We start from the raw sequence: 111,055 nt of genomic DNA, 5'->3' as shown, positions 1-111,055 counted from the left end.
GCGCCTGATGATGGGCGGCCGGAGACGGCGCGCGCCTTTCCGGTAGCGGACCGGCCGGTCTCCAAGGCCAGCGACAGTGATTTCGGCAGCGAAATCCAGCGCGATTCCTTGCACGAAGCCGAAGTCGTGATGGATCTTGCCCGCATCGCGCCGGGCATGACCGTCGCCGATATCGGCGCGGGTGAGGGGTATTACACGGTCCGCCTTGCCAAGCGGGTGGGCGCCAAGGGCAGGGTGCTGGCCGAGGATATCGACCACGCCGCCAACGAACGCCTGGGTCAGCGCGTGCTGCGCGAACAGCTCGATAATGTGTCCATCAAGCTGGGCAAGATCGATGATCCCAGTCTGCCGGAAAACAGTTTCGATCGTATCTTCCTCGTCCACGTCTATCACGAAGTGAGCGAGCCATATGCCTTCCTCTGGCGGCTGTGGCCGGCGCTGCGGCCCGGCGGCAAGGTCGTGGTGGTGGAGGCAGATCGGTCGAGCGACAGGCATGGCATCCCGCCACAGCTGCTTTTCTGCGAATTTGGCGCAGTGGGCTTCCGCTTGACGGAATTTGTCCGTAAGCCGGAGCTTCAAGGCTATCTCGCACAGTTCGAAGCCACCGGGGAGCGGCCCGATCCGGCCAGTATCGTGCCGTGTCGACTATCCGGCAAATCCACGACGCAAAACAGGTGAGCGTCAGTCACACAGGGCGTATAAGGCAGGTCTGATCGACCCGCCGCGCCGGGGGAAAGTTGAAAGAGAAGATGGGTTTCAAGGGTCTCAAGCCGATTGTCTATGGTGGACGCGAAGTCTGGCCGCTCGTTGAGGGCGGCAAGGGCGTTGCCGCGACCAACCACATGAGCTCGGGCGCCTGGGCGGCGGCTGGCGGCATCGGCACCGTCAGTGCCGTCAATGCGGACAGCTATGATGCGGAAGGCAAGATCGTCCCCCAGATCTACCGCGCGCTCACCCGCAAGGAACGCCACCAGGAACTGATCGACTATGCCATCGACGGCGCGGTCGAGCAGGTGCGCCGTGCGTATGAGATCTCGAACGGCAACGGCGCGATCAATATCAACGTGCTGTGGGAAATGGGCGGCGCGCAGGCCGTGCTGGAAGGCGTGCTGGAAAAGACCAAGGGTATGGTCGCCGGCGTTACCTGCGGCGCGGGCATGCCCTACAAGCTGTCCGAGATCGCGGCCCGCTTCAACGTCAACTACCTGCCGATCGTCAGCTCCGCCCGCGCGTTCCGCGCGCTTTGGAAGCGTGCGTATCACAAGGTTTCGGACCTGATGGCCGCGGTGGTCTATGAAGACCCCTGGCTGGCCGGTGGCCACAATGGCCTGTCGAACGCCGAAGATCCGCTGAAGCCGGAAGATCCGTACCCCCGCGTGAAGGCCCTGCGCGAAACCATGCGCGCCGAAGGCATTTCGGACGCGGTGCCGATCGTCATGGCGGGCGGCGTGTGGTTCCTGCGCGATTGGGAAAACTGGATCGACAATCCGGAGCTCGGATCGATCGCTTTCCAGTACGGCACGCGTCCGCTGCTGACCAAGGAAAGCCCGATCCCGATGGAGTGGAAGGAGCATCTGCGCACGCTGGAGCCCGGCGATGTGCTGCTTCACCGCTTCTCGCCGACCGGTTTCTACTCCTCGGCCGTGCGAAATCCGTTCCTGCGCAATCTAGAAGCGCGTTCGGAGCGTCAGATTCCCTACTCGAAGGTCGAAGCGGGTGAGCACACCGTGCGTCTCGACGTCGGCGTGAAAGGCAAGAACTTCTGGGTTGCCCCGAAGGATCTGGACCGTGCGCGTTCGTGGTCGGCACAGGGCTTCACCGATGGCCTGCGCACGCCGGACGACACGATCATCTTCGTGAACCCGGCCGAGCGTGACGAGATCCGTCAGGATCAGGCCGATTGCATGGGCTGCCTGTCGCACTGCGGTTTCTCGTCGTGGAAGGACCATGACGATTACACCACCGGCCGCCTTGCCGATCCGCGCAGCTTCTGCATCCAGAAGACGCTTCAGGACATCGCCCATGGCGGTCCGGTCGATCAGAACCTGATGTTCGCCGGCCACGCCGCGTACAAGTTCAAGCAGGACCCGTTCTATTCGAACGGCTTCACGCCCACCGTGAAGGAACTGGTCGACCGCATCCTGACGGGCGACTGATTTTCGGACCAGCACTGCAGGCAGATGCGAAAAGGGCGGCCATCGGGCCGCCCTTTTTTCATGTCCGCTGACGTGGCCGAGTTCAGCCGGTGATGCCGGTTCGGCTGTGATTGGCGCGGCAGATGCGATCGCGCCCCGCGCGTTTGGCATCATAGAGCGCCTGATCGGCCAGGTGGATGGCGTCTTCGATGTCGCCGCCATCCCAGCGGCAAAGCCCGGCCGAGAACGTGATCTGGCGGCCATCGACGTCGCCGATGGGATCCTGGCGCATTTGCGTGGCGATCCGGGAGAGGATCCAGTCGGCCTCTTCCTCAAGACTGTCGCGGAACAGGATCGCGAATTCCTCACCGCCCCAGCGTGCGACCGCGTCCACGCGGCGGATCTGGGCAGATAGGCGATCGGCAAAGGCGCAGAGCACACGGTCGCCCTGATCGTGGCCCAGGCGGTCGTTCACCTGCTTGAAGAAGTCGATGTCGACGATAGCGACGCAGCCTTTGCGCTGGTCGGGCGCGAGGGCTGCCAACTGGTCGAGGAAGCCGCGGCGATTGGCAATGCCGGTCAGCGGATCTTCAAGCGCCGCGATGCTCAGGTCTTTCATCTGCGTGCTGGCGACCGTGGCAGCGCGGTGGACGCCGGCATAGAGCGTCTGGATCACATCGCCCACTTCAGTAAGCGGGGCAGGCTCTTCCTCGTTGCTGAGCGCGGCTGCCAATGCGTGGATCGGATTAAGCAGCGCGCCGATGCCGAACAGGGCCAACGCGGTGCCGGTGACGGTCGCCAGCGTGAGCAGCACGAATTCGGCAAGGGCGATGCGCCCGGTCGAAAATCCCCAGATGCAGTAACCGATCAACGGCAGATGAGTGGCGACGAAGCAGAGGGTGAAAAGCCTCAGTCGCAGGGAGCGGGGAAAGATGAATGAGGTTGCAAGGTAGAACTGCATAGGCACCCGATATTGCTACGTTTTTCGGGGTAGATTGACAGCAGTTCTAAATGAAACCCCAAAAAACACGGTTAAGCCATGATTGCCAGACCAGCCGTGTACGCCGCGTGGTCAGCCGTGCGGTTATGTTTCTTGGTAACGCGAATCGCCGGGGACGAAATCCATCCCCGGCGTTCGGTGAATATCAGATTCGCGCTTCGTTGGCAGCGCTGAGCACGGCGCGGACGGAAGCGGTGGCCACGTCCTCGTCGATGCCCACGCCCCAGATGGTGCGCCCGTCCGGCGTCACGCATTCCACATAGGCGGCGGCGCGCGCGTCGGAGCTTTTGCCCATCGAGTGCTCGGCATAGTCGCGCACTTCCAGGCTGACGCCGAAGCTTTCGGCCAGCGTTGCGGTGACCGAGGAGATCAACCCGTTGCCGCGACCCGAAACGGTCTGCTCCTTGCCGTCCACGCCGATCTTGCCAGCGAAGACGCGGGTGCCGTCAGGGCGCTTGGCTTCCTCGTAATCGATCAGCGCGAAGTGCTGCGGATCGTCGAGGCGGTAGGCCTGCTTGAACACTTCCCAGATATCCGAAGCCTGCAGTTCGCGGCCCAGTTCATCGGCCAGGTTCTGCACGTGCTTGGAGAAGTGTGCCTGCATGCGCTTGGGCAGTTTCAGGCCCTGATCCTGCTCGATCACCCAGGCGAAACCGCCCTTGCCGGACTGCGAGTTGACGCGGATCACCGCTTCGTAATCGCGGCCCAGATCGGCGGGGTCGATCGGCAGGTAGGGTACGGCCCAGAGTTCGTCGTTCCGCTTTTCCTGCGCGGCGAAGCCCTTCTTGATGGCGTCCTGATGGCTGCCGGAGAAGGCGGTGAAGACCAGTTCGCCGCCATAGGGATGGCGCTCTGCGACCTTCAGCTGGTTGCAGTACTCCACGGTCTGGATCACTTCGTCGATGTCCGAGAAGTCCAGGCCCGGGTTCACGCCCTGCGTGTACATGTTCAGCGCCACGGTGACGAGGCAGCAGTTGCCGGTACGCTCGCCATTGCCGAACAGGCAGCCTTCCACGCGGTCCGCGCCGGCCATCAGGCCCAGTTCGGCGGCAGCGACGCCGGTGCCGCGGTCGTTATGCGTGTGCAGCGAGATCACCGCTGCATCGCGGTTCGGGAGGTTGCGGCAGAAATACTCGATCTGGTCGGCGTAGACGTTGGGCGTTGCTGCCTCGACCGTGGCCGGCAGGTTCAGGATGATCGGGTTTTCCGGCGTCGGCTGCAGGATATCCATCACCGCTTCGCAAACCTCGATCGAGAAATCGAGTTCGGCGGTCGAGAACGTCTCTGGCGAGTATTCGGACTGCCACTTGGTCTGCGGATACTTCGCGGCCTGATCGCGCAGGATCTTTGCGCCGCTTGTGGCGATGCCCTTGATCTCGTGCGGCTCCATGCCGAACACCACGGTGCGCCACAGCGGCGATACCGCGTTGTAGAGGTGGACGATCGCCGAATGGACGCCGGCCAGACTCTCGAAAGAGCGGCTGATCAGATCTTCGCGCGACTGGGTCAGCACCTGCACCAGCACGTCTTCGGGAATACGGTCGTTATCGACCAGTCCGCGAATGAAGTCGTATTCGGTGGCGCCGGCAGAGGGGAAGCCGACCTCGATTTCCTTGAGGCCCACTTTGACCAGCAGATCGAAGAAGCGGTTCTTCTTCTCCGCGCCCATCGGATCGATCAGCGCCTGATTGCCGTCGCGCAGGTCGGTAGAGAGCCAGCGCGGCGCCTTGGTGATGACCTGCGAGGGCCACTGGCGGTTCGGCAGGTCGATCTGCGGGAAAGGGCGGTACTTGACCGAAGGGTCTTGCAGCATGGTCATGGGTATTCTCGCTCGGATTTTCGTCTTCGTCGGGTGGGCCGATATTCCGGCCCGTTCTGGCAGGGTCCCCTTGAGCGCCGAGCGCGCCGCAGGACCGACGCGTCAACTCACGCCCAAGGGCGTGTAAGTCGCAGGGTAAGGCCAAGACGAAAGATCATGCGGGTGCCTATGCGCATTGAGTGGATGCTTGTAAAGCGAAAAGGCCCATCCTGTTGCGATCTATGGGGTTCGTGGCGCAACAAACTTGCCGGCAAACCCCGCAGTTCGTCAGGCGGGCGGTTGGCGATCGAGGAACAGGCGATCCAGCCCGCTCCACGGCAGCATCCAGAACACCGCGACCAGCGCCGCACTGGCGACGCCCAGCCAGGGCGACACGAATGTCAGCGGAATGCCAAGGGCATAGACCGCCGCCGCGGCCAGTCCCTTGCGGTGCGACGCCTTGTGATAGCGGCGGCTGGCCGAGGTTTGCGCGCCGGTGGCGGCGATCCGGCCCTGCAGCAGGACGTAGGCGAGCGCCGGCACCGTCATGGTGACCAGATAGAGCAGCGTCGCCTCGCGGCTGAAGTGATGCTCGCCCAGATAGGCGGTGGAGAAGGGGATCAGCGAGAGCGTGAACAGCAGTAGCATGTTCGCCCAAAGCAGTCCGCTCGTCACCACGCGGGCATGGCTGAGCAGGCGGTGATGGTTCACCCAGTAGATCGCGACGTAGGCATAGCTCAGCACATAGGCGATGAAGATCGGCCATAGCGGCCAGAGCGCCGAAAGCCCTTCGGTCACCGGGGTCTTCAGTTCCAGCACCATGATGGTGATGATGATCGCCAGAACGCCGTCGGAAAACGCCTCCACCCGCGTCAGGCTGTCTTCGCGTTCGATATCGTTGGCTTCGGTCATGGGGCCCCTGCTGATCACCTGTCCTCATGCTTGGATGAGGCAGGGATCAGGATCAAGTCCAGCACCAGAGTTTGGCCCCGGAATCAGGTGCAATTGAAGCCCTTGATCTTGCCGTCATCGCCCACCTGCACGTTCAGCCGCTCTGGCATGTAGTCCATCGTCACGGCCATGCCCGGCTTGATGACGCGCATCGGCTTGTCTCCGCGCGAGCGGGTGATGGCGGCGATCACTTCGTCGCTGGCAGGCTGGCCGACATAGGCGGCGTACTGCTCGGCACCGCAATTGGGTTCCATCGAGGGCGGCGCTTCCGCCGGGGGCGTGGTTTCGGCCACTTTATCGCTCTTGGCGGTGGTGCAGGCGGAAAGGGCCATCAGGCCTGCCGTGAGGGCCATCATCGTGGTCGATTTGCGCATCATGCCATTCTCCCATCGGAATTTTGCCTGAAGGGAGAATGCTACAAAATGCCGCAACAGTCGATGACGGCCCGCACGGCGCGAAAAGTTACTGCTTTTCGAAGGCAGCGTTGATCACCAGCACCGTTTCGTCCGAGACCAGCGGCACGTACTTGGAAACGCCGAAATCCGAACGCTTGATCATCGCGCGAGCGAGGAAGCCGATGGAGTCCTTCTTGCTCATCGGGTTTGCGGCGGCGCCGAAGAAATGCGCCATGATCGTGATCGGCTTGCTGACGCCGTGGAGCGTCAGGGTACCGTCGATCGCCGCCGAGTCAGGCCCGCGCGGCGTGACCGAGGTGGCGACAAAGGTCGCGGTGGGGAACTTGGCGGCGTCCAGCCAGTCGGCGCTGACGAGTTCTTCGGAAAGCTTGGAACTGGTCGTCTGCACCGACGAGGTGGGGATGGTGACGCTGAGCTTGGTGGCGCCAAGGTTCTTGGGATCGAGCGTCATCGAGCCGCTGGCACCGGAGAAGGTGCCGGCGAAAGGCGAAATGCCCATGTGCGAGACGCTGAAGGTTACCTGCGTATGCGCGGGCTCAACCGCGTAAGTGCCGGCTTTCACATCGGCCGGAGTGCCGGCGCCGTGAAGCATTTCCATCCGGCCGCCGGGGCCACCGGGGCCGGGCTGGGCAATGACGGGGGCTGCGATAGCGGCTGCGACGGCAAGCGGGAACGCAATGAACGAAGGACGCATGGGCAACTCCCATTAAGGCAAAGAAAAAGGCGGCGCATTTCTGCGCCGCCTTCGCTTCACCGTCAAACGGGGAATTGCGTAACCGGATTAAAATCCGATCAGTTCTTTTCCTTGTCCACCAGCGCGTTGGCGCCGATCCAGGGCATCATGGCGCGCAGCTTGGAACCGGTTTCCTCGATCGGGTGACGCTTGGCGGCGATGCGCGAAGCCTTCAGTTCCGGCTGGCCGGCGCGGTTGTCCAGCACGAAGTCCTTCACGAAACGGCCCGACTGGATATCTTCCAGAACGCGCTTCATTTCCTTCTTGGTCTCTTCGGTGATGATGCGCGGACCGGTCTTGATGTCGCCGTATTCGGCGGTGTTCGAGATCGAGTAGCGCATGTTGGCGATGCCGCCTTCATACATCAGGTCGACGATCAGCTTCAGCTCGTGGAGGCATTCGAAGTAGGCCATTTCCGGCGCGTAGCCGGCTTCCACCAGCGTTTCGAAGCCAGCCTGGACCAGCGCGGTGGTGCCGCCGCAGAGCACGGCCTGCTCACCGAACAGGTCGGTTTCGCATTCCTCGCGGAAGTTGGTTTCGATGATGCCCGAACGGCCGCCGCCGACGCCCGAAGCGTAGGCCAGAGCCACGTCCTGCGCGTTGCCGGTCACGTCCTGGTGGATCGCGACGAGGCAGGGCACGCCGCCGCCCTTCACGTATTCGCCGCGAACGGTGTGGCCCGGGCCCTTCGGCGCGATCATGATCACGTCGATGTCGGCGCGGGGCTCGATCAGGCCGAAGTGGACGTTCAGGCCGTGGGCGAAGGCCAGCGCCGCGCCGGGCTTCAGGTTCTCATGAATGTCGGCGGCGTAGATCGCGGCCTGATGCTCGTCGGGGGCGAGGATCATGAGAACGTCGGCCCATGCGGCCGCTTCGGCGTTGGCGAGCACCTTGAAGCCGGCGCCTTCAGCCTTCTTGGCAGAGGGCGAACCCGGACGCAGCGCGATGGCCACTTCCTTGACGCCCGAATCGCGCAGGTTCTGCGCGTGGGCGTGGCCCTGGCTGCCGTAGCCGAGGATCGCGACCTTCTTGCTGGTGATCAGGTTGATGTCGCAATCGGCGTCGTAATAGACCTTCATCGTACTATCCTTTCGAGGACCCGGCCCCTCGATCGCTTGAGAGGCTGGGCCGGATTTGGGGTGCGCCTTGCAGCGCGTGGTTCAATTCCAGCGCCCAAGTCTTTCAGGGGCTGGAGGTATGGGTTTCCGTCAGGCGCCTTCGGGCCCACGGATCATGGCGACGATGCCGGTGCGGCCGACCTCGACAAGGCCGAGTTCGCGCATCAGCGCCACGAAACTGTCGATCTTGTCCGGTGCGCCGGTCAGTTCGAAAATGAAGCTGCTGGTGGTGGTGTCCACCGGGCGGGCGCGGAACACGTCGGCGATGCGCAGGACTTCCACCCGCTTTTCGCCCACGCCCGTCACCTTGATCAGTGCCAGTTCGCGCTGCACGTAAGGGCCGACTTCGGTAAGATCGGTCACCTTGTGCACCGGCACCAGACGCTCAAGCTGGGCGTGGATCTGGTCGATCTGGCTGGGCGGGCCGTGCGTCACGATGGTGATGCGGCTTACCGAGTGGTTCTCGGTAATGTCGGCCACGGTCAGGCTGTCGATGTTGTAGCCGCGCGCGGTGAACAGGCCCGCGATCTTGGCGAGAATGCCGGCCTCGTTGTCGACCGTCACGGTCAGGACGTGCCGTTCCTCGGCTTCGTGCTTGATATGCATCATGATTTTTCTCTGATCTCTCGCGGTCTCAGACCAGCGCCTTGGCGGCATCGTCCATCGTGCCGGCGACGGTATCGCCGTAGAGGATCATTTCGACATGCGATGCGCCCGAGGGGATCATCGGGAAGCAGTTGGATTCCTTGGCGACCAGGCAATCGACGATGACGGGGCCGTCGTAGTCGATCATCGCCTGGATGCCGGCATCGAGTTCGCTCTCGTTCTCGATGCGGATACCCTTCCAGCCGTATGCCTCGGCCAGCTTCACGAAGTCCGGCAGGCTGTCCGAATAGGACTGCGAGTAGCGGCTCTCATAAGTGAGTTCCTGCCACTGGCGGACCATGCCCATCCACTCGTTGTTGAGGATGAAGATCTTCACCGGCAGGCGATACTGCGTGGCGGTGCCCAGTTCCTGGATGTTCATCTGGATCGAGGCATCGCCGGCGATATCGACGACGAGGCTGTCCGGATTGCCAAGCTGCGCGCCGATCGCGGCAGGCAGGCCATAGCCCATCGTGCCGAGACCGCCCGAGGTCAGCCACTTGTTCGGACCGAAGAAGTGGAAGTGCTGGGCCGCCCACATCTGATGCTGGCCCACCTCGGTCGAGATGATCGGATCCTTGTCCTTGCTCAGTTCGAACAGGCGCTGGATCGCGAGCTGCGGCATGATCGCGTTGCGATTCTCCGGGAAGGAGAGGCTCTTCTTCTCACGCCACGTTTCGACACGCGCCTTCCACGGCGCCAGATCCTGCGGCTTGCGGTTGCCCCACAGCTCAAGGATCTGCGCCAGAACGGTCGCGCAGTCGCCGATGATCGGCAGGTCGACGCGCACGGTCTTGTTGATAGAGGCGCGGTCGATGTCGATGTGGATCTTCTTCGAATTCGGCGCGAACGCGTCGAGGCGGCCGGTCACGCGGTCATCGAAACGCGCGCCGACGCAGATCACGAGATCGGCCTGGTTCATCGCCAGATTGGCTTCGTACGTGCCGTGCATGCCCAGCATACCCAGCCAGTCGGCATGGTCGGCCGGGAAGGCGCCAAGACCCATCAGCGTGGAGGTAACCGGCGCGCCGGTCTTTTCCTGAAGCTCACGCAGCAGCGCAGTGGCGCGCGGGCCGGAGTTGATGACGCCGCCGCCGGTGTAGAGCACCGGAGCCTTGGCCTTGGCGATCATCTCGACCGCTTCGGCGATTTCGTCGCTCGTGCCTTCGGTGCGCGGATCGTAGCGCTTGCGGCGCTGGACCGGGCCTTCGTGCCACGGGGCCATCGCGATCTGCACGTCTTTGGGAATATCGATCAGCACCGGGCCGGGGCGGCCGGTAGTGGCGATTTCGAACGCCTCGTCGATGATCGCGGCAAGGTCTGCCGGATCCTTCACGAGATAGTTGTGCTTGGTGCAGTGGCGCGAGATGCCGACGGTGTCCGCTTCCTGGAACGCGTCCGAACCGATCAGCCCGGTGGGGACCTGTCCGGTAATGACGACCAGCGGAATCGAATCCATGAAGGCATCGGCAATGCCGGTGACGGCATTGGTCGCGCCCGGGCCTGACGTGACGAGCACGACGCCGGGCTTGCCGGTCGAACGCGCATAACCCTCGGCCGCGTGAGCCGCACCAGCCTCGTGACGTACGAGGATGTGCCTAAGTCGCTCGTCACCGAAGAGGGCATCGTAGATCGGTAGCACGGCGCCGCCAGGGTAACCGAATACGAATTCGACTCCCTGCTTGACCAGGCTTTCGACCAGGATGTTCGCGCCGCTGCGCTCTTCAGTCACAATACGTTCCTTTACGACTCTCGGCAGACCCCGGGGGTAGGGCGCCTTCGAATGTTGCGGCTCGATACGCTCTTTGCCGCATGACACAACACTTAGTACGCCGTTTCGCGCACTATAATGAAACCGACCCGACACGACGGACGCCGTGCCGGGTCTCCCTCTCCTCCTGCATCACTTCCACGGCAGGACGATGCGGGCTCTAGGGGGACGAAAATGTTACGTCAACCCCATAACCTGAAATAATCTATCTTCAAGAGTTTTTTGATCGAAATTTTCGTACTCAAGCCTGACCCATTCTTGCGGCGGCTGGTGGCGGAGCCAGGTGAACTGACGCTTGGCGTAATTGCGGGTCGCCTGGGAGCCGCGGGCGATGGCGTCATCCAGGCTCCATTCCTCGCGCACGACTCCCGCCAGTTCGGGCACACCGATGGCGCGCATTACCGGCAGGTCCGGATCGAGATTGCGGGCCAGCAGAGCCTCCACTTCGCCCAGCGCGCCGCGTTCGATCATGCGTTCGAAGCGCAAGTCGCAGCGGCGATAGAGCGCCTGCCGTTCGGGCAGGAGCACGACGGGGAACAGGCTGACGGTGTGGCCGATCCCGCCGGTCAGTTCCGCCTGCCAGTGCGCGAGTGGCTTTCCGGTGGAGCGGACGACTTCAAGCGCGCGGGCCACGCGGGCCGAGTCGGCTGGGGCAAGGCGGGCGGCGCGTTCCGGGTCTTCGATCTGGAGCGCGGCATAGGCTTCGGAAACGGGCAGGGCGCGCACGGCCTCTCGCACGGACGCGTCGATTTCCGGCACAGGTGCGATGCCGTCCAATAGGGTGCGGATATAGAGGCCGGTGCCGCCGACCAGGATCGGCACCGCGCCTTCGGCATGAATTGCGGCGATGGTTTCGCGCGCCGCCTTGGCCCAGTCGGCGGCGGAACAACTGGTTGCGCCATCCCATGCGCCGAACAGGCGATGCTCGATCCCGCCCATTTCGTCAGGCAGGGGCCGGGCGCTCAGGACGGCCAGATCGGCATAGACCTGCGAACTGTCGGCATTGACCACGATTGCGCGGCGGCCGCGCCGTTCCAGTTCCTGACCCAGCCTGACCGCACAATCGCTCTTGCCGCTGGCAGTCGGCCCTGCGATTAGCGCGAGCGGTGGCCTGCTGTCGTCGGCAGGCCTGCCAGTGGAATTTTCATACGCAGCTTCAAGGGAATTCGCAGTGCTCATTGCGCGGCTGATAGCAGAACCGGACCACCTCTCGGCAAGAATCGATGCGGCCCGTGCCGAAATGCAGGAAAGCGGCGTGCGCCTAGCTTCTGCGGAGATGCTCGATTTCTGCGAACAGACGATGCAGATCGCCTCTCCGGACAGCGATGCAGCGGCGCTGCGCAAGGCGCTGGACGACCATTTCGCGCCGACCGACGGCCTTGTCTGCGATCATGAGCCGGTGATCCCCGGCCTGTTCATCTCCGACATGGATTCGACCATGATCGGGCAGGAATGCATCGACGAACTGGGTGACTTCGCCGGCCTGAAGGAGCGCATTGCCGACATCACCGAGCGGGCGATGCAGGGCGAGCTCGATTTCGAACAGGCGCTGCGTGAGCGTGTCGGCCTGCTCAAGGGCCTTTCGGTCGACGCGATCGAGGAATGCCTCGCCAGCCGTATCCGCCCGATGCCGGGCGCGCGCACCCTGGTGGAGACGCTGAAGAAGTTCGGCTGCCGCACCGTGCTGGTGACCGGTGGCTTCCATCACTTCGCCGATCCGGTGGCGGCTTCGCTGGGCTTCGAATATGTCGTCGGCAACCGTCTCGCGGTCGAGGATGGCAAGCTGACGGGCGGGCTCGATGGCCCGATCGTCGACAGCACCGTCAAGAAGGCGACGCTGCTCGCCGAGATCGAGATGCTGGGCGGCGATGTCACCAGCCTTGCCACCGGTGACGGCGCCAACGATATTCCGATGCTGGAAGCGGCGACTTACGGCATTGCCTATCACGCCAAGCCCAAGGCGCGTGCGGCGGCCAATGGCTGGATCGACCGGGGCGACCTGACCAGCGTGTTGCGTCTGCTGGGTATTGACGAGCAGGAGTGGGTTCGGGTCTGATCCGGCCATAGATAAGCGGGGGAATGCGAATGGCCGGTGAGCGGGATACGATCTTCAGCCGGCTGTCGCACCCCCGCTATCTGTTGTTTCTGGGCGTGATGGCGATATCGGTCGTTCCGCTGCTTTCGTTGGCGCCAGCCGTAGAGGCGATAGTCACGGCGTTCGACCTTGGCGTGATTGCCTTCGTATTGTCTTGCGTGCCGCTCTGGCGCCACGGAAATGCCGATATCATGCGTCGGCAGGCCAGGCGGGACGATGCCGGCCAGATCATGCTGCTGATGCTGACGGCGGTGATCACTTCCGTGATCCTTGCCGCGCTGGGTACGCTGGTTCTCGACAACAAGAGCCTGAAGGCGGGCGAGATCGCGCTGCTGGTCGTGACGCTGCTGTCCTGCTGGACGTTCGTCAATCTGATCTACGCCTTCCACTATGCGCGGCTCTACTACTCGTCACGCGCTGGCGGGGATCATGAGGGGCTGGATTTTCCCGGCGACTGCGTGCCGGACTTTTCCGATTTCGTGAACTTTGCCTTCGTGATCGGCATGACCTGCCAGACTGCCGATATCGAGATCACGCAAACGAGCGTGCGGCGCGTGTCCACGTTTCACGGGTTGTTCGCGTTTGCATTCAACCTTGGCATTCTGGCGCTGACGGTGAATGTGCTGGCGTCGTCCACCGGCGGGTGAATTCGCGGCGGAATTGCGGATCGATCGGCAATTGGCTGCGCGTCACAACATGTCGTCGCCGCGAAGGCGGGGCCCCCGCTTCCTTTCCTCCTTGCCGCGAAGAACAAGCGGGATCCCCGCCTTCGCGGGGATGACGGAGTGTTTTATTGGCGGGGAGGTCGGTGGGGAGTGGGGACGTATACGCTTTACGAACGCTGCCTAGCGCAGTTCCTTGCGGATCATCAGCTTCAGGCCGGACCACACCGCGTCCACCGCGCAGACTTTCACATCCACCCAGCCCATCGGCAGGCAGACTTCGCGGATCGTATCCTCGGTGATGTCGGTGGGGACCTTGGATGCCTTCTTGGGCCAACTCACCCAGACGAAACCGTCCGGGGCAATCGTGCGGCGCAAACCGGAGAGCAGGCTCTCCATCTCGGCGTGACTTGTCGTGAAAATGTGCGCGGCCTGCAGGCCCGGCGAAGGCTCGGGCAGAATCCGAAGCCCGGCCTCACCGATGTCCACGAACACGCTCTCGGGCATGTCGTGAAACCAGACGGTGAGGCGGGCTTCAGCGATAGTTTCTGGGCCAGCGGAGTACTGGAGTATCCCGCTGGCACCGGATCAGGCTTCCATCCAGTCCTTGAAGAAGGCTTCGTTGGCCTGCTTCAGGGCGGCGATTTCGACGCCGGCAACCTTGGTGCCGCCGACAGTGCCGATCTTCACCGCGCCGGGCAGGGCGGTGCCGGCCTTGGCCGTGACGACGTAACGCGACTGGTCTTCGCCAAAGGCTTCCGCCGTGGTCAGCGCGGCGTCGAGTTCGACGCCAAGACCGCTGGCCAGCGCCATTTCGGCCAGCGCGACGAGCAGGCCACCATCGCTGACGTCGTGCACGGCGGTGACCTTGCCGGCCGCGATCCAGTCGCGGATCGAGGCGCCGTTCTCGGCTTCGGCCTTGAGGTCTACCTTCGGCGCGTCACCGGCTTCCTGACCGGCGATCTCGCGCAGCCAGATCGACTGGCCGAGGTGCGAACCCTTGCTGCCGAGCAGGAAGACGTCGTCGCCGGCGTTCTTGAACGCGACGGTCGCCATCTTCTCATGGTCGGCCAGCAGGCCTACGCCGCCAATGGCAGGGGTCGGCAGGATCGCCGAGCCGCCGCCGGTCGCCTTCGACTCGTTGTAGAGCGAGACGTTGCCCGAAACGATCGGATAGTCGAGCGCGCGGCAGGCATCGCCCATGCCGTTCAGGCAGCCGACGATCTGCGCCATGATTTCAGGGCGCTGCGGGTTCGCGAAGTTCAGGCAGTTGGTGATGGCGAGCGGAAGGCCGCCGACTGCGCTGATGTTGCGATAGGTTTCGGCCACGGCCTGCTTGCCGCCCTCGTAGGGGTCGGCATAGCAATAGCGGGGCGAGCAGTCTGTGCTGATCGCCAGCGCCTTGGGCGTATTGTGGATACGAACCACGGCAGCATCGCCGCCGGACTTCTGCATCGTGTCGCCGCCGACCTGGCTGTCGTATTGCTCCCAGATCCACTTGCGCGAAGCGAGGTCGACGGTGCCCATCAGCTTGAGCAGGTCCGCGCCCACATCGGCGCTTTCCGCCACGTCGCCCATGGCTGGAACCTTGGCCCAGGCCTTGTATTCCTCAGGCGTGACGTAGGGGCGCTCATATTCCGGCGCGTCGTCGGCAAGCGGGCCCAGCGGAATGTCGCAGACCACTTCGCCGTTGAATTCGAGAACCATGTGGCCGGTGTCGGTCACTTCGCCGATCACGGCGAAATCGAGTTCCCACTTCTTGAAGATCGCCTCGGCCATGGCTTCCTTGCCGGGCTGAAGCACCATGAGCATGCGCTCCTGGCTTTCCGAGAGCATCATCTCGTAAGGCGTCATCGCCTCTTCGCGGCAGGGCACGTTGTTCATGTTCAGGCGAATGCCGGCGCCGCCCTTGCTGGCCATTTCGACCGACGAGGAGGTGAGGCCGGCGGCGCCCATGTCCTGGATCGCGACGATGGCATCGGTGGCCATGAGTTCGAGGCAGGCCTCGATCAGCAGCTTTTCGGTGAAGGGGTCGCCCACCTGTACGGTCGGGCGCTTCTCGTCCGAATTCTCGTCGAAGTCGGCCGAGGCCATGGTGGCGCCGTGGATGCCGTCGCGGCCGGTCTTGGAGCCGACGTAGACGATGGGATTACCCAGGCCGGTGGCGGCCGAGTAGAAGATCTTGTCCGTCTCGGCGACGCCCACGGTCATGGCGTTGACGAGGATGTTGCCGTCGTACGCCTTGTGGAAGTTGGTTTCGCCGCCGACGGTGGGCACGCCCACGCAGTTGCCGTAGGAGCCGATGCCTTCGACCACGCCCTGTACAAGGTGCTTCATCTTCGGGTGATCGGGGCGGCCGAAGCGCAGCGCGTTCATGTTGGCGACCGGGCGGGCGCCCATGGTGAAGACGTCGCGCAGAATGCCGCCGACGCCGGTGGCGGCGCCCTGGAAAGGCTCGATGTAGCTGGGGTGGTTGTGGCTTTCCATCTTGAAGATGGCAGCCTGTCCATCGCCGATGTCGATCACGCCGGCGTTCTCACCCGGGCCGCAGATGACCCATGGTGCCTTGGTCGGCAGCTTCTTCAGGTGGAAGCGGCTCGACTTGTACGAGCAATGCTCCGACCACATGACCGAGAAGATGCCGAGTTCGACAAGGTTCGGCTCTCGACCAAGGGCGTTCAGGACGCGCTCGTATTCTTCGGGATTGAGGCCATGCGCCTCGACGACGTCAGGGGTGATTCCGCTCATGCGAGGCGCCTTAGCCATGTCCGTCGCAGAGCGCTAGACGGCACGGACCCTGACATCAACTTTCACTTTCGGGCGCAGGGGCGATGTGTCACACGAAGGATAGCGATTGTCCGAATGATTCAGGGGATTTATGCGGAAAATCTTTGCAGCTCTCGTCATGGTATACGGGCTGGTGGCCGCAGGCACCGCGCAGGCGGCGCAGGCCCCGGCTGACGCGAAGGCCGAGGCGCAGATGGTCACTGCCAGGTCTCCGGACAGCATCGTGAAGGCACTGCAGGATGCCGGATACCGCGCGCAATTGTCGAAGGATTCGACCGGAGACCCGCTGATCAAGAGCGCGTCTTCCGGATCGAACTTCACGATCATGTTCTACGGCTGCACCGAAGGCGCCGATTGCACCAGCGTGCAGTTCTATGCCGGATGGACCGAGGCGACGCATTGCAGCCTCGATACGATGAACACCTTCGCCCAGAAGTACCGCTTCGTCACGCCGCTGGTGGATAGCGATAAGGACTGCGTGATCCAGTACGACCTCGATCTGGACGAGGGCGGGATGAGCCAGGCGCTGTTCCTGGATACGCTGGAATTCTGGACCGATACGATGTCCACCTTCAAGACCTACATTTACCAGGAAGAGCCGGCGCAATAGCGCGAAAATAGGGTGATTCCCGGTGGCGAGCCGCCGGTTCCGGCAACCATCGGCAAGGAAACCGGAAAAGCGCGGATTGCTCCCTTGACCGTGTGATGCGGCAGGGCCATTGCTGGGCGATGGTCGAAGATACAGAAACCATCGAAAGCCTGAGCTTCGAAGACGCGTTGCGCGAGCTTGAGGGCATCGTGCGGCGGCTTGAAAGCGGTGACGTGCCGCTTGAGGATTCGATCACGCTTTACGAAAAGGGTGAGCGGTTGCGGCAGCACTGTCAGAAGCGGCTTGATGCCGCGCAGGCCCGTATCGAGCGAATCGTCGCGGGGCCTGACGGCGTGCCGACCGGCGTTCAGCCGTTCGACGCGGCGGATCGCTGATACCGTGACCGAGGTCGTGGTGAGCGACCCGCTGCTGGCCGAAGGGCTGGCGAGGATTGCGGACGAGATCGACCGCGCGTTCGATGCATTGCTACCGGTGCCGGACGATGCGCGTGGCCGCCTGATCGAGGCCATGCGGTACGCGGCGATCGGCGGCGGAAAGCGGCTGCGGCCGCTGCTGCTGACCGGGGTTGCCGAAATGTATGGCGTCGTTCGCGAGGCGGCGATTCGGGCGGCCATCGCCGTCGAATCGATCCATGCCTATTCGCTGATCCACGACGATCTGCCGTGCATGGACGATGACGCCCTGCGCCATGGCAAGCCTACCGTTCACATCGCCTACGATGAAGCGACGGCCGTGCTGGCGGGCGATTCCCTGCTTTCCTTCGCGTTCGAGGTGCTGGGCGATCCGGGCACCAGCGCCGATCCGTTCACGCGGATCGAGCTTGTTCAGGCGCTGGCCCATGCCAGCGGCGCGCAGGGCATGGCCGGCGGGCAGATGATGGACCTCGTTGCCGAAAACAGCGAGTTCGATCTGCAGACGGTCACCCGGCTTCAACAGCTCAAGACGGGCGCATTGCTGGCGGCGTCGGTGGAGATGGGCGCGATCCTCGGCCGCATTCCGCCCGAAGGCCGCACGCATCTGCGCGGATATGCCCGCGACATCGGGTTGGCTTTCCAGATTGCCGACGATCTCATCGATCATGAGGGCAATGCCGAAGTCGCCGGCAAGGCCGTGGGCAAGGACGCCGCGGCCGGCAAGGAGACTTTCGTCTCACTGCTGGGCCCCGAACGTGCCCGCGAACAGGCGCGTATGCTGGTCGAGCAGGCCATCGGTCATCTGGCCCAGCACGGCAAGGAAGCTGATCTGCTGAGGGCGGTGGCACGTTACATCGTTGAGCGGGATCATTGATCCGTGCTTCGCTGCTGCTGACACTTCTGATTGCCGGCAGTCGGGAGGATGCAATTGCCATCAGTCGGCGCCATCCTTCGGCCACACCTGGAATGCACTACGTCGATAACGCGGAATTCTGACGCGGATCTAGATCGCCCGGGAAGGGGCGCGGAGCGGGGTAAAAATGTCTGAACGAATCGGGGTCTATCCCGGCACTTTCGATCCGATCACGCTGGGCCATGCCGATATCATCCGGCGCGGTTCCAAGCTGGTGGATCGGCTGATCATCGGCGTGACGACCAATCCGTCCAAGAACCCGCTCTTCACGCCTGAAGAGCGCATGGCGATGGTCGCGCGCGAAGCCGCCGCGATGGGGATCGACAACGTGACCGTGGTCGGTTTCAACGCGCTGCTGATGAAGTTCGCGCAGAAGCAGGGTGCGACGGTGATCGTGCGTGGTCTGCGCGCGGTGGCGGATTTCGAGTACGAGTATCAGATGGCCGGGATGAACCAGCAGCTCAACCCGAACATCGAAACCGTGTTCCTGATGGCCGATGTCGGCCTTCAGCCGATCGCTTCGAAGCTGGTCAAGGAAATCGCCACGTTCGGCGGCGATATTTCCCGCTTCGTCAGTCCCGCCGTGCGCGAGGACGTTGTTGCCCGCATTGCCGCACAAGGTCTTCAGGGCGACTACTGAGAACGCTTGCGACAAATTCATTCATTGTCACGTCAGCCCGCGCGCTCTATCGCCGCGAGCCTGCACGGCTTCCTTCTGTGAGTAATCGATGACGTTTCGCCAGACTCTTGCCACGACGATGATCGGCCTCGCGCTGGCGGCTACGCCTGCGATGGCCAAGAAGAAGGAAGCGCCGGCTCCCGCGCCGGCTGCCGTGCCGATCCCGACGGTTCTGCCCACCATCGTTGACCCCGACATCAGCCACGAACCTGAAAACGTGCTGCTGCTGGATCTGTCCGACGGCGGGCGCGTTGCCATTCGCCTGATGCCGCAGTGGGCGCCGCATCACGTGGAGCGTATCAAGACGCTGACCCAGCAGGGCTTCTACAACGGCCAGATCTTCCACCGCGTGATCGACGGCTTCATGGCGCAGACCGGTGACCCGACGGGAACCGGCCAGGGCGGCTCCAAGCTTCCCGATCTTCAGTCGGAATTCAACGCGATGCCGCATGTGCGCGGCACCGTGGCGATGGCCCGCACGAACGATCCGAACAGCGCGAACAGCCAGTTCTTCATCGTGTTCTATCCGCGCTTCTCGCTCGATCACAAGTACACGGTGTTCGGCCGCGTGATCAGCGGCATGCAATACGTCGACGCGATCCAGCGCGGCGAGCCGCCCGCGAACCCGACCAAGATCATCCAGGCCTCGATGGCTTCCGAGAACAAGGCGCCGCCACCGGCTGCGCCTGCCGTTCCGGCAGCCTCGACGATCACGTCCGACCAGCTGAGCAATTCGAAGTCGAATTGATTTCCCCGAAAGAGGGTGACTTGACGATGGCGCGCGCCTAGACGCGCGCCATGCGCGTTGACCTTTTCGATTTCGATCTGCCGCCCGAGAATATTGCCCTGCGCCCCGCCCGCCCGCGCGATTCCGCGCGGATGCTGGTGGTGGATGGGGCCGGCGAAGGCCCGCTGGTCGATCGCCATGTCCACGAGCTTCCCGACATCCTGCGTCCCGGCGACGTACTGGTGTTCAACGACACTCGCGTCATTCCCGCACAGCTTGAGGGCCGGCGCGGAGAGGCGAAGATCGGCGCCACGCTGCACAAGCGCGTCGACTTGCGCCGCTGGCAGGCTTTCGTGCGCAATGCCAAGCGGCTGAAGCCGAACGACCGCATCGAATTTCCTGCCGGGGTCACGGCCATCGCCGAAGAGCGGCTGGACGACGGCAGCTGGATTCTGCTGTTCGAAGGCGACGAGCCGGTGGAAGTGCTGCTGGAGCGGGCAGGGCGGATGCCGCTGCCCCCCTACATCGCCGGCAAGCGCGACACCGACGAAGCGGACCGCAGCGATTACCAGACGATGTTTGCGGATAAGGACGGTGCGGTCGCGGCGCCCACCGCCTCGCTCCATTTCACGCCCGAACTGATGGAGCGGCTGGAGGCGGCCGGCGTGCTGCGCGAAACGCTGACCCTGCATGTGGGCGCGGGCACGTTCCTGCCGGTGAAGGCGGACGATACGCAGGATCACAAGATGCATGCCGAATGGGGCAGCATCGATCAGGCGACTGCGGACCGGCTCAATGCCGCACGGGCGGCGGGCAACCGGGTGATCGCAGTGGGCACCACCAGCCTGCGCCTGCTGGAAAGCGCGACGGGAGACGACGGCGTGATCCGCCCCTTCGAGGGCGACACCGCGATCTTCATTACCCCCGGATACCGCTTCAAGGCGATCGACGGACTGATGACCAATTTCCACCTGCCGAAGTCCACGCTGTTCATGCTGGTTTCCGCGCTAATGGGGTTGGAGCGGATGCAGGCGGTCTACGCCCATGCCATCGCCGACGGCTATCGCTTCTATTCCTATGGGGATTCCAGCATTCTTTTACCGTGAAGGGACTTGGAACCGTCATCGGTTTCGCGCATCACGCGCACCATGGATGCCATTCTCGAAATCGAAGGTCTGACAAAGACCTATGACAGCGGCTTCACCGCACTGCACGGTGTCGACCTTTCGATCAACAAGGGCGAGATTTTCGCGCTGCTCGGCCCCAACGGTGCCGGCAAGACGACGCTGATCGGCGCCGTCTGCGGGCTGGTGCGGCCTTCGGGCGGCACGATCCGTGCTTTCGGAGAGGACATGGGCCGCCACTGGCGTCGCCTGCGCGCCAAGGTCGGTCTGGTTCCGCAGGAACTGGCGACCGACATGTTCGAGACCGTGATTCACTCGGTGAACTATTCGCGCGGCCTTTTCGGCCTGGCGCCCGATCCGGCGCGGATCGAGGAAATCCTGCGCGCGCTGAGCCTTTGGGAAAAGCGAAACGACCAGATCCGCGCGCTCTCCGGCGGGATGAAGCGCCGCGTGCTGATCGCCAAGGCGTTGGCGCATGAGCCCGAACTGCTGTTCCTGGACGAGCCCACCGCCGGCGTGGACGTCGAACTGCGCCGCGACATGTGGGCGCAGATCGCCCAGCTTCGCGATCGCGGCACCACGATCATCCTCACCACGCACTACATCGAAGAAGCCGAGGAAATGGCCGATCGCGTGGGCATCATCCAGGATGGCCGCATCCGCATGGTGGAAGAAACGCGCTCGCTGATGAAGCGGCTGGGCCGCACGGAAGCGCATATCGCGCTTGCCGCGCCGCTCTCGGCCGTGCCTCCGGTGCTTGAGGGGTTGAACGTCTCGCTGGCCGAGGATGGGCAGGAACTGGTCTATCGCGGCGGTGACGGATCGGGGCAGGGCAAGGCCGAAGTGGCCGAACTGACCAAGCGTTTGGTCGGGGCGGGCATCGACTACACCTCGATCGACATTCGCGAATCGAGCCTTGAAGACATCTTCGTCGATCTTCTGGAAGGAGCGGCGGCATGATCGCCTTCAACGCACGCAGCACGTGGACCATCTACAAGCGCGAAGTCATGCGCGCCTTGCGCACGGCGATGCAGTCGATCCTCGCGCCGGTACTGACGACGGTGCTCTATTTCGTCGTCTTCGGCGCCGCGATCGGGGGGCGGATGCCCTCGGGGATGGGCGATGTGAACTACGGCGCCTTCATCGTGCCGGGCCTGCTGCTGCTCACCTTGCTGGCAGAGAGCGTCTCCAACGGTAGCTTCGGCATCTACATGCCGCGCTTCACCGGCGCGATCTACGAACTGCTTTCCGCGCCGGTGGGCGTGGGTGAGACCTTGATCGGCTTCGTCGGCGCGGCGGCCACCAAGTCGCTGATCCTGGCCGCGATCATCCTGACGACCGCGACGTTCTTCGTGGACTACACGATCGTCCATCCGTTCTATACGCTGGGCTTCATCCTGCTGGTTTCGGCCACGTTTTCGCTCTTCGGCTTCATCCTGGGCATCTGGGCGGACAGTTTCGAGAAGCTGGGCATCGTGCCGGCCCTGTTCATGGTGCCGCTGACGTTCTTGGGCGGCACCTTCTATTCGATCGACATGTTGCCGGAGCCGTGGCGCTCGGTGGCGATGATCAATCCGGTCGTCTATCTGGTGAACGGGCTGCGCTGGTGCTTCTACGGCAAGTCGGACTTTCCGATCTTCATTTCACTGGCGATGACGCTGAGCTTTCTGGCGGCGTGCGTGATCCTGATCGCGTGGATTTTCCGGACGGGTTGGCGTTTGCGCGCCTGACGGGCTAGGGCCCGGATTGAACGGCTGAGGGGAGGCAGCCTGACGGGGCAAGGATCTGAGTGGATACTTGATTGTTATGTCGATGCGTTTGATGGGTCTGCCACTGCTGTTCGCTGCCGTCCCGGCACAGGCGCAGCCCTTGATTCATCTCCCCCCCGCGCCGGAAGTGGTGCCGTTCATCGTGCCGGTAGTGCCGGTCGCGCTGCCGGCCTATCCCTGGGCTCTCCCGTTCGTTCCCGCCGGCCCGCCGCGTCTGGCCGAGAATGTGCGGGCGATGCTCGAATCGGCGATGCGCACCGGCGATTCGGCCACCGTGGCCGCCGTCGTGAAAGTTGCGATCGACACGCAGCCGTACGACAAGGACGAAATCCGCGCGATGCAGAGGGCCTTCAACGATGAGGCCGCCCGCCAGCTTGCCGCCAAGGCTAATGCCGAAACCCAGCGCATCCGCAATTCGGACATTCTGGAACTCTGGACCGGCAAGGTCGAACTGGGCGCCTTCCGCGCCACCGGCAACACCAGCAATTTCGGCTATAGCGGCGCGCTGAACCTCGATCGCAAGGGGATCAACTGGCAGCACACGATCCAGGCGACTGCGGATTACCAGAAGGACAGGGGCGCCGTCACGCGCGAGCAGTATCTGGCCAGCTATCAGGCGCGCTACACCCTGAACGATGGTCTTTTCACGTTCGGGCGCACCCAGTGGGAAAGCAACAAGATCCAGGGTTATTACGACCGCTATTCGATTTCGAGCGGGCTTGGCTACCGCGTCATCAAGCGCAAGGACCTGACGCTTTCGATGGAACTGGGGCCTGCTGCCCGTCGCACGATCTACGTCACCGATCCGGCGGAAACGACCTGGTCGACGCTGGCATCGTTCGATTTCGCCTGGGCACTCGACGATGCGCTGAAGTTCACGCAGACGGCATCCTCTTACATCGAGACCGGGAACAGCACGTTCACGACGCTCACCGGGATCGAGGCCGGCATGTCGAAGCATCTGAAGGCCAAGCTGTCCTATTCGTTCGAGCATGAGACGTCGCCGCCCCTCGGAACGCTGAAGACCGATACGATCTCGCGCTTCTCGCTGGTCTACGGCTTCTGAATTCGATAACGGGCGGGCATGAACCCCCGTTTCGAATTCTCCATCCACGCCACCGACGGCAAGGCCCGCACCGGCGTCATCAAGATGCGTCGCGGCGAAATCCGCACGCCCGCCTTCATGCCGGTGGGCACTGCTGCCACGGTGAAGGCGATGAAGCCGCAGGATGTGCGCGCCACTGGCGCCGACATCATCCTGGGCAATACCTATCACCTGATGCTGCGTCCCGGCGCCGAACGCGTGGCGCGGCTGGGCGGCCTGCACAAGTTCATGAACTGGGATCGCCCGATCCTGACGGACAGCGGTGGCTATCAGGTGATGAGCCTGTCGGACTTACGCAAGATCACCGAGAACGGGGTGACTTTCGCCAGCCACCTCGACGGTTCGCGCCATCTGCTGACGCCTGAGCGCTCGATGGAGATCCAACGCCTGCTCGGTTCGGACATCGTCATGTGCTTCGACGAGTGTCCGAAGATCGATCAGCCGCGCGACGTGATCGCCCGCTCCATGGAAATGTCGATGCGCTGGGCCAAGCGCAGCCGCGACGGTTTCGACAGCGGCGGCGAGCACGCGGCCAATTCGGCGCTGTTCGGCATTCAGCAAGGCGCGCTGGATGAAGGACTGCGCAAGGCATCGGCCGATGCGCTGACGGACATCGGCTTCGACGGTTACGCCATCGGCGGGCTTGCCGTGGGCGAGGGGCAGGAGGCGATGTTCGCCACGCTGGAATTCGCGCCGCAGCAGTTGCCGGCGGACCGTCCGCGCTATCTGATGGGCGTGGGCAAGCCTGACGATCTGGTCGGCGCCGTCGAACGCGGCGTGGACATGTTCGACTGCGTCCTGCCTAGCCGTTCCGGCCGCAACGGGCAGGCGTTCACCTGGAACGGCCCGCTGAACTTGCGCAATGCCAAGCATGCGGAAGACAACGGCCCGCTGGACGAGCGCTGCAAGTGCCCGACCTGCGCCACCTACAGCCGCGCCTACCTGCATCACTTGGTGAAGTCGGGCGAGATCCTCGGCTCGATGCTGATGACCGAGCATAATATCTCGTTCTACCAGCAGCTTATGCAGGCCATGCGCGACGCTATCGCCGAAAGCCGCTTTGCCGCCTTCGCTGCCGATTTCCGCCGCGACTACTTCGGAGGGTGACCGGCTCCTTGCGGTAGGATCACCTTGATCGCGATCGCCCACGGGTGGATCGGCGGATCAACGTACGCCAATGCCGGAACGATGTGCTGGTGTGACCTTCCCTGGCTGGCTCTCACTCGCTGGACGGCAAGGCGGCGCGAACCACGGTTACCGGGGCACAGCGATAGCTTCCTGCGGAGGGCCATGGAGCCGGTGGCGGTTCCACCGCCTCGGGTCAGGCCTTGCTGCATTCCAGTGTCGTTTCGGGATAGGCCACGAAGCGGCCTGAGCGGGAGTCGAGGAAACCGGCGCCGATGCGGCTTGCGAAGCGCTGTGCCATTTCGAGCGTGGCGTACCATTTACCGGTGTGGTGCGGAGTGACGTATCGGAATCGAGACATGGTGCTGGTCCAATGCCTGCAATCCATGTCGGTTCCCTGACAGTCTGCTCGTCTCGCCGCAGATTTGCCTGCTTCGTCGCAAGGAAACAATTCCTCACAAACAAAAAGGGCGGCTCCGAAGAGCCGCCCTTCCTATTTCTGGCCCGAAGACCCGAAACTTAGCGCGAGTAGAACTCGACAACCAGGTTCGGTTCCATCTTCACCGGGTAGGGCACTTCGTCCAGCGTGGGAACGCGAACGAAGGTCACCTTGTCGGTGCCGTCCTGAGCGACGTAGTCGGGAACGTCACGCTCGGGCAGGGCCTGAGCTTCGACGATCAGCGCCATTTCCTTGGCCTTGTTGCCCAGGCTGATGACGTCACCGACCTTCACGCGACGCGAAGCGATGTTGCACTTCACGCCGTTGACGCGGATGTGGCCGTGCGAAACGATCTGGCGAGCCGCGAAGATGGTCGGAGCGAACTTCGAACGGTACACGACCATGTCCAGGCGCTGTTCGAGCAGGCCGATCAGGTTCTGGCCGGTGTCGCCCTTCATGCGCGAGGCTTCCTGGTAGGTAGCCTTGAACTGCTTTTCGGTCACGTCGCCGTAGTAGCCCTTGAGCTTCTGCTTGGCGCGGAGCTGCAGACCGTAGTCCGAGATCTTGCTCTTGCGACGCTGGCCGTGCTGGCCGGGGCCGTAGCTGCGGCGGTTGACCGAGCTCTTGGGGCGACCCCAGATATTCTCGCCCATGCGGCGGTCGAGTTTATACTTGGCGCTTTTACGCTTCGACATAAGTCGTCTCCTTTTCTGCTGCCGCTTCCACTGTGGACGCGGTCCATGTTTTCCCGGGGCGCACCATTCCGCCTATTTCGCGGAATGCGGCCGCCGCTTCACCGGGGTGCGGGGCCGAATGGACAGACCTGCTCAAGAAGGCAGGCGCCATGTGAAGGGGTGCCCCATACGGGCTCGGGGGTGAAAGTCAAGCGGATAAGCCGAAAAACGGCTCAACTACGCGGGCGACGCTCGTTTCCGAGGGCAGAGAGCACACCGCGAAGGGTGCGCACTTCGAGGTGATTCCAGCCCGGCTTCGTGAGAAGATTGCGCAAGGTCAGCCGGTTGGCCGCCGCGCGCGTTTCGGGCCAGAAATAGTTTTTGGGTTCGAGCAATTGCTCGAAGTGGCCGATGAGGCCTTCCAATTCTTCCTGCGGGGCAGGGGGGAGCAGTTCCTCAACGGTCGGCTGCGCCAGTTCGCCGGAGTGGGCGGCGCCCTTCGACCATTCGTAGGAACAGAGGATCACCGCCTGCGCCAGATTGAGCGAGGCGAACTCCGGATTGATCGGCACCGTCAGGATCGCGCGGGCGAGGGCGACGTCCTCGGTTTCGAGCCCCGAACGCTCCGGGCCGAACACATAGGCCGAGCGAGCCCCCGTGGACTTTGCCGCTTCATGAACCTCACGCGCGGCCTGCTCGGGCGTGACGACCGGCTTGGTGACGCCGCGCTTGCGGACGGTGGTGGCGTAGACATTGGCGCAATCGGCCACAGCCTCGGCCAGCGTTTCGTAAACTTTCGCGTGTTCCAGCACCACATCGGCGCCGGCAGCGGCAGGACCGGCCGAGGGATTGGGCCAGCCATCGCGCGGGGCGACGAGGCGCATCTCGGTCAGGCCGAAGTTGAGCATGGCGCGCGCGGCCTTGCCAATGTTTTCGCCCAGTTGCGGGCGAACCAGTACGATGACCGGCTTGTTCACGTCAGCCATTGTCGGCGTCCTTTGCTGCGCCCTTGGCCGCACCTTGCCCGGCGACGTCGCGCACGGTGCCGGCAAAAGCCTCGAAATCGCGCGCTTCGTTGAAGGCGCGGTAGACCGAGGCGAAGCGGATGTAGGCGACCGAATCGAGCTGACGCAGGCCCTCCATCACCATCTCGCCGATTTCGCGCGAGGGGACTTCGGATTCGCCCAGCGTTTCGACCTGGCGCTGCACGCCGGAGACGAGCTGGTCGATCTTCTCGCGCTCGATCCCACGCTTGCGGCAGGCGAGAGTAACCGACTGCTCGATCTTGGCGCGGTCGAACGGTTCGCGCGCATCGTCGCTCTTCACAACGGTGATTTCGCGAAGCTGGACGCGTTCGAACGTGGTGAACCGCGCGCCGCAGCTGGAACACTGGCGGCGGCGGCGGATCGCCGTGTTGTCCTCGGTCGGGCGGCTGTCCTTGACCTGGGAATCGTCGTGGGCGCAGAAAGGACAGCGCATTCAGTCAGTTACTTTCAATTTCTAGGAAACAGTCTGCTTTGAGTGCTCAGGGGCGCACGCGCTTGTAGAACTGATATCCCGCACCGACCGCAAGGCCGAGTGGGATAGAGACGAACGGCAGCACGAAGCCCGCGACCGCCCCGGCCGCGCCCCAGGCGAGCACCGGCTTGGTCGAAGGGTGGTCGAGGCCATCCTGCAGCATTCCTGCAAGCTCATGGCGTGCGTCGGAAATGAAATCACCAGTGTCGTTGGGGCGGTTCGGGTCAGTCATGGCACTAGGGCTCCTGAATCAGTCCTCGTAGATCGGGAAACGATCGCACAGGGCTTCAACGCGCGCACGCACGTTCTGCTCCACCTGAGCGTCGCCCGCTTCGCCGCACTTGGCAAGGCCATCGAGCACGTCGGCGACCATGTTGCCGATTTCGCGGAATTCGGCCGGACCGAAGCCGCGGGTGGTGCCGGCGGGCGAGCCTACGCGGATGCCGCTGGTCTTCATCGGCGGCAGCGGATCGAAGGGGATGCCGTTCTTGTTGCAGGTGATGCCCGCACGTTCCAGCGCCTCGTCCGCATCCTTGCCGGTCACGCCCAGCGGCGAGAGGTCGATCAGCGCGAGGTGGGTGTCGGTGCCGCCCGAAACGATCGCGGCGCCGCGCTCCTTCAGGGTTGCAGCGAGGACCTGCGCGTTCTCGATCACGCGCGCGGCGTAGTCCTTGAACTCGGGACGCAGGGCCTCACCGAAGGCGACCGCCTTGGCCGCGACGACGTGCATCAGCGGGCCGCCCTGAAGGCCGGGGAACACCGCAGAGTTGATCTTCTTGGCCAGCGCCTCGTCATTGGTGAGGATCATGCCGCCACGGGGGCCGCGCAGCGTCTTGTGCGTGGTGGTGGTGGCGATGTGCGCGTACGGGAACGGCGAGGGGTGCAGACCGGCGGCAACGAGGCCGGCGAAGTGCGCCATGTCCACCTGGAACAGCGCGCCCACGGCGTCGGCGATTTCGCGCATACGCTTGAAGTCGATCACGCGCGGATAGGCCGAGCCACCGGCGATGATCAGCTTGGGCTGGTGCTCCTTGGCCAGGGCCTCAACCTCATCGTAGTCGATCAGGTGGGTGTCCTTGGTCACGCCGTACTGCACGGCCTTGAACCACTTGCCCGAAAGCGCGGCGCGGGCGCCGTGGGTGAGGTGGCCGCCGGCATCAAGGCTCATGCCCATGATGGTGTCGCCCGGTTTCACGGTGGCGAGCAGAACGGCACCGTTGGCCTGCGCGCCCGAGTGGGGCTGCACATTGGCGAACTGGCAGTCGAACAGCTGCTTGGCGCGTTCGATGGCCAGCGTTTCGACTTCGTCCGAAGGCTCGCAGCCCTGGTAGTAGCGCTTGCCGGGGTAGCCTTCGGCGTACTTGTTGGTCAGCACCGAGCCCTGGGCTTCGAGCACGGCCTTGGAAACGATGTTTTCCGAGGCGATCAGTTCGATCTGCTTGCGCTCACGCTTCAGTTCGTGGCCGATGGCCTTGGCGACGGCGGGGTCGCTTTCGGCAACGCCGTCAGTGAAGAAGCCGGCGGAACGGATGGCGGTGTCTACGGTCATGTTCGGGCTTCTCCGTTTCAGAAGACGGGGTTGGAAAGCTTTTCGACGCGGCCCGCGTGGCGTCCGCCACCGAACTCGGCCGAAAGGAAAGCATCGAGGCAGGCCTTGGCCATGTCTTCGCCGGTCAGGCGCGCGCCCATGGCGATGACGTTGGCATCGTTGTGCTCACGCGCGAGCGCGGCCGAGAGCGGCTCGGAAACGAGCGCGCAGCGGCAGGCGGGATCGCGGTTCACAGCGATCGAAATGCCGATGCCCGATCCGCAGAGGGCGACGCCGAACTGCGCGGTGCCATCGGCGACGACCGAGGCCAGCTTGTAGCCGTAGTCGGGGTAATCGACGCGGTCGGCGGTTTCGGGGCCGAGATCGGCTACTTCGTGGCCGAGTTCGATGAGGTATTCACGCAGGGTCGCCTTAAGGTCGACGGCGGCGTGGTCTGAAGCAATCGCAATGCGCATGGGATCGGTTTGCCTGTCCTGATGCGGGGAGTCGTTTGCGCACCCCCTTAGTCGCGAGTTCGTTGCAATGCCACCATTGTTGGCGATGCCGACATGCAATTGCCGGAAGTGGGCGTTTTAAATGGAATTTCCGCGGTATTTCGCGGAAATCGATGCCGATCCGGGCAACCTGCGCGGCATTTCCATTCCTTTTTGGGCTTTTGGGACGCATCGCCCTGCGATTGACAGCGGTGCTGGCCCCGCGGATGTTCTCCCTTTCTGCGAAGGGGTTAGTGGTGAAGTCGGCAAAGCTTTTGATCGTTTCGCTGCTTCTGGCGGTCGTTCTTGCGATAATGGGAACCACGCCGCCCCGGCCAGCGCCGTCCACCGCGCCGCAAGAGGCCTTCGCCGTCGGCCGGGTCATGACCGATGTGGCGGAGATCGGGCGTGCCCCGCACCCAAGCGGATCGCCACAGCTTGCGGCACTGCGTGGCTATCTGATGAACCGACTCGGCTCCTTCGGCATGGCGGTGCATACGCAGGAGGCGCTTTTCCCGGCTGAAGCACGCGATGTTCTGAACCACCGCAGCGGCGCGCAGACGGCGCAGATCCCGCTGGTCAACATCGTCGCGGTGCTGCCCGGCAAGGATCGCGATCTGCCGGCGGTGGCACTGATGGCGCATTACGACAGCGTCTGGGGCTCACCCGCCGCGGCCGACGACGGTGCGGGTGTGGCATCGATTCTTGAGACGATGCGCGCGCTTTCACAGGATCGCGACCGCCGCCGCGACGTGATCGTCGTGCTGACCGATGGCGAGGAAGCCGGACTCAACGGCGCGAAGCTGTTCTTTGGGCAGGCGCCGGAGGCGAAGCGGATCGGCGCTTTGGTCAATCTGGAAACGCGCGGGGGAGGGGGCAAGGCCAACCTGTTCCAGACTTCGGCAATGAACGGCGATGTCGCGCGGCTTTGGGCGGCGACCGCGCCGCATCCGGCCGGGACTTCGCTGGCCACATTCATCTACAGCGTATTGCCCAACGATACCGACCTGACGGTGGCCCTGCCGCATGGATACGCGGCATGGAACTTCGCGTTCATTGGCCGGCCTGGGCTCTATCATTCGCCGATGGCGACGCCGTCCAACCTCGATCGCGGTTCGTTGCAGCAGATGGGTGAGCAAACGCTGGGACTGGCGCGTGCGATGGCGAAGGCTCCGCAATTGCCGGGTAGGTCGCCCGATATCGTGTTCTTCGACGTGTTCGGTCTGTTCGCCGTGCATTATGCCGCCTGGTGGGGCTGGGCGATGCTGATCACCGGCTTCGTCGGCTATGGCACTTTGGCGCTGCGCCGCTTCGACGGGCGCGCTTTCCTTGGCGGCGCGGCGCGGATGCTGGGGCTGATCGTGGTGACGGCGGGCGTGCTCGTCCTGCTCAACATGCTGTCGAACGGCAGCCCGGTGAACTATTACGACCGGCTTGCCGCGATCCCCAGGCTGCAGATCATGGCGCTTTTCGCGAGCATCGCCGTTGCGCTGGTCGTGCTGGGCAGGAAGCCGGACGGCGTCGCGGGCGAGGCCGGCCTGGTTCTGCCGGTTCTGCTGGCCGGGGCGGCATTTCAGGCTTTCGCACCGACTGCGGCCTATGTTCTGGCCGTGCCGCTCCTGCTGGGCGGCGCGGTGGCGCTGCTGCGCGCGTTAGGCCCCGACAGCCTGGCACGGGCCGCCGGCGTGGTGGTTGCCGGTGTGGTCACCGGCTATGCGCTGATGCTGGGCTATTCGCTGATGCAGGCGGTGGGGCCGACCACGCCGGCGGTTGCAGTGCTGCCGCTGGTCATCGCCGTATGTGCGCTGGTGCCCTTGCGTCCGCCGTTTTTGCTGCGTGGATCCCGCGTGCTGGCGGTGCTGCTGTTGCTGGCGGCGATCGCGGTTGCGCTGTGGGTACGGCTCGACGCGCCGGCGCCGTCGATTGCCGCCTACACCGACCAGCGCAAGAACACTGGTCGGCGTTGAACAAGGGGATCAGCTCTTGGGAGCGGCCTGCGGGTGGGCCTTCAGGTAGGCTTCCACCTTCGTCTTGAGATCCGCGGCAATCTGCTGTGAAAGCACGGATACGTCCTTGAAATAGGCGGTGTTGACGGCGGCCACATCGGGGTCGGACATCACTTCCGTGCTCTGCTGCAGGAAACGTGAGCCGCTGGGTGTCTTGGCGAATGCGCGCACGTCCTGAAGTTCGGTCAGGGTGAACTTGCGTGCATAGGCCTTGGCGATGGCATCCATCTGCTTGGGCAGGAACGTGCTGACGGCCGGCTTCAGAAGCTGCGGAATGTCGGTGAAGTAGTCTTCGAGGATCCGCTTGAGGCCGGCATCATGGATGGTTTCCAGCGGAGTGCTGGACTTGAACTGGGCACTCATCGTGGTCAGCAACTTCTGCATCATCGCGTCACGCTGTTCCGGCGGCCACGCCAGCGTGACGATATCGTGCGCCACGGCGAGGCGGGCGGGGTCCGCGGGCTGCGAAGCAGCCGGAGCGGCCGAAGAGGAGGATTGAGCTTGCGCCGGAGCAATGGCGGCAAGGGTGGAAAGGCCGATAACGGCCGCTGCGCACGAAGCACGGAACATCAGATATTTTCCCCATTCCAACCACGCGAAAGCGCGGCGGTTCGCTTCGCTATGCGGCGGATGGATTGAGGACAAATTAAAACGCCCGCAACCGGGGTGGCGGGCGTTTTGAAAGTGTTTCGTTTCGATGGCTTACTGATCGAGGAACGAACGCATCTTGCGGCTGCGGCTCGGGTGCTTGAGCTTGCGCAGCGCCTTCGCCTCGATCTGGCGAATACGTTCGCGGGTGACCGAGAACTGCTGGCCCACTTCTTCCAGTGTGTGATCGGTGTTCATGCCGATGCCGAAACGCATGCGCAGCACGCGTTCCTCACGCGGGGTGAGCGAGGCAAGGACGCGGGTGACCGTTTCCTTGAGGTTCGCCTGGATCGCCGCATCCACCGGGATGATCGCGTTCTTGTCCTCGATGAAATCGCCCAGGTGCGAATCTTCCTCGTCGCCGATCGGCGTTTCGAGGGAGATCGGCTCCTTGGCGATCTTCATCACCTTGCGCACCTTTTCGAGCGGCATCGACAGGCGCTCGGCCATTTCTTCCGGCGTCGGTTCGCGGCCCTGCTCGTGCAGGAACTGGCGGCTGGTGCGGACCAGCTTGTTGATCGTCTCGATCATGTGGACCGGGATGCGGATCGTGCGCGCCTGATCCGCGATCGAACGCGTGATCGCCTGACGGATCCACCAGGTTGCATAAGTCGAGAACTTGTAGCCGCGGCGGTATTCGAACTTGTCGACCGCCTTCATCAACCCGATGTTGCCTTCCTGGATAAGGTCCAGGAACTGCAACCCGCGGTTCGTGTATTTCTTGGCTATCGAAATCACCAGACGCAGGTTCGCCTCGACCATCTCCTTCTTGGCGATGCGCGCCTCGCGCTCGCCTTTCTGGACCATGTTGACGATGCGGCGGAATTCTGGAAGCGCCATGCCGGTGGCGGCGGCGATATCGGAGACTTCGGAACGAATACGTTCGACCGAATCGGCCTCTGCCTCAGCAAAGGCCGCCCACTTCTTGTCCTTCTTGGACATGTCGGTGAGCCACGTGTCGTCCAGTTCACGGCCGACGTACGTGTCGAGGAAGTCGGCGCGCTTCACCTTGTGACGCTCTGCCAGACGCAGCATCTGGCCGCCAAGGGCGGTCAGGCGGCGGTTGAAGGCATAGAGATTGTCGACCAGAAATTCGATCTTGGTCGCGTGGAACTTCACCGATTCCACTTGCGCGGTCAGTTCCTCGCGCAGCGACTGGTACTGCTCTTCCTTGGCGGCCGGAAAGTCGATGCCGAGGGCCAGCGCGTCGAGACGCTCCGACTGCAGGCGCTCGAAAGCCTGGAACAGTTCGGTGATGAGCAGAAACTTCTCAAGTGCTTCGGGCTTGAGGGCGGCTTCCATCTGGGCGAGGCTGAGGGTGTTGTCCTCTTCCTCTTCCTCGGCCTCACGCTTCGGAATTGGGTTGCCGTCTTCGTCGACTTCCTCGGAGTTGTCCTCCTCTACCTCGTCCTCTTCCTTGAACGAGGGGCCGGCGGTCTTTTCGCTGATCTCGTCGTCGTCGCTCTCACCGTCCTCATTGAGGCTTTCGGGCGCGGGTTCCTTGGACAGCATGGCGTCGAGATCGAGGATCTCGCGCAGCTGCATTTCGCCGTTGTTGAGCGCTTCGGACCACTGGATGATCGCGTGGAAGGTGATCGGGCTCTCGCAGAGGCCCAGGATCATCATGTCGCGGCCGGATTCGATGCGCTTGGCGATGGCGATTTCGCCTTCGCGGCTGAGCAGTTCCACCGCGCCCATTTCGCGCAAATACATGCGCACAGGGTCGTCGGTCCGCTCGACCGTTTCCTTCTTCTTCGCGTCCACGACCATGCGCGGGGCGGCGTCGTCCGAATCGACTTCATCGCCATCATCGTCGTCGGAATCGGCCTGGCCGTCGGCGTCTTCGTCGCTCTCGACGATATTGACGCCCATTTCCGAGATCGCGGCCATAATGTCCTCGATCTGGTCGGTGGACATCTGATCTTGCGGCAGGGCTTCGTTCAGTTCGTCAACGGTGATGACACCCCGACGCTTGGCGCGGGCGATCAGCTTCTTGATCGACGCTTCATTGAGGTCGATCAGCGGCGCATCGTCGTTGGTGTCGCCGGTGTTGTCGTTCTTGCTCATTCTTCGCCGTTTTCCCCGTGCATTCGTCCTGATTATACAATCAGAAAGACGCCGCCTGTCTTGTCGCCATTTGCCTTAGGCGACTATCGAATTCCAGCTTTCTCTTGAGAAGACGTTGCTGTTCGGCAAAAGCTTCTTCCGACAGCTCGCTTTCAAATCGGGCTGTCGCCTGCGCCAATGCCGCCTCCAGAATCGGACGTTCCACCAAGAGGTCGATCGCCTGAGCAAGATCCTCTGCCGCCTGGTCCGCGCCGGTATCGGGATTCAGGAACCCGAAGCGCAATCCTGAATATTCTGCGGTGCCGGGGATCTCCAGGCCGTTATTCGCCAATATGGTAGCAAGAACATCGCTTTCAAGCGGTTCGTGGACACGGTGGCTCACATCGTGGCAATCGAGCAGCAAGGCGAAGCGCGGATCGAGGTTCGGCGTGCGGGCGAGCGCTTCGGCATGGCGGGTGATCTGATCCGGCCACTGGATCAGCCCGGAAAGAATCGCGGACGACAGGGCATCGCGCGCGCCGCCTGCCATGGCACGGCGCAGGCGTTCCAGCGATTCGGGATCCGATTCGGGAATCGGGCTCCAGCGGCCCTTCTGGAAGTTGCCGCGTCCGCCGCCGCGCGGCTGGTTTGGGCGGAATTGTCCGCCTTGACCACCGCCGCCCTGCTGCCAGCGGCTTTCGCGCTTGGGGAAGGCGAATTCGGAATAGCGATCCTGCAGTTCGCGGCGGTAGAGGCTGGCGATATCGGGGTGCTGGATCGTATCGACGTGCGCCATCAGCCGGGCCTTGAGGCCGGCCTTGTCTTCGGGCGTGGTCAACGGCTGGGCATCGCGCTCCACTTCCCATAGAACTTCGATCAGGCTTTTCGCGGCGCCGAGTATTTCTCCCATTGCCTGCGCGCCGCGCTGCTTGATGAGGTCGTCCGGGTCCAGCCCCTCAGGCAGGCGCACGATCCGCAGGGAGTGGGCAGGGCGCAGCAAGGGCAGGGCGCGGGTAACGGCGCGCATCGCCGCGCGCTGGCCGGCGGCATCGCCGTCAAAGCAGAGAACCGGCATTTCGACATGGCGCCACAGCATCTCGATCTGCTGCTCGGTCAGCGCGGTGCCGAGCGGGGCGACGCATTCGCCGATGCCCGCGGCCGCCATCGCGACCACGTCCATGTAGCCTTCGACCACGACCATCCGGCCCGACTGGCGCGCGGCAGGGGCGGCGCGGTGCAGGTTGTAGAGGGTGCGGCCCTTGTCGAAGAGGGGGGTGTCCGGAGAGTTCAGATACTTCGGCGCATCGGTCTTCTCCTTGGTGAGAATACGGCCGCCGAACGCGATCACCCGGCCGCGCGCATCCTCGATCGGCAGCATCAGGCGGCCGCGAAAACGGTCGTAGGGGTCGCGGTTCTCGACTTCGATCCTGAGACCCGCCTCGATCAGCATGGGTTCCGGGAATTTGCCGAGGGCTTCCTTCATGGCCTGCCGCCCCTCCGGCGCATAGCCGAAGCCGAAGCGCTGGAGGGTGTGGGCGTCGAACCCGCGTGTCGCCAGATAGGCGCGCGCCGATTCGCCGCCGGGCGAGGAGAGGTTCTGCACGAACCACGCCTGCGCGGCGGCCATCACGTCGTGAAGCGTATCGCGCTTCTCCGCCGCCTTGGCCGCGCGCGGATCGGGGGCAGGGACGTCCATCCCCGCTTCGGCTGCCAGTTCCTTCACCGCATCCATGAAGGACAGGCCCTGATGGTCGGTCATCCAGCGGATCGCATCTCCATGTGCGCCGCAGCCAAAGCAGTGATAGAAGCCCTTTTCGTCGTTGACGGTGAAGCTTGGAGACTTCTCGTTGTGGAACGGGCAGCAGGCCTTGAACTCGCGCCCCGCCTTTTGCAGGCGGGTCGATCGACCGATCAGCGCGGACAGGGTTATCCGCGTGCGAAGCTGGTCAAGCCATTGAGGGGTAAGCACGGTCCTGCCGCCCGATCTCGTGTCAGGTCAGGCCAGCGCCGCCTTTACCCAGCCCGAAGCCTTGCCCATGTCGAGCTGGGTGCCGTGGCGCGCCTTCAGTGCGGCAACGACCTTGCCCATGTCCTTCATGCTCTCGGCGCCAACTTCGGTCTTGATCGCCTCGATCAGGGCCTTGGTCTCTTCCTCGGAGAGCTGCGCGGGCAGGAAGGTCTCGATCACGTCCAGCTCGGCCTTCTCTTCGGCGGCCTTTTCGGGGCGGCCACCTTCTTCGAAGAGCTGGATCGATTCGCGGCGCTGCTTCACCATCTTCTGCAGCACGTCGATGACCATGGCATCGTCGTCCGGAAGAGAATCGGCGGTGCGCAGTTCGATGTCGCGGTCCTTGATCTTGGCAAGGATGAGGCGAACTGCGGCGAGGCGCGGCTTGTCGCCTGCCTTCATCGCGGTGATCTGGGCGGCCTTGATCGAATCACGAAGCATTGTTTTCCTGCTGTTCTGCTGGTTTTGGAAAAGGGTGATGGCGCAAAAGTAGCAAGCCGTGCGCCAAATTGCACCTGTCGCGCCTTGACGCGGTGCACAACCCTGTCTAGCGGGCGGGCCTTAGCACACATAGTCAGAAACGCCGTAAACGGAGCGACCCACCATGGCCGACGCCGCATATACGCTTGCGCCCAAACCTGAAGGGGCGACAGGCGTTCTCGTCCTGAGCGATGGACACGTGGTCTGGGGCCGCGGCTTTGGAGCCGTTGGCGAAGCAGTCGGCGAAGTCTGCTTCAACACCGCGATGACCGGATATCAGGAAGTGATGACCGACCCGTCCTACGCGGGCCAGATCGTCACCTTCACGTTCCCCCACATCGGCAATGTCGGTGTCAACGACGAGGATCTCGAATCCAAGGTCGATGGCGCCGTTGGCTGCGTCGTTCGTGAAGACGTGACCGCCCCGTCGAACTTCCGCGCTGCGGGTGAGTTCGGCGAATGGCTTGCCGCCAAGGGCAAGGTCGGCCTTGCCGGGGTCGATACCCGCGCATTGACCCGCCGCATCCGCCTTCAGGGCGCGCCCAATGCGGTGATCGCCCATAACCCGGAAGGCGAATTCGACATTCCAGCGCTGATCAAGCGTGCGCAGGAATGGCCGGGCCTTGAAGGCATGGATCTTGCCAAGATCGTCAGCCGCGAAATCCAGGAGGGCTGGGAAGGCTCGACCTGGGAACTCGGTGAGGGCTTCGGCGCTGCTGCGGGCGATGCCCTGCCGCACGTCGTCGCCATCGACTACGGCGCCAAGGACAACATCTTCCGCAATCTGGTGAAGGCCGGCGCGCGCGTGACGGTGGTTCCCGCCGAAACCTCGCTCGACGCGATCCTCGCGCTGGAGCCGGCAGGCGTGTTCCTGTCGAACGGCCCGGGCGATCCGGCGGCGACCGGCGAATATGCCGTGCCGGTGATCCGCTCGCTGTTGGATCGCGACGTGCCGATCTTCGGCATCTGCCTCGGTCACCAGATGCTGGGCCTTGCGGCCGGCGCCAAGACCTCGAAGATGCATCAGGGCCATCGCGGCGCCAACCATCCGGTGAAGCGCCTGGACGACGCGGTGGTCGAGATCACCTCGATGAACCACGGCTTCGCGGTCGATAACCAGTCGCTGCCCGAAAACGTCGAAGAGACGCACGTCTCGCTGTTCGACGGTTCGAACTGCGGCATCTCGATCAAGGGCAAGAAGGCCTTCGGCGTGCAGTATCACCCCGAAGCCAGCCCCGGACCGCAGGACAGCTTCTACCTCTTCGAAAAGTTCGTGGGGATGCTGGCCTGATGGGCGTCACGGGTCGGTTTCTTGCTGCGGCGCTGGCGCCGTATCCCGCATCGGCGATCATTGCCGGTGCGGACCAGCGAGATTTCGACCCGGCATGTCGCTTTGCCTATGCACTGGGAAGCCCGGCCTTCGCGCCGGGAACCCGTGCAAAGCAAGGTGCCATATAATGACCAACCTTATCGACCACATGATCGCTTACTATATTGCCGGACAGGCTGCCGAACTCTCGGTTGCGCCGCGGTTCTACCCTTATGGTGAACTGCAGCTCATCTTCGAGGACAAGATCTCGGTAGCCGTCCGCAAGTTCGGCCCCAAGGTGCGCAAGCATTCCAAGGAAGCCGGCAAGGCCTTCATCGACCGGATGCTCGAAACGGGCGCCTGGTCGACCACGGAAGGCGAGTACGGCGGTTCGATGCATCAGTTTCAGGCTGACCGGTTCAAGGCGGTGATCCGCGAAGAGCAGGACAGCAACCCGATCATTCTCAAAGCCAAAGCCGAAGGCCCGGATTACTGGGACAAGGCGTTTGGCGAACTGGTGGCCTAGGCCGCCAGTCCGACATACAAGACACACAGGACACCCCAGGACAGCCCATGCCCAAGCGCACAGACATCTCCTCGATCCTCGTCATCGGCGCCGGCCCGATCATCATCGGCCAGGCCTGCGAATTCGACTATTCGGGGACGCAGGCGATCAAGGCGCTGAAGGAAGAGGGCTACCGGGTCATCCTGGTGAACTCCAACCCGGCGACGATCATGACCGATCCGGACATGGCCGATGCCACCTATGTCGAACCGATCACGCCGGAAGTGGTCGCCAAGATCATCGAGAAGGAGCGCCCGGATGCGGTGCTCCCGACGATGGGCGGCCAGACCGCGCTGAACTGCGCGCTGGCGCTGTTCAACGATGGCACGCTGGAGAAGTTCGGCGTGCAGATGATCGGCGCCGACGCCGACGCCATCGACAAGGCCGAGGATCGCCAGCGCTTCCGCGACGCGATGGACAAGATCGGTCTGAACTCGGCCCGCTCTGGTGTGGCCCACACCATGGACGAAGCGTTCAAGGTGCTGGAAACCACCGGCCTGCCGTCGATCATCCGTCCCAGCTTCACGATGGGCGGCACCGGCGGCGGTATCGCCTACAACAAGGCCGAGTTCGAGACGATCGTCCGTTCGGGCCTCGATGCCTCGCCCACCACCGAAGTGCTGATCGAGGAATCGCTGCTCGGCTGGAAGGAGTATGAGATGGAGGTCGTGCGCGACAAGCACGACAACTGCATCATCATCTGCTCGATCGAGAACGTCGATCCGATGGGCGTCCACACCGGCGACTCCATCACCGTCGCCCCGGCGCTGACGCTGACCGACAAGGAATACCAGATCATGCGCAACGCCTCGATCGAGGTGCTGCGTGAGATCGGCGTCGAAACCGGCGGTTCCAACGTCCAGTTCGCGGTCAATCCGAAGGACGGCCGCCTGATCGTGATCGAGATGAACCCGCGCGTTTCGCGCTCCTCGGCACTCGCGTCGAAGGCCACCGGCTTCCCGATCGCGCGCGTCGCGGCGAAGCTGGCCGTGGGCTTCACGCTCGACGAGATCATGAACGAGATCACCGGCGCCACGCCGGCGGCGTTTGAGCCGACCATCGACTACGTCGTCACCAAGATCCCGCGCTTCGCGTTCGAGAAGTTCAAGGGCGCCAAGAACGACCTGACCACCGCGATGAAGTCGGTGGGCGAAGTCATGGCGATCGGTCGCAACATCAAGGAATCGATGCAGAAGGCCCTGCGCGGCCTCGAAACCGGCCTCGACGGTTTCAACCGCGTGGTCGAGTTGGAAGGTGCGGGCCGCGATGTGATCACCGCCGCGCTGTCGAAGGCGACGCCGGACCGTCTGCTGGTGGCCGCTCAGGCCTTCCGCGAAGGCTTCTCCGTGGACGAGATTCACGCCATCGCCCACTACGACAAGTGGTTCCTGCGCCACATCGAAGAGATCATCGCCGAAGAAGCGCAGATCATGAAGCACGGCCTGCCGGTCGATGCGCAGGGCCTGCGCCGCGTGAAGGCCATGGGCTTCTCCGACAAGCGCCTTGCCACTCTGGCGGTGCGTTCGGTCGGCGTTGCCGGCGGCATGGGCGAGACCCAGGCCAAGCGTTCGGGCCTGCTGCATGACGCGCTGCGCGCCATGGCCGGTGCCACCAGCGAAGAGGAAGTCCGCCAGCTGCGCACCAAGCTGGGCGTGCACCCGGTGTTCAAGCGCATCGATTCCTGCGCGGCCGAGTTCGAGGCGATCACGCCTTATATGTACTCGACCTACGAAGCGCCGATCTTCGGTGAGCCGGAGAACGAGGCAAACCCATCGGATCGCAAGAAGGTCGTGATCCTCGGCGGCGGTCCCAACCGCATCGGCCAGGGCATCGAGTTCGACTACTGCTGCGTCCACGCCTGCTTCGCGCTTGCCGAAGTCGGCTACGAGACGATCATGGTCAACTGCAACCCGGAAACCGTGTCGACCGACTACGACACCTCCGACCGCCTCTACTTCGAGCCGTTGACCGGCGAGGACGTGCTGGAAATCCTGCGCGTCGAACAGTCGAAGGGTGAACTGGTCGGCGTGATCGTGCAGTTCGGCGGCCAGACCCCGCTGAAGCTGGCGCAGGCGCTGGAAGATGCCGGCATCCCGATCCTCGGCACGTCGCCCGATGCGATCGACCTTGCCGAAGACCGCGAGCGGTTCTCGGCGCTGGTCGAGAAGCTGGGCCTGAAGCAGCCGGCCAACGGCATTGCCCGCAGCCGTGACGAAGCCGTGAACGTCGCCAATCGCATCGGTTACCCGGTGCTGATGCGCCCCAGCTACGTGCTGGGTGGCCGCGCCATGGAAATCGTCGACAGCGAACAGCAGCTTGACGACTACATCGCCACCGCCGTTCAGGTTTCGGGCGACAGCCCGGTACTGATCGACCAGTACCTGCGCGACGCGATCGAGTGCGACGTCGATGCCCTTTGCGACGGCGATCAGGTCGTCGTGGCCGGCGTCATGCAGCATATCGAGGAAGCGGGCATCCACTCGGGCGACAGCGCCTGCACCCTGCCGCCCTATAGCCTGCCTGCCGAGATCATCGCCGAGATGGAACGCCAGGCCGAAGCACTGGCCTTCGGGCTCAACGTGCGCGGCCTGATGAACATCCAGTTCGCGGTGAAGAATGGCGAAGTCTACCTGATCGAAGTCAACCCGCGCGCCTCGCGCACGGTGCCCTTCGTTGCCAAGGCCCTCGGCCAGCCGGTCGCTAAGATCGCCGCGCGCGTGATGGCGGGCGAAAAGCTGGCGGACTTCCCGCCGTTCAAGCGCGAGCTGCCGTATATGGCGGTGAAGGAAGCGGTCTTCCCGTTTGCGCGCTTCCCCGGCGTCGATCCGGTGCTGAGCCCGGAAATGAAGTCGACCGGCGAAGTCATGGGCATCGATGCCGACTTCCCGCGCGCCTTCCTCAAGGCCCAGCTTGGCGCCAGCATGCGCCTGCCGGACAGCGGCACCGTGTTCGTCTCGGTGAAGGACAGTGACAAGGCGGTGATCCTGCCTGCGGTGCAGATGCTGGTGAAGGAAGGTTTCCGCATCGTCGCGACGGCTGGCACGCACAAGTACCTGACCGAGGCCGCGCTGCCGGTGGAACTGGTGAACAAGGTGGCGGAAGGTCGTCCGCATATCGTCGACAAGATCGTCGATGGCGAGATTGCACTGATCTTCAACACCACCGAAGGCTGGCAGAGCCTGAAGGACTCGCAATCGATCCGCGCTTCCGCCCTTACCGGCAAGGTGCCGTACTTCACGACCGCCGCCGCCAGCGTGGCTGCTGCACAGGCAATTTCTGCGCAACGCGGGAGCCAGCTTGAAGTGCGTTCGTTGCAGGATTATTATAGCTGAAATCGATCTAGCCTCCCCACATCGCTGCGGATCGGCCCAGCCCCCGGAAATGACCTGGGGGACGGGACAGGAAACTAGTCTCCCCCGACTGGTTTCGCGAGCGGGGAGGCAGCAGGAAGGAAGTGTTAGATGGCCAGTATCGAAAAGCTCCCCATGCTCGCCGAAGGGTATGAGAAGCTTACCGCCGAGATCAAGGCGCTGCGCGAAGAGCGCCCCCGGATCGTCGATGCGATCGAGGAAGCGCGCGCGCATGGCGATCTCTCGGAAAATGCAGAGTATCACGCCGCCAAGGAACGTCAGGGCCAGGTCGAGGCGACGATTGCCGACCTTGAAGACAAGATCACGCGCGCCCAGATCGTCGATCCGGCCACTCTGACCAGCGACAAGATCATCTTCGGCGCCACGGTGACGCTGCTCGATGAAGACGACAAGCCGGTGAAGTACCAGATTGTCGGTCCCTACGAGGCGGACGCCCGTGTCGGCCGCATCAGTTACAACTCACCGCTCGGCAAGGCGCTGATCGGCCGCAAGGTCGAGGAAGAGGTCGAAGTTACCGTGCCGTCGGGCGACAAGTTCTACCTTGTGCAGCAGATCGAATTCATCTGAATTCGGACTTGTGCCGAGGACAAAAGAAAAGGCCGGCGAAAGCCGGCCTTTTTCGATTCCGCCGCCGTTTGGTGACGGGGAGCCTGTTCAGGCTTCCGACTGATCCGGCTGGAGCAGACGGTGGAGGTGGACGATCACGTACTTCATTTCCGCATCGTCGACCGTGCGCTGGGCAGCTGAACGCCAGGCATCTTCGGCCGAGGCGTAATCCGGGTAGACACCGACCAGATCCATTGCGTCGAGATCGGCGAATTCGAGGCTGCGCGGATCCTTGACCCGGCCACCCATCACGAGGTGAAGTTTCTGCATGGGGAGAGACCGCTTTCCTTTGGGAGAGACGAGCGTCCCCATAAGTCCAGACGGTGCGCAGAGCAAGAGCCGATCGCTTGCGCGATACGGCTCAAGATGCTCCTTTAAATCATTAGCAACAATTTCTCAATGACTGATGCGTTGAGCGAAATCCTGCATGCGCTGAGCGAAACGGAACGACTTCTCGCTCGCTGTTTCGGCCGCATCGTGGCTGATCTTGCCAGCCTTCTTCGCGGCGACGCCGCTTACTTTCTCTGCACGGTCGGCCGTTGCCTTGCCCAAGGCAGTGGCGGCGGCGAGGGCGGCAAGGCCATAGCGTTCCAATCGTTCGGCCGCATGGCCACCGGCCTTTTCCGCACGTTCGGCGAGATGCCCAGCTTCGCGCTTGGCGCCCAGGCCCAGGTCATGCGCCTTGCTGGAGGCGTTGCGCCCGAACAGCAGAGCCGCGCTTCCGGCCGCTTCGGCCAGTTCCACCGTGCGCGATGCTGCCCCGCGCGTGATCCGGCGCGGAAGCAGGGCGCTGACTATCGCTCCGGCCGCGATGCCGCCGGCGATAACCAGAACGGGGTGTTCTTTCACGAACGCGATAACCTTGCGCGAGGGGCTGTCGGCCTCAGGCGCCGGCCGGATCGGCACGACCGCTCCCAGATTGCCATCGGTTGCGGATTGGGCGGGCTTTTTGGTGTCAGCGTCGCTCACCGTGAGGCTCCTTTTCGCTTTTCGTCGGTATCGTCCTCGCCCGAGATCGCGCCGAATATATCGGTGATCCAGGCAAGGATGGGGTTTCTCAGAAGCCAAAGCACAAGGGCCGTGAAAGTTCCGCCGATCACGGCGGGGTGTTCTTCCACGACGGCGACAGCCTCATCCAGAACGTCCAGCGCCTTGTCGATCGCTTCGTCGGCAAGGCGGCCGGCAATGCCGCGTTCTTCGATGTCCGCCTTGAGTGCGGCATAATGGGCATCGAACGTGGCCTTCGCGCTGTTGCGTAAGGCACGTTGTTCGGCGAGTTGGGTGGCGAGGGAGGCCATCAGATTTCGCCCCCGGAATCGCTGCCGATCGCTGCGCGCATCCGCCGCATACGGGCCCGCGCGCTGAGGCCCAGAACCACGGCAATGACAAGCAGCACAAGCGTCCCCACGGCAGTCGCGGCCCAGGGGCCGATCACCGATGCCAGGGAGAGCACCAGCCCGAATACGAGCGCCATCAGTGCGAAGAACACGAATACCGCAGCCATCGCACCGAAAAGCGCAATGGTACGGACTTCGGCACCGACATAGGCGGCCCGGGTCTTCTGAAACGCCAGTTCCGCTTGCGCAAGCGTTCGCGCCTCCTCGGCAAGGAGGCGCAAATCCTGGGCAAACGAGATGTCCTCAACCTCAAGATCGAGGGACGGTGCGGGGTCGAGCATTGGCGCCTTTCGTGCCGGGGTGGGCTGAATCAGCTGCTCTTCTTGAACAGGCGGCCGAACAGGAAGCCTGCTGCAATCGCAATGCCGATCGCGGCGCCCGGGCTCTTGCGCACGAATTCGCGAGCCTCGTCACCCAGTTCGTCGAGCGACTTTTCATCCAGACGCGCCGCTGCATCGGCTACCGACTTCGAGGCGGAACGGGCGTAGTCGCCATACTTGGGTCCTGCCTTCTCGTCGATCAGGCCGGCATTGTCGTCGATCAGCTTAGACAGGCCGACCATCGCCTGGCTGGTCTTGGCCTTGCCCTGGTTGGCGAGGTCGGTCGCCTTCACCTTGGCATCGTCCGCAAAAGCGCTGGCCTTGGTCTTGGCGTCTTCCGAACGGACCTTGGCCTCGCTCGACCACTCATCCTTGGCGCTGTTCAGTTTTCCGAGATAGCCTTCAGCCGCGGCCTGGGCTTCCTTGCCCAGTGCAATGGCGCCGGCGCGGGCTTCTTCCACGGCCTTGCTGAAGTGGCCCTTAGCGTTTTCGGTTCCGTTTCCGGTGCCGCTTGTAGGTTCGGCCATGGCGTAATCCTCCTTGTTCTCGGGGTACCCCGGTTTTTCGCCTATATGCGATGTGCCGACAGGGTAACACAAGTTGTCCTGGTTGCTGCAACGCAACTTGTAACATCAAGTTCCCCTGCTAAGACGCCCTCAAGAGCGCCAGGGCTTATTTCATTGGCGCCGTTCAAGAGGAAATCTCAGCATGACCGCGATCATCGATATCCACGGCCGCCAGATTCTCGACAGCCGCGGCAACCCGACCGTTGAAGTCGACGTTCTTCTTGAAGATGGCAGTTTCGGCCGCGCGGCCGTGCCGTCGGGCGCATCGACCGGTGCGCATGAAGCGGTGGAACTGCGTGATGGCGACAAGAACGTCTACCTTGGCAAGGGCGTGCTGAAAGCGGTCGATTCGGTGAATACCGAGATCGCCGAGGAACTCGTCGGCATGGATGCCGAAGACCAGCGTGACCTCGACCTCGCCATGATCGAGCTGGACGGGACCGAGAACAAGGGTCGCCTTGGCGCCAATGCCATTCTCGGCGTCAGCCTTGCGGTGGCCAAGGCTGCCGCCAATGCGCGCGGCCTGCCGCTCTATTCGTACGTCGGCGGCGTTTCGGCGCATGTCCTGCCGGTGCCGATGATGAACATCATCAACGGCGGCGAGCATGCGGACAATCCGATCGATTTCCAGGAATTCATGATCATGCCCGTTGGCGCCGGCTCGATCGCCGAAGCCGTGCGCTGGGGCTCGGAAATCTTCCACACGCTGAAGAAGGGCTTGCACGAGAAGGGTCTGGCCACCGCCGTGGGTGACGAAGGCGGCTTCGCGCCGAACATCGCCAGCACCCGCGCGGCGCTGGACTTCGTTCTCGCCTCGATCGAAAAGGCAGGCTTCAAGCCCGGCGTGGACGTGCAGCTGGCGCTGGACTGCGCCGCGACCGAGTTCTTCAAGAATGGCAAGTACGAGATCAGCGGCGAGGGCCTTTCGCTGAGCCCGATCCAGTTCGCCGACTACCTGGTCGACCTTTGCGGCGCCTACCCGATCATCTCGGTCGAGGACGGCATGGCCGAAGACGATTTCGAAGGCTGGACCGCGTTGACCGAAAAGCTGGGCCACAAGGTGCAGCTGGTGGGCGACGATCTGTTCGTGACGAACCCCAAGCGCCTGACCATGGGCATCGAGAAGGGCATGGCCAACTCGCTGCTGGTCAAGGTCAACCAGATCGGCACGCTGACCGAGACACTGGAAGCCGTCTCGATCGCCAATCGCGCCGGCTACACCGCCGTGATGTCGCACCGTTCGGGCGAAACCGAGGACGCGACCATCGCCGACCTTGCCGTTGCCACCAACTGCGGCCAGATCAAGACCGGCTCGCTCGCCCGTTCGGACCGGCTTGCCAAGTACAACCAGCTGATCCGCATCGAAGAAGAGCTGGGCAAGGCGGCGAAGTTCGCCGGCGCATCGGCTTTCGGCCGCCTTACGCGCTGATCGTTCGATCCGAATGAAACAAAAGGCCCGGTTCCCATTGGGAGTCGGGCCTTTTTGCTTGCTCGGTGCGGCGAGCCGGTGACGTCATGCCGCCACCGGCTCGCATAAGGGGGAGCTTTCGGGGGAATTGAAGCCGGGTGGCCGGCTCCGGTCAGGGCAAGCCAGCCACCCGGTCGCCTCTGTCGGTTCCGTGCCCGGATCCCCACCCCCAGGGGCAGAACGGGTTGGCTACCGGCAATTCAGCGCGCTGACGAGAACTCCATGCGGGGATCGTCGAGCAGCACGACGGAGCGCGATGCAGAGGCGAAATATTCGAGCATCGCGGCATACCCCCGCGCGCTCAGCTTGACGTAGACGCGGCGGGCATCGCCGGGATCGGCTTCGCGTACGAGCAAGCCCTGTTTTTCCAGGATCGTGATCCAACGCAGCGCCGTGGTGGATGGAACTGCGCTGCCGATGCACGCGCTCGTCACGGAAACCCGGCGGCGTTCCTTGGCGGCAATGAACAGATCGAGCAGGATATCCCAGGCGGGTTCGCCGAAAAGTTCTTCTGATCCGAAGATCTTGGTGCGCCGACGGCGATCGTCGTAAGTCTGCCGCGCCAGTTCCACCCAGATGGGGTGATCCTGGCTGGCGCCTTTGGTGCCATCGCGTTCCGTGCTGGTCGGAGTTTCCGTGGCGATGGTCTGTCCGATTTCGAGTTCTCGCGCCATGGCGAGAAGTTCGTTGGCAATGCCAATCAGGCGAATAGCCTTCGCCCGGCCGCGCATCAATTGATCGGTTTTCTCCATATATTAGAGCCCGCCCAACGTCCGCCAAAAACGCTTTGCGCCGACTTTGGGGCCGGTTGCAAAGATCAAGGGCAGAAATTACTCCAGAAGATCGTCAAGTGTCGCCAATCAAATGCCTTCGTCTTTTAGATAAGCAGGTGATTGGTGCGACAGTTAACTTCCATGCATGGGTTGTGGCATGGTGGGGGCAGGTCGTCTTGCGCAGCTTATTCCAAATTGGACGGATCTAGCTCCGCGCTGGAGGTTGACCGCAGGGCGTCGATCGCGGCCTGGAGATGGGCCGCTGCCACCATGGCGCCAAACTCATCAAGTGCCGATAGTTCTGTCATGAGCGCTGCGATCAATACAGCGCGCTTCCGTTCCGTGTTCACTGGCATTTACTCCGCCGATCGGGCGAAAGGCCCGTCAGGACCCGTTTCCCCTGGGCCAAGGGCTGCGATTCGCATCATGTGGACGAGGTGTTCGAGTTGGACTTGCATTCCCAATACGGTCGATATCGGATATTTCTGCCATACCGCTACAGCACTATGAACAAATTGAAATCGCGGAATGGGCGTTGTCCAACTTGGGTACACTCGTTTCTTTGATGACTAACGTTTCGGAGCTTCCATGTTCGTGGACTGATTGTGTAAATTCAGTAATGTAGGAATTGTTCTACGCAAATGTACTTATTAAGCGCTGGCAAACAGTGCTTGGCATTGATCGGCAGAAAGTATGAGCCGTGCGGCTCCGGCCAGTTCATGCACTTGCTCGGGACTGGTGGCACTCGCGATCGGCGCGGCTATTCCCGCCTGTGCGTTGATCCAGGCAAGTGCGACCTGCGCAGGGCTGGCGTTCGCGTCGGCGGCTATTTTGCGAAGGGCCTTCAGGACATCCCACCCGCCTTCGGCGGCCGCCGCTTCCAGCGAATGCGCGCGGGCCGTGCCCTGCCAATCCGCGGGGCTTTGGTATTTGCCGGTCAGGAAGCCGGCAGCGAGGCCGTAATAAGGCAGGGCGGTTATGCCGAACTGTCGGCACACCGCCTGCAACGGTCCCTCGAATTCGCCGCGGTGGACCAGGTTGTAGAAGGGCTGAAGTACCGTGAAGCCTCTGGCGTGCAGCCTTTCCGCCGCGGTGCAGATGCTGGAAAGGCGTTCCGGGGTGTAGTTGGACGCGCCCAGTTCGCGCGCTTTGCCGGCGCCGAAAAGCTCCCCGTATACTCCTGCGACTTCATCCAGCGGCGTCGTGCCGTCATCGCGATGGGCATAATAGAGATCGACGTAATCGGTGCGCAGGCGTTCCAGTGAGGCTTCCAGCGCCGCACGGACTTTGTCGGCGGCGAGCAGACCCGGCGCGCCCCCTTGGCCGGTCTTCGTAGCGATGCGCATTTCGGTACGTATGCCGCGGCTTTCCAGCCATTCGCCGATGATCGCTTCGGATTCGCCGCCAACATGCCCGGGAACCCAGTTGGAATAGCCTTCGGCCGTATCGATCATGCGGCCGCCGGCTTCGTAGAATGCGTCGAGAACCGCAAAGCTGCGATCCCGGTCAATTGTCCATCCGAAAACGTTGCCACCCAGTACCAGGCGGATGCCGCCGATAGAGGGGTGCGTATCGTTCGGGTTTGCGACCGGGATCGTATCAACCATTCAACTCTCCGTCAGGCGAAGCGCTCCTTCAGGTCGTAGAGCGCGATTGCGGCCTTGGCGGCTTCACCGCCCTTGTCCTTTTGTGCGGGATCGGCGCGGACCAGCGCCTGTTCCTCGTTCTCCACGGTAAGGATGCCGTTGCCGATGGCAATGCCGTCCATCGTCAGCGCCATGATGCCGCGTGCCGATTCCCCCGCGACGATTTCGAAGTGGTAGGTTTCGCCGCGAATGACTACGCCGATGGCGACGTAGCCGTCATAGTCACCGGTGGCATCGGCCATCGAGATGGCGGCCGGGATTTCCAGCGCGCCGGGCACGGTGATCACTTCGCCCTTGTGGCCGGCGGCCTTGAGGGCGGCCTTGGCACCTGCGATCAGCTGGTCATTGAGATGGTCATAGAAGCGGGCTTCGACGATGAGAAAACGGGCCATGTCAGTTCGCTCCTTCGGGGGCGCAGGGGATGGGGCGCTCGTCCACGATGTTCAGGCCATAGCCTTCCAGCGCGACAAGCGAATGATGCGTGTTGGTGAGCAGGATCATGTCGTGGACGCCAAGTTCCGCGAGAATCTGCGCACCCACCCCATAGTCGCGAAGTTCTTCGATGTCAGGCATTTCACCCGCACGGATCTGTTGCTTGATGTCCATGACCTTGGACATGGAGCTGCCGATCTGGCGATTGATCACGACGATGACGCCGGTGCCTTCTTCCGCGATCATTTCCATCGAGCGGTGCAGCAGGTTGCCGCGCTCCGGCGATTCCTCGCCGAACACGTCGGTGAACATCGAAAGCGTGTGCATGCGAACCAGCGTGGGTTTGGCGGGATCGATGCGGCCCTTGATGAGCGCCATCGTCTCGTCGCCGGTGGCCTTGTTGTAGTAGCTGCGGGCCAGCCACTGGCCGCCGTGGCGGCTCTGGAAGGTGATCTCGTTCTTCTTTTCGACCATGCGATCGTGCTTGCGGCGATAGGCGATGAGGTCGCGGATCGTGCCGATCTTCAGGTCATGGATGCGGGCGAAGCCGATCAGGTCGTCCATGCGCGCCATGGTGCCGTCGTCCTTCATGATCTCGCAGATCACGCCCGAAGGGTTCAGGCCGGCAAGGCGGGAGATGTCGACAGCGGCTTCGGTATGGCCGGCGCGGACCAGTACGCCGCCGTCACGTGCGCGCAGCGGGAAGACGTGGCCGGGGGTGACGATGTCGGCCTTGCTCTTGGTGCCGTCGATGGCGACCGAGATGGTGCGCGCGCGGTCGCCTGCCGAGATGCCGGTGGTTACGCCTTCGCGCGCTTCGATCGAAACGGTGAAGGCGGTTTCGTGGCGGGTGCCGTTGTGGCGGCTCATCAGGTCCAGGCCGAGTTCGTCGACGCGCTGGCTGGTGAGCGTAAGGCAGATCAACCCGCGGCCGTGGGTGGCCATGAAGTTGATCGCAGCCGGGGTCGCCATCTGGGCCGGGATCACGAGGTCGCCCTCGTTCTCGCGATCCTCGTCGTCGACAAGGATGAACATGCGGCCGTTGCGCGCTTCGTCGATGATTTCTTCGATGGGGACGAGCATCTGGCGGTCGTCGTTGGAGAACAGCACGCGCTCCAGCTTGGTCAGGGTATCGGCGGTGGGGTTCCAGTCGGGCTCGGTGCAGTCACGCAGCGTGTTGGCGTGAAGCCCGGCTGCGCGGGCAAGGCCCGACTTGCTCATGCCGCCTTCTGCGACGAGCTTGCGGACCTGTTCGATCACATTGCCTGCCATTGGAGTATCCATTCTCACATTGTGGTGTGAGCGCGATATGAACCCATCACATCGAAATTCAAGTGCCTTTGAACTCCGGCCGTCGCTTTTCCAGAAACGCATCTACCGCCTCGGCGTGATCGTGGGTGGTGTGGGCGGCGGATTGCATGGCGGCGGCCATTTCCAGCAGTGTGGCCAGATCGGCGCGGCGACCTTCCCACAGCAGGCGCTTGGTCATGCGCACGGCGTGCGGCGGGTTGGCGGCGATGCGGCGGGCGAGGGCGCGGGCTTCGTCCATCAACTGATGATCGGGCACGACCTTGGAGACCAGGCCGCAGGCAAGCGCCTCGGCCGCGTCGATCATGTCGCCGGTCAGCGCCATTTCGGCAGCCTTCGACCAGCCGACCACGCGGGGCAGCAGCCACGAGCCGCCATCGCCGGCAATCAGGCCGATCTTCACGAAGCTTTCTGCAAAGCGCGCGCTCTCACCGGCGATGCGGAGATCGCACATGCAGGTAAGGTCGCAGCCCGCGCCTGCTGCCGCACCATTGACGGCGGCGATCACCGGCACTTCGAGTGCGGCGAAAGCAAGCGGCAGGCGCTGGATGCCGCGCTTGTAATTGAGGCGGGTGCGGATCGGCTCACCGCCGTTGACGTTGCCGCCGGGCTTCATCTCATTGATGTTGCCGCCCGAGGAGAAGCCCTTGCCGGCACCGGTCAGGATGGCGACGCGCGCGGCGGGATCACTGTCGAGCCGTTCCAGCGCGCCAAGCAGGCCTTCGATCACTTCGGGATCGGAGATCGGATTGCGCAGTTCCGGCCGGTTGAGCGTGATCGTGACGATGCCTTCGGCGTCGATCTCGTAAAGTACGGCGTCGGTCATGCTGTTAGTCCTGCTCCTTGTTCTTGCATCCGCCTTAGCAGGTTGACGCATACGTAAAAGGGCCGAGCGCAATCGCGTCCGGCCCCCTGGAAATTTATCGGCGGTGCAGGATCAGGCGGGCTGCTTGGCGGCCGCGCTCATCATCTTGGTGATATCGACCTGACCGGTGGCAAGGCCGCCCATGAAGCCGCCGTCCACCGGCATGACGATACCATTCACCACGCCGGCAAGATCGCTGCAGATCAGCACCAGCGGACCGGCCTGTTCGGCGGGCGTGGTATAGCGGCCCAGCGGTTCGGCAGCGGCGTCGACCACTTCCTTGCCCGAGGTGGCGTGGAAGGTCGCCATCATCGGCGTTTGCGTGGGGGAGGGCAGCGAGCAGTTGATGCGGATGCCCTTCTTGATCAGCTGCGCGCCCATGAACTGGGTCCAGACGATCACCGCTTCCTTGGAGAAGGCGTAACCCTCGCTCACCTGATCCATATTGGCTTCGCACCAGGCGAGGCCGGCATCGAAGCCCTGCGTCATCAGCAGTTGCATGTGAACGGGGATGCGGCGGCTCCAGCCAAGGCCACCGGTGGAGGCAATCGAGACGATGGCGCCGCCTGCACTCATCAGCGGCACGACCTGTTCGGTCAGATGGCGGGTGCCGAGGAAGTTGACCTTCATCACATCCAGCGCCGGGAAACCACCGCCGCCGGCAAGGCCCGCGCAGTTGAACAGCGCGTCGATCTTGCCGCCGACGCCGGCGACGGCCGCTTCGATCGAAGCCGGATCGCGCAAGTCGATCTGCGTGAACGATGCCATCGGCACGGCACTTTCCTTGAAGTCGAATCCGTGGACTTCGGCGCCGAGTTCGACGAGCAGCTTCGCCGTCGCTTCGCCCATGCCCGAGAAGCAGCCGCTGACGATTACGCGCTTGCCTTTGTAGCCGAGAATGTCGGTCATCCGATTGTCCTTCCTCTCTCGGGCGCGGACGCAGGGCCGGCCCCAATCTCTTGTTGCTGGATAGCTAGTCGCAGTGGGGTGGGGGCTTCAACCGTGCGCCGGGCTGATCGCCGGCACGATGGTCCCGGATGGGTCGCAAAACCGCCATCTTGTTGCTAGGCGATATAGCGAAGATTGGCGGGAGAATGTGGTGAACGGGCAGGACGCGGCAACCGAGGCAGGGCCGGTTCCCGCACTCTATCGCTCAGCGGAACGCGCCGGGCGGATTGCGCTGGTGGCGGAAAGCTTTGAGCGTCTGTTGCGCAGGCCGCTTGTTCCGCACGGTGACGATCCGGTGGAGGCCCTGTGGCGGGCGCCGTTTGCCGTGGTCGCCCATGGGACGGAGCCCGATCCGCAGTTCTTTTTCGGCAATGCCATGGCGCTTGCCGCGTTCGAATGCGAGCCCGACCAATTCGTGGGCATGCCGTCGCGGCTTTCGGCCGAAGCGCCCTTGCGGGAGGAGCGGCAGGCGCTGCTCGATCGCGTGACGGCGCATGGCTTTATCGATGACTATTCGGGCCTGCGCATCAGCGCGACGGGGCGAAGGTTCCGCATTGGGCCGGCGATCGTCTGGAACCTTGTCGATGCGGGCGGCATCTGTCGCGGACAGGCTGCGACTTTCGCGCCATGAGCAAGATCGATCCGCGCGTGGTGGAGGCCGTCATGCAGCAAGTGCGCGGCGCGCTGGCCGCCACGCGGCTGCGCCCGGTGGTGATCGGCATCTGCGGCGCGCAGGGTTCGGGCAAGTCCACGCTGGCACAGGCCGTGCAGGAACGGTGCGGCACCGAAGGATTGGCGGGCGCGGTGCTTTCGCTGGACGATCTCTATCTCACGCGCGCCGAGCGGCAGGTGCTGGCCCGTGACGTCCATCCGTTGCTCGCCACACGCGGGGTTCCGGGAACGCACGATGTCGCGCTGGGGCTGGAGGTTCTCGACCAGTTGGAGGGCGGCGGTCCCGTGGCTCTGCCGCGTTTCGACAAGGCGCAGGATGACCGCGTGGCGGAGTGCGACTGGCCCATCGTCGCGCCGGGTTGCGAGGTGCTGCTGTTGGAGGGCTGGTGCGTGGGCGCCTTTCCGCAGCGGACCCGCGACTTGGTCGATCCTATCAATGCGCTGGAGGCCAAGGAGGATGCGGATGGGCGCTGGCGGCGCTGGGTGAACGACATGCTGGGCGATTCGTACCAGCGCTTGTTTGCCCGGTTGGACCGGCTGGTGCTGCTCGCAGCGCCGGATTTCGAGGTCGTTCATCGCTGGCGCAGCGAACAGGAACGGGATCTTGCGCAAAAGGGCGGGACAGGCGCTCATGTGATGGGCGAGGCGGAAATCGCCCGCTTCATTGGCCATTACGAACGCATCACTCGTGCCATTCTTGCCGAGATGCCCGCCCGCGCGGATCTTATGATCCGGTTGGACGGGGCACGGCGGCCGGTGGAGATCGCGGCGCGCTAGGTCGCTTCGCGCCGCACTTTGTCGGCCCGGCGGTTACGCTTGCGCTGCAGGTCGTCGAGCGAGGGTACACGATCATCGATCACATCGGCCAGCACCGCGCCGCGCTGACCCGGTGGGCGGGCAGGCCCGCGGGTAGTGTCGCAGAAGGTCTGGCGTTCGATTTCGGCGTTGAGCAATGCCCCCAGCAGCACGCCATAGGCTGATAGAAACAGCCACATCAGGAAGACGACGATAGCCGAAAGCGATCCGTAGGTGGCGTTGTAGTCGCTAATATAGGCAACGTAGAGCGAGAAGCCGAAGGATACCGCAATCCACAGCAGCGTCGCCAGCAGGGCGCCCGGCGCGAGCCAGCGCCACTTGGCTGGGCGTCGATCCGGTCCATAGCGCATGATCAGCGCAAACCCCAGGCTGCCCAGCAGAATGGCGGCAATCCATGTCAGCCAGTTGAACAGTGTCTGCGTCGCACTGCCAAGGTAGGTCGTCGCCTGCGTTTGCAGCCACGCGAAGACGCCGCCGGACAGGATCCCGGTCAACGCGATCAGCACGGCCGAAAGCGTCAGCCCTGCCGCGCGGAAGGTGAGAGAGATCGCGCCCCGCGTCTCGCGCTCTTCATTGATGACGTTCAGAGCGCTGATCATTCCGCTGGCCGCGCGCATCCCGCCGTAGATCGCGAAGAACAGCGCGATCAGCAGGGCAAAGCCGGTGACGCCCCGGCTGGTGGTGACGATCTGGATCAATTGCTGTTCGAGCATCTTGGCGACTTCGGGCGGGACTACTTCGACGATGCTCTGCATCTGTTCGCGCACGGTATTCACATCGCCGATCAGGCCATAGGTCATCACAGTGGCCGCGATCAGCGGGGTAAGCGCCAGGAAGCAGTAAAAGGCAAGGCCCGCTGCCAGCAGGCCAAGTTCGTGAAAGCCGCTCATCACCCAGACGCGGCGCACCACGCGCCACCAGGCGCGGCCGGACAATGCCCACGGCGCGTTCGCATCGGCACCGGGGTGGGTATGGGGCGTCTTCCCATCGACGGATGCCGCTTCTTTGGCGTCGGAAACCGTATCCATAAGGTCACGGTCGGTTGATCCTTCGTGGGTATCCATTTACGTACCCCCTTGCAGGCGGGAACTTTCGCTGTTGCAATGCGATACGGTAAAGCACGAGGGGGCCTGCTGCCCAGTCTCGACAGGGGGATGTTTCATCGCGCCGTTCATGCCAATGCTAAGCCATCACGACCTCGTCGGTTCCCGGCTTGTACGTGAAGGTGCGGGACTGGTCACGCTGGCTCTGGTGCTGGCGGCCTCTGCCGTGCCGGCGGTGGCGCAGGAAGCGGCTAAGGCTGCCGGCCAGTCCGATTCCCGATCCACGCCGCAATCGGGCGAGGCTGTGAACAAAGTCGGCCAGACGGGCACGGCTCAAACTGGTGCGCGCCAGGCCGGTGCATCTCAAGGTGCGGGCCAAGCCGGGGCGGCCCAATCAGGTGCAGGGCAGGCTTCCCAGGTTGGCGATGACCTGCAGGCCGGCAAGATGGAGGTTCCCGCTCCCCCGGCCGATGTGCCCCTGCCGGAGGTCAAGCCGATCATCCCGGACGACGAATTCAACCGCTCCATCCCCAAGCTGGACGCGGCGGACGATCCGGAACTCGACAAGCCGCTCGAATCGATCGAAGCATTCGAGCAGCGTCTGGCGACCCAAAAGCCCAGCGATGAGGCGGGTGAACCGGCAGGCGATCAGGCGGGCAACAAGGCGGGCGGCAAGCCCGAGGAACGGGCGGAGCAGAACGCTACTCGTTCGGCCGCAGCAAATGGCACTGCACAGCCGGCCGTCAGCGCGGGTGCTTCGGCCGCTGCCGCCGGCACTGCTGCAGCCGAGTCGATCGGTCAGGCGCCCGCTCGCGATCCCGAGCTGAACACGCCGCTGCCGCCGATCGGACAGTTCGAAGTTACGCCGGTGCAGTTCGCGGAGAGCGAGGAATCGTCGAAAGATACCGAGGTGGCCTACGCCGTCCGGATCGACGGGCTCGAAAGCGCCGATGACGCGACCGATATCGATCTGAAGAGCGAGTTCAAGACGCATTCGGCCCTGCGGAAGACCGGAAAAGCAGCGAACATCGCCATGCTGCGCGCGCGGCTGACTGAAGACGCGACGCTGATGCAGACCGTGCTCGCGTCCGAGGGCTGGTATTCGCCCACCATCAACACTCGGATCGAGCGCAATCGCAATGGAGAGGAAGGACCGCCGCTGACGGCGGTGATCACCGTTGCCCCGGGCAAGCGTTACGTCTTCGCCGATATCGTGGTGAAGGCGGACCCGACCGTTCCGTCCACGCTGATCGCGGACAACCTGGCCCTGAAGGTCGGCGATCCGATCATTGCGGAGAAGGTGCAGGGGGCGGAAGCGCAAGTGGCGCTGGCGTTGCCTGAAAACGGCTATGCCTTTGCGCAAGTGGGCGATCGCGACATCCTGCTGGATCAGGATAGCGGCGATGGCGTCTATACGCTGCCAGTCGATGTCGGCCCGCGCGGGCGCTTCGGCGGGTTCACCACGGCGGGCGATCTGGCATTCGACGTGAACCACGTGGCGGTGCTGGCCCGCTTCAAGAAGGGCCAGCTTTACGACAGCCGCAAGGTGGACGATCTGCGCAAGGCGCTCGTCGCCACAAGCCTGTTCTCCACCGTCTCCGTCGAGCCGCGCAAGACCGGCGAATCGGCGGGGCCGGACGGCACCGAATATGTGACGCTGCACGTCCAGCAGGATGCCGGGCCGCCGCGCACGATCGCGGGAACGGTGGGCTATGCCACGGGCGAGGGGCTCAGCGCGCAGGCCAGCTGGACCAATCGCAACATGTTCCCGCCCGAAGGCGCACTGATCTTCAGCGGCATTGCCGGCACGCGCCAGCAGGGGGTGAGTTCGACTTTCCGCCGGTCCAACGCGGGCAAGCGGGATCGCACTTTCGAACTCGTGGCCGAAGCGTTTCACAACGATTACGACGCCTATAGCGCCTACACCGGCCGCATCGCCGTGCGGATGGCGCGCGACTCGACCCCTCTGTGGCAGAAGAAATTCACCTACGCCTATGGCGCCGAAGCGCTGATCACCGGAGAAACCGACTACAACGTCGACACCGGAACACGCGATCGCAAGCTCTACTATGTGGTGGGCGTCAATGGGCAGGCTGGCTTCGATCGGACGGATAGCCTGCTGGACCCCACAAGAGGCTACCGCTTCACCGCGCTGGTGCAGCCGGAAGCCACGGTGAAGGGTGGTTTCAATCCCTATGTCCGCAGCCGGATCGACGCTTCGGGCTATTATCCCGTAACCGATGGACTGGTGCTGGCGGGCCGTGTGCGGCTGGGCACTATCCAGGGCGCGCAACTGTTCGACATCGCACCTTCGCGCAGGCTCTATGCCGGCGGCGGCGGCTCGGTGCGCGGTTACAGCTATCAGGCGCTGGGCGAACAGGCGCCGGACGGCAAGGCAGTGGGCGGCCGCAGCCTCAACGAAGCCTCGGCCGAGGTGCGCTATCGCTTTGGCACTTACGGCGTGGTTGCTTTTGTCGATGCCGGGCAGGCCTATCGGGAAAAGATGCCGCAGTTCAATAACTTGCGCTACGGCGTCGGTCTCGGCGGGCGTTTTTACACCAACTTCGGCCCGGTCCGCCTCGATGTGGCGACGCCGATCGACCGGCAGCCCGGGGAATCGCGCATCAATATCTACGTATCGATCGGACAGGCGTTCTGATGGAAGAGAACGACGAAGTCCTGCCGCCCGAAGGCGAAAACGGCGCATCGGAACCGGCGCGCAAGCGGCCTACGCTGGGCCGGCGCCTGCGCATCCGCGCGTTGAAGACCGTTGTCGGCCTGTTCCTGGGCGCGGTGGTGCTTGCCGCAGCAGTGATCTTCGGCATCGATACCGGGCCGGGCCACCGTTTCGTTGCCGAACAGATCGCGGCGCTGCGGTTCGAGAACGGGATGCGCATCAAGGTAGGGCGGATCGAGGGGTCGCTCTACAGCAAGATGACGCTGCATGACCTTTCGGTCAGCGATCCGCGCGGCGAATTCCTGTTTTCACCGGAGATCGAGGTCGATTGGCGGCCTTTCGCTTATCTGCGTAACCATGTGGACGTGCGCAGCGCCACTACCGAGCGGATGATTCTGCGCCGCACCCCGAAGTTCAACCCGACGCCGCCCAGCAACGAACCGCTGTTGCCCAATCTGGATATCGACGTTGGCCGCTTGCGGATTGCGCGCTTCATTGCCGAACCACCGGTTGCGGGCGTGCGCCGCATCCTTACGGTCGATGGCCGCGCGCACATCGCCGATGGCCGCGCGCAGGTCTTTGCCAAGGGCGGCACGATCGCCATCGAGGGCAAGCAGGGCGGCGATCGTTTCGATCTTGTGCTGGATGCGGTGCCGGCCAAGAACCGGTTGGCGCTGAAGGTCGATCTCGATGCGCCAACCGGCGGCGTGATCGCCGCGTTGGGCGGCTTCAAGCAGCCGCTGGCGCTCCGCCTTGATGGCAAGGGCGACTGGAAGGCCTGGAACGGTAAGTTCGACGCCGATCTTGGCGGCGGTGAGATGGCGCGCCTTGCACTCTCGGCACGTGACGGCACGTTCGCGATCAAGGGGCCGACGCGGATTGCGCGCCTGTTCACCGGGCCCACCGCCGGGCTGCTGGGGCCCATCACCAATCTCGACCTTACCGCCGTGCTCGACAGGCGGCGGGCGAAGCTCTCCGGCCTGGTTTCCAGCGATGCCTTCACGCTGCGACCGGATGGTACCATCGATCTGTCGCAGAACACCTTCGACGATCTGCGCCTGCAATTCGCGTTGTTGAAGCCGGCGGCCATCGCCAAGAACCTGAGCGGCGCGGGGCTGACGGCCTCGCTCGCGCTGGACGGTGCCTTCACGCGGCCCAAGGCGGCCTATCGCATCAATGCCGCGCGTGTCACGATGAACGACATGGGGTTGGAAGGCCTCAGCGCCGAAGGAGCCGCGCGGGTCGACGCGGACAAGATCCTGATTCCCGTAAGCGCCCGCGTCAGGCGGATCGTCGGGCTGGATACCGTTGCCGGCGGCACGCTGAACAACGTCAGTCTCAATGGCGATCTGGCGATCGACGGCACCCGCGTCCTGTCGGACAATATGCGCCTGCGGTCCGACCGCATCGACGCCAAGCTGATCCTGGCTGCTGACATCGCGAAGGGTTTCTATACCGGCGCCATCGACGGCAAGATCGACAACTATCGCCTTGAAAGCGTGGGCGTGTTCGACATTCGCACGAACATGGACCTCAAGAGCGAGCGGAACGGCTTCGCGCTGGAAGGGACGGTTCATGCCCGTTCCCGCAAGCTGTTCAATGCCAGCCTCGAAAGCTATCTGGGCGGCAATTTCGCGGCATCCTCGCGTGTTCGATATGGGTCTGACGGGATCGTGCATTTCTCCGCGTTGCGGATGAACGCGCCGGATCTCCGGATCGTGGATGGGCAGGGCAGCTGGTCGCCGGGCGGCCGGATTTCCCTGGTCGCCCGCGGGGCATCCGATCGCTATGGCGCACTGGGTGTGCGCGTAACGGGCACCATCGCCAATCCCGACGCGCATCTTACCGCCGAGCATCCCGGCTTCGGCATCGGCCTTGCCAATCTGGATGCCCGCATCAGCGGCGTGCGCGGTGGCTATCGCTTCGATGTGAAGGGCGACACCGACTACGGGCCGCTTACGGCCGATGTCACCTTGCAAACGGGCCGCCAACTGGCGGTGCAGATCAACAGCGCCAATCTTTCCGGCGTCGATTTCGCCGGACAGCTCACGCAAACCCCGGCCGGTCCCTTTGCTGGCGAATTGACGGCGGCAGGCAACGGCATCGGCGGCGCTCTGCGGCTTTCGGCCGAGGGCAAATACCAGGCGGTGGACTTCAACTTGCGCGCCAAGGATGCGGTGTTCCCGGGGGCGGCGAAGCTGACGATCGGATCCGCGTTGATCGATGGCCGGGCAGTCCTTTACGACAAGCCGCTGGTGATCGCGGATGCCCAGCTTGCGGGAACCTCGCTCGGCGCGCTCGATCTGGCTGCCGCGCGCGTGCTGGTCGACTATCGCGACGGGCGCGGGCAGGCCAAGGCGCTGATCGAAGGCGTCAGCGGCGTGCCGTTTCGTCTGGGCGTGAATGCCGATCTGGCTCCTGAACTGTGGCGCGTGGCCCTGTCCGGCCGTGTGCGCGGCCAGTCGGTACGCACGCTCAGCCCGGCACGCATCGTTCCGGGCAAGGACGGTTACGAACTGCTTCCCACCACTCTGTCGGTCGGTCGCGGAACCGCGCGCGTTGCCGGCAAGTATGGCGCCGGCATGAAGCTGGAGAGCCGGTTCGAGAACTTCGACGTCGGCGTCTTCAACGCCTTCGTCCCCGGCTACGGCCTGGGCGGCACCGCCAACGGTAGCTTCGATTTCGAACAGGCCAGTTCGACGGCCTTCCCGCTTGCCGATGCGCGCCTGTCGATCAACGACTTTACCCGTACCAGTTCCAGCACGGTCAGCCAGCCGGTGGACATCAATTTCCTGGGCAAGCTGGTGTCGGACGGGGCGGAAGCTCATGCCGTGATCCGCAAGCGCGGCAGCGTGATCGGCCGCATGGAGGCGACCTTGCGGCCGCTTCCGGCAGGGGAAGGCTCATGGGCGACGCGGCTGATGGAAGCGCCCCTTGGTGGCGGCATCCGCTATAACGGCCCGGCCGACACGCTGTTCTCCTTCGTCGGTCAGGCGGGGCAGACGCTCAGCGGCCCGATCGGACTGGCGGCGGACTTCTCGTGCAAGCTGTCCGACCCATGCGTGAACGGCCTCGTGAAGGGGCGGGATCTTACGTACGAGAACCTGGCCTATGGCACCAAGCTCACCAACATGAGCCTGGAGGGGCGCTTCACCGGCAACAGCTTCGAACTGCAGTCGCTCAATGCCAATGCGGGCGCCGGCACGGTGAGCGCCAGTGGCCGCATGAGCCTTGCCGCTGCGGCAGGCTATCCGATGGATCTGACCGTGAAGCTGGACCGTGCGCAGCTCGCACGCAGCGCATCGCTGTCCGCCAGCGCCACTGGCACGCTGAACCTGACCAAGCACGCGGGCGAGACGGCACTCCTGTCGGGCCAGTTGCGGCTTCCGGAAACCCGGTACGAGATCGTTCGCCAAGGCGCGGTGGAAGTGCCGCATCTGACCGGCGTTCGCTTCAAGCCGAAGACCGGCCCGACCCGCGTGACGGGGGATGAGCAGGTGGAACAGATCAGTTCCGCGTTCTCGTCGCTGCGGCTCGACCTGCATCTGAGGGCGCCGGACAAGCTCTATGTCTCCGGCATGGGACTCGATTCGGAATGGAGCGCTGATTTCACCGTTGGCGGCACCAGTTCGGCGCCCAGCCTGACGGGCGACGTTACGCTGGTGCGCGGCAATCTCGATTTCGCCGGGCGCTCCTTCAACATCACCGAAGGCAAGATATCGTTCAACGGTGGCCGCACGATCGATCCTTCGGTCTCCATCAAGGCGGAAGAAACCATCGAGGACGTGAACGTCACCGTCTCGGTGAGTGGCCGGGCCTACAATCCGCAGATCGAGTTCAGCTCCGAACCAAGCCTGCCCGATGACGAAATCCTGTCGCGCATCCTGTTCGGCAGCTCCATCGCGAACCTTTCGGCGATCCAGGCGGTACAGTTGGCGACATCGCTCAATACCCTGCGCGGCAGCGGCGGCGGGCTTAACCCGCTGGGCAAGCTGCGTTCGGCGACGGGCATCGACCGGCTGCGCATCCTTAGCCCCGATGAGGCGAGCGGGCGCGGCACTGCGCTTGCTGCCGGCCAGTACCTGACGGACGATATCTACGTCGAACTGATCACCGACGCGCGCGGCTTCACCGCCACGCAGATCGAAGTGAGCGTGACGCGCTGGCTTTCCGTGCTCAGCCAGGCCGGCGGTTCTGGCGTCAACTCGGTCAGCGTGAAGATCAAGAAGGACTATTGATGCGGCGGCTGTTCCTTGCCGCCGCATTGCTGGCACTGGGCGCGTGTCACCGCGAACCGACGTTCGACGAGCGATACGAGGCCGCGCGCACGCAAATCGACAAGAAGGCGCACGAGATCGATGCGCAAGCGATGGGAACCGGGGCGCCTCCCGCTGCCGAAGAGGACGATACCGCGGCGAAATAGCCCGGGCCTCACCGCGCGCATGTCGGGCTTCTGGGCGCGAAACGCCAGCGATCCGGCGTTCGTCCCTTAAGGCTCGCTCAAGGCTCCCTTAACCAGATTCGGTGCATCCCCCGTCAGCCGGCGATCGAAGCGGGATGGTCCCGTTCCGTCGCAACGGTCTTTAATGGAGGTGCCCGATGAAGAAGAGGTTGGCTTCGGCGTTCCTCTGCGCGCTGGCGCTGGGAAGTGCCGGGCAGGCATATGCAGGCATAAAGGCATCGACTTCGGTGCCCGATATGCGAGCCAGCCACCCGGTCACAGACGATGCGAGCAGGCGCGCTGCGAACGAACGCGATTCTCACGCGCGTGATTCGCGTGGTCGCGGCAATGCCGGAGACGGGGCCGGAGACGGTGCCCGAGACAGGGGCCGGCCCGGCAATGGGGCACATCACGGTTCCGAAGGCGAATGGAAGTCGCGCGGCTGTTGATGCAGCGATGTAGATGGGAGAGGCGGCCTGGAAGGCGTCGCTGCGGCGTGTGCCGGGAAGTTACGCGGTGGTGGACGCACTTGGGCTCGAACCAAGGACCCGCTGATTAAGAGTCAGCTGCTCTACCAACTGAGCTATGCGTCCACACGCGTTGCCGCGTAAGTTACGGAAATGGTGGACGCACTTGGGCTCGAACCAAGGACCCGCTGATTAAGAGTCAGCTGCTCTACCAACTGAGCTATGCGTCCACGCGTTTCCGCGTAAGGACAGGACTGGTGGACGCACTTGGGCTCGAACCAAGGACCCGCTGATTAAGAGTCAGCTGCTCTACCAACTGAGCTATGCGTCCACACTTTGCCCTGGCCGGGCTGCCGTTTCAGAGCCTTGTGGGCTCCTCCTCGGCGGCGGAGAGGCCCCTATAACGGCAAAATTTTGGATGGGAAGGGGGTAGGTCCAGATTTTTTTCAGGAAAGGCTGCTCGGCCGCTTGCTCCAACGGCGGACGGCCATCAGCGTGCCGATGCAGATCATGTTCGTCATCATCGACGTGCCGCCATGGCTCATGAACGGCAGCGGGATGCCCACCACCGGCGCCAGCCCCATCACCATCATCAGATTGATCGCAACGTAGAAAAAGATCGTCGCCGTCATGCCGGCAGCCAGCAGGCTGGAGAAGCGGTCGGGCGCGTTGCGGGCGACTCGCGTGCCCCAGGTCAGCACCACGGCGAAAACGAAGAGCACGAAGTATCCGCCCACCATGCCCCATTCTTCCGCCATCGTGGCGAAGACGAAATCGGTGTGCGGTTCGGGCAGATATTGCAGGTGGCTTTGCGATCCGTTGCCGAACCCCTTGCCGAAGATGCCGCCCGATCCGATCGCGATCTTGGACTGGGTGATGTGATAGCCGGTGCCTAGCGGATCGCTCTCGGGATCCATGAAGGTCAGCACGCGGTTGCGCTGATAATCATGCAGGATCGTGAAGAAGGCGATCGGGCCCGCGATCAGCGCGCTTATGCCGGCGCCAACGAACCACCACATCGGCAGGCCCGCCAGAAACATCACGACGCCGCCGCCGAAACAGATCGCCAGCGCCGTGCCGAGGTCCGGCTGAATGGCGACGAAGGCCACCGGCAGCAGGATCAACACGCCTGCGGGCACCAGGCCGCGCCAGCTTGCCGTCATGGCATGGGGCAGCGTTTCGTAGAATCGGGCCAGCACCAGCACGATGGCCGGTTTCATCAGTTCCGATGGCTGCAGCGTCATGAAGCCCAGGTTGAGCCAGCGCTGGCTGCCACCGCCCACAGCGCCGATCGCCTCCACCAGCACCAGCAGAACGACGATCGCGCCATAGATCGGATAGGCGACCATGCGGAAGAAATCCCGGCTGATGCGGGAAATCACGATGGCCATGCCCAAGAACACGAAGAAACGCAGGACGTGGCTGAGCGCGTAGGGCTGAAGGCTACCGCCGGCCGCCGAATAGAGCACTGCCGCGCCGAGTGATACCAGCCCCATCAGCGGCACCAGCATCCCCCAAGGCTGGCGGGCGATGGTGTCGGGGACGATGGAACGGCTGATCATTGCGGAGTTCCGGGAGTTTGTACGGCGGCCGGCGTTGCAGGTGCTGTTGTGGCGGGCGAGGGCGAGCCTGCCGGAGCCGCGTTCGCGGCAGCCGGTTCGGGCGCGGGCGACTGGGCATCGCGGACGATCGGCTGCTGCGCTTCGGGGGCGGCATCGGCCTGATCGACGGCCGCGCTTTCCTGTTCGGGAGACACTGCAGGCGCGCCCACGCCGTATTCTGCGGAATACTTGCGATACCGCGCGTCGAGCCGTTCCTTGGGCGTGCCGCCCCAGCCTTTTTCAAGCTCGGTCAGGATATCCATGCCCTTCTGCTTGTCGAAGATATAGGTCAGGATATCACGGGCGACCGGATAAGCGGCACCCGAACCGCCGCCGTGTTCGATCACCACCGAGCAAGCGTAGCGGGGATTGTCCGCAGGGGCGAAGCAGATGAAGTGGCCGTGATCGCGGTGCTTCCACAGGCCGCCTTTGCCGTTGCCGATATTGAGGCCGACGACTTGCGCCGTACCGGTCTTGCCGGCCAGCTTGATGTCCGGAAACGGCAGGCGGGCGTGCGGCGCCGAACCCGGGCCGTTGGCGACGTCGGACATGGCCTGATGGATATAGGCCAGATGCTCCTCTGGAATGCCGAGGGGCTTGGGTGGCACGTAGTCGCTGCCGTGGATCAGGCGCGGCATGATGATCTTGCCGCTGGCGATTCGCGAAACCTGGATCGCCTGCTGCAGCGGGTTCACCAGGAAGTAGCCCTGGCCGATGGTGGCATTGACCGTGTCGAAGGTCTGCCATTCCTTGCCGTACTTCTTCAGCTTCCAGGCAGGGTTGGGCACGGTGCCGTAGGACTGGCCGGAAACCGGCAGCGGGAAATCGTGGCCGAGGCCAAGCCGGCTCGCCATCGCGGCGATCGGGTCCATGCCCATGCGCTGGGCGAAGTGATAGAAGTAGACGTCGCAGCTCTGGTACACGCCCTTGGCCATGTTGACCTGACCGTGGCCGCGATGTTGCCAGCAGTGGAACACGCGGTTGCCCACGCGCAGGCCGCCGCTGCAGAATACCGATTCGTTCGGATCCAGCCCGGCTTCCAGAAATGAGAGCGCGACCATCGGCTTGACCGTGGAGCCCGGCGGATAGAGCCCGCGTAGCACCTTGTTGCGCAGTGGCACATGGTCGTCGTCCGACAGCATCTTCCATTCGAGGCGGCCGATGCCGTCGGAAAAGCTGTTGGGATCGAAGCTGGGCATCGAGCACATCGCCAGGATGTCGCCCGTCTGGCAGTCCATGACGACAGCGGCGCCCGATTCGATGCCGATCCGGCGCGAGGCATAATCCTGGATGCCGGCATCGATGGTGAGCTTGATGGTTTTGCCGGGAACGTCCTCGCGCGTGTCGAGGTCGCGCACGATGCGGCCTGATGCGGTAACCTCGACGCGCCGGGCGCCGGGGGTGCCGCGCAAGTCCTTCTCGTAGAACTTTTCGAGCGCGTCCTTGCCGACCTTGTAGCCCGGCGTGATCAGGACGGGATCATGATCCTTTTCATATTCCTCGGCGGATGCCGGGCCGACGTAGCCGATCAGGTGGCCGACGGAAGGCCCCAGCGGGTAGAACCGCGAATAGCCGCGCTGCGTCACCACGCCCGGAAGATCGGGCAGGCGCACGCTGACGGCGGCAAATCGCTCGAAATCGAGGCCGCTGGCGACTTCGACCGGGGCGAACCCCCGCGACTTTTCGATCTTGTCCTCCAGATCCTGCATGGCGATGGGCGTCATGCTGAGGAGCTGGCCAAGCACGTTCAGGGTGTGGGCCTTGTCCTCCATGCGTTCCGGCACCACGTCGACGCGAAAGTCGGCACGGTTGGAAGCGAGGGGGGTACCGTTACGGTCGAGGATCCAGCCGCGGCGCGGCGGAATCAGCGAAAGGTTGACGCGGTTGCTCTCCGCCTCAAGCTTGTATTTCTCGTTCTGGCCGATGGCGAGATAGGCCATGCGGCCCGCCAGCAGCACGCCGATGCCGCCCTGAATGCCGCCGATGACCAGACTGCGCCGGTCGAAACTGTTGCGCAGCGTGCCCGCACTGACGTGGCGCGGTTGGATAAGGCGCCGGAAATTGATCTTCATCGGGCGACCAGGAACGGCTTCAGGCGGAAGCGGTCGGCAATGGCGACGAAGCGGTCGACAAGCGGATAGGCAAGCACGGAAATCACGATCTGCGGTACGATCACACGGAGGGGGGCGTCTGCCCCGCCGACATTGGCGAGGCCCAGGCACAGCATGATATAGGCGAGGATAAGGCCGTTCGCCACAAGCCACTCGATCACGAAATTACGCCAGGGAAGGCGGGTTTCGACAAGGTCGAGGACGATGGAGGAGGCGGACCAGAGCAGCACCGCGCAGCCGAAGGGCTGGCCGGAAAACAGATCGTCGAACAGGCCCAGCGGCAGGCCGGCCCAGATCGGCAAAAGTCCGGGGCGCAACTGGTGCCATGACAGGAACACCAGATAGCCGAGCGGCGGCATCACCGGGGCCGATGCAATCATCAGCCACGACGGGGCGATGGAGGCCAGCAGGATCGTCAGCCAGGGGAAGGCGCGCGCCAGCGGCGGCCACGGCGCGCGGTTGATGCTGCGGTGGGTGTGGCTGTGCGGCGCCCGGAACAGGTTCATCGCTTGCCCGCCGGCTTGATGCCATCGGTGGTAGGGGCCGGCGGCGGTGGAGGCGGCGGAGCCCAGGTCCTTTCGACCATGACGTAATCGGTATCCGAAGGGTTGCTGAGCACGCGGGCAATGGCGCCGTCGCGCAGCAGCTCGGTAACGATCGCCATCGGCGTGCCGGGGCGGTAGAGCCCGCCCGAACCCGAGGTGACGAGGACGTCGCCCTTCTTCAGCGGATTGATGCCAAGGTTGATCAGGCGGATCCGCAGCGTGCCGTCCGAAGCGCCTTGCGCGAAGGCGGGAACGCCGTCGGTGGAGCGGCGAACGGGGACCAGGCTCTCGCTATCGGTGATCAGCAGCACGCGCGAGCTGGATGCCCCCACTTCGAGCACGCGGCCGACTAGCCCCATCGGCGAACGTACCGGCATTCCGGTGATCACGCCGCGGTCACGACCCGCGCCCAGCGTGGCATAGCGACGGGTGCTGCTGCCAGTCGACGCGGTGAGGCGAGCGAAGGCGACCGGTGTGGCGTCCGCTTCGGGAATACCCATCAGCGCCTTCAGCCGCTGATTCTCCACGCGCGTAGCGTCTGCCTGGACGAGGCGCACTTTCGCTTCCGCCAGTTCGCGGCGGATGCGCGCGTTCTCGCTCCCCGAATGGAAGAAGCCGGAAACGCTCGCAACCGCGTCGCGGCCCAAGTCGCGTCCGCCTGCGACGGCCTGACTGGCAGGCTCCGTCGCATCGGAGGCAAGGCCGCGCAGCGGGGAGAACAAATCGGGGTTGACCAGCGAGACCACCACGAGCCCCAACCCCACGACAGCGCCCAACACGCCCGCGGAATAGCTCAGGAAGGTGGAATATTGCGCTCTGCGCGAATAGCTGGAGCGCCTGTTTGCGGGCGGCGCCATGCGCCATGCACTCCTGAAACAAGGGCGGACCGGCCGCCAAGATTTTCCCAGGCTGGCGAAAGCTTCGCCAGAATCAAAGCGGGCGGCGCGAGCCCTGTGGCCGCGCCGCCCGCGCGAACGCTTATGCGGACATCAACACGCCGCGATAGACCGGGTCTTCCATCGCGCGGCCGGTGCCGAGCGCGACGCAGGACAGCGGATCTTCGGCGACGCTGACCGGCAGGCCGGTTTCTTCGCGCAGATAGTCGTCCAGGCCCTGGATCAGCGCGCCGCCGCCGGTGAGCACGATGCCCTGATCAACGATGTCTGCCGCGAGTTCCGGAGCGGTGTTCTCAAGCGCGATGCGCACGCCTTCGATGATCGCGCCGATCGGTTCCGCCAGCGCCTCGGCGACATTCGCCTGGCTGATGGTGATTTCCTTCGGCACGCCGTTCACCAGGTCGCGACCCTTGATGTGGATCGTTTCGCCGATGCCGTCCGCCGGGATGGTGGCGATGCCGTAGTCCTTCTTGATGCGTTCCGCCGTGGCGTCGCCGATCAGAAGGTTGTGGTGGCGGCGAACGTAGGAAACGATCGCTTCGTCCATCTTGTCACCGCCGACGCGCACCGAAGTGGTATAGGCAAGGCCGCGCAGCGACAGCACGGCGACTTCGGTGGTGCCACCGCCGATGTCGACCACCATCGAGCCGACCGGTTCGGTAACCGGCATGTCGGCGCCGATCGCGGCGGCCATCGGTTCGAGGATCAGATAGACCTGGCTGGCACCGGCGTTCGAAGCGGCGTCACGGATCGCGCGGCGTTCGACCGAGGTCGAGCCCGAGGGCACGCAGATCACGATTTCTGGATAGCGGAACAGGTTCTTCTTGCCGTGCACCTTGCGGATGAAGTGCTTGATCATCTCTTCCGCGATTTCGATGTCGGCGATCACACCGTCGCGCAGCGGGCGGATGGCTTCGATGTTGTCGGGCGTCTTGCCCATCATCATCTTGGCGTCATCGCCCACGGCCTTGACCTTCTTGACGCCGTTCAGCGTCTCGATGGCGACCACCGACGGTTCGTTCAGCACGATGCCGCGATCCTGAACATAGACGAGCGTATTGGCGGTACCCAGGTCGATAGCCATGTTCTGGGAGCCGAGCTTGAAGAATCGCGAGAAGGGCGAAGCCATCAGTAATCCGTTGTCTTTCAGGCCGCTTGCCGCCCTGTTGGGGGACGGCGTGGCCGGCTTGTTTGAAGGAGAGACAGCCCCTTAGCCGATCGATTTGCGAAACGCCAAAATTTTGTGACGATTTTTCGTGGGAATCCGCAGGGCTCCGTCTCGAAATCCTCGCGGTTCGTCGCTAGGGAGTGGAACAGTTCGTGAATGCCGCTTCGCGTCAATGATCTGCGCGGCGCAGAGCGCCTCCTTCGCCCCCAAGCAACAGGCCGAACCAGAGACTATCCGATGCCCACGATCCGCCGCCTACCCGAGCATCTCGTCAATCGCATCGCCGCGGGCGAGGTGGTGGAACGGCCTGCAGCGGCCCTCAAGGAACTGGTCGAAAACGCCATAGATGCGGGCTCTACCGAGATCACGGTACGGCTTGCCTCGGGCGGGCTCGACCTGATCGAGGTGACCGACGACGGCTGCGGGATGCGGCCCGACGAAATCGCGCTGGCGCTGGAGCGTCACGCCACGTCGAAGTTGCCGGACGAGGCGATCGAACTGGTGACCACGCTGGGATTCCGGGGCGAGGCGCTGCCCTCCATCGGATCGGTGGCGCGGTTGACGATCGAAAGCCGCCCTCACGATGCCGCCGAGGGCTGGAAGCGCGTGGTCGATCACGGACAGGTCGCGGTCGATTCGCCGGCCGCATTGCCGCCCGGCACCCGCATCCGGGTGGAGGATCTGTTCGGCAAGGTTCCCGCCCGCCGCAAGTTCCTGCGCTCGGCCCGTTCCGAATATGCCGCCTGTCAGGATGTCGTCCGCCGCCTTGCCATGGCCCGGCCGGACATCGGCTTCACGCTGGAGCATGAAGGCCGCCGCGTTCTGGCGGTGCAGCCGCGCGAGGAACTGGCATCGCGCGTGGCGCGGCTTGTCGCCCGCGAACTGGCCGACGATGGCGTGCTGATCGATGCCGAGCGCGGCACGGCGCGGCTGACGGGCGTGGCCGGATTGCCCACCTACAATCGCGGCGTCGCCGATCACCAATATCTGTTCGTCAACGGCCGCCCGGTGAAGGACCGCCTGTTGGTCGGCGCGGTGCGGGGCGCCTATTCGGATATGCTGGCGCGTGACCGGCACGCGGTGCTGGCGCTGTTTCTTGAGCTTCCACCTGAAGAAGTCGACGTAAACGTCCATCCCGCAAAGACAGAAGTGCGCTTCCGGGATCCGGCCTTCATTCGCGGTTTCCTGGTTGGCGCGCTGCGCCATTCGCTCGAATCGTCCGGGCAGAAGAGCGCCCAGCCGCCGCAGGCCGCCGCTATGAACATGTGGCAGGTCGAGCCGGTAGCGCCGCGCACGCCGGAACCGGCGCCGGCGCTGGGTTCGTTGTTCGCACGCGAATATGCGCCCACGCCGCGCCCTGCCGCGCCGCGACTGTCCGAGGCGGGCACGGCATGGCGTTCCTACGAGGCCGAAGTCATGGCCGAACCTTCGGGGCGCGCCGAAGTGGCGCCCGAGGAGCCGCAGGAAGAGATCAGCTATCCGCTGGGCGTCGCGCGCGGGCAAGTGGCGGGAACCTACATCGTCGCCGAAGCTGAAGACGGCCTTGTCATCGTGGACCAGCACGCCGCGCACGAACGGCTCGTGCTGGAACGGCTCAAGGCGGCCGGCGCCGAGGATGCGATGGTGCGCAGCCAAGCGCTGCTGCTGCCCGAAGTCGTCGAACTGGAAGAAGCGGCCTGCGACGCGCTGGAGGACAAGATCGCCGATCTGGCGAAATTCGGTCTGGCGCTCGAACGCTTCGGCCCAAGTGCGATGCTGGTCCGCGCGGTGCCATCGGTCCTCGGCAAGAGCGATGTCCATGCGCTGGTGCAGGACGTTGCCGACGATCTCGCCAAGAACGGGGACGCGCTGCTGCTGGGTGAAAAGCTCGATCTGGTGCTGGCGACGATGGCCTGCCACGGATCGGTGCGGGCAGGGCGCTCGCTCTCGGTGGCCGAGATGAACGCACTATTGCGCGAAATGGAGCGTACCCCGCGTTCGGGCCAATGCAACCATGGCCGCCCTACGTGGGTGAAGATCGATGCACAAAGCTTGGAGAATCTCTTCAAGCGCTGATAGGTGCGGAAGATCATGCGGCAGGCCATCATATATACGCGCTTCTCAACTCTTGAGCAGCGGGACGGCGTTTCCTTGGAACGCCAATTGGAGCGCTGTCAGGAGCTAGCGGTCGAGCTTGGCCTAGAGATTGAGCGTGTCGTTTCGGACCAAGGCAAGTCCGGCTTTCATGGACGGCACCGCATGAACGGTGCGGGGCTCGCCGAACTGGAAAAGGAGATCGTCGCCGGTCACCATCGCGGCAAGACGATCCTCATTGAGAAATTGAGCCGCCTGAGCCGCGAGGACCCCAATGATTCTTTCGATCTCATGCGAAGCATCACCCGGAGTGGCGTGACGCTGGCTTGCTGGGATGGCCGTCTCACCTACCGGGCTGGCGAAAATCCAGACTTCATGTCTGTGATCCAATTCTTCCTTACCGCGAAAATGGTCCACGAAGAATCTGCGGCGAAGGCTGACTTTGGACGTGATCGCTGGAAGCGGCGCAGGGATGCGATGGCGAGCGGCACAATTGCCAGCGCCTTGGGGCCATCATGGCTTAAGCTTTCCGACGACCGAACCCGATGGATTGTCATCGATGAGGGTAAGGGGCCGAAGGCCGATCGTGGCGAGATCGTCCGGGCCATATTTGACATGGCCGATAACGGCCTAGGCTCTCATTCGATTGCGCAACGACTCAACGCATCTGGCATCGCGCCTTGGGCGCGCTTCGAGGGCGAAAACAGAAAGCCGCCGAAAGCCTGGTCGCGAGGCACCGTCCTTAGAATCATGCAGAATCATGCAGCCATCGGCGACCACCAACCGATGATGACCGACGAAAATGGCAAAACCGTTGCCGCTGGCGGGCCGATCCGAGGATACTATCCCCGCATCGTCCAGCCGGATGTCTTCGAGCGAGTTCAGGCAATGGGTGGAGCGCGGAAGGAAGTTCGTGGGCGCCGCTCCGCCGTTGTCACAAATCTGGTCTCCGGCCTGTGCGTCTGCGAAATCTGCGGCGGGGTGATGGAATATGTGAGGGGGCGGCGCGCTGGGTCGGTCCTCAATCGCAAGGGCAGGGAGCCTGAGATCGTAAAGATCGACACTGCCTCACTTCGGTGTCGGACAGCGGCGCAGAAACTTCCGGCCACGGACCTCAACTACTGCGATAACAGGCGAAATATTGCATATTTGGGCATGGAGCGGGCGCTCCTCGATTCGTGCCTTCATCTCGCAATGGATGACGGTGCTTTCGCACAGCGCGATGTGATCGCGTCGCTGAACGTCGAACTCGCCGACCTGCGTCGGGATAGCGATATCGCAGCGAAGAAAGCCGAGGCGTTCTGGCAAAAGTGGGGCGAAAAGCAGAGCGATATGCTGGAACGTCTCGCTTCTGAAGCGGAAGAACAGGCCATCGAGATCGAAAAGCGAATCGCTGGTCTTGAGGAACAGCGTCGCAAGGCTGGCGGCGAAGCGTCCGCCGTCGAGCAGATGTCGCGCTTGGCTGCAATCCGTGATCGGCTCTACGCTGAAGACCTCGACGATCGCGCGCAGGCTCGAACCTCGGTGGCGGTTGCACTGCGGGCGGTAATCGACCGCATTGTCTGCACCGAGGACGGATCGTCCTGGGTGAACTTCAAGCACGGCCTGCGGACCATTCGGCTATTGCCCGGGCGCGGTCGCCGTGCCGCGACCTTTGTCGAATTCGATCTTTCGAAACCGTCCGTGCTCGATCGCTTGGACGGTGATGACCGCAAGATCGTCGAAGGTGTCTTTAGACGATCGACCGAAGCTAAGCAGGCACCGCCTGAGGATAGCAAAGCATAGATGCCACGTCGGGCTCGATCATGGAGAGCAACGCATCGAGTGTCGGCGCGCGCTTGCTCTCTATGATCCTCCAAAGCGGCGCGCGGCCACTGTAGCCCAGTAAAGCTTTCTTCGCGTGGAAAATGTAGTCGCCCGCATTCGCGTCGGCGCTAATGAGGTATCCCCGGCGACCGTTCGGCGAGATTGCTTGGGCGACCGTTGAGCACCAGCCGCTCCGAGCAAGGGTCAGGTTCGCTGCGTACAGCGGATCAAAGCTTTTCAAAAAATGGGTCTTTCTAAACAGACCCTCGAGATACCGGCTCGGTGCTCGGCTTGTCGATATGATTGATTTATTGGCGTTTCGGAGATCGTCCGGTATCGTCGTCGCCCTGTCCGGGATGACCGGTTCGCTGGTGCGCCACTGACCTCTGATTTGCTTGGCTTATCGCTCCCATCGCCTGAGTCGCAGAAAATCGTGATTGATCGTCGGTGATGTAGGCCGACGATCCTAACCTTCAGCCATTTGGGCGATGCACTGATCGAAGGAAGATTTGAGACTTTCATCGACTGCGCTTGCTGCATTGCCGACACGGGATAATATTCCGCCTTTCTGACAGAATACTGCGCTAGTCGTAAGTGGTTTTGAGGTCGTCAATGGCGTAATCGTCGCCCATTGTCGAATGCTGACATCGTAACTACCTGCACAAAGACCGTTAGACAGGTGGAGAATATTAACATTTACGTATACGAATGGCGTATTTGTTTGGGAAACTTCGATACGATCATAGCGCATTGCTGAATAAATGCTTGCCTTTATCGATTCGTTAGTAACGCCGCACGCAATTTCTGTAGGTGTCACGGATTCAACAAGGATTGCGAGAGTGCGCGGGACCTCTGCCGACGCGGTTTGAGAAACGAGAATGGCGGCGACAGCCGCCGTGATGCTGATGATTTTCATGATGCCCCTGATGCGTGCCCACGAGCGCCTTAGATCATCCAAGGATTGATGATCAATAAATAGAGATATGACAGCCACGGCCGGGCGCCCTTCGTCGTTTCTTGAGATAACCTTGCTCGCGAAGGTGAGGGGCTAGCACTCCCGCAGCGGTTCATGTGTTCGGATCGTGACCGAATATGATCGCGAGCACGTCTTCGCGCGTCATCCCTTCCAAACCGATCGCGATGCCGGTGGTGAGGGCGCCATCGATTAATTCGTTCATCCGGTCTGGATGGCGATCCGGGGAGACATCCTCACCTCCGAGAATCCAAGCTCGGGTTTGCGCCTTGGTCATTTTGAGTCTGAGGCGCTCCGGATCGACCGCCCCGTCATCTTCGGTGAGCCAATCCGAAAATTCATCGTCCGACATCCTGGTGGTGCAGAACCTTTGCCCGCCGTAGGCGCGCGTCCAAGCCCGTCGCTCTTTGGGTGAGAGCCCGGCAGGGACGATTGCGAATTCTCCGTCGTACTCAATCGTCGGCATTGCACTTGATCGCTTCGAATAGCTGTCTGATGGAGACATTCTGTGCAACCACCTCATCGTCGCGCCGCACCGTCAACAACCCAGTGTCGCAGGACAACTTCAATTTGAGAATCGTTGGCCCCGTGAGCCCAAGATCGATATCGGGTTCGGAGGGGGGGTGCGTGCCCTCCCAAGCCGCCTCCCACATTTCGTCGGAAGTGGGAGGCGGGTAGAAGCGCTCGTGCCGATCTTCGAGCAGATGGGTGATCTCGAAAATCGACGCGCGGTCCAGGACGACACCACCCTCGCTGTTGAAGAGGCTATACTGCCCATCACCGTGATCGACGATGAGAACAGTTCGATCTCGAATCATAAATGATCCTTAGCCGCGCGTCGAACGACCCATGCAGGGGAGGCGTCAAACGGCGAGCGGACGCTCTGTCGGGATGTCACGGTTGCCGCTTATGAAGGGCTTCACAGAAATCCCACATCGAGATGCCCCGTCCGATGATGTCTGGGCCGTGCCTTACCGTCAGAAAATCTTCGGTGCAGTCAATTTCCAACTGGTCCGTGGTCCATTTTCTGAGGTCTAGTTCGATATAGGACTCTTCAACAGCAGCTTCCGCTTCGCTGTTCCGCGCAAAAATTGCGAGCAAAGCCTCTCGCTCGGAAAGGATGGGTTCCCGAGCAGTGTGGCGGTTCTGCAGATAGGACAAAACGTCCTCGATATGCGCGTTCGAGAAGGTGATGCGCTGTCGAGCGTCGGCGAGGTTGTATCGATCATCACCTTGGTGGGTGATTGTCACGGCGGATTCTTTCACGGCGTCAGTACTCGGCTTTGATTGGATCGATGCCTGCGGCCTTCGCGCGAGCGGCAATTCGACGAAGTTGTTCGCGTTTTTCCGGCGTTCTCTGCTCACCGCTGTTGCGCAGGGCGTCAGCATCCTCCGTCATTCCGAGGGCCTTTTGGCGCGCTGTCATGGCGGCAAGATACTTTTCGAGCGGCCCCATTTCGATCATCAGCCTGGTCCTTTCGGCATTGCTCGACCATTTCGAATGCCACGAAGGTCCGCAATCCACTTTGCCCGTCTCCGAACAGTAGATCGATATTGCGCCGTAGGCGAGCGGCATCCTCTTCAGAGATAAAATCGGGAGTAAGGCGACCATTCTTATCGTGTTGCATAGCGCTCTCTTTTGCAAAGAGCGGGCCAAATAGAATGGTAGAAATGGTTGGCAAGTCTGGATGAATTAATCTGTGGATAAAATATTAATTCAAATTTTCAATATACCTCTTACTAATTTGGTAAGTTGCGTATTTAGTTATAATGGGTCTCATTGTTATTATGGTCTACTCATTGGCATCGTTGGATTTCATCCCTGCCGCCGCTGTCGAGGCGACTGATCGACTGAAATAGCGCTTCGCCGTGATTGTAGGCCATCACGATCGCGCCCACGGTTCCAGGCGGAAAATCTTCGATCGGGACGAGCGTGCGGACGCTGTCGAATTCATCGAACGTCATGGGTGCTCATGTTTTGGGGAGGGTGAGCGCGGCGGATTCATAGGTCGCAAACAACTAAAAATCGGAGTGCCGCGCTCAACAACCATAATAGCAGGCACAACGCTCATCTCAACCCCAACGCAGTCGGAAATGGCCTGCATCCTCTGCGGTTTCGAACACGATGACGCGGGTTTTGAAGGACAATTCCATCCGGCTCGGCGTAATCCGACCAATCGAGATTGATCCGGCCGCGATTTTGGATGCGGTGATCAATGCGCTTGTTAGCGGCGGCGAGATTGATCCGCCCGAAACGATCGTTGGACTTAGGGGCAAGGTGTCGAACGTTTCGATCCACCACTTCCCGTCGATGTAATCTACCATCCAGGCCCACATTTCTGGCGAGAGGAATGTGTCCATATCGTAGTGCTCAGCAAGCAAGGTGACGGTGTGGATCATGCCGTGCCGCCGTCTTCGAGCATCGCGATGCACTCGCGAACGGCGTCCTCGGTCGTGATCTGATTCTGAAATTCTTCGCGCAGGCGCTCGCAAGCGCTCGCTAGGGCGGCAATGCATTCTTGGAGTGCGGATGGAGTCACGGGAAAGTTTCCAATTTTCCGTATTTAGCATTTCGGAAACCGGAGATTTGGACGGCGTTGCCGCCTATAACGCCGCCGTTTCGTTGGCTTAGGCAATGTGCTATTCGGCCCGCATCTAGCGGGGGCCATCAGATATGTTTCATGACTTGAGCCAGGCAACGCCTGCCGAAATCGCCAGGTTGGTGGCATTAATTGCGGGAATGGGCTTTATCGTCCAAGTGCCGCTCGTGTGGATTTTCGGTAAGACGGTGGCGTTAAACGAACGTCCGGAAAAGCGCGCGGTGTGGACCGCCGGGCTCGCCTATGTGGGGGCTGTGTTGCTCTTCATTGTCTTTGGCGGCGGGTTGCTGGCAATCCTTGGGCCAATCGTACCCGTGCCAGGCGCTGTCGTGATGTATTACTGGCACCGATCAACCTACCGGAAAGGGTGGGTCGAAGATCACCTGGTTACCGACGATATGCAACTCGAAAACAATGACTGGCGGGTCGGTGTCGGAGTTGTGGTCAGTATGATCGTCGCCGCGAGTATCAAGGCGCTCTTTATGAACGCGGCGGGCTAACAGTCAGCGGCAGGTCTTCCCGCCCATGCTTGCCCGAACACACGCCTAACATTCGAGAAAATCGTCATAGTGCAGCGCCAAGCCACCTATGCGGTTTCGGCCTGTAGGCCCGCGTCTAGCTGTGGCGAGACGCTAGATTCAGAGAGGGGCGGAAATGGAACGCACCGACAGGCGGTCGGGAACGGCAAGCAGGGTAGGAGCGACCAGGACGGTCTTGCAGCCGGTGAGCGCGGCGATCGCCACCAACATCAAGCATCGACACATCACTTCACCGTCGTCTGGATGGAGTTGCGTCGGTCGAGGTACTCCTGAGAAACAGTGCCAGGAAGATTATTCCGCGATGGAATATTTTTGGACTTGTATACCTCTTTCGATTGGAGTATCCGGTAAATAATCGGTGGAACCATGCAAGTTTTCCACAACCAATTTCGTGACCGGGGATAGCCCTTTCGGATGATGATCCGTAGAGGGGATTCATCAACGGCGCACGGGCTTTCCGGACACCTTAGATCGCTCAAAACCTCGATTTTCGAGGCGATGACGCGTGTTTTAAAAATCCTGTGTGAGGCAGAGCGATAACGGGTCGCTCCTGTTCGTAATTCTGCCCGAGCCCGTCGTGAGACGCGCGTTCGCCTAGCTTTCTAGCTTTGCTCGATAACTTTTCACCTCATCGATCGAGCGCTCTCCCGAATTTGAGGTTCGGCGGCGGAGTCTGGTCACGTGCAAAATAACCCCCGCTAGCCTTGCTCGCTTGCGGCAATGGATGATTACGTCTTTATGAATATCGAACAAACCTATCGCTCTATCTACGTTATCCTCGGCAACGGAAATTCCTTCGACGAATCACAAAATAAGTACATGTTGGCAGCGAAGGGGCTTGCCGGTCAGCTTCGCTCACAAGGATATTCAGCAACCCCTACGATTACCTGTAGAGAGGATTTGGGCGCATGCCCGTTTACTGGTGACATCCAGGACCCCGTCACAGTCGTTTGCTTGGCAAATCTGACCCGCACGCAGCAATTTGCGGTAGCTGAGATTTTGACTAGCGACGACTACGAGGTCGTGCACATCTCTGGTATGCGGCGGAGTGCGAATAGCACGCCTTTCGCATACGTCCTTGTTGGCATGCCGGGGGCAGGGAAAACGACTTGGCGGAATCTCGAGTGCGAGTACCTCGCAAGCCGTGGATGCAAAGTATCTATCATCTCTAGCGATGATTTGATTGAAGAATACGCGGTCGAAAACGGGCTTACGTATAGTCAAGCTTTCGACGTTCTCGATTTCTCCAAGGTCGAGGAACAGATGCGGCGCAATTTTGAAGCTGCCATTGCGCGGAATGACAACATTGTTATCGACCGCACTAACTTGTCCACTCGGGCTCGTTCCAACTGGCTTCGGTCGCTGCAGCGCCGTTACCGTGTTGTGGCGATCGATTTTGACTACGCGAAAAGCGAAATTGAACTGCGCCAGTCCGCTCGTATCGACAGAAATATCCCTGATGAAGTGATCGCCAGAATGTGGGCTTCGTACGTGCCGCCGTCTGAAGCTGAAGGCTTTTCGAGTATCGTGAGTGCGCCGGACCTCAGGTTCTATCACTCCGAGGTGGAAAGCGAATTTGCATGACTATTCGCCTAATCGCTGAAATTGAGCGAGGTGATTTCGGAGAAATTTGCGATCCTGTCGTGATCGAGCAAGTTCGACCTATCATTCGAACAGCTATCAAGCGTGGAGCCCTCGATCCTGAATACGCGTCTTATGACAAGAAACGGCGCGGTTCGTCCCTGAATTACGACATCTACGATGTTGGCAGAAAGCCGCTTACGATCCTGTTGCAGCGTCGTGAGACGACCGGTGACAAGTATGGCTTCCATCCCATCAAGGGCTATCTCCTGCTGAAGCGGATTATGGGGGGCAGGCTCGTCGTCGAAGAATGTCCGGCGAAAGACCAGATTGTCAAACTCGCTAAACGTGTCGGTGACAAGCCGGGTGAGGTTTTGGCGAACGTCGCTCGTATCGCAGCGCGTCGAGCCGCATAATGAAAAAATCCCTCCCGGTGTTCCGTGAGGGGTTAGCTCCGCTAGCGCTGCGAAGGCTGCTACTCGCTTGAATTTTAAAAATATGTTTGCCTCACCTACGTAAGGTGGCTCTATAAATCCTTAACTACGTTCGACTGTCCTTGGCGGGTCGGTCTGTTGAAAAGGAAGAGTATGGCGCAAGGTTGGGTGATTGTATTTGCCATTTTGGGCGGTCTCTGTGGCGGCGGTGCCATGCTGCAATTGCCGGGGATGGCCGAGCGCAAGTCTGTAATGCTGATTGCCTTCGCGTTCGGCTCGATCGTGACAGGCATGGTCATGCACAAAGCGCTCTCAACCGTGGCGGGTTTCAATGAGTGGCAGGCCAAGCAGTTGGACGAGGCTCAGAGGATGGTCTGAGGGTTCCAGCGGCGAGTGAACCGAATAACCAGTTCCCCGCACGGTGTTCGGTTGACAACTCGCCTTCGAGTTTTAATCGAGAGTGTGAATTCAGGGGGCAGCGATGAGCGGAATTTCTGGCTGGTTTTCGGCATGGTCGGCTACGCGGGAGTTGCGTAAGTCTATTCGGCCCGAAGTTCTTTCAGCTATCTTGGCAGGCAAGGTCATCACTCTCGATGAAATCGCCGCTCGCGCGGTTAATGTTCGTGCGGACCGTTTAAACGGAGCGTATCAGTCAGCGGTAAGCGCGGGATTCATAGAGCTTGCAAATGCCATGCTCAAGGCAGGTGCGGTTGACGATAACGCGCTTATTGCGTTGGAAAAGCTCGCTGACAAATACGGCCATTCTATTCCGAGCAACATTTCCTCTCGACTAATCGAGGCTCGCGATCTGGCGATTATCGAAACGCGCCCGCTATCGGCGGCTTCGTGCCCGTACAATTTGAAACGGGGGGAAGTCTGTTACGCTACCGTCGAGGCCGAAGCACTGGAAACAAGGACGCGGACGGTTCGTACCCACTCGCGTGGCTCTTCAGTTAGTTTTCGCGTTGCCCGTGGTGTCAGTTATCGAATAGGATCGTACAAATCTAGCCCGGTGCGTCAGGAATATAATCACTCTTTTGGGTATGGAACGCTTGCGATCACTAGTAAGCGTTTGATAATGTCCTGCCCCAATAAAAGCATTACAGTATCGCTCGATAATTTGATTGCCGTAGACTATTTTGACGATGGCCTGACCCTCCATAAAGGTTCAGGTAAGCCGATTTTGATCAGCTTTCCGCGCAATCCTTCAATCGCTGTCATTTTGGCGCGATGCATCGATGGGTCGCAAGCGGACCACATCGTAGATGTGATCACGACCGGCAGGGTCGAGCCGTTGCAAAAGCCTTGGCTTACTCGAACATTCGGACCGTAAGGAGCCTCCGCGTCGGCACAAAGGGTTCCTGTGAGCAGCCCTCTCGGAACACCGAGAGGGCTCTTCGCTATTCAGCCCCCAATTCTCTCACGGCCCGGGTGATCCGCGTGATGAGCCGATCGTGAGGCTCCACCAGCATCACCAGGCGATCACCTTGCCGGACGATCCGGCAGAAGAGCAGGGGGGTGAGATCACCGTCGCCGAATTCATCGGCAATTTGGGTGATCAGCGCGGGGGCAAGGTCTGCGCGGCCGATCGTCTCGGCATGCTCGCGGATCATATCACACAGAGTAGCGGGGACATCGAGAATGTCCTGGACTTCAATTTGCATTTTCCTTTCAGTGAGCTTGAATTGTTTCATGCGGCCTTTGCGGCCAGTTTTTCGGCATTCTCTCGGGCGCGCTGGGCGGCCTTCCGCTGCCGATTGTTCTCGCGGTCCTCAAGCTTCCGAGCCTCCGCTTCACCCGGTGTCAGCGTGGCGGACTTCGGGCGGCCGGGTTTCCTCCGCTCGATCGTCGCGAAACCGAGGTCGATGAGTTTCATCGAGACGGTGTAGTGGCCGACGCTCTCGAAATAGGATTGCAGCGCCTCTGCCTGGCTGCGGTCGTACACGGTCACCGTGAGATCGTCTGAACAATCCGCCTTGCGGCCGATCCGGCAAGCGAATTGGATCAAATCCTCGGTTTCCCGAGCCTTCACGGCATCCGCGTATGTGATGCCGAGGGTCTCCAAAATTGCCTTTTCTTCCGGCGATGGTTTCGCGGAATAGATCATCGTCGCGTGGGTGAAATCGGCGAAGGCATTCGTGCCGGTGGCGCGTGGCGAGATCGACTTACCCGGCGTTCCGGCGAGAAGCGGAAAGCGCTTCGTGTTGCAAGACCACACGTGACCCTCCGAAGGCACGTTGACCGGTTCACCCTCGTCGTCCGTTTGCGCGAGCCATTCTGCGACCCGGCGTAGGCTCGCCCTTCCTTCCTCGGTGTTGTCCCAAAAATTCGTTCCGGCGCGATGCTCCTCGGCGAAATAGCGGATCGTGATGTCGCGGTGCCGGAAATGACGGGTCGGGAGCTTGTCCTTCTCCAGGAAGGTGCAAGCCATCTCGGGGTGGACGGGTTTGTGGTTCTCCCAAATCTTCGCCGTGATGGAATCCCGGAAGCCGTTGGCGACAATCTCGACCTGCTCGAAGGCTTTGAGGTTTTCGGGAAGCCAGAGGGAGTGCCAGGTCCACTTGCAGCCAGCTACGTCCATCAGCGAGAAATCGGTGAGATCGACGTAGACGGGCTGACCGCTGAGAACGCGGGTGTGTAGTGTCGTAAGGTCTTTCAGGACTGTGCGGCTTGCGAGGGTGCTCGCCTTGAGGCTGCGGCCCTTCGGCTTCGCGACCAGTTGGGAGAACTTCCGGCCATTTTCGTCGGGGATAAGGTCGTAATGTTGACTGAACCAGTGTCCGAGAGTCTCGGTTTGCAGGGATTCTTGCTGGATCACCGAGGGGGTTTCGTCGATCGCGAGGCTCCATCCAGTGAAGCCTGAAAGGTCGCTCATGCGGATCGCTTCATGCGTACAGACGACGATCACATGGCCCATCGGGTAGGTATTTGGCATGGATTCTAACATGACGCGGACGCTTTTCGTGCCGTCCGGGTTGCTAGCGTCCTGGCTGTAGATGGTCACGATCACCGGGTTTGTCGAATGGGCAGCGGCCTGGGTGCGCAGGGCTATGACGGTCTGGGAGATCATCTCGCGGCGATCGATGGCGAGAACGTGAAGTGCGGGAGTAGTGACGAGCATTTTGCGCTGGTGGTAAGATTTTCCCGCCGCGCAGCGGTCGTCAGAGTAATAAATGTTGGTCATTGGTCCTTTCTATAATAGCTATAATGGGGTCACATCGCGCTATCGTGTCACACTTTAATCCATAAAGGTTCTATGCATTATTGCGTGACATGTATCGAGATATGCCGAACAAGACGAAGTCTACACGAATAGGTCGAATCCACCTATATTTATCTACACGCGGTGATTTCGAGTTCGAGGGGAGCCGAGAAATCGGAATTGACCGCCCACGAGGTGCGAGTGTTCGCCAAAGGCGGACGTGAGTGCGTCGTGCGATCACTAGGCGCCGAAGGCTGAAGCCTCATCTTAGGATGTTTGCAGAGAAGGCTTGAGCCCCTTGGTGCCGAAGTGGGGCAGGGCCCCTGGTAAGGGCTTGAGCCTCTTGGTCAATGATCGGCGCGACCAGAACTCGCTAATCGCTCGCCCTGGCCGATAGACTGACAAGTCCTCGGCGCCGCTGGCGCGCCTCCGAGAACATGACAGCTACTCGCATTCGCTCGATCTCGGAACAAACAAAAGTCAATGGCCCGCGAAACGCGGGCTTGGTAATAGCGCGATGTGACAAACAATTTGAAGTAAGGACAAATTATATTGGAGGGAATTGCACCGTGACGTATAAATAGAGGCGCGGTTAGTTTATGGGTTTCGACGTTCCGCTCTCCTTATGCAATTGAGCCGCTCCGTACTGAACGACGGGGCGGCTTTTCCTTTGCAGAGGCATTGCGCAGGATGTGTCCTCACTTTACCCCAGATTATAAGCAGTGCGGCTTGAACGGAACCATCGCGACCGGCATGGGCGCCGGATGTTGCTCGACGAAATCCGTAAGGCCCGGAAGGGAAAGGGATTAACACAAGTTCGGCTCGCAGAACTCGTCGGATCGAGTCAGAAGGCTATTGCGCGTCTTGAAGCTGGCATCGGATCGATTGGCCTGATGTTGCGTGTGATGGTCGAGACAGAATGCCGGATCGCTGGCTTTGCCCGTGGGCGTAGTTTCTTGGAGCAGTTGCGCCATCGGCGGGGCAACTTGGGCTGGTCGATCTCGGAAGCGGCTGATCGATCCGGGCTGTCTCGCGCGACGATCTCGGCTTTGGAGCAGGGGCGGGGAACTGTCACCAGCCTCCTGAAGTATTGGGAGGTCGTAGGCGGAGAAGCTCGTCCTCGGAAACCAGATCGTTCCCATTGGCAGCAAGCGCAGATCGTCGATCGAGATAGTCGGCTTACGCCGCCCGAATTCCTCGATATCATTGGCGAGGCGTTCGGAAAGATCGACCTCGATCCCTGCGGACACCTCGACGATTTCGTCCAAGCGAAGCGGAAGATTATTCTGGAAGAGGGCGGTGACGGCCTGGCGGAGCCGTGGGAGGCGAGCACGGTGTGGTGCAATCCCCCCTTCAGCCAGATGTTGAAATGGCTTAGGAAAGCGGACGAAGAGTGGTCAGCGGGCAGGGCGAAAACAATCGTCTGCCTGGTGCCCGCTCGCTCCGACTCCAACTTCTACCATGATCGCCTGGTCGAGGTGGCGGACATTGGGCTCCTTCGCGGCCGGTTGCGCTTCCATACATCCGGCACGTTGCTCCCGCCCGCGCCGTTCGCGCTGATGTTGTGCGTCTTCGGCGGACGGCCAGAACAGCTAGTGCGAGTCTCCGAACTCACCCAGTGCAAGTGGCTGAATTTCCGTTTGAGTGTGCGAAGAGAGGCGGTCATGCCTCAAAGGCGTTGATTTGAGATTTATCAAACTGCGAGTTGGCGATATGAACTCAACATTTCATCAGGCCAAAGTTTCGATTGACTTGCCGTTATGAGTGAAACACAATGCGAAAGAGGGGGCCGTTGCACCGACCCCCTCTAGTGTAAGCACATCCATCGAAGGGAAATTCCGTGAATATAACGCTTAGCGCCCGCGATATTAGCAGGCTTTCACCAGCAACGCGAGCAGAGTTGCAGGCTCTACTCTTCCCGCGCACCGGCTTCGCTTTGCCTGAAGGTTTTACGGACGACGATTTCGAAAACGTGGTCGACCTTAAGCCCGAGCAAATTGTGGAATTGATTGCTGGATGCTCGCAGTCGACGAAGGACGGTCTTGAGGTAATCGCCATCCATGGTCCGGTGATCGATGCCCGTTTGTTGCAAGAAGTAGAAATCGATAATCTTGCTTCCTGGCAAGGTGCGGTGACGAAGCGCACTCGCACGATCACGGGAGACAAAGAAGCGTTTCTGCTTGCTTGGGATGACTGGACCTCGGCGCCTGACAACATAGGGCGGTATGCTGTCACGCCGGTTACACATGCCTCTCTGCACGCATACTTCGGCGAAGAATAAGATAGGCAAGCTCGCGTCCGAAATTTCAGGAACGCGACGAACACGCGGGGATAGTGTTTTGATCCAGCGGACAGCCCCGGTTCTGTCTTGAATATCTTACGCCCTGCGCGTAAATTGCGAGGGCAAACGTCACGGTGTTTCGACCCGTGGTAGATCAGACCCCCCACGGTTGCCGCCGTGCGGGGGTCCATCTTTTTGTGGGGTTTCGAGGGGACAGGTTGCCGCCCGCCCCCTCTTCGTATCCCCTTACTTACGGCAGATTTCGACCAGTTTCAGGACGAAAGTCCCGAACCCAATGAGCAGCGTAAGCAGGAGGCAAACGTTCGCAAACGTCAACGTTTTTCTCCTATGGTTCATGCCGTACCGATGAATAGCGGCCGACGACTCACCCATAAACAGTGGGGGCGGGAGCGGGAAGACCCGCTGAGTTTTTCCACACACCCCAGAAAAATCTCAGTGATGGACCGGCGGGTCAGCACTCCGGTTTGAAATATCGACCATCAAATTCGGGCGGCGGTGACCCGGCATCTAGAAGTAATTTTGCCATCGCGCGTCGTGTGGTCCGCGTAGGCGCGAGCTTGTCTTCCCGCCCGCAAAGATAGGTGAGTGTAATGGGAAGCTTCCCGCCGAACCTAATTGCCGGATCGGCTTTATCTGTTTCCCCGATGGATGAGCCGTCCAAAAGCAAGGCTACGATTTTTCGGCAATCCTCCACGTCGGGGTTAGGGTTGCCGATCAGTGAAGATGTTGCGCCATACAGTGCAGTGCCGCCATAAGAACCGTAGAAATTCACATTGGCGTGTGCTTTTCGAAGCGCCAAGACGATGGGATACGCCGGTTTTTGACCTGCGCAATGCCATGTCGCACGCCCAAGTGGTTGTTGTTTTACTCCATCGAAATCGGCTTGCGACCCAGCCTCCAGGAGTTTTTTCGTCCAAAATCCCGGGGTTTCGGCAGAATTGCTCAAATCGCGGTCGATGGCTTCCATGATCGGAGGAATTCTACTCGTCGCATAATGGTTTGGGTCGGCGCCATTTTTGATCAGTACGTCAAATATCTCAGCACTGCGACCAATCGAATAATCGAGATACGTCATGTGATTTTCAAGATTTTCGTCATTCACATCCACGTATGGCGTCGATAACAACTTTTCCACCAGTGTGGCGTTGTTAGCCAGAATTGCCGAAACCATCAACTTTCGATGCTGTACGATCAGGTCGTCGTCGTTCGCAGATGCCGGTGCGCCTAGTAGAAGCAAGGTGAGCAAGGGAAATTGAAATAACCGCATAACAAGGCTCCTCCAATCCTTGAGTCACGATATGCTCCTCGGACTCTACGAGCAATCCGACAAATTAGGTTTGTCCGTACCCGAAGTGGGGGAGAACTTGTTTAAGAACATTCGAGAAAGCGGATCGATATTCGGCCGACGCTAAATATCGACATGGATCAACTCTATGACGAAGACGGACAGATCAGCATGTCCGCAAAACTCTGGTGCCTCGACGTGTTCGATGGCCGAATTTCGCTCCTGCCAGGCCAGGAAGCCGACTTCCTTTTTCTCGTGAACGAACGGCGATACGGTCGCTTCTACGATAGCGCGACCGAAGCCTATGTCCTCGATTTCCAGCGGTTGCAGGGCCGTTTCCATGCGATGGTGCAGGAACTTGGCGACGATGGTGAATGACACCTTGAAGGCGATCGGCATCGTGAATGGCTTGGCGTTCGGCGCCGCCAGCTTGCTGTCACTCATCCCTTACGTGCCGCTTGCGCTGGATGTCGCGTGTGCGATCACCGCGACCAGCATGGTCGGTATCGCGGTATGGACGACCTCGTTCACGATTGGCGCATGGCGAAAGGCCGGGAAGGTGAAGCCATGAACGCGCCTTCCCGTGAAGATGTTGCGATGCTGGTGCTCAACCGGCTTCAGTCCTGGTCACCCACGATGAAGCCTGAGGCTGCGATCGCGGCGATCTACGACCTCGCCGCTAGCGTCATCGACTATTGCCACCTCCACTACATCACCGAGCAATCCGAGTCGGTGGTTCCCGCTCCTGTGCTCCCTGGCCTGCCAGGTGGTTAGTCATCGTGAGGCGTGACGATCGCAGCGAAGACGCGAAAGCCTATCGCCGCCTGTACAATACCAAGGCATGGCGTGACCGAAGGCTGGCACTGCTTACGGCGGAGCCACTGTGTCGATATTGCGCATCAATGGGCCGCGTGACCGCCGCGACCGTGGCCGACCACATCGTGGCCCATCGAGGTGACCTCGACCTTTTCGCCGGTGAGCTTCAACCCCTCTGTCAGTCGTGCCACTCCGCCATCAAGCAGCGTGAAGAGCGATCCGGATACCACGGTGCGGTGGACCTCGACGGTTACCCCATCGATCCGAACCACCCCAACCACCGGAATGCAACGACGCGCACGAATATTGCGTGTGACACTAAATAAAGGTGCATGCCGCCCGCCGATCGTTGCGGGCAGGGGGTGGTTCGATCACGAAGGGCCACCCCGGTAGACCGGCCGCCAAGTCGAATTTTAACGGCCGCAGTTCAGCAAGTTATTTTTAGAACAGGCCCACCTGCGTTCTGCCGCTGACTTCATCGTCCTTGAATGTCACGATGATGGTCCCGCGCTTACCCTGCCAACGATAGCTCCCGATGGAATAGCCACCGCTCGATACGTAGGAGACCTCATCTCCCATGCTGCCGAGGATGAATTCGATTTCCTTCATCTGCATACCAATACGGATTTGCGAATAGCCCGCCCTGGTGATTCCAGCCCGTGTGAAACCTGCCAGCTTCATGCCAGTTTCAAAGGTAATGCCTTTCCTGGCCCGAAAGCACGTCAGTTGAGCGTCCAGGTCCGTATCAAGGGTTTCGCACGGGTTCCGCAGAGCGTCGAAAAGAGCAGGCGCGACGAAAGTGGCGTTAAGCGCCCTTCTGAGATTTATAATCTCCAAGGCCTTCATCGCAGTGTTCTGCTTGCACTCCGCATTATCACACGCATCAATTTGCGGTGTTATGCGCTGAATATATCGTTGTTCGTCACGCGTGAGCCCCGCCATTCCGCCCGCGTGTGGCGTATATTCGCCATACCCGGTCGAAAAAGTGAATGCAGCAATAATAAGTGATGGAAAAATACTTGCAGTCATAGGCACCCCCACCCGGTCTTTACACGGTGCCTAAATATTGGGCAATGCCCAATACAGCAGTCCCCACACACATCAAACGGCTATCCGGAAATCCCGGTAAGCGTCCTCTGAACGACAAAGAACCGAAGCCAGTAGGCACGCCGGTTCCGCCGAAGGACATGACCAAGACCGCAAAGGAAGTTTGGAAACGCCTCGTCGATTCCATGCCGGTCGAGGTCTATAAGGCGGCCGATACGCATATCCTCGCCGCGTATTGCGAAGCGGTCTCCAATCACCGCACAGCGACAAGGATGATTTCGGCCAAGGATTTCGAGCCGATGATCCCCGGTTCGACGGGGCAGTTGATCGTCCATCCCGCATTCAAACTGCAAGCGGACCACGCTCGCCTGATCGCTACGCTTGGCGCGCGGCTTGGTCTAGACCCGATCGCCCGGCAGCAAATCGCGGCCGATACCGACGCAGACGAAGACGAGTTCGCTTCGCTGGTTCACTGATGCTGCGCGACACCGGGCGCGCCGATCGCGTCATCGAATTCATCGAAAAGCTCACGATCCCGGATGGCCCCGCCGTTGGTCAGAAGATCGTGCTCGACCAGTGGGAAATCGACTGGGTCCGGGACATTTACGAGCCTGTCCGCGAAGACGGTCGGCCGGTGGTATCCCGCGCGGTGCTGTCGGTGGCCCGTAAGAACCGCAAGTCGCTGCTAGTCGGCGGCCTGGTGTTGGCGACCCTGATCGGCCCTGAATCGCAGCCAAACGCGCAGATTTACAGCGCTGCCGTGGACCATGAGCAGGCGAAGGTCGTTTTCGACATGGTCGTGAAGATGTTGGAGTTTGCTCCGGCACTTCGCAAACACCTGAAGATCGTCGAGAGCCGATCGCGTATCCTGGTTAAGTCGAGCGGCGCACGCGGCAGGGGGTCGGTTTACCGTGCTCTTTCGGCCTCGAACCGTGGCAAACACGGCCTTGGCGCGGATTTCTTCGTGTACGATGAATTCGGCGAAGCCAGCGACGATGAACTTTGGAATGTGTTGTACGACAGTCAGCAGCTTCGCGCGCGCCCTCTCGCCGTGGTCATTTCCACGCAGACGACCGACCCACTGCACCCCTTGTCGCTGATGATCGACGATGGCCTCCGTCGGGATGAAAACGGAAACAAGCTCGATCCGACCACGGTTTGCCACTTGTACGCGGCCGATGAAGATTGCGACATCCTGGACGAAGCGCAGTGGCTGAAGGCCAACCCCACGCTCGCCACGTGGAAGCCCCGGAAACAGATTGCCGATGCTGCGGCCGAAGCGGCCCGCCGACCTGAGAAAGAGGCGAATTTCCGCCAGCGGTATCTAAACCAGCGCGTAAACCCTTACTCGACCCTGATCAGCCAATCGGCATGGAAGAGCGTGCGGGCGCCGGAAAAGAAGTCGGTCGAATTCCTGCCTGGTGAGCCGGTGTACCTCGCGCTCGACATGTCGAAGCGAGATGACCTCACGGCGCTATTGATGATCAGCGCCGACGATATCACCCGCGTGAAAGCCTGGTTCTGGAAACCCCTTTCGCTGGTCACCGAACATGCGACGCGGGATGGTGTGCCATACGACACCTTTGCGAAGACGGGGTGGCTCGACACCGTGCACGGCGCCATGATCAAGCCGCGCACGATCGCGGAAAAGATCGCGGAACTTGCCGCCCAATACGATGTCCTCGGTCTCGCATATGACCGGTTTTTCACCGCCGAATTGATGAACCATCTCGAAGAAATCGGCCTTTTCCCGGTGAAGGGCGAGCGTCAAAGCGGTGCCCTGCGAATAGTCGATTGGGGCCAGGGGTGGGTCGATATGTCGCCCGCCGTCACCGCGTTCGAAGAGGCGATCGTGACGAAGACGCTTGTCCATGACGGCAACCCGCTACTGACGATGTGCGTGATGAACGCACTAGTAATGACCGACTCAAAGGGAAATAGGACGTTCGACAAAGCGAAGTCTAGGAACAAGATCGACGGTGCTGTTGCCTTGGCGATGGCCCTAGGTTTGAAAACACGCGAACGTAAAGTGGCGACTTTAATCTCTCCATGGGAAGACCCGGACTATCGCATGACGGTTCTCTAATCTGCCACTGACGCGCATTCATCTGCCGACGAAAGATAAATATCGGCATGTTCAATTTGTTCGAAGCGAAGGAAGCGCGCTCCCTCGAAAATCCTACCGTTTCCCTGACCGACGCTGCCGCATGGTCTGAAGCGTTCCGGACGATCGGTGCTGTCACCGGCGAAGCTGTTACCGAAGAAAAAGCGCTTGGCGTCACAGCCATTTGGCAGGCCGTCAACGTCATTTCTGGCACAATCGCGGCCCTCCCGCTGCACCTGTACAAGCGTACGCCGGACGGCGCAGTGAAAGACGCCAAAAACGCGCTCTACTACATCGTTCACGATCGACCGAACGACTACCAGACAGCCACCGAATTCCTCAAATGGCTGGTTTTCCGACTTCTACTGGCGGGGCGCGCCACGGCTCTGATCTCCCGCAACGGTGCCGGTCGTGTAATCGGCCTGTACCCGCTGGACGGGTCGAAATTGACGGTCGAGCAGACGCTTGAAGGAAACAAGGTCAAGCGAGTTTACCGCTACGTGCTATCGACCGGTACGGTCACTTACGATGCCGCAAACATCATCGACGTTGTGCACTGTCCGGCCGGGAACGCCGTCGATCATTTCAACCCGATCACGACCAATCGAGACGCCATCGCGTTGATGATCGCGGCACAGGCGTATTCGGCCAAAATATTCGCAAACGGCGGTGTCCCACTCCTCGCGCTGAATTCAAGGGCCGATACTATGTCGCCAACAGCGGCGGCGCGCGCTGGCGAGAACATTTACGAAACGCTGCGAAACAGCATCAAATCGAAATCATCGATCCTTGTTCCGCCGACCGGACATTCCCTTGACCCGATCGGCCTCGATCCGGCGAAATCGCAATTGCTCGAACTGCGCAAGTTCATGCTCGCGGAAACGTCGCGGATTTTCAACGTCGCACCGGCAGTCCTGCACGACCTGTCTGGCGGCACATACTCGAACGTCGAGCAACAGAATCTCAGCTTTGCGCAGCAAACCCTGACCCCGCTGATCAAGGCGATTGAGCAGGAAATGAACGGCAAGCTGTTCGGTCCGCGCAATAACTCGGGATACGTCGAATTCTCGATGGCTGGCCTTCTGCGCGGCGATTTCTCCGCACGCATGGAAGGGCTCCAGAAAGCCGTCAACGCCGCGATCTACACGCCAAATGAGGCTCGCGCCTTCGAGAACCTGCCAGCGAAGGAAGGCGGCGACGAATTGTTCATCCAGGGAGCCAGCGTGCCCCTTTCCCGACAGCTTCAGGAGCCGGAACCCACCCCGGCGCCAGCCCCAAACACCACACAAGACGATCCGGCCGACCAGGCCGACGAAACAGAACAAGAGGATGTCGCATGATCACCGAAACCACGAACGAAACCCGCCATTTCCCGCTTTCCGGCGTCGAAATTCGCGCAAAGACTGACGATCACGAAGGCCAGGCCACCGGTTACGCAGCCGTCTTCAATTCCGATTCCCATGACCTTGGCGGTTTCGTCGAACGCATCGCGCCAGGTGCGTTTGCTCGATCGCTGAAAGAGGCCGCCGCTGGCGAGACTAACGTTTTCGCGTTGTGGGCGCACCGGGACGACCAGCCACTTGGCTCAACGTCCAGTGGAAAACTGGTGCTTTCCGAAGACGATCACGGCCTGTCGTTCAGCCTGGACACCACGCGCATGAACCCAATGCAGTTGGACGCCCTGCGTGACGGTGACCTTCGTATGAGTTTTGGTTTCCGCGTCCGCGAAGACAATTGGCGCGAACTCGACGACGGAACGATCGAGCGCACGCTGATCGAAGTCGATCTCTTCGAAATCAGCTTCGTCATCAGCCCCGCATACCCCGCCACCGAAGCCGCAATGCGTTCCTTGGAATCTTGGCGCGCAGCAAAGGTCGAAGTGAAATTCGAAATGGAAAGTCCAGAAGCAGAGAATGACAATCTGCGCATTGAATTGATGAAACGAACCCTAACACGGCGTCTGATTAAGTAACAACACATCCAAAATCATGAACTGAAGTCGCGAAGCTAAATAATTCGCACCCATTTCATGACTTGGAGCGAATATTTTAATGAATGCTACCGAACTTCGCGCAAAGGCGCTGGAGATTTCCAACAAGGCCGCGAATGTAATCGCGGAAAACGACACCGACGACAAACTCGCTGAAGCGCAGCGTATGCTCGATGACGCTGATGCGCTCGAAGCCCGCGCTGCGAACCTCGATAAGATCGAAGCCCGCAAGGCCGCTTGGGAGGCCGCTGTCGATCGCCTGCCGGTTGAATCGAGCGTGGTCGAAGAGCGCAAGGCCGACACTATGGCCGCGTCGTTCCGCAGCTACCTGCGTGGCGTCGATGGTGACACCGAGTTCCGCGCACAGGGCATCGCGACGAAGGCCGGTGGTGGCTATCTTGTCCCGACCGGCTTCTATCCTGAACTGGTGAAGGCACTGGAAGACTATGGCCCCCTCGCCGCAGGCGGCCCGGTCACGTACCTTTCCACGGACAGCGGTAACCCGCTCCCGATTTCGACCTTCGATGGCACCGGCTACAAAGGCCGTATTATCGGCGAAGGCGAGGAAGCCGCCGAAAAGAACCTGGCGTTCGGTCAGAAAACGCTCGGCGCATACAAGTTCACGTCTGACGTGATCCGTCTTTCGAACGAACTGATTCAGGATGCTGCGATCAATCCGGAAGCGATCGTGCGTGACGCGATGGCTGAAGCACTTGGCCGCGTTCTGAACGAAATGTTCACTGTCGGTAGCGGCACCAATGAGCCCATGGGCATTGTGACCGGCGCCAGCCTCGGCGTCACGTCGGCCGCTGCGAATGCCGTGTCATATGACGACCTAGTGAACCTGGAGCACTCGCTGAATTCGGCCTATCGCAAGAATGGCAAGTTCATGCTGAACGACCAGACTTTCAAGGTGATCCGCCTTCTGAAGGATGCCGAAGGCCGACCGCTGTGGCAGCCCTCGCTTATCGCTGGTGTCGCTCCGACCATCCTTGGTCGCGAGTTCTACATCAACGACGATATGGCCGATGTCGCAACCGGCGCCACCTCGATCCTGTTCGGCGATTTCTCGAAATTCACTGTTCGCAACGTCAAGGCGTTCGGCGTGAAGCGTCTCGATGAGCGCTATGCAACTTCGGACCAGGTCGGGTTCGTGGGCTTCGGTCGCTATGACTCGATCGTCACCGATCCCCGCGCGATCAAGAAGCTGGTTCAGGCATAAGGCGCCAGCCTTCATGGCAACGATTGGGGCGGTCCGAAAGGGCCGCCCTTTTTCGTGCGAGCCTAAATATCGACATGAAAGTCCGCATGAAATCGGGCCTTGTCGGCCCCACTACCAACCACAAGCCTGGCGATATCGTCACCACCGATGAAGGCGCCCGCTGGATCGAATTCGGCATCGCCGAAGCCGTTGAAGTCGCCGCCACGAAACCCGCGACCGCGACCGAGATAATCGAGACAGCCGCTGTCGCTCCCGCCAAGGAAACCGCGACCCGTCGCCGGACCAAGGTGTCGAAATAATGGACTGGCTGCGTGTCACGCGGGTCACCGCACCAAGCGAGGCGCTTTTGACGCTCACCGAGGCGCGCGATCATCTGCGTGTCATGCATGATCTCGATGACGCTTACATCGCGCATCTGATCGAAGTGGCCACCGGCTATATCGAAGGGCCGAACGGTGCCGGGATCGCCCTGCTACCGTCGCAATGGGTCCTGACGATGGATCACTTGCCGAAACGCTTCGATATCGACCTCTGCCCGGTCCGCTCGATCGACACCATCACCGTCGATGGCCAGGTCATCGATCCGACCCTCTATTCCGCCGATCTCGACAGTACCCCCGCCCGCGTGGTGGGGCGATACCTCCCCCATTGCCGATCGGATGTCGGCAAGGTGAAGGTGACGTTCACCGCTGGCTATGAGACCGTCCCGGCCGATCTCAAACATGCGGCGATGATGCTGATTTCCCATCTCTATGAGAACCGGGAAGCGGTCGCATCGGTCGATCTCAAGGTCGTCCCGTTCGCGGTCGAAGCGATCCTCGGACGTTATCGCGCCTTTGGATAAATACCTTCATGAAGAAGGTGTTTTTCAAGAAGGACTATCATCACGCTGCCACCGAACGGGTAGGCACGACATTCCGCGCCCATTACGAAGGGGAAGTCGAGGACGATATTGCCGAAATCGCGATCGTCCGTGGTTTTGCCGCGTACTCGGATTTCGCCGAAGACGATCTCATCGATATTGCTGCACGCGGGGACCTCATTCGAGAGGAAGTTCAAGGAATTCTCGACGCGGCCCTTAGCGATGACGGTGACGAGTGATGTACACGCCACCGCGATCCGGGGAATTTCGCCATAGCGCCACGATCGAGCGTCGATCCACGCTTCGTGACGATATGGGCGGTATCGTCGATGTCTGGGACACCGCTGTCGGCCCGGTGCGCGCATACATCGCGGCCGAACGCGGTGGCGAAGAAATCCGATCCGCCCGTGCATCGGGCATCACTCGATACGATGTCGTTTTGCGCATCCACACGGCAGACATTTCCGTTGGCGATCGGATGATCGATGAAACCGGTGCCGCGTACGATATCAAGTGGGTGGGTGATCTCGAAGGTCGCGGGCGCCAGGTCAACATCATCGCCGAACGCGGTGGTCTCAATGACTAAGCGGGTTGTGGACACAAAGGCGATCGACGATTTCACCCGGCGCTTGGGCAACCTGCCCTCGATTGTCCGAGACGCGATCGACGATACGGGCCAACGATCAGCCACGGCCATGGCAAAGCGTGGGCGCCAGATCGCACCTCGATCGGAAGACGGGCCGCACATTGCCGATACCATCAAGGTCGAACCAGGCGACCCCCGTCTCATGGAACAGGTAGTCTCGATCGGCTCGGTCGAACTTCCATACGAAGTGGCGCTGGAATTCGGCCATGTCGCGGCGGACGGTTCGCACGTTCCCGCCAATCCGTTCTGGGTCCCGTTGACCAAGATTTTCCGCAAGCGCCATCGCACCGCACTGCGGCGCGCTATGCGCAAAGCGCTGAAGGAGGCGCTCGCCATATGAAAGACCCTAGCGTTCCGCTCCATAAGGCCGTTTTCGCCGCGCTTACAGGCGCCGGTCTCGACTGCGTCTATCACACGGTCCCGGCCAAAACATCGCTCCCGTGGGTGGTGATCGGTGACGACCAAATCCTTGCCGAGAATGAATCCGCCGAAATGTACGAATGCTTTGTGACGGTCTCGGCCTTCGCCCGGAAACCCGATCACAAAGCCCTTGCCGCGACAATCTCCGAAGCCCTCGATCAGAAACTCGAACTGAACGGCTTTCGGACCGAAGAGGCGTGGCATGAAGAAACTCGATATTTGACTGAAAAGGATAACCAGATCGGACACGCGAATATCGAATTCCGCTATCTCGTGCAGCCGGTATAATCCCTCAAATAACGCTCCTGAATAAATAGTCTGTAGACTACTTATTGGAGCTTCTAATGACCTACATTAACCCCGTACTTGGCGAGACTATTCTCGTTAAGCTCGGCGATGGCGCATCTCCGGAAACATTCAAAGTGCCTAACCTCATTAACACCACACGCGGTGTAACCTTCAGCACCTCGACCGAAAGCGATGAGATCATCGATCTCGAAAATCAGTCGGCACCCGCACAGACCATCCGGCGTGTTCGGTCGGTCGATTGCAAGATCGACGGCGAAGGCATGTTGCACAACGAAGATGTCGCCGAATGGCTGGCTTTTGCGCAGTCGGGTGAAATCCGCAACGCGCAGATCGTCATCGCTGACACCTTGGTTGAAGGTCCGTTCGTGCTGACTTCGTTCCAGATTTCGGGCGACCGCCTCAAGTCCTCGACGTGTCAGCTTACGCTTGAACAAGCGGGCGCAGTGACGACCAAGCCGATCTCCTAATCTCATCGGGGTTGTCGTGCCTAAATATCGGCATGACAACCCCAATGCGTTCTGCAAAAATGGAAAGCATATTCGTCGGTGACGGCGAATATGATCTCTGCCTGAAGATCGGGCAACTTATCGAACTGCAAGAAAAGACCGGTGTTGGTCCGTACATTCTTGCAAACCGCCTTATGAATGGTTCGTGGATGATCGGTGACATCACCGAGACTATCCGCCTTGCGCTTATCGGTGGCGGAATGGACCACCGCGCAGCTTATGCCCTGGTCTCGCGCTACCTCATCGAAGGCAACCTCTTCTCCTACGTCATCACCGCTGCCGACGCCGTTTTCGCGGCGCTTATGGGCGTGCCTGACGAACTTCCGGAGACCGACGATGACGCGGACCCTCTGAAGGCCTCACCGATCGAGGATTGATCGCGTGGGGCCGATTTTACGAAGCAGGCGGCGCGGCCGGTTTCTCACCGATGGACGTAAAGCAGATGTCGCTGTGGGAATTTAACTTCTGCCTGTCCGGCTTCAAACAGTTCCATTCATCGGGTTCCGACAAGACTAGCGCACCGAGCGAAGATGAATTCGAACGGATGATGTCGCTGCACGGTGCTCCGAGCATGTCGATACGTCCCGCCGACTAAATACGGCATGGCGTCATCTAATGCTCTTACTACCCGTTTCGCTGCCGACATCACCGATTTCGAACGGCAGATCAAACGCATGCAGCAACTCAATGCGAAAGTTGCTGGCCAGCTTGCGTCCGACCAAGCGCGCGCCGCGCAACGTGCGGCCAAAGCTTGGAATGACAACGATCCGACAAACCGGCTCACCAAGCAATTCCGATCGATGGGCGACGAAATCAAGCGTTTCGCGCCCATCATTGCCGGTGCTTTCGGCGCGAGAGAGATCGCCTCGGCCGCCGACGTATACACCCGTTTCACGAACTCGCTGCGGGTCGCCGGTGTTGAAGGTCAGAATCTAAAGGACGTTCAAAGCGCTCTGTTTGCCGCCGCTCAAAAAAACGGTGTGGAGCTAGAATCGCTGGGCGTTCTGTACGGGCGTACCGCTGGCGCGGCCAAGGAACTCGGCGCCAGTCAAGCCGACATGCTCAAATTCTCAAACACCGTGGCCCTCGCGTTGCGCGTTCAAGGCGCCGACGCAAATACTGCCTCCGGCGCACTACTGCAGCTTTCGCAGGCTCTCGGCAGCGGGACGATTCATGCTGAGGAATTCAACTCGATCATCGAAGGGATGCGACCGCTTCTCCAAGCCGCTGCGGCAGGCAACGATAAATGGGGCGGTAGCGTCACGAAGCTGACCAAGGACGTGAAGACGGGCAAGGTTTCGTCGAAGGAATTTTTCGACGCCGTGCTGAAAGGCTCGGACTTGCTCGAAGGCAAAGCCGCAAATGCGTCATTCACGCTTGGCCAGGCGTTCACCGTGCTGTCGAATTCCTTCACCAAGTACGTCGGAGATACCAACTCCGCGTCCGGCGCGACGCTTATCCTCGTGCAGATGATCGAGGGGCTCTCGAACAATCTGCCGACCATTGCCAACGCGCTCGCGATCATCGCAGGAATTTACGCCGCTAGCTTCGTGCCGGGAATTGCCCGCGCGACAACGGCTTTGATCGCCAATGGCGTCGCAATGGCTGAAACCGCTGCGGTCTATAACGTTGCCACTCGGTCCATCGCCCTCGGCGCAACGGCGATGAATGGCGCTCGCGTAGCAAGTGCGGGGTTGCTTGGTGTCCTTGGTGGTCCACTCGGCTTGGCCCTCACCGCGATCACCGTTGGAATGGGAGTCTGGGCCGTCCAGACCATGGAGGCCAACCAGCGCTCGGCCGATCTCCGAAAAGAAGTCGGTGACCTCGCGACGAAGCTCGACCTGGAACGCGATGCGGCCCTCAACGCCGCCACCGCTACCGGCAGTGTCACCAAAGCCAGTGTCATCGCAGGTGCAAAGCTTCGCGGCTTGAAGGTCGATGTCGAGACGCTGACGGACAAATTCCAGCTTCTCGCCGAAGCGGCGCGCCAAGCCGCATACGATGTCGCCAATGCGGCGGTCGTCGATGCGCAGACCAAATATAACAAAAAGGTCGCCGAAGAGACCTCGAAGGCCACACCGTTGACTTACACGACGGGTGGTGACCCGATGGACCGAAAGTTCGGCATCAACACCGGGCAACAGGTCTATGAAAAGCAGGGCGAAGCCGCTGCACAGAGCAGCGACGAAGCCCGCGATCTCGCGCAGGCGAAAGCGGTGCGCGACGCACTGAAAGACCCGAAATCACGCGAGAAATTCGTCGAGACGACGCCCCCTGCCGCCAGAGTCGATCCGACCACGTCCGGCAAAAAGGCACCTTCAGACGGCACCGACGAAGCCCGTGATCTCGAAATCCAGCGGCAACAGCTTTTGCTGGAACAGACAACAGACCTCGGCGCGCGGCTGAAAATCCAGCGCGAAATTCTTGCGCTCGAAACCGAGGGCAAGATCGACAAAATCAACGAGCGCGTTGCGAACAAACAGCTTACCCGCGCTGCGGGCGACAAACTCATCGCCACCCAGCAGGGGCTTGCCGTGATCGAGGATTCGAACCTCATCGCGACCAATCGCAAAGAGGTCGAGGAACGCGACCTGGCTGTCGCGGAAAAGAATGCGGAAGCGTCAGCCGAGAACCTGCGGGCGCAAGCTGATGAGCTTGACGATCGCGCGAAATACGCGCGGACATTCGCGAAAAAGCACGAGTACGAAACCGACGCTCTCCTGAAGCGCCAGGCGGCCGATCGCCTGGAATTCGACGTGCGCCAGAAACAGTACGCGGCGGAGCTTCGCCTACTTGGCCTGACCGAAGAGCGTGTCCAGGCGCTGCTTGCCGATCGCGAGAAGATTTTCAACAAGGGCCAGAGCCGCGATCGAAAGGATGGACGGCAGTCTCAGCGCGGCGATGATCCGAGCGTCCGCGAGCAAGTGCGTCAGAAGGCGGAATCGTTTGGGTCACTGAACCACCAGCTTGCCGACATTGCAACGCATGGTCTCGATAGCCTCACGTCCGGCCTGACCGATGCCGTAATGGGCGCCAAATCGCTGAAGGAAGCGTTCTCGGACATGGCGAAATCGATCATCGCGGAGCTTATCCAGATGGCGATCCGCTTCGTAATTTTTGAAGCGATCGGCCGTGCGCTCGGTTACTCGGGCCTGGGCAAAACAGCGATCGGACTTGGCAACCAGCCCACCGGTGATGTCGAGGTTGGCGCCAACGCAGCGGGTACGAACCATTGGCGCGGCGGCCTTAGCATGGTCGGCGAGAAAGGCCCGGAGTTAATGTATTTGCCTCAAGGCGCGCAGATTGCTCCAAACAACCTACTCAAATCCGCACTTAGCCAGCGTGCGGAAGGCGGTGCCGGTGGTCAGTCGGTGAACCTCTACACGACCGTCAATGCGACGGACGCTGTGCTGACATCGACGGTAAAGGGCTGGATTCAGGAAAGTCAGGTGCAGTCGGTCCAGGCCGCGCAGAAGCTGACGACCCGGCAGCAGAGCCAACGCACTCGCAACGCGTTCATAAGGTGAGGCTGGGGAAGGCAGTTACGGTTGTTTAATGACTGAATTGTAAACATAAATCTTACAAATTCTCATTGGGGCGACCATGACTGTCTTTTTAGCCATATGCGGGATTGTGGGCCTGCTTTTCGTCGGATTGCTGATCTACAACGCCTTATATCCGCCATCTCCGGAAAAACTTGCGGCATTGGCGGAACTCCGGGCACGACAGGCCAAGCGAGCAGAAGTCCGCAAGCAACTGCACAATAGCCCAACCGGGCTGGCTCGCCGCCAAGCGTCCAGGGACAATTTCAGCCACGGGCCGGTCAATAAAGCGCTGGTTTGTCCGCATTGCACCAAGTCTGGGAAAGTTCACACGAAGCGTGTCACGCAAAAGAACGGCATCAGTGGCGCGAAGGCCACTGGCGCAATTTTGACTGGCGGTGTCTCGTTGCTTGCGACGGGCCTTTCCGCCAAAGCGAATGCTACGAAGGCTTTTTGTGGGAATTGCCGTTCAGAATGGACTTTCTGAGCGGAAATTTCGGGAATACTAGTGGTCGCCTAAATATGGGATGGCGATCAACTTCCCCACCATTCCATTTGGTTCGACGACCGAAATCACTCTGACCTCTTCGTCCGTCGATCAGAAGCCGACTTTAGGCGGTCCGACACAGCGTATTTCCCGACTGGGCGACAAATGGTCGGTCCGCATCGATTGCCGGAAGATGTATCCGCGACAGGCCGGACCAATCATCGCGGCCTTGAACGCGGGGCTCTCCGATCAGATCATCCTGTCCGTTCCACAGCCGGGCATCGACACCAGCAAGTGGGGCAAGGGCGCAATCGCGGGGGCCGTTTCGTCCGGACGCTCAATCACCGTGACGGGTGGCGGTGCGGCCAAGGTCGTAGGTCAGCTATTCTCGATCAAGAAAGATGGCGTCCATTATCTCCACCAGATCACGGCGGTGGCGGGCGCCACGCTGACAATTCTTCCCGCCCTGAAAGTGAGCCTGACTGGCGGTGAAACCGTCGATTTCGCCAACCCCAAAATCATGGGCTTCGTGAGCGGCAATTCACAATCGTGGACCGTGGGGCTCGCGGAAAACCTTGGCCTTTCGTTCCAGATCGAGGAAGCACGTTGATGGATGCGACCATGCTCGCCGCCAGCAGCGCCGCCTCACTCCGCGTCTTTCAAGCGGTCCGAATTGACCTGATCTCGACAGGCACGCCGATCAATCTGCTCGACGCATCGGCGACCATCTCATTCGCCGTTGATGGCCAATACGTGACATTCAAAGGCTCCGACCCGGTGTTCGGGACGCTTGGCGCGATCGACACGATCACCGAGAACATCGCTTCCGAGGCGCCGACGATGAGCGTTTCGATCATGCCCTCGTCCCCCGCTGCAATGGGTGAGTTTTCGCAGCCAGAGAACCAATCGAGCCCGATCCGCGTGTGGGTCGGCTTTGTTGATGAGATGACTGGCGCGGTCATCGGCACACCCGAACTTCTGTGGTCCGGAAGGCTGGATACCGTGGTGACCAACATCGGCGAGAACCTGATGACGTGTGAGGTGAAAAGCGTCAGCGGCTTCGACCGTCTTTTCGCGGTCAATGAGGCGGAGGCGCTGAACAGCGCATGGCATCAGCCTATTTGGCCAGGCGAGACTGGCCTCAATTTCAACGTCGCATCGGTGGTCGATCCGATGTGGGGCGCTGATGCAGAGACGGCTGCAACAACTCCTGTGGGATCATCGGGTGCATCTAGCATCTTGCGCGATCTATTGGGAGGCTATCGCTAAATAAGTTCATGAATTTAATTGAACGAGTCCAAAAAACTCAAGAGACTATCGACGAATTTCTCGGAAAAGACTTCGCCTGGGGCAAACATGACTGCGCAATCCTTGCAGGAAAGCACGTCGAAAACCTCGGCTTTGTAACCGACCGGGACACAGCCCGAAAATATTCCACCGAACTTGGCGCAAAGCGGGCTCTCAAGACGCTCGGCTATCAGTCGATGGAAGACCTGGTCGATAGCTACGGTTTCACGCGCATCCCTCCGGCAATGGCGATCACGGGCGATATCGTTGGATATCCTGGTGGCAGCGAAGACGATCAGTGGACCGGTCTCGGCGTGATGGTCGATCCCGGCGAGCACCTCATCGGCTTCGCAAACGGCAAGTGCATGGTCGGGCCGACCCACGTTTGCACTGTGGCTTGGAGGGTCGCCTGATGCCAATGGCTATCCCGATCCTTGGAGCCGCGTTTTTGGCTGCCGGTTCGATCATGACCGCCGTTGGCGTGACAGTCGCAATCGCAGGGATTTCACTCGCAACCATCGCCACCGTAGCGGGCGTCGCGCTAATGGCGGTCTCGATGCTGACCATGCAGGTGCCTTCGCCTAGCAGCGCGGGCACGCAGCTTGACGTTAAGTTGTCCGCAAAAGCGGCGGTCCCCGTGCTCTACGGACATTCTGCGACTGGTGGCACCGTCGTTTACCGCGAGACCTCCGGTAAGAAAAACAAGTACCTCTACATGGCCGTCGCTCTCAGCGTGGCCGGACCGATTACCGGCGTAGAATACGCGTACGCCAATAACGCGGCTCTCAATTTCGTGGGCAATCCCGCCAACATGGCGGCCTACGTCGCCAGCACTAACCCTACCTCGAAGAAGCTGTACCGAGAGAAACTCGTCATGCGCTACATGCGCGGCGAGGCCCCCGCGACTGAGACGATCTCGCAGGCATTCGGCAACTATGGCCCCGCACCGAAAGCACCTGGCAAGGCAAGCGGACACGCCCTCGCTCTCGTCCGCGCCGAATACGACACGGACCAATTTCCGCAAGGTCTGCCGAAGTTCATGTGGACCGCCTTTGGCGTGTCGGTCTACGATCCGCGCAAGGATTCCACGTTCCCCGGTGGCCAAGGAAGCCATCGTCTCGAAGACGATGCGACCTGGGAATTCTCCGAAAATCCGTACCTTTGCGGCCTGCATTGGGTCCTCGGCAAATGGCATAATGGCCGCAAGATTTGCGGCATTGGCGCCAAGCCTGCCGAGGTCGATATCGCGGCCTTCGTGCGCGGCGCGAACGTCGCTGACGCTAATGGCTGGAAATGCGGCGGTGTAGTCACCAGCGGCGACGACAAATTCACTGTCCTGGCAACGATCCTTCAGTCTGGTGGCGGTGTCCCCGTCGCGCGCGGCGCGCAGATTTCAGTGATCGTCAATGCGCCGGTTACCTCGACGACCCGGATCACCGCCGCAGATGTTGTCGGCGATTTCGAGGTCCAGAACACCGCCAGTTTCCGCGACCGCTACAACAGCGTCGTACCCAGCTACCGCGAACCCTCGCAATTCTGGGAAATCATCTCCGGTGAGGAAGTCACCTCCGATGTCTATGTCAACGAAGACAACGGGGTCCTTTCGAGCCAGGAAGTCGAACTCACGATGGTCCAGCAGGCTGCGCAGGCTCACCAGCTTGCCACCTACAAACTGGTCAATTCCCGCGAATTCCTGACTTTCACCGCAGTGTTGAAGATGCGGGCGCTTGCGCTTCGTATTGGCGACGCGGCCATCGTCGATATTCCTGCGATCGCGGCGGAGGGCGTGAAGTGCATTGTCACGAACCGCGAATACAACGCTTCCGATCAGACGGTCGCGGTCACCTTCCGCAGCGAGAACGACGCCAAGCACGCTTTCGCCCTTGGTCAGAGCCAGGTCGCCCCGCCTTCTCTGACGCTCTCGGGTTATGATCCGAGCGACCTGGATGCACCTGCCGCTACCGCATGGTCGGTGCAGGGCGGAACGATCACTACTGACACCGGCACCAGCAAGCCGATTATCCGGGTCACCGGCGCATACGACAATCCGTACGCGACCGCGATCATCATCGAATACCGTCCGGTGGGTCTTCAGACCTGGTATCAAGCGGGCGTCTATCCCCGTGACACCACGTCGATCGAGATCGCGGGTGTAACCGCAAATACCAGTTACGAAGTCGCGGTTTCCTACCGATCCGTGCTCAATGCCGTCTCGGATCGCACGATCTTCGGCCCTGGCGTTGCCGGTGATGAAGCGTTCTCATGGTCTGCCGTAAATGGCGCCGGGAAACCTGCCGATGGCGCGACGGTGGGTGCGCCTTCTGGCACGCCCGTGGGTTCGATGACCTCCGACGATGTCGTTTCGTCGATCAACGATCTCAACGACAAAGTTTCGACGATCGCCGCGCCTCCGAGCGGCTACCTCACCGTCCCGGCGATCACCCTTTACGTCTACGACGACGGGTCGCTCTTCGAGAATTCCGCCGCAACCGGCAAGTTCGTGGTCACGCAAAGCGCGGTCGATATTTCATCCAGCTTCACGTTCTCGATCGCCGACAATCCGGACAACTTGGCGGTATCGCTCAACGGAAACACGTATTGGATCGACGGTGGTCCGGTCAGCAAAACCGCGACCGTGAGACTGCGCGCCACCGGCACCGGCGCTCACGCATCGACCGTCATCGACCAGGTGTTGACGGTGTCGAAGGTCGTCATCGGCTACCAGAACGTAACCGCCCTTCCGACGACCAATCTGTTCGAAGGTCGCCTCGTCTACAATCTCTCGGACGGCCACCTATACACGTATACAAACGGTGCGTGGACGCAGCCGACCGCCGTGGTGGACGACATCACGCCGGACATGTTTGCGCCTGGCATCGAGCCGGTCACGCTGGTCACCAGCATCCCGACCACGAAATCGACGACGCTGGTCTACAACACCGCCACCGGCAAAACCTACAAATGGAACGGGACGGCCTACGCCCCTCTCGTGAACACCGACGACCTCACTGGTACGATCAGCGGAGCGCAGATCGCAGCCGGTGCAGTGGGTACGGCACAATTCGCGGCCAACATCGAGCCGGTCAGCGTCGTTACGTCGCTGCCATCGTCCAAGACGACGACGGTCGTGTGGTTCAATGGCAAGCTCTACCGCTGGAGCGGTTCGGCCTACGTCGCCACGACCGCCGCCGCCGACATCACGGGCACTCTCACCGATACGCAGATCGCAGCCCTTTCCGCCGCCAAGCTGACGGGAACGATCGTTGGAACGCAGATCAATGACGGAGCTATCTCGACGCCGAAGCTGGCCGCTGGTGCGGTCACCGCGAACGAGATCGCGGCAGGCTCGATCATCGCGTCCAAGCTGTCGCTGATCGACGGTAACAACCTGTGCCAGGACCCGACATTCCTCGACGCGGGAACCACGGCTAATTATTGGGTTACCGGCACCGCTTATTCAGTCGGTACGGTCACGACCGACGCATCCACCGCGAATGCTTTGCAAGCGTCTCGGTTCCTCGTGTCAACGCCAGGTGATGGCACCACGTCCATGGCGGTGCAGACCGCATACGTGGCGTATCCGCGAACCACGGTTGAGGCTGGCAAGCCTTATCGGCTGTATTCGCGCACCTACGTCAACGCTGGTTTCACCGGCCGCTGTCGCATCGTTGTGCGCTGGTACAAAGCCGATGGTTCCGCGTCCTCGGTCAATGCAACGGGTAGTATCGACGGCACCAACTACCTCACCTCTGCCGCCCCTGGTGGCGTGGCCTTACTCGAAGGCGTGCTCTCCGCACCGTCCGACGCCGCATTCATGCGCTTCGAGATGTACACGCAGCGCCCCACGGCCATCGCTGCCGCTGGCGTCGCTTGTTACGCGGGACCGCGCGTCATGCGCGCCACGAACGCGGAACTGATTGTCGATGGTTCGATAACCGGCACCGAAATCGCCGCGCAAACGATCACCGCAGACAACATTGCCGCCGACACAATCACATCAGGCCAGATCGCGGCCGGTGCAATCACCACGAACGAACTCGCCGTTGGCTCTGGTGCGAACCTTCTGACCGGCTCCGGCGCGGCAGATGTTCGTCAGTGGCTGGGCGCGCTCTGGAACCCGGACAACGTGCCGTACCAGATGCCGTCGAGCGGCTACAATTCCTACTACATGACCAACCGTCTGGCCAACCAGTGGACGACTTCCGCTGACTGGACGCTGCCGGATTTTTCCACGGTCGCCCTGTATCAGACGAACGGGGCCACGGGCACAGTTGGCGTTTCATCCTTCTCAGTCCGAATTTTGCGTGGCGCTGGTGGCTATCAGGTCAATCCTGCGGTTACGCCTGGAACGACGTACGAGTTTAGCATCTATTCGGGCGCGCATAGGTGCAACGTCTACGTGTCTATCCAGTGGCTGGACGCGAACGGCACGTGGCTCGCAGAGACGACGGGCACCGCCAACAACGCTGAAAAAAGCGGCGGTACGACACTAGCTGGATACAAGAGACTTGTCGCGCGCGGGACCGCGCCCGCAGGCGCTACGCAAGCAAACTGCGTCATCTACAAAAACCATACCATTCAGGGCAAAAGCTACTCGGATAGCTGGCTGTTCTTCGCGTACCCGCAGCTTAACGTCACGTCGCCCGCAGCAACGGAAATCGCGCCCTACTCTCCACCGGGCACGACGCTGATCGACGGTCTCAGCATCATCACCGGTTCGATCATCGCGGATCGCATCTCTACCGGCGCGATCGTCGCCGACAAGATCGCGGCGGGTGCAATCACCGCATCCAAAATGACGCTGACCCCGGAAAACCTGTGGCCCGATCCGGAAGCGATGGACATCAGCTATTGGAAAGGCGCGTCTAGAAGCCCGACCACGACCAATCCCGGCTACGTCAACCCGTCGAACGACACCAACGGATACGTTACCGGTTGGCAGCTTATCACCAACAACTCGGCTTACGGCGGCGCAAACGTAGGCGGTTCCTCCGGCTACTGGCGTCTGTGGTCGGGCAATTCCAATGAGGGTTTCACGGGGACCGGCATTGCGCAGATCGTGTCGCCTCCGTTGCCGTGCAAACCGAGCACGACGTACGAAGCCAAATGCTTCATCAACCACAGCGGCAACAAAGTGCTGTCTATGAACTACCAGTGGTTCGACGCCACGGGCACATTCATCAGCGGCAACAATTCGTATTCCGGTGGCGGAGGAGTCACATCGCCGGGTGGCGTAGGTTGGCTGGGCGGGCAAATCCCGGCCTCCCCTGCGAATGCCGCTGCCCTCCGCATCTATTGGGAAGTGGCGTCGGGTGTCGCGTTCAGCGGACACATCGCGCTCGGCAAATTCTCGCTGCGTGAATGTGCCAGCGGCACCATGATCGTGGACGGCGCCATTACGGCAAACAAAATCGCCGCCGACAGCATCACGGCAGGCCAAATCGCTGCGGGCGCAATCGGCGCGTCGGAAATTGCCGCCTATGCGGTCACCGCCGACAAGCTGGTGGTCGGGACCACGACAGACAACCTTGTGCTCAACCCAACCGGGCGCGAGGGTACGAATAGCTGGATGAACGATGAGGGCACGACCACGGGTCTGACGTTTTCTGGCGGCGGTGGCTGGTTCGGCGCAGGGCGGTATGGTTTCTGGCTGACCAAGTCGAGCACCAGCATTTCGTGCAATGCCGTGTGCAAAGCTTTCCCCGTCTCCCCTGGTAAAACGTACTCGGTCCGACTCGTAACGGGCGCAAGCGCGGACTCGTCCAGCGGCCTTTACCTGCGCATGAACTACTGCACGAACAGCGCGATCGGTGGTTATGTCTCGACCGCCAACCGCGTGAACTGGACCGAACTTGTCGCTGGTAACAGCGCTTGGACCGGTGCGGAGACGCAACGCGAATACACGTGGACCTGTCCCGCCAACACCTTCTGGGCGTCGCTGGCGATCTACAGTTGGTCGGGCGCGCCCACGAGCATCTACTTCGGCGAAGTCGAAATCGTTCTCCAAAATTCCGTGACCAAGATCGCGGACGGCGCGATCAGCACCAATAAGCTGACCGCCAGCGCCGTCACCGCAGATAAGATCAGCGCCGGTGCCATCACTGCCGGTAAGATCGCCGCAGGCGCGGTCACGGCCGGAACCATCAGCGCGGGCACGATCACGGCCGACCGGTTTGTGACCAACGCTGGCGTTGACCTCGCGTCCATCGTGCCAGGATCACTTAACTGGCGAACCGGATCGTCGGGCAATGGTAGCTGGACAGGCCAGTCCATCGACACTGGCGTGATCTACGGCACTTCCTCTGGCGTTTGCACATCAAGTTCGGTGTGCACGTTCACTGGCGCTGCGACGAAATCAGCGATCGCCGCTGGATACGGTACGAGCACCTGGCGAATGACGATGATGTTCTACTACTCGCTGAACGGCGCGGGTTGGACCGACACGGGCGTAAGACTGGAGAACACATCTTACCTGGCAGGCGGCCTTCCGACAGACGGGGTGAAATGGAACCCACCAGGCTCGGGCACTATCGCCTTCTGTATGCGATTAGTTGGCACTGGTAGCGGCGGTCCCGGACACACAGCCACGATTAGCAACCCGAGCATGCTCGTCGAAATCGTGAACTGGAAATAAATAAAACGATGTATTCATTTATTCTCCATGCCAACGACTGTTCCGAGACCGTTCAATTCATTTCCACATCCACGGGCGGTGGTCTTCCGGACGCTCCGGAAGGCCATCGCTGGACTGAAGTTCCGTTCCCTCCGCAGAATTGGCGCGTGGAACTCCGGGGCGACGAATATGTCTCGGTCGCATACGAAACGCCCGAATGCGATATCCTGGCGGCCTCGAAAATCGACAAGATTGCCGAGGTCATGTCCGTGCGCGAAATTAGGTCCTCAGTCGCGACGACCGAATTCGGCGATGTCGATTCCGATGACGCAAGCCGGACCAACGTCAACGGCGCGGTCAACATGGCCGTCCTGGCGAAACAGTACGGTGAAGCTTTCTCCATCACCTGGCGGATGTTCGACAATTCCTATCGGACGTTCGACGCGGACCAAACCATCAAGCTTGGCCTGGCGGTCGGCGCCTATGTGAACGCCTGTTTCACGCACAGTTTCACGCTGAAGGACGAGATCGACAGCGCATCAACGATCGCCGAACTGGATGCGATCGATGTGACCGGGGGATGGCCGACCGTCGCAGAGTGATGCCTAAAGTTCGCACAGATCGTGGTCAGTTCAGGGTGCCGTTGCCGGTCCACAGGGCCATCGCCACCGAATTTCGAAGTAGGAAGAGGTCTTGTGATACATCGTGTTTGTTAGCGTTGCGGGCACGCTCGATTTCAATTTCGAGGAAGACGCCAACGTTATCGCCGTGTTCGGCGATCAATTCACGAGCGCGCTGATGGTATGTCGCCTCGTCTGCGGTGATGGAGATTTCGAGAGCGCGGGCGATTGCCGCCTTCTCTTCGTCGCTCACCTCATCGTCATCGAAATCATCAAAGAGGGCCATAGCTCCACTCTCCTCGCGTGCCGACGTAACAAATTCAGAGTCAACGAGAGTTTGTGGTTCCGGAGGGCGCTTCGTCAAGGCGGAACGGAGACCTGATGGGTCGAGTTACCGGTCGAGCTAAATAGCTGGTGACATACTCCCTCTCAGCCCGTTCGGTCGCCCGTCTCGTAGGCGTCCACCCCGATCTTATCCGCGTCGTTAGCCGCGCGATCACTATCACCTCGATCGATTTCACTGTCGTCGAAGGCCCACGGACGCTCACCTGTCAGCGTCAGCTTTTGCGCACCGGAAAATCCACAACCATGAAATCCCGTCATCTGACCGGCCATGCAGTGGACTTGGCGCCGATCGTCGATGGAAGGGTGACGTGGGATTGGGAGCAATTCTATGTGCTCGAAAAGGCCGTGAAACAGGCGGCCACAGAACTCGGCATCGAGATCGAATGGGGAGGGGACTGGAAGACTTTCAAGGATGGTCCGCACTGGCAACTGCCGTGGGCGTCTTACCCGGCCTGATGCAGCCGCTAGCTAAATAGCTGCATGAAAAAGGTTCTCTCCGCCATAGCCGAATTCGGCCTTAAGCTCATCGCCAACGCGGCGATTCGTAAGCGCATCATAATCGTTTTGGTGGGTGGCGGCATTGCCATCGGCGGTGTGAACTTCGCGCCCGAGACCGTTGAGCAGATCGTAATGATCGCCGTGTCGGTTTGGGCCTCGATGTGATCGATCATGGCGATCTCAAGAATCTCATCGATGTCGTCAGCACCGGAGTCGCGCTCGGATCGCTTGCACAGGTTCTGCCCACAGTCGCAGCGGCGGCATCGCTAATCTGGACGGTGATTCGAATCGGTGAATGGGTAATCGGCAAGGTCAATCTGGGCAAAGAAATCTGATCAAGGCCGGTGCTCGACGGTACTCGCCGCCCAATAATCCACCGCAGCCCGCAACAGGGTCGGCGTGTGTGGGTTTGTCAGCGCGAACGACACTATAAGCGTGGCCATACCGCCCCAGATCAAGCGGTGACGCTTCGGCGGAGCCGGAGGTTTCTCTTTCGAGATCACAGCAATCGCCAGCATCGTCGCATAGGCCTTGTCTTCTCTAAGGCCGTTCAAGACATCTCGGGTATTGTCGTCCATCATCCACCTCCAGCGCGCGAACTACCGCGCAATGGTTGCCGCCCTTATCGACCATTCAGACCGAGGTTTGAATCGCGCCGATGACTTGGTGTCCGGTGGTGGACACGATCGAGCATACCGGCAATCGGGAGCATTTGGCCTGGCGCGTAACCAAATGGACTTGGTGGTTGGGGGGCGAAAAGTTCATGGGAAAACGATCTTCAGCAGGGAGGCAGCACCGGCCGTGCCGAAAATGGCGCCGAGAATTAGCGGAAGGCGTTGGATGAGGATGGCGACGACCGTCCAAAACGGACTCTTGTCGGCCAGCTTGCTCAGGACCCTGGCATCATTCTCGTTCATAGCTTCCTTCCTTCGTCCGGGGTAATCATGCGAGCGCTAAGGCTCGATGGTTACCGCTATCGATTGGAAGGAACCGGTCCGTTTATCGACCCTGATGTCCTGCGGACTCTGTGCCGGAGAATCGCTGAGCCCGTCAAGCGTGGCGCCTTGACGCGGTGCACAGCCTGTACCGGAAGTTAGTTCTTGCATCGCGGTGCTCTCTCATTTTCGCCCAACGTTTCTGCGGGTTTGGAACCGTTTTTCCGGCCAAGCATTGACCAAAAAATAGATGAACCATAAATTCCTGTTTGTGCACCGACCTTGGTTAAGCTGGCACATCAGGATATCGAGAAGCTGTTCGGACGAAAATGACGCGATCCACGATGCTTGCCCCCGGCCTCGCTCTTGCCGCCATGGCCTCCCTCTCCGCTTGCGGCCGGGAGGATCCGGCCCGCAAGGATGCCGAGGATGCGCATGACGTCGCGATGGTCGAGCGGATGAGCAAGGAACCGTTCAAGCCCATCGTTCCCAAGCCGATCACCAGCGTGGATGTGGAGCGCTATGGCCTCGACAAGCCCGGCTGCCGGTTCCGCAAGCAGGGGGAGGCGGACCCGATCTTCATCGGCAATGCCGAAGAGGGCTTCATGCGCATCGAAGGCGATCTGAAGCGCTATGCTGCCAAGCTGGAAAGCGCGCAATTACCGGGCAATGCGCGCGCAACTTACGTCGGGCTCTCAACATGGGTCGATCTGGTGAGCTTGCCCGATCGCGTCGGCGGGTCGAACCATACACACTGGCCGGCGCGATTGGTCCTCCACGATTCGCAGGAGCGTGTAGCCTTCCTTGCCGATGGAGAGGTGACGTGCACCGACACGCCGGGGCAAGCGTCTGAAAGTGCCGGGGAAACCGCCACCGCTGATTGACCCGTTCCACTGCATCGGCATTATGCCGGTTCATTGAATGGGGAAAATTCATGAAGGTGCGTTTGCTGGGCGTCGCGGTTGCGGCGCTTATTGGTGTTGCCGGTTCGCCGGCATGGGCGGCGGAAGAGGAAGCCAGCCTGCCGCCCGCCGCAGTGGCGGCAGCGAAATCGCTTCATCCGCAACACGGCAAGATCGCCATCGCAGCCGCGCATGCGACGCTGGATCTGGGATCTGCTTACGACTTCTACGGGCCGGAAGACGCCCGGAAGATCATCGTCGAAATCTGGGGCAATCCGCCGAAAGTGGCCGAAGGCGTACTGGGGCTGGTGATGCCGGCCGGCACATCGCCGCTGAGCGACGCCTGGGGCGCGGTCGTCACCTACGAGGACACGGGCTTCGTGAACGACGAAGATGCCGGCAAGGTGGACTACGCCGAGCTGCTGTCACAGATGCGCGAGGGTGAGGACGAGCGTAACGAACAGCGCAAGGCGGACGGCTATTCGCCGATGCATCTGGCCGGCTGGGCGGAGCAGCCGAAGTACGACGCCGGCACGCATTCGGTAGTCTGGGCACAGGATATCGCGTTCGGCGACGCGAAGGTCCACAGCCTGAATTACGATGTGCGCACGCTGGGGCGGCGCGGCGTGCTGAGCCTCAATCTGGTTTCATCGATGGACCATCTTGGCGACGTGCGGCAGG

115 protein-coding genes and 3 tRNA genes (2 of these 118 only partly in view) are annotated in these 111,055 nt (G+C 61.6%); 61 read left to right on the top strand and 57 right to left on the bottom strand.

All coding sequences use genetic code 11. From position 1 onward, the window contains the following. Positions 1-678: the 3' portion of a class I SAM-dependent methyltransferase gene (locus tag ACZ1JV_RS19405; protein WP_465150129.1), read on the top strand. The gene continues 78 nt to the left of window position 1, outside the view; 678 of the gene's 756 nt are visible here — the last part of the coding sequence; its start codon lies beyond the left edge, outside the window; the stop codon is at positions 676-678. Between the two features lie 71 nt (positions 679-749). Beyond that, entirely contained in the window at positions 750-2,156 is a 1,407-nt protein-coding gene (locus ACZ1JV_RS19400) for an NAD(P)H-dependent flavin oxidoreductase (protein WP_465135382.1), read from the top strand. An 82-nt stretch (positions 2,157-2,238) separates the two neighbouring features. Here ACZ1JV_RS19400 and ACZ1JV_RS19395 read toward each other — a convergent pair whose 3' ends face one another. The 9 genes from ACZ1JV_RS19395 to miaA form a co-directional block, all read right to left on the bottom strand. Then, the gene (locus ACZ1JV_RS19395; RefSeq protein ID WP_465150128.1) at positions 2,239-3,096 is read right to left on the bottom strand and encodes a GGDEF domain-containing protein; all 858 of its coding nucleotides are present in this window, start codon (positions 3,094-3,096) and stop codon (positions 2,239-2,241) included. A gap of 184 nt (positions 3,097-3,280) precedes the next feature. Then, entirely contained in the window at positions 3,281-4,954 is a 1,674-nt protein-coding gene (gene leuA / locus ACZ1JV_RS19390) for a 2-isopropylmalate synthase (protein WP_465150127.1), read from the bottom strand. 267 nt (positions 4,955-5,221) lie between these two features. Further along, positions 5,222-5,845 carry a TMEM175 family protein gene (locus ACZ1JV_RS19385; protein WP_465150126.1) on the bottom strand — a complete coding sequence of 208 codons (624 nt, stop codon included), beginning with the start codon at positions 5,843-5,845 and terminating at the stop codon, positions 5,222-5,224. Positions 5,846-5,928: 83 nt separating this feature from the next. Then, entirely contained in the window at positions 5,929-6,261 is a 333-nt protein-coding gene (locus ACZ1JV_RS19380) for an I78 family peptidase inhibitor (protein WP_465150125.1), read from the bottom strand. An 85-nt stretch (positions 6,262-6,346) separates the two neighbouring features. Next, positions 6,347-6,994 carry a YceI family protein gene (locus tag ACZ1JV_RS19375; RefSeq protein ID WP_465135377.1) on the bottom strand — a complete coding sequence of 216 codons (648 nt, stop codon included), beginning with the start codon at positions 6,992-6,994 and terminating at the stop codon, positions 6,347-6,349. 98 nt (positions 6,995-7,092) lie between these two features. Then, positions 7,093-8,112 carry a ketol-acid reductoisomerase gene (gene ilvC / locus ACZ1JV_RS19370; RefSeq protein ID WP_465135376.1) on the bottom strand — a complete coding sequence of 340 codons (1,020 nt, stop codon included), beginning with the start codon at positions 8,110-8,112 and terminating at the stop codon, positions 7,093-7,095. A gap of 129 nt (positions 8,113-8,241) precedes the next feature. Further along, positions 8,242-8,760, bottom strand: coding sequence for an acetolactate synthase small subunit (ilvN, locus tag ACZ1JV_RS19365; protein ID WP_465150124.1), 519 nt, complete (start codon positions 8,758-8,760; stop codon positions 8,242-8,244). 25 nt (positions 8,761-8,785) lie between these two features. Beyond that, a complete protein-coding gene (gene ilvB / locus ACZ1JV_RS19360; protein ID WP_465150123.1) occupies positions 8,786-10,528 on the bottom strand; it encodes a biosynthetic-type acetolactate synthase large subunit in 1,743 nt (580 codons plus the stop codon). Positions 10,529-10,744: 216 nt separating this feature from the next. Then, on the bottom strand, positions 10,745-11,746 hold the full coding sequence (gene miaA, locus ACZ1JV_RS19355; protein WP_465150122.1) for a tRNA (adenosine(37)-N6)-dimethylallyltransferase MiaA: 1,002 nt from the start codon (positions 11,744-11,746) through the stop codon (positions 10,745-10,747). Between miaA and serB the strand changes: the two genes are divergently transcribed. Both serB and ACZ1JV_RS19345 read left to right on the top strand, forming a co-directional pair. Next, on the top strand, positions 11,739-12,623 hold the full coding sequence (gene serB, locus ACZ1JV_RS19350; RefSeq protein ID WP_465150121.1) for a phosphoserine phosphatase SerB: 885 nt from the start codon (positions 11,739-11,741) through the stop codon (positions 12,621-12,623). The genes miaA and serB overlap by 8 nt on opposite strands. 29 nt (positions 12,624-12,652) lie before the next feature. After that, a complete protein-coding gene (locus ACZ1JV_RS19345; RefSeq protein ID WP_465135371.1) occupies positions 12,653-13,309 on the top strand; it encodes a DUF1345 domain-containing protein in 657 nt (218 codons plus the stop codon). Between the two features lie 198 nt (positions 13,310-13,507). Here ACZ1JV_RS19345 and ACZ1JV_RS19340 read toward each other — a convergent pair whose 3' ends face one another. Together ACZ1JV_RS19340 and purL are read right to left on the bottom strand one after the other, a co-directional pair. Then, positions 13,508-13,831, bottom strand: coding sequence for a hypothetical protein (locus ACZ1JV_RS19340; RefSeq protein WP_465135370.1), 324 nt, complete (start codon positions 13,829-13,831; stop codon positions 13,508-13,510). An 81-nt stretch (positions 13,832-13,912) separates the two neighbouring features. Beyond that, positions 13,913-16,072: a phosphoribosylformylglycinamidine synthase subunit PurL gene (purL, locus tag ACZ1JV_RS19335; protein WP_465150120.1), complete on the bottom strand. Its 2,160-nt coding sequence runs from the start codon at positions 16,070-16,072 to the stop codon at positions 13,913-13,915. A gap of 157 nt (positions 16,073-16,229) precedes the next feature. On the opposite strand from purL, the gene ACZ1JV_RS19330 reads away from it, so the two are divergent. From ACZ1JV_RS19330 to tgt, 10 genes are all read left to right on the top strand, one after another. Continuing rightward, the gene (locus ACZ1JV_RS19330; RefSeq protein ID WP_465150119.1) at positions 16,230-16,721 is read left to right on the top strand and encodes a YbjN domain-containing protein; all 492 of its coding nucleotides are present in this window, start codon (positions 16,230-16,232) and stop codon (positions 16,719-16,721) included. A 119-nt stretch (positions 16,722-16,840) separates the two neighbouring features. Continuing rightward, positions 16,841-17,095 carry an exodeoxyribonuclease VII small subunit gene (locus ACZ1JV_RS19325; RefSeq protein WP_395333483.1) on the top strand — a complete coding sequence of 85 codons (255 nt, stop codon included), beginning with the start codon at positions 16,841-16,843 and terminating at the stop codon, positions 17,093-17,095. A gap of 4 nt (positions 17,096-17,099) precedes the next feature. Then, on the top strand, positions 17,100-18,008 hold the full coding sequence (locus tag ACZ1JV_RS19320; protein ID WP_465135367.1) for a polyprenyl synthetase family protein: 909 nt from the start codon (positions 17,100-17,102) through the stop codon (positions 18,006-18,008). Between the two features lie 166 nt (positions 18,009-18,174). Continuing rightward, entirely contained in the window at positions 18,175-18,687 is a 513-nt protein-coding gene (gene coaD, locus ACZ1JV_RS19315; RefSeq protein ID WP_395333477.1) for a pantetheine-phosphate adenylyltransferase, read from the top strand. 88 nt (positions 18,688-18,775) lie between these two features. Beyond that, the gene (locus ACZ1JV_RS19310; protein ID WP_465150118.1) at positions 18,776-19,474 is read left to right on the top strand and encodes a peptidylprolyl isomerase; all 699 of its coding nucleotides are present in this window, start codon (positions 18,776-18,778) and stop codon (positions 19,472-19,474) included. A gap of 50 nt (positions 19,475-19,524) precedes the next feature. Continuing rightward, the gene (queA, locus tag ACZ1JV_RS19305) at positions 19,525-20,559 is read left to right on the top strand and encodes a tRNA preQ1(34) S-adenosylmethionine ribosyltransferase-isomerase QueA (protein ID WP_465150117.1); all 1,035 of its coding nucleotides are present in this window, start codon (positions 19,525-19,527) and stop codon (positions 20,557-20,559) included. A gap of 42 nt (positions 20,560-20,601) precedes the next feature. After that, on the top strand, positions 20,602-21,537 hold the full coding sequence (locus ACZ1JV_RS19300; protein ID WP_465152609.1) for an ABC transporter ATP-binding protein: 936 nt from the start codon (positions 20,602-20,604) through the stop codon (positions 21,535-21,537). Continuing rightward, on the top strand, positions 21,534-22,307 hold the full coding sequence (locus ACZ1JV_RS19295) for an ABC transporter permease (RefSeq protein ID WP_395333469.1): 774 nt from the start codon (positions 21,534-21,536) through the stop codon (positions 22,305-22,307). The genes ACZ1JV_RS19300 and ACZ1JV_RS19295 overlap by 4 nt, the downstream gene beginning before the upstream one ends. 76 nt (positions 22,308-22,383) lie before the next feature. After that, positions 22,384-23,412, top strand: a complete 1,029-nt coding sequence (locus ACZ1JV_RS19290; RefSeq protein ID WP_465150116.1) for a DUF481 domain-containing protein — start codon at positions 22,384-22,386, stop codon at positions 23,410-23,412. An 18-nt stretch (positions 23,413-23,430) separates the two neighbouring features. Further along, positions 23,431-24,558, top strand: coding sequence for a tRNA guanosine(34) transglycosylase Tgt (tgt, locus tag ACZ1JV_RS19285; protein WP_465150115.1), 1,128 nt, complete (start codon positions 23,431-23,433; stop codon positions 24,556-24,558). Positions 24,559-24,772: 214 nt separating this feature from the next. Here tgt and ACZ1JV_RS19280 read toward each other — a convergent pair whose 3' ends face one another. From ACZ1JV_RS19280 to rpiB, 7 genes are all read right to left on the bottom strand, one after another. Continuing rightward, positions 24,773-24,937, bottom strand: coding sequence for a hypothetical protein (locus ACZ1JV_RS19280; protein WP_465135361.1), 165 nt, complete (start codon positions 24,935-24,937; stop codon positions 24,773-24,775). Between the two features lie 158 nt (positions 24,938-25,095). Then, positions 25,096-25,710, bottom strand: coding sequence for a 30S ribosomal protein S4 (rpsD, locus tag ACZ1JV_RS19275; RefSeq protein ID WP_465135360.1), 615 nt, complete (start codon positions 25,708-25,710; stop codon positions 25,096-25,098). Positions 25,711-25,922: 212 nt separating this feature from the next. Beyond that, the gene (locus ACZ1JV_RS19270) at positions 25,923-26,675 is read right to left on the bottom strand and encodes an RNA methyltransferase (RefSeq protein ID WP_465150114.1); all 753 of its coding nucleotides are present in this window, start codon (positions 26,673-26,675) and stop codon (positions 25,923-25,925) included. After that, positions 26,668-27,168: a transcriptional regulator NrdR gene (nrdR, locus tag ACZ1JV_RS19265; protein WP_465150113.1), complete on the bottom strand. Its 501-nt coding sequence runs from the start codon at positions 27,166-27,168 to the stop codon at positions 26,668-26,670. Before nrdR ends, ACZ1JV_RS19270 begins: the two co-directional genes overlap by 8 nt. A gap of 46 nt (positions 27,169-27,214) precedes the next feature. After that, on the bottom strand, positions 27,215-27,439 hold the full coding sequence (locus tag ACZ1JV_RS19260; protein WP_465135357.1) for a hypothetical protein: 225 nt from the start codon (positions 27,437-27,439) through the stop codon (positions 27,215-27,217). Positions 27,440-27,457: 18 nt separating this feature from the next. After that, positions 27,458-28,756: a serine hydroxymethyltransferase gene (gene glyA, locus ACZ1JV_RS19255; RefSeq protein ID WP_465150112.1), complete on the bottom strand. Its 1,299-nt coding sequence runs from the start codon at positions 28,754-28,756 to the stop codon at positions 27,458-27,460. A 17-nt stretch (positions 28,757-28,773) separates the two neighbouring features. After that, positions 28,774-29,211, bottom strand: a complete 438-nt coding sequence (gene rpiB, locus ACZ1JV_RS19250) for a ribose 5-phosphate isomerase B (RefSeq protein WP_159827962.1) — start codon at positions 29,209-29,211, stop codon at positions 28,774-28,776. Positions 29,212-29,486: 275 nt separating this feature from the next. Between rpiB and ACZ1JV_RS19245 the strand changes: the two genes are divergently transcribed. Next, entirely contained in the window at positions 29,487-31,196 is a 1,710-nt protein-coding gene (locus ACZ1JV_RS19245) for a M28 family peptidase (RefSeq protein ID WP_465150111.1), read from the top strand. A gap of 9 nt (positions 31,197-31,205) precedes the next feature. Here the strand turns inward: ACZ1JV_RS19245 and ACZ1JV_RS19240 are convergent, their stop codons facing one another. The 4 genes from ACZ1JV_RS19240 to ACZ1JV_RS19225 form a co-directional block, all read right to left on the bottom strand. Further along, the gene (locus tag ACZ1JV_RS19240) at positions 31,206-31,805 is read right to left on the bottom strand and encodes a DUF2059 domain-containing protein (RefSeq protein ID WP_465150110.1); all 600 of its coding nucleotides are present in this window, start codon (positions 31,803-31,805) and stop codon (positions 31,206-31,208) included. Positions 31,806-31,937: 132 nt separating this feature from the next. After that, entirely contained in the window at positions 31,938-33,950 is a 2,013-nt protein-coding gene (rpoD, locus tag ACZ1JV_RS19235) for an RNA polymerase sigma factor RpoD (protein WP_465150109.1), read from the bottom strand. A gap of 40 nt (positions 33,951-33,990) precedes the next feature. Continuing rightward, on the bottom strand, positions 33,991-35,898 hold the full coding sequence (dnaG, locus tag ACZ1JV_RS19230) for a DNA primase (RefSeq protein WP_465150108.1): 1,908 nt from the start codon (positions 35,896-35,898) through the stop codon (positions 33,991-33,993). A 27-nt stretch (positions 35,899-35,925) separates the two neighbouring features. Further along, positions 35,926-36,378: a GatB/YqeY domain-containing protein gene (locus ACZ1JV_RS19225; protein WP_465150107.1), complete on the bottom strand. Its 453-nt coding sequence runs from the start codon at positions 36,376-36,378 to the stop codon at positions 35,926-35,928. A 163-nt stretch (positions 36,379-36,541) separates the two neighbouring features. Between ACZ1JV_RS19225 and carA the strand changes: the two genes are divergently transcribed. The 4 genes from carA (at position 36,542) to greA (ending at position 42,229) form a co-directional block, all read left to right on the top strand. Beyond that, positions 36,542-37,708 carry a glutamine-hydrolyzing carbamoyl-phosphate synthase small subunit gene (carA, locus tag ACZ1JV_RS19220; RefSeq protein WP_465150106.1) on the top strand — a complete coding sequence of 389 codons (1,167 nt, stop codon included), beginning with the start codon at positions 36,542-36,544 and terminating at the stop codon, positions 37,706-37,708. 166 nt (positions 37,709-37,874) lie between these two features. Further along, positions 37,875-38,252, top strand: coding sequence for a hypothetical protein (locus tag ACZ1JV_RS19215; protein ID WP_465150105.1), 378 nt, complete (start codon positions 37,875-37,877; stop codon positions 38,250-38,252). Positions 38,253-38,299: 47 nt separating this feature from the next. Continuing rightward, positions 38,300-41,623: a carbamoyl-phosphate synthase large subunit gene (carB, locus tag ACZ1JV_RS19210; RefSeq protein ID WP_465150104.1), complete on the top strand. Its 3,324-nt coding sequence runs from the start codon at positions 38,300-38,302 to the stop codon at positions 41,621-41,623. Between the two features lie 129 nt (positions 41,624-41,752). Then, positions 41,753-42,229, top strand: coding sequence for a transcription elongation factor GreA (gene greA / locus ACZ1JV_RS19205; protein WP_465135349.1), 477 nt, complete (start codon positions 41,753-41,755; stop codon positions 42,227-42,229). Positions 42,230-42,316: 87 nt separating this feature from the next. Here the strand turns inward: greA and ACZ1JV_RS19200 are convergent, their stop codons facing one another. From ACZ1JV_RS19200 to ACZ1JV_RS19180, 5 genes are all read right to left on the bottom strand, one after another. Further along, the gene (locus tag ACZ1JV_RS19200; protein WP_395333428.1) at positions 42,317-42,538 is read right to left on the bottom strand and encodes a DUF4170 domain-containing protein; all 222 of its coding nucleotides are present in this window, start codon (positions 42,536-42,538) and stop codon (positions 42,317-42,319) included. A 126-nt stretch (positions 42,539-42,664) separates the two neighbouring features. After that, a complete protein-coding gene (locus tag ACZ1JV_RS19195) occupies positions 42,665-43,237 on the bottom strand; it encodes a hypothetical protein (protein ID WP_465150103.1) in 573 nt (190 codons plus the stop codon). Continuing rightward, positions 43,234-43,566: a hypothetical protein gene (locus ACZ1JV_RS19190; protein WP_465150102.1), complete on the bottom strand. Its 333-nt coding sequence runs from the start codon at positions 43,564-43,566 to the stop codon at positions 43,234-43,236. The genes ACZ1JV_RS19195 and ACZ1JV_RS19190 overlap by 4 nt, the downstream gene beginning before the upstream one ends. Continuing rightward, positions 43,566-43,946: a phage holin family protein gene (locus ACZ1JV_RS19185; RefSeq protein WP_465150101.1), complete on the bottom strand. Its 381-nt coding sequence runs from the start codon at positions 43,944-43,946 to the stop codon at positions 43,566-43,568. Before ACZ1JV_RS19185 ends, ACZ1JV_RS19190 begins: the two co-directional genes overlap by 1 nt. Positions 43,947-43,975: 29 nt before the next feature. Further along, positions 43,976-44,512 carry a hypothetical protein gene (locus ACZ1JV_RS19180; RefSeq protein WP_465135345.1) on the bottom strand — a complete coding sequence of 179 codons (537 nt, stop codon included), beginning with the start codon at positions 44,510-44,512 and terminating at the stop codon, positions 43,976-43,978. 181 nt (positions 44,513-44,693) lie between these two features. Between ACZ1JV_RS19180 and eno the strand changes: the two genes are divergently transcribed. Continuing rightward, positions 44,694-45,980, top strand: coding sequence for a phosphopyruvate hydratase (eno, locus tag ACZ1JV_RS19175; RefSeq protein WP_465150100.1), 1,287 nt, complete (start codon positions 44,694-44,696; stop codon positions 45,978-45,980). A gap of 239 nt (positions 45,981-46,219) precedes the next feature. Here eno and ACZ1JV_RS19170 read toward each other — a convergent pair whose 3' ends face one another. From ACZ1JV_RS19170 to ACZ1JV_RS19145, 6 genes are all read right to left on the bottom strand, one after another. Beyond that, positions 46,220-46,771 (bottom strand): MarR family transcriptional regulator, encoded by a 552-nt coding sequence (locus ACZ1JV_RS19170; protein WP_465150099.1) that lies wholly within the window; start codon positions 46,769-46,771, stop codon positions 46,220-46,222. A gap of 671 nt (positions 46,772-47,442) precedes the next feature. Further along, positions 47,443-48,399 carry an aldo/keto reductase gene (locus ACZ1JV_RS19165; protein WP_465150098.1) on the bottom strand — a complete coding sequence of 319 codons (957 nt, stop codon included), beginning with the start codon at positions 48,397-48,399 and terminating at the stop codon, positions 47,443-47,445. An 11-nt stretch (positions 48,400-48,410) separates the two neighbouring features. After that, positions 48,411-48,830: a 6,7-dimethyl-8-ribityllumazine synthase gene (gene ribH / locus ACZ1JV_RS19160; protein ID WP_395333409.1), complete on the bottom strand. Its 420-nt coding sequence runs from the start codon at positions 48,828-48,830 to the stop codon at positions 48,411-48,413. A gap of 1 nt (position 48,831) precedes the next feature. After that, the gene (gene ribB / locus ACZ1JV_RS19155) at positions 48,832-50,142 is read right to left on the bottom strand and encodes a 3,4-dihydroxy-2-butanone-4-phosphate synthase (RefSeq protein WP_465135339.1); all 1,311 of its coding nucleotides are present in this window, start codon (positions 50,140-50,142) and stop codon (positions 48,832-48,834) included. Between the two features lie 58 nt (positions 50,143-50,200). Continuing rightward, positions 50,201-51,004 carry a crotonase/enoyl-CoA hydratase family protein gene (locus ACZ1JV_RS19150; protein WP_465150097.1) on the bottom strand — a complete coding sequence of 268 codons (804 nt, stop codon included), beginning with the start codon at positions 51,002-51,004 and terminating at the stop codon, positions 50,201-50,203. Positions 51,005-51,115: 111 nt separating this feature from the next. Next, positions 51,116-51,952, bottom strand: a complete 837-nt coding sequence (locus ACZ1JV_RS19145) for a coniferyl-alcohol dehydrogenase (protein ID WP_465135337.1) — start codon at positions 51,950-51,952, stop codon at positions 51,116-51,118. 190 nt (positions 51,953-52,142) lie between these two features. Here ACZ1JV_RS19145 and ACZ1JV_RS19140 point away from each other — a divergent pair, with 190 nt between their 5' ends. Together ACZ1JV_RS19140 and ACZ1JV_RS19135 are read left to right on the top strand one after the other, a co-directional pair. Continuing rightward, entirely contained in the window at positions 52,143-52,622 is a 480-nt protein-coding gene (locus ACZ1JV_RS19140) for an MEKHLA domain-containing protein (RefSeq protein WP_465150096.1), read from the top strand. Beyond that, positions 52,619-53,440, top strand: coding sequence for a kinase (locus tag ACZ1JV_RS19135; protein WP_465150095.1), 822 nt, complete (start codon positions 52,619-52,621; stop codon positions 53,438-53,440). The genes ACZ1JV_RS19140 and ACZ1JV_RS19135 overlap by 4 nt, the downstream gene beginning before the upstream one ends. On the opposite strand, the gene ACZ1JV_RS19130 is transcribed toward ACZ1JV_RS19135, so the two are convergent. Next, entirely contained in the window at positions 53,437-54,543 is a 1,107-nt protein-coding gene (locus ACZ1JV_RS19130; protein ID WP_465150094.1) for a YihY/virulence factor BrkB family protein, read from the bottom strand. The two genes, ACZ1JV_RS19135 and ACZ1JV_RS19130, sit on opposite strands and share 4 nt — an antisense overlap. Positions 54,544-54,652: 109 nt before the next feature. Here ACZ1JV_RS19130 and ACZ1JV_RS19125 point away from each other — a divergent pair, with 109 nt between their 5' ends. The 3 genes from ACZ1JV_RS19125 to ACZ1JV_RS19115 are packed head-to-tail and all read left to right on the top strand — an operon-like array spanning position 54,653 to position 61,622. Then, positions 54,653-57,181 carry an autotransporter assembly complex protein TamA gene (locus ACZ1JV_RS19125; protein ID WP_465150093.1) on the top strand — a complete coding sequence of 843 codons (2,529 nt, stop codon included), beginning with the start codon at positions 54,653-54,655 and terminating at the stop codon, positions 57,179-57,181. Beyond that, positions 57,181-61,437, top strand: a complete 4,257-nt coding sequence (locus ACZ1JV_RS19120; protein WP_465150092.1) for a translocation/assembly module TamB domain-containing protein — start codon at positions 57,181-57,183, stop codon at positions 61,435-61,437. Before ACZ1JV_RS19125 ends, ACZ1JV_RS19120 begins: the two co-directional genes overlap by 1 nt. Further along, positions 61,437-61,622 (top strand): hypothetical protein, encoded by a 186-nt coding sequence (locus tag ACZ1JV_RS19115; protein WP_465150091.1) that lies wholly within the window; start codon positions 61,437-61,439, stop codon positions 61,620-61,622. Before ACZ1JV_RS19120 ends, ACZ1JV_RS19115 begins: the two co-directional genes overlap by 1 nt. Positions 61,623-62,157: 535 nt before the next feature. Here ACZ1JV_RS19115 and ACZ1JV_RS19110 read toward each other — a convergent pair. The 8 genes from ACZ1JV_RS19110 to ACZ1JV_RS19075 form a co-directional block, all read right to left on the bottom strand. After that, positions 62,158-62,233 (bottom strand) — tRNA-Lys (locus ACZ1JV_RS19110). A 28-nt stretch (positions 62,234-62,261) separates the two neighbouring features. Further along, positions 62,262-62,337: transfer RNA gene (locus tag ACZ1JV_RS19105), tRNA-Lys, on the bottom strand. 25 nt (positions 62,338-62,362) lie between these two features. Then, positions 62,363-62,438: transfer RNA gene (locus ACZ1JV_RS19100), tRNA-Lys, on the bottom strand. A 115-nt stretch (positions 62,439-62,553) separates the two neighbouring features. Next, positions 62,554-63,666 carry a rod shape-determining protein RodA gene (gene rodA, locus ACZ1JV_RS19095; RefSeq protein ID WP_465152608.1) on the bottom strand — a complete coding sequence of 371 codons (1,113 nt, stop codon included), beginning with the start codon at positions 63,664-63,666 and terminating at the stop codon, positions 62,554-62,556. Continuing rightward, positions 63,666-65,780 carry a penicillin-binding protein 2 gene (gene mrdA / locus ACZ1JV_RS19090; protein ID WP_465150090.1) on the bottom strand — a complete coding sequence of 705 codons (2,115 nt, stop codon included), beginning with the start codon at positions 65,778-65,780 and terminating at the stop codon, positions 63,666-63,668. The genes rodA and mrdA overlap by 1 nt, the downstream gene beginning before the upstream one ends. Beyond that, positions 65,777-66,325 carry a rod shape-determining protein MreD gene (locus ACZ1JV_RS19085; RefSeq protein ID WP_465150089.1) on the bottom strand — a complete coding sequence of 183 codons (549 nt, stop codon included), beginning with the start codon at positions 66,323-66,325 and terminating at the stop codon, positions 65,777-65,779. The genes mrdA and ACZ1JV_RS19085 overlap by 4 nt, the downstream gene beginning before the upstream one ends. Continuing rightward, positions 66,322-67,221, bottom strand: coding sequence for a rod shape-determining protein MreC (locus ACZ1JV_RS19080; protein WP_465150088.1), 900 nt, complete (start codon positions 67,219-67,221; stop codon positions 66,322-66,324). The genes ACZ1JV_RS19085 and ACZ1JV_RS19080 overlap by 4 nt, the downstream gene beginning before the upstream one ends. A gap of 121 nt (positions 67,222-67,342) precedes the next feature. Then, complete coding sequence (locus tag ACZ1JV_RS19075) at positions 67,343-68,389, bottom strand: rod shape-determining protein (RefSeq protein ID WP_142633493.1); 1,047 nt, start codon at positions 68,387-68,389, stop codon at positions 67,343-67,345. Positions 68,390-68,665: 276 nt separating this feature from the next. On the opposite strand from ACZ1JV_RS19075, the gene mutL reads away from it, so the two are divergent. Both mutL and ACZ1JV_RS19065 read left to right on the top strand, forming a co-directional pair. Beyond that, the gene (mutL, locus tag ACZ1JV_RS19070; protein WP_465150087.1) at positions 68,666-70,483 is read left to right on the top strand and encodes a DNA mismatch repair endonuclease MutL; all 1,818 of its coding nucleotides are present in this window, start codon (positions 68,666-68,668) and stop codon (positions 70,481-70,483) included. Positions 70,484-70,498: 15 nt separating this feature from the next. Next, positions 70,499-72,286 carry a recombinase family protein gene (locus ACZ1JV_RS19065; RefSeq protein WP_465150086.1) on the top strand — a complete coding sequence of 596 codons (1,788 nt, stop codon included), beginning with the start codon at positions 70,499-70,501 and terminating at the stop codon, positions 72,284-72,286. 487 nt (positions 72,287-72,773) lie between these two features. Here the strand turns inward: ACZ1JV_RS19065 and ACZ1JV_RS19060 are convergent, their stop codons facing one another. The 7 genes from ACZ1JV_RS19060 to ACZ1JV_RS19030 form a co-directional block, all read right to left on the bottom strand. Continuing rightward, positions 72,774-73,223: a hypothetical protein gene (locus ACZ1JV_RS19060; RefSeq protein ID WP_465150085.1), complete on the bottom strand. Its 450-nt coding sequence runs from the start codon at positions 73,221-73,223 to the stop codon at positions 72,774-72,776. A 151-nt stretch (positions 73,224-73,374) separates the two neighbouring features. Further along, entirely contained in the window at positions 73,375-73,746 is a 372-nt protein-coding gene (locus ACZ1JV_RS19055; protein ID WP_465150084.1) for a hypothetical protein, read from the bottom strand. Next, a complete protein-coding gene (locus tag ACZ1JV_RS19050; RefSeq protein WP_465150083.1) occupies positions 73,733-74,098 on the bottom strand; it encodes a hypothetical protein in 366 nt (121 codons plus the stop codon). Before ACZ1JV_RS19050 ends, ACZ1JV_RS19055 begins: the two co-directional genes overlap by 14 nt. A gap of 76 nt (positions 74,099-74,174) precedes the next feature. After that, positions 74,175-74,531, bottom strand: coding sequence for a hypothetical protein (locus ACZ1JV_RS19045; RefSeq protein WP_465150082.1), 357 nt, complete (start codon positions 74,529-74,531; stop codon positions 74,175-74,177). A 19-nt stretch (positions 74,532-74,550) separates the two neighbouring features. Further along, positions 74,551-74,856 carry a hypothetical protein gene (locus ACZ1JV_RS19040; protein ID WP_465150081.1) on the bottom strand — a complete coding sequence of 102 codons (306 nt, stop codon included), beginning with the start codon at positions 74,854-74,856 and terminating at the stop codon, positions 74,551-74,553. 221 nt (positions 74,857-75,077) lie between these two features. After that, entirely contained in the window at positions 75,078-75,245 is a 168-nt protein-coding gene (locus ACZ1JV_RS19035) for a hypothetical protein (RefSeq protein WP_465150080.1), read from the bottom strand. Positions 75,246-75,353: 108 nt separating this feature from the next. After that, positions 75,354-75,680, bottom strand: coding sequence for a hypothetical protein (locus ACZ1JV_RS19030; protein WP_465150079.1), 327 nt, complete (start codon positions 75,678-75,680; stop codon positions 75,354-75,356). Between the two features lie 286 nt (positions 75,681-75,966). Between ACZ1JV_RS19030 and ACZ1JV_RS19025 the strand changes: the two genes are divergently transcribed. The 5 genes from ACZ1JV_RS19025 (at position 75,967) to ACZ1JV_RS19005 (ending at position 79,767) form a co-directional block, all read left to right on the top strand. Continuing rightward, entirely contained in the window at positions 75,967-76,380 is a 414-nt protein-coding gene (locus ACZ1JV_RS19025; RefSeq protein ID WP_465150078.1) for a hypothetical protein, read from the top strand. A 759-nt stretch (positions 76,381-77,139) separates the two neighbouring features. Continuing rightward, positions 77,140-78,003, top strand: a complete 864-nt coding sequence (locus ACZ1JV_RS19020; protein ID WP_465150077.1) for an AAA family ATPase — start codon at positions 77,140-77,142, stop codon at positions 78,001-78,003. Continuing rightward, entirely contained in the window at positions 78,000-78,416 is a 417-nt protein-coding gene (locus tag ACZ1JV_RS19015) for a hypothetical protein (protein ID WP_465150076.1), read from the top strand. Before ACZ1JV_RS19020 ends, ACZ1JV_RS19015 begins: the two co-directional genes overlap by 4 nt. A 171-nt stretch (positions 78,417-78,587) precedes the next feature. After that, positions 78,588-78,812 carry a hypothetical protein gene (locus tag ACZ1JV_RS19010; protein ID WP_465150075.1) on the top strand — a complete coding sequence of 75 codons (225 nt, stop codon included), beginning with the start codon at positions 78,588-78,590 and terminating at the stop codon, positions 78,810-78,812. Between the two features lie 103 nt (positions 78,813-78,915). After that, on the top strand, positions 78,916-79,767 hold the full coding sequence (locus ACZ1JV_RS19005) for a hypothetical protein (protein WP_465150074.1): 852 nt from the start codon (positions 78,916-78,918) through the stop codon (positions 79,765-79,767). Between the two features lie 67 nt (positions 79,768-79,834). Here the strand turns inward: ACZ1JV_RS19005 and ACZ1JV_RS19000 are convergent, their stop codons facing one another. After that, a complete protein-coding gene (locus tag ACZ1JV_RS19000; RefSeq protein WP_465150073.1) occupies positions 79,835-80,128 on the bottom strand; it encodes a hypothetical protein in 294 nt (97 codons plus the stop codon). After that, positions 80,125-81,618: a hypothetical protein gene (locus ACZ1JV_RS18995; RefSeq protein ID WP_465150072.1), complete on the bottom strand. Its 1,494-nt coding sequence runs from the start codon at positions 81,616-81,618 to the stop codon at positions 80,125-80,127. The genes ACZ1JV_RS19000 and ACZ1JV_RS18995 overlap by 4 nt, the downstream gene beginning before the upstream one ends. 782 nt (positions 81,619-82,400) lie before the next feature. On the opposite strand from ACZ1JV_RS18995, the gene ACZ1JV_RS18990 reads away from it, so the two are divergent. Next, a complete protein-coding gene (locus ACZ1JV_RS18990; protein WP_465150071.1) occupies positions 82,401-83,318 on the top strand; it encodes a DNA N-6-adenine-methyltransferase in 918 nt (305 codons plus the stop codon). Between the two features lie 158 nt (positions 83,319-83,476). Continuing rightward, positions 83,477-83,917: a hypothetical protein gene (locus ACZ1JV_RS18985; RefSeq protein WP_465150070.1), complete on the top strand. Its 441-nt coding sequence runs from the start codon at positions 83,477-83,479 to the stop codon at positions 83,915-83,917. 472 nt (positions 83,918-84,389) lie between these two features. Here ACZ1JV_RS18985 and ACZ1JV_RS18980 read toward each other — a convergent pair whose 3' ends face one another. Together ACZ1JV_RS18980 and ACZ1JV_RS18975 are read right to left on the bottom strand one after the other, a co-directional pair. Beyond that, complete coding sequence (locus ACZ1JV_RS18980) at positions 84,390-85,205, bottom strand: hypothetical protein (RefSeq protein WP_465150069.1); 816 nt, start codon at positions 85,203-85,205, stop codon at positions 84,390-84,392. A gap of 141 nt (positions 85,206-85,346) precedes the next feature. Beyond that, complete coding sequence (locus tag ACZ1JV_RS18975) at positions 85,347-85,667, bottom strand: hypothetical protein (protein WP_465150068.1); 321 nt, start codon at positions 85,665-85,667, stop codon at positions 85,347-85,349. Between the two features lie 69 nt (positions 85,668-85,736). Between ACZ1JV_RS18975 and ACZ1JV_RS18970 the strand changes: the two genes are divergently transcribed. Further along, positions 85,737-85,997: a hypothetical protein gene (locus ACZ1JV_RS18970; RefSeq protein ID WP_465150067.1), complete on the top strand. Its 261-nt coding sequence runs from the start codon at positions 85,737-85,739 to the stop codon at positions 85,995-85,997. A 128-nt stretch (positions 85,998-86,125) separates the two neighbouring features. Then, positions 86,126-86,365, top strand: coding sequence for a hypothetical protein (locus ACZ1JV_RS18965; RefSeq protein WP_465152607.1), 240 nt, complete (start codon positions 86,126-86,128; stop codon positions 86,363-86,365). 115 nt (positions 86,366-86,480) lie between these two features. Here the strand turns inward: ACZ1JV_RS18965 and ACZ1JV_RS18960 are convergent, their stop codons facing one another. Then, on the bottom strand, positions 86,481-87,068 hold the full coding sequence (locus ACZ1JV_RS18960; protein WP_465150066.1) for a hypothetical protein: 588 nt from the start codon (positions 87,066-87,068) through the stop codon (positions 86,481-86,483). A gap of 44 nt (positions 87,069-87,112) precedes the next feature. Between ACZ1JV_RS18960 and ACZ1JV_RS18955 the strand changes: the two genes are divergently transcribed. From ACZ1JV_RS18955 to ACZ1JV_RS18860, 20 genes are all read left to right on the top strand, one after another. Next, positions 87,113-87,562, top strand: a complete 450-nt coding sequence (locus ACZ1JV_RS18955) for a phage terminase small subunit P27 family (RefSeq protein ID WP_465150065.1) — start codon at positions 87,113-87,115, stop codon at positions 87,560-87,562. Next, positions 87,562-89,172, top strand: a complete 1,611-nt coding sequence (locus ACZ1JV_RS18950) for a terminase large subunit (protein WP_465150064.1) — start codon at positions 87,562-87,564, stop codon at positions 89,170-89,172. The genes ACZ1JV_RS18955 and ACZ1JV_RS18950 overlap by 1 nt, the downstream gene beginning before the upstream one ends. A gap of 47 nt (positions 89,173-89,219) precedes the next feature. Beyond that, positions 89,220-90,530 carry a phage portal protein gene (locus ACZ1JV_RS18945; protein ID WP_465150063.1) on the top strand — a complete coding sequence of 437 codons (1,311 nt, stop codon included), beginning with the start codon at positions 89,220-89,222 and terminating at the stop codon, positions 90,528-90,530. Continuing rightward, the gene (locus ACZ1JV_RS18940; protein ID WP_465150062.1) at positions 90,527-91,162 is read left to right on the top strand and encodes an HK97 family phage prohead protease; all 636 of its coding nucleotides are present in this window, start codon (positions 90,527-90,529) and stop codon (positions 91,160-91,162) included. The genes ACZ1JV_RS18945 and ACZ1JV_RS18940 overlap by 4 nt, the downstream gene beginning before the upstream one ends. 79 nt (positions 91,163-91,241) lie before the next feature. Continuing rightward, a complete protein-coding gene (locus tag ACZ1JV_RS18935; RefSeq protein ID WP_465150061.1) occupies positions 91,242-92,402 on the top strand; it encodes a phage major capsid protein in 1,161 nt (386 codons plus the stop codon). A gap of 86 nt (positions 92,403-92,488) precedes the next feature. Continuing rightward, the gene (locus ACZ1JV_RS18930) at positions 92,489-92,701 is read left to right on the top strand and encodes a hypothetical protein (protein ID WP_465150060.1); all 213 of its coding nucleotides are present in this window, start codon (positions 92,489-92,491) and stop codon (positions 92,699-92,701) included. Beyond that, a complete protein-coding gene (locus ACZ1JV_RS18925; RefSeq protein WP_465150059.1) occupies positions 92,701-93,246 on the top strand; it encodes a head-tail connector protein in 546 nt (181 codons plus the stop codon). Before ACZ1JV_RS18930 ends, ACZ1JV_RS18925 begins: the two co-directional genes overlap by 1 nt. Positions 93,247-93,254: 8 nt before the next feature. Then, positions 93,255-93,503 carry a hypothetical protein gene (locus ACZ1JV_RS18920; protein ID WP_465150058.1) on the top strand — a complete coding sequence of 83 codons (249 nt, stop codon included), beginning with the start codon at positions 93,255-93,257 and terminating at the stop codon, positions 93,501-93,503. After that, positions 93,503-93,850, top strand: a complete 348-nt coding sequence (locus ACZ1JV_RS18915; RefSeq protein WP_465150057.1) for a head-tail adaptor protein — start codon at positions 93,503-93,505, stop codon at positions 93,848-93,850. Before ACZ1JV_RS18920 ends, ACZ1JV_RS18915 begins: the two co-directional genes overlap by 1 nt. Continuing rightward, positions 93,843-94,250 carry a hypothetical protein gene (locus ACZ1JV_RS18910; RefSeq protein ID WP_465150056.1) on the top strand — a complete coding sequence of 136 codons (408 nt, stop codon included), beginning with the start codon at positions 93,843-93,845 and terminating at the stop codon, positions 94,248-94,250. Before ACZ1JV_RS18915 ends, ACZ1JV_RS18910 begins: the two co-directional genes overlap by 8 nt. Beyond that, complete coding sequence (locus ACZ1JV_RS18905) at positions 94,247-94,618, top strand: DUF3168 domain-containing protein (RefSeq protein WP_465150055.1); 372 nt, start codon at positions 94,247-94,249, stop codon at positions 94,616-94,618. The genes ACZ1JV_RS18910 and ACZ1JV_RS18905 overlap by 4 nt, the downstream gene beginning before the upstream one ends. Positions 94,619-94,674: 56 nt before the next feature. Then, positions 94,675-95,106: a phage tail tube protein gene (locus ACZ1JV_RS18900; protein ID WP_465150054.1), complete on the top strand. Its 432-nt coding sequence runs from the start codon at positions 94,675-94,677 to the stop codon at positions 95,104-95,106. Positions 95,107-95,150: 44 nt separating this feature from the next. After that, positions 95,151-95,522 (top strand): gene transfer agent family protein, encoded by a 372-nt coding sequence (locus tag ACZ1JV_RS18895; protein WP_465150053.1) that lies wholly within the window; start codon positions 95,151-95,153, stop codon positions 95,520-95,522. A gap of 225 nt (positions 95,523-95,747) precedes the next feature. Next, positions 95,748-98,672 (top strand): tape measure protein, encoded by a 2,925-nt coding sequence (locus tag ACZ1JV_RS18890; RefSeq protein ID WP_465150052.1) that lies wholly within the window; start codon positions 95,748-95,750, stop codon positions 98,670-98,672. 76 nt (positions 98,673-98,748) lie between these two features. After that, complete coding sequence (locus tag ACZ1JV_RS18885) at positions 98,749-99,174, top strand: hypothetical protein (protein ID WP_465150051.1); 426 nt, start codon at positions 98,749-98,751, stop codon at positions 99,172-99,174. Positions 99,175-99,214: 40 nt separating this feature from the next. Next, a complete protein-coding gene (locus ACZ1JV_RS18880; protein WP_465150050.1) occupies positions 99,215-99,784 on the top strand; it encodes a hypothetical protein in 570 nt (189 codons plus the stop codon). Beyond that, positions 99,784-100,443, top strand: coding sequence for a hypothetical protein (locus ACZ1JV_RS18875; RefSeq protein WP_465150049.1), 660 nt, complete (start codon positions 99,784-99,786; stop codon positions 100,441-100,443). The genes ACZ1JV_RS18880 and ACZ1JV_RS18875 overlap by 1 nt, the downstream gene beginning before the upstream one ends. Before the next feature lie 8 nt (positions 100,444-100,451). Further along, the gene (locus ACZ1JV_RS18870) at positions 100,452-100,874 is read left to right on the top strand and encodes a DUF6950 family protein (protein ID WP_465150048.1); all 423 of its coding nucleotides are present in this window, start codon (positions 100,452-100,454) and stop codon (positions 100,872-100,874) included. Then, on the top strand, positions 100,874-107,095 hold the full coding sequence (locus ACZ1JV_RS18865; protein WP_465150047.1) for a hypothetical protein: 6,222 nt from the start codon (positions 100,874-100,876) through the stop codon (positions 107,093-107,095). The genes ACZ1JV_RS18870 and ACZ1JV_RS18865 overlap by 1 nt, the downstream gene beginning before the upstream one ends. A gap of 146 nt (positions 107,096-107,241) precedes the next feature. Next, the gene (locus ACZ1JV_RS18860; RefSeq protein WP_465150046.1) at positions 107,242-107,676 is read left to right on the top strand and encodes a DUF4376 domain-containing protein; all 435 of its coding nucleotides are present in this window, start codon (positions 107,242-107,244) and stop codon (positions 107,674-107,676) included. Between the two features lie 25 nt (positions 107,677-107,701). On the opposite strand, the gene ACZ1JV_RS18855 is transcribed toward ACZ1JV_RS18860, so the two are convergent. Continuing rightward, positions 107,702-107,980 (bottom strand): hypothetical protein, encoded by a 279-nt coding sequence (locus ACZ1JV_RS18855; protein WP_465150045.1) that lies wholly within the window; start codon positions 107,978-107,980, stop codon positions 107,702-107,704. 128 nt (positions 107,981-108,108) lie between these two features. Between ACZ1JV_RS18855 and ACZ1JV_RS18850 the strand changes: the two genes are divergently transcribed. From ACZ1JV_RS18850 to ACZ1JV_RS18840, 3 genes are read left to right on the top strand one after another with little or no spacing between them, the layout of a single operon-like run. After that, positions 108,109-108,495 (top strand): M15 family metallopeptidase, encoded by a 387-nt coding sequence (locus ACZ1JV_RS18850; RefSeq protein ID WP_465150044.1) that lies wholly within the window; start codon positions 108,109-108,111, stop codon positions 108,493-108,495. Positions 108,496-108,519: 24 nt separating this feature from the next. Further along, entirely contained in the window at positions 108,520-108,702 is a 183-nt protein-coding gene (locus ACZ1JV_RS18845; protein WP_465150043.1) for a hypothetical protein, read from the top strand. After that, positions 108,699-108,872: a hypothetical protein gene (locus ACZ1JV_RS18840; protein WP_465150042.1), complete on the top strand. Its 174-nt coding sequence runs from the start codon at positions 108,699-108,701 to the stop codon at positions 108,870-108,872. Before ACZ1JV_RS18845 ends, ACZ1JV_RS18840 begins: the two co-directional genes overlap by 4 nt. Here the strand turns inward: ACZ1JV_RS18840 and ACZ1JV_RS18835 are convergent, their stop codons facing one another. Beyond that, positions 108,873-109,115, bottom strand: a complete 243-nt coding sequence (locus tag ACZ1JV_RS18835; RefSeq protein WP_465150041.1) for a hypothetical protein — start codon at positions 109,113-109,115, stop codon at positions 108,873-108,875. Positions 109,116-109,298: 183 nt separating this feature from the next. After that, complete coding sequence (locus ACZ1JV_RS18830; RefSeq protein ID WP_465150040.1) at positions 109,299-109,454, bottom strand: hypothetical protein; 156 nt, start codon at positions 109,452-109,454, stop codon at positions 109,299-109,301. Between the two features lie 347 nt (positions 109,455-109,801). Between ACZ1JV_RS18830 and ACZ1JV_RS18825 the strand changes: the two genes are divergently transcribed. Both ACZ1JV_RS18825 and ACZ1JV_RS18820 read left to right on the top strand, forming a co-directional pair. Next, positions 109,802-110,356, top strand: a complete 555-nt coding sequence (locus ACZ1JV_RS18825) for a hypothetical protein (protein ID WP_465150039.1) — start codon at positions 109,802-109,804, stop codon at positions 110,354-110,356. Positions 110,357-110,406: 50 nt separating this feature from the next. Beyond that, a protein-coding gene (locus ACZ1JV_RS18820) for a DUF2167 domain-containing protein (protein ID WP_465150038.1) crosses the window boundary here: on the top strand, positions 110,407-111,055 show its 5' portion. 299 nt of this gene lie beyond the right edge of the window; 649 of the gene's 948 nt are visible here — the first part of the coding sequence; it begins with the start codon at positions 110,407-110,409; its stop codon lies beyond the right edge, outside the window.

Source organism: Novosphingobium sp. BL-S-19, from assembly GCF_055521675.1.
Note: the sequence above shows the minus strand (reverse complement) of the source record. Positions and strands in the feature narration are given on the sequence as shown.

Excerpts from the sequence above, each read along its gene's own strand:
- ACZ1JV_RS19400 (WP_465135382.1), top strand. The coding sequence starts at position 750 with ATGGGTTTCAAGGGTCTCAAGCCGATTGTCTATGGTGGACGCGAAGTC.
- ACZ1JV_RS19395 (WP_465150128.1), bottom strand. The coding sequence starts at position 3,096 with ATGCAGTTCTACCTTGCAACCTCATTCATCTTTCCCCGCTCCCTGCGA.
- leuA (WP_465150127.1), bottom strand. The coding sequence starts at position 4,954 with ATGACCATGCTGCAAGACCCTTCGGTCAAGTACCGCCCTTTCCCGCAG.
- ACZ1JV_RS19385 (WP_465150126.1), bottom strand. The coding sequence starts at position 5,845 with ATGACCGAAGCCAACGATATCGAACGCGAAGACAGCCTGACGCGGGTG.
- ACZ1JV_RS19380 (WP_465150125.1), bottom strand. The coding sequence starts at position 6,261 with ATGATGCGCAAATCGACCACGATGATGGCCCTCACGGCAGGCCTGATG.
- ACZ1JV_RS19375 (WP_465135377.1), bottom strand. The coding sequence starts at position 6,994 with ATGCGTCCTTCGTTCATTGCGTTCCCGCTTGCCGTCGCAGCCGCTATC.
- ilvC (WP_465135376.1), bottom strand. The coding sequence starts at position 8,112 with ATGAAGGTCTATTACGACGCCGATTGCGACATCAACCTGATCACCAGC.
- ilvN (WP_465150124.1), bottom strand. The coding sequence starts at position 8,760 with ATGATGCATATCAAGCACGAAGCCGAGGAACGGCACGTCCTGACCGTG.
- miaA (WP_465150122.1), bottom strand. The coding sequence starts at position 11,746 with ATGAGCACTGCGAATTCCCTTGAAGCTGCGTATGAAAATTCCACTGGC.
- ACZ1JV_RS19345 (WP_465135371.1), top strand. The coding sequence starts at position 12,653 with ATGGCCGGTGAGCGGGATACGATCTTCAGCCGGCTGTCGCACCCCCGC.
- ACZ1JV_RS19340 (WP_465135370.1), bottom strand. The coding sequence starts at position 13,831 with ATGCCCGAGAGCGTGTTCGTGGACATCGGTGAGGCCGGGCTTCGGATT.
- purL (WP_465150120.1), bottom strand. The coding sequence starts at position 16,072 with ATGAGCGGAATCACCCCTGACGTCGTCGAGGCGCATGGCCTCAATCCC.
- ACZ1JV_RS19330 (WP_465150119.1), top strand. The coding sequence starts at position 16,230 with ATGGTATACGGGCTGGTGGCCGCAGGCACCGCGCAGGCGGCGCAGGCC.
- ACZ1JV_RS19325 (WP_395333483.1), top strand. The coding sequence starts at position 16,841 with ATGGTCGAAGATACAGAAACCATCGAAAGCCTGAGCTTCGAAGACGCG.
- coaD (WP_395333477.1), top strand. The coding sequence starts at position 18,175 with ATGTCTGAACGAATCGGGGTCTATCCCGGCACTTTCGATCCGATCACG.
- ACZ1JV_RS19310 (WP_465150118.1), top strand. The coding sequence starts at position 18,776 with ATGACGTTTCGCCAGACTCTTGCCACGACGATGATCGGCCTCGCGCTG.
- queA (WP_465150117.1), top strand. The coding sequence starts at position 19,525 with ATGCGCGTTGACCTTTTCGATTTCGATCTGCCGCCCGAGAATATTGCC.
- ACZ1JV_RS19300 (WP_465152609.1), top strand. The coding sequence starts at position 20,602 with ATGGATGCCATTCTCGAAATCGAAGGTCTGACAAAGACCTATGACAGC.
- ACZ1JV_RS19295 (WP_395333469.1), top strand. The coding sequence starts at position 21,534 with ATGATCGCCTTCAACGCACGCAGCACGTGGACCATCTACAAGCGCGAA.
- ACZ1JV_RS19290 (WP_465150116.1), top strand. The coding sequence starts at position 22,384 with ATGTCGATGCGTTTGATGGGTCTGCCACTGCTGTTCGCTGCCGTCCCG.
- tgt (WP_465150115.1), top strand. The coding sequence starts at position 23,431 with ATGAACCCCCGTTTCGAATTCTCCATCCACGCCACCGACGGCAAGGCC.
- ACZ1JV_RS19280 (WP_465135361.1), bottom strand. The coding sequence starts at position 24,937 with ATGTCTCGATTCCGATACGTCACTCCGCACCACACCGGTAAATGGTAC.
- rpsD (WP_465135360.1), bottom strand. The coding sequence starts at position 25,710 with ATGTCGAAGCGTAAAAGCGCCAAGTATAAACTCGACCGCCGCATGGGC.
- ACZ1JV_RS19270 (WP_465150114.1), bottom strand. The coding sequence starts at position 26,675 with ATGGCTGACGTGAACAAGCCGGTCATCGTACTGGTTCGCCCGCAACTG.
- nrdR (WP_465150113.1), bottom strand. The coding sequence starts at position 27,168 with ATGCGCTGTCCTTTCTGCGCCCACGACGATTCCCAGGTCAAGGACAGC.
- ACZ1JV_RS19260 (WP_465135357.1), bottom strand. The coding sequence starts at position 27,439 with ATGACTGACCCGAACCGCCCCAACGACACTGGTGATTTCATTTCCGAC.
- glyA (WP_465150112.1), bottom strand. The coding sequence starts at position 28,756 with ATGACCGTAGACACCGCCATCCGTTCCGCCGGCTTCTTCACTGACGGC.
- rpiB (WP_159827962.1), bottom strand. The coding sequence starts at position 29,211 with ATGCGCATTGCGATTGCTTCAGACCACGCCGCCGTCGACCTTAAGGCG.
- ACZ1JV_RS19240 (WP_465150110.1), bottom strand. The coding sequence starts at position 31,805 with ATGTTCCGTGCTTCGTGCGCAGCGGCCGTTATCGGCCTTTCCACCCTT.
- rpoD (WP_465150109.1), bottom strand. The coding sequence starts at position 33,950 with ATGAGCAAGAACGACAACACCGGCGACACCAACGACGATGCGCCGCTG.
- ACZ1JV_RS19225 (WP_465150107.1), bottom strand. The coding sequence starts at position 36,378 with ATGCTTCGTGATTCGATCAAGGCCGCCCAGATCACCGCGATGAAGGCA.
- carA (WP_465150106.1), top strand. The coding sequence starts at position 36,542 with ATGGCCGACGCCGCATATACGCTTGCGCCCAAACCTGAAGGGGCGACA.
- ACZ1JV_RS19215 (WP_465150105.1), top strand. The coding sequence starts at position 37,875 with ATGACCAACCTTATCGACCACATGATCGCTTACTATATTGCCGGACAG.
- carB (WP_465150104.1), top strand. The coding sequence starts at position 38,300 with ATGCCCAAGCGCACAGACATCTCCTCGATCCTCGTCATCGGCGCCGGC.
- greA (WP_465135349.1), top strand. The coding sequence starts at position 41,753 with ATGGCCAGTATCGAAAAGCTCCCCATGCTCGCCGAAGGGTATGAGAAG.
- ACZ1JV_RS19200 (WP_395333428.1), bottom strand. The coding sequence starts at position 42,538 with ATGCAGAAACTTCACCTCGTGATGGGTGGCCGGGTCAAGGATCCGCGC.
- ACZ1JV_RS19190 (WP_465150102.1), bottom strand. The coding sequence starts at position 43,566 with ATGGCCTCCCTCGCCACCCAACTCGCCGAACAACGTGCCTTACGCAAC.
- ACZ1JV_RS19185 (WP_465150101.1), bottom strand. The coding sequence starts at position 43,946 with ATGCTCGACCCCGCACCGTCCCTCGATCTTGAGGTTGAGGACATCTCG.
- ACZ1JV_RS19180 (WP_465135345.1), bottom strand. The coding sequence starts at position 44,512 with ATGGCCGAACCTACAAGCGGCACCGGAAACGGAACCGAAAACGCTAAG.
- eno (WP_465150100.1), top strand. The coding sequence starts at position 44,694 with ATGACCGCGATCATCGATATCCACGGCCGCCAGATTCTCGACAGCCGC.
- ACZ1JV_RS19170 (WP_465150099.1), bottom strand. The coding sequence starts at position 46,771 with ATGGAGAAAACCGATCAATTGATGCGCGGCCGGGCGAAGGCTATTCGC.
- ACZ1JV_RS19165 (WP_465150098.1), bottom strand. The coding sequence starts at position 48,399 with ATGGTTGATACGATCCCGGTCGCAAACCCGAACGATACGCACCCCTCT.
- ribH (WP_395333409.1), bottom strand. The coding sequence starts at position 48,830 with ATGGCCCGTTTTCTCATCGTCGAAGCCCGCTTCTATGACCATCTCAAT.
- ribB (WP_465135339.1), bottom strand. The coding sequence starts at position 50,142 with ATGGCAGGCAATGTGATCGAACAGGTCCGCAAGCTCGTCGCAGAAGGC.
- ACZ1JV_RS19150 (WP_465150097.1), bottom strand. The coding sequence starts at position 51,004 with ATGACCGACGCCGTACTTTACGAGATCGACGCCGAAGGCATCGTCACG.
- ACZ1JV_RS19145 (WP_465135337.1), bottom strand. The coding sequence starts at position 51,952 with ATGACCGACATTCTCGGCTACAAAGGCAAGCGCGTAATCGTCAGCGGC.
- ACZ1JV_RS19135 (WP_465150095.1), top strand. The coding sequence starts at position 52,619 with ATGAGCAAGATCGATCCGCGCGTGGTGGAGGCCGTCATGCAGCAAGTG.
- ACZ1JV_RS19130 (WP_465150094.1), bottom strand. The coding sequence starts at position 54,543 with ATGGATACCCACGAAGGATCAACCGACCGTGACCTTATGGATACGGTT.
- ACZ1JV_RS19125 (WP_465150093.1), top strand. The coding sequence starts at position 54,653 with ATGCCAATGCTAAGCCATCACGACCTCGTCGGTTCCCGGCTTGTACGT.
- ACZ1JV_RS19120 (WP_465150092.1), top strand. The coding sequence starts at position 57,181 with ATGGAAGAGAACGACGAAGTCCTGCCGCCCGAAGGCGAAAACGGCGCA.
- ACZ1JV_RS19115 (WP_465150091.1), top strand. The coding sequence starts at position 61,437 with ATGCGGCGGCTGTTCCTTGCCGCCGCATTGCTGGCACTGGGCGCGTGT.
- mrdA (WP_465150090.1), bottom strand. The coding sequence starts at position 65,780 with ATGAAGATCAATTTCCGGCGCCTTATCCAACCGCGCCACGTCAGTGCG.
- ACZ1JV_RS19085 (WP_465150089.1), bottom strand. The coding sequence starts at position 66,325 with ATGAACCTGTTCCGGGCGCCGCACAGCCACACCCACCGCAGCATCAAC.
- ACZ1JV_RS19080 (WP_465150088.1), bottom strand. The coding sequence starts at position 67,221 with ATGGCGCCGCCCGCAAACAGGCGCTCCAGCTATTCGCGCAGAGCGCAA.
- ACZ1JV_RS19075 (WP_142633493.1), bottom strand. The coding sequence starts at position 68,389 with ATGGCTTCGCCCTTCTCGCGATTCTTCAAGCTCGGCTCCCAGAACATG.
- mutL (WP_465150087.1), top strand. The coding sequence starts at position 68,666 with ATGCCCACGATCCGCCGCCTACCCGAGCATCTCGTCAATCGCATCGCC.
- ACZ1JV_RS19065 (WP_465150086.1), top strand. The coding sequence starts at position 70,499 with ATGCGGCAGGCCATCATATATACGCGCTTCTCAACTCTTGAGCAGCGG.
- ACZ1JV_RS19060 (WP_465150085.1), bottom strand. The coding sequence starts at position 73,223 with ATGAAAATCATCAGCATCACGGCGGCTGTCGCCGCCATTCTCGTTTCT.
- ACZ1JV_RS19055 (WP_465150084.1), bottom strand. The coding sequence starts at position 73,746 with ATGCCGACGATTGAGTACGACGGAGAATTCGCAATCGTCCCTGCCGGG.
- ACZ1JV_RS19050 (WP_465150083.1), bottom strand. The coding sequence starts at position 74,098 with ATGATTCGAGATCGAACTGTTCTCATCGTCGATCACGGTGATGGGCAG.
- ACZ1JV_RS19040 (WP_465150081.1), bottom strand. The coding sequence starts at position 74,856 with ATGCCGCTCGCCTACGGCGCAATATCGATCTACTGTTCGGAGACGGGC.
- ACZ1JV_RS19035 (WP_465150080.1), bottom strand. The coding sequence starts at position 75,245 with ATGACGTTCGATGAATTCGACAGCGTCCGCACGCTCGTCCCGATCGAA.
- ACZ1JV_RS19030 (WP_465150079.1), bottom strand. The coding sequence starts at position 75,680 with ATGATCCACACCGTCACCTTGCTTGCTGAGCACTACGATATGGACACA.
- ACZ1JV_RS19020 (WP_465150077.1), top strand. The coding sequence starts at position 77,140 with ATGGATGATTACGTCTTTATGAATATCGAACAAACCTATCGCTCTATC.
- ACZ1JV_RS19015 (WP_465150076.1), top strand. The coding sequence starts at position 78,000 with ATGACTATTCGCCTAATCGCTGAAATTGAGCGAGGTGATTTCGGAGAA.
- ACZ1JV_RS19010 (WP_465150075.1), top strand. The coding sequence starts at position 78,588 with ATGGCGCAAGGTTGGGTGATTGTATTTGCCATTTTGGGCGGTCTCTGT.
- ACZ1JV_RS19005 (WP_465150074.1), top strand. The coding sequence starts at position 78,916 with ATGAGCGGAATTTCTGGCTGGTTTTCGGCATGGTCGGCTACGCGGGAG.
- ACZ1JV_RS19000 (WP_465150073.1), bottom strand. The coding sequence starts at position 80,128 with ATGAAACAATTCAAGCTCACTGAAAGGAAAATGCAAATTGAAGTCCAG.
- ACZ1JV_RS18995 (WP_465150072.1), bottom strand. The coding sequence starts at position 81,618 with ATGACCAACATTTATTACTCTGACGACCGCTGCGCGGCGGGAAAATCT.
- ACZ1JV_RS18990 (WP_465150071.1), top strand. The coding sequence starts at position 82,401 with ATGTTGCTCGACGAAATCCGTAAGGCCCGGAAGGGAAAGGGATTAACA.
- ACZ1JV_RS18980 (WP_465150069.1), bottom strand. The coding sequence starts at position 85,205 with ATGCGGTTATTTCAATTTCCCTTGCTCACCTTGCTTCTACTAGGCGCA.
- ACZ1JV_RS18975 (WP_465150068.1), bottom strand. The coding sequence starts at position 85,667 with ATGAGTGACAGCAAGCTGGCGGCGCCGAACGCCAAGCCATTCACGATG.
- ACZ1JV_RS18970 (WP_465150067.1), top strand. The coding sequence starts at position 85,737 with ATGGACGACCTCGTTCACGATTGGCGCATGGCGAAAGGCCGGGAAGGT.
- ACZ1JV_RS18965 (WP_465152607.1), top strand. The coding sequence starts at position 86,126 with ATGGGCCGCGTGACCGCCGCGACCGTGGCCGACCACATCGTGGCCCAT.
- ACZ1JV_RS18960 (WP_465150066.1), bottom strand. The coding sequence starts at position 87,068 with ATGACTGCAAGTATTTTTCCATCACTTATTATTGCTGCATTCACTTTT.
- ACZ1JV_RS18955 (WP_465150065.1), top strand. The coding sequence starts at position 87,113 with ATGCCCAATACAGCAGTCCCCACACACATCAAACGGCTATCCGGAAAT.
- ACZ1JV_RS18950 (WP_465150064.1), top strand. The coding sequence starts at position 87,562 with ATGCTGCGCGACACCGGGCGCGCCGATCGCGTCATCGAATTCATCGAA.
- ACZ1JV_RS18945 (WP_465150063.1), top strand. The coding sequence starts at position 89,220 with ATGTTCAATTTGTTCGAAGCGAAGGAAGCGCGCTCCCTCGAAAATCCT.
- ACZ1JV_RS18940 (WP_465150062.1), top strand. The coding sequence starts at position 90,527 with ATGATCACCGAAACCACGAACGAAACCCGCCATTTCCCGCTTTCCGGC.
- ACZ1JV_RS18935 (WP_465150061.1), top strand. The coding sequence starts at position 91,242 with ATGAATGCTACCGAACTTCGCGCAAAGGCGCTGGAGATTTCCAACAAG.
- ACZ1JV_RS18930 (WP_465150060.1), top strand. The coding sequence starts at position 92,489 with ATGAAATCGGGCCTTGTCGGCCCCACTACCAACCACAAGCCTGGCGAT.
- ACZ1JV_RS18925 (WP_465150059.1), top strand. The coding sequence starts at position 92,701 with ATGGACTGGCTGCGTGTCACGCGGGTCACCGCACCAAGCGAGGCGCTT.
- ACZ1JV_RS18920 (WP_465150058.1), top strand. The coding sequence starts at position 93,255 with ATGAAGAAGGTGTTTTTCAAGAAGGACTATCATCACGCTGCCACCGAA.
- ACZ1JV_RS18915 (WP_465150057.1), top strand. The coding sequence starts at position 93,503 with ATGTACACGCCACCGCGATCCGGGGAATTTCGCCATAGCGCCACGATC.
- ACZ1JV_RS18910 (WP_465150056.1), top strand. The coding sequence starts at position 93,843 with ATGACTAAGCGGGTTGTGGACACAAAGGCGATCGACGATTTCACCCGG.
- ACZ1JV_RS18905 (WP_465150055.1), top strand. The coding sequence starts at position 94,247 with ATGAAAGACCCTAGCGTTCCGCTCCATAAGGCCGTTTTCGCCGCGCTT.
- ACZ1JV_RS18900 (WP_465150054.1), top strand. The coding sequence starts at position 94,675 with ATGACCTACATTAACCCCGTACTTGGCGAGACTATTCTCGTTAAGCTC.
- ACZ1JV_RS18895 (WP_465150053.1), top strand. The coding sequence starts at position 95,151 with ATGCGTTCTGCAAAAATGGAAAGCATATTCGTCGGTGACGGCGAATAT.
- ACZ1JV_RS18890 (WP_465150052.1), top strand. The coding sequence starts at position 95,748 with ATGGCGTCATCTAATGCTCTTACTACCCGTTTCGCTGCCGACATCACC.
- ACZ1JV_RS18885 (WP_465150051.1), top strand. The coding sequence starts at position 98,749 with ATGACTGTCTTTTTAGCCATATGCGGGATTGTGGGCCTGCTTTTCGTC.
- ACZ1JV_RS18880 (WP_465150050.1), top strand. The coding sequence starts at position 99,215 with ATGGCGATCAACTTCCCCACCATTCCATTTGGTTCGACGACCGAAATC.
- ACZ1JV_RS18875 (WP_465150049.1), top strand. The coding sequence starts at position 99,784 with ATGGATGCGACCATGCTCGCCGCCAGCAGCGCCGCCTCACTCCGCGTC.
- ACZ1JV_RS18870 (WP_465150048.1), top strand. The coding sequence starts at position 100,452 with ATGAATTTAATTGAACGAGTCCAAAAAACTCAAGAGACTATCGACGAA.
- ACZ1JV_RS18865 (WP_465150047.1), top strand. The coding sequence starts at position 100,874 with ATGCCAATGGCTATCCCGATCCTTGGAGCCGCGTTTTTGGCTGCCGGT.
- ACZ1JV_RS18855 (WP_465150045.1), bottom strand. The coding sequence starts at position 107,980 with ATGGCCCTCTTTGATGATTTCGATGACGATGAGGTGAGCGACGAAGAG.
- ACZ1JV_RS18845 (WP_465150043.1), top strand. The coding sequence starts at position 108,520 with ATGAAAAAGGTTCTCTCCGCCATAGCCGAATTCGGCCTTAAGCTCATC.
- ACZ1JV_RS18835 (WP_465150041.1), bottom strand. The coding sequence starts at position 109,115 with ATGGACGACAATACCCGAGATGTCTTGAACGGCCTTAGAGAAGACAAG.
- ACZ1JV_RS18830 (WP_465150040.1), bottom strand. The coding sequence starts at position 109,454 with ATGAACGAGAATGATGCCAGGGTCCTGAGCAAGCTGGCCGACAAGAGT.
- ACZ1JV_RS18825 (WP_465150039.1), top strand. The coding sequence starts at position 109,802 with ATGACGCGATCCACGATGCTTGCCCCCGGCCTCGCTCTTGCCGCCATG.